The organism is Pseudomonas sp. LBUM1666, from assembly GCF_059695775.1.
The window spans coordinates 3,260,802-3,376,144 of sequence record NZ_CP166789.1; the positions used below are offsets into that span (position 1 = coordinate 3,260,802).

Annotated in this window: 100 protein-coding genes and 1 pseudogene (2 of these 101 cut by a window edge); 64 read left to right on the forward strand and 37 right to left on the reverse strand. The window is 58.9% G+C overall.

Annotated elements, in window-relative coordinates; genetic code table 11:
- A protein-coding gene (gene rimI / locus ACA056_RS14755; RefSeq protein WP_497265604.1) for a ribosomal protein S18-alanine N-acetyltransferase crosses the window boundary here: on the forward strand, positions 1-946 show its 3' portion. Its footprint begins 254 nt before the window's first position; 946 of the gene's 1,200 nt are visible here — the last part of the coding sequence; its start codon lies off the left edge, out of view; the stop codon is at positions 944-946.
- Here rimI and ACA056_RS14760 read toward each other — a convergent pair.
- Positions 846-1,997: a PQQ-dependent sugar dehydrogenase gene (locus tag ACA056_RS14760; RefSeq protein WP_497265606.1), complete on the reverse strand. Its 1,152-nt coding sequence runs from the start codon at positions 1,995-1,997 to the stop codon at positions 846-848. The genes rimI and ACA056_RS14760 overlap by 101 nt on opposite strands.
- 51 nt (positions 1,998-2,048) lie before the next feature.
- Positions 2,049-2,405: a hypothetical protein gene (locus ACA056_RS14765; RefSeq protein ID WP_497265608.1), complete on the reverse strand. Its 357-nt coding sequence runs from the start codon at positions 2,403-2,405 to the stop codon at positions 2,049-2,051.
- Positions 2,406-2,608: 203 nt separating this feature from the next.
- On the opposite strand from ACA056_RS14765, the gene ku reads away from it, so the two are divergent.
- On the forward strand, positions 2,609-3,469 hold the full coding sequence (gene ku, locus ACA056_RS14770; protein ID WP_497265610.1) for a non-homologous end joining protein Ku: 861 nt from the start codon (positions 2,609-2,611) through the stop codon (positions 3,467-3,469).
- Between the two features lie 164 nt (positions 3,470-3,633).
- Here the strand turns inward: ku and lpxO are convergent, their stop codons facing one another.
- On the reverse strand, positions 3,634-4,533 hold the full coding sequence (lpxO, locus tag ACA056_RS14775; protein WP_497265612.1) for a lipid A hydroxylase LpxO: 900 nt from the start codon (positions 4,531-4,533) through the stop codon (positions 3,634-3,636).
- Positions 4,534-5,016: 483 nt separating this feature from the next.
- Here lpxO and ACA056_RS14780 point away from each other — a divergent pair, with 483 nt between their 5' ends.
- Positions 5,017-6,606 carry an ABC-F family ATPase gene (locus ACA056_RS14780; protein ID WP_497265614.1) on the forward strand — a complete coding sequence of 530 codons (1,590 nt, stop codon included), beginning with the start codon at positions 5,017-5,019 and terminating at the stop codon, positions 6,604-6,606.
- 261 nt (positions 6,607-6,867) lie between these two features.
- Positions 6,868-8,058 (forward strand): MFS transporter, encoded by a 1,191-nt coding sequence (locus tag ACA056_RS14785; protein ID WP_497265616.1) that lies wholly within the window; start codon positions 6,868-6,870, stop codon positions 8,056-8,058.
- Here the strand turns inward: ACA056_RS14785 and ACA056_RS14790 are convergent, their stop codons facing one another.
- Together ACA056_RS14790 and ACA056_RS14795 are read right to left on the reverse strand one after the other, a co-directional pair.
- Complete coding sequence (locus tag ACA056_RS14790; protein WP_497265618.1) at positions 8,059-9,096, reverse strand: alpha/beta hydrolase family protein; 1,038 nt, start codon at positions 9,094-9,096, stop codon at positions 8,059-8,061.
- A gap of 179 nt (positions 9,097-9,275) precedes the next feature.
- Positions 9,276-9,887, reverse strand: a complete 612-nt coding sequence (locus ACA056_RS14795) for an FMN-dependent NADH-azoreductase (RefSeq protein ID WP_497265620.1) — start codon at positions 9,885-9,887, stop codon at positions 9,276-9,278.
- 128 nt (positions 9,888-10,015) lie between these two features.
- On the opposite strand from ACA056_RS14795, the gene ACA056_RS14800 reads away from it, so the two are divergent.
- Both ACA056_RS14800 and ACA056_RS14805 read left to right on the forward strand, forming a co-directional pair.
- Complete coding sequence (locus tag ACA056_RS14800; protein ID WP_497265622.1) at positions 10,016-10,924, forward strand: LysR substrate-binding domain-containing protein; 909 nt, start codon at positions 10,016-10,018, stop codon at positions 10,922-10,924.
- The gene (locus tag ACA056_RS14805) at positions 10,921-11,280 is read left to right on the forward strand and encodes an MmcQ/YjbR family DNA-binding protein (protein ID WP_008149946.1); all 360 of its coding nucleotides are present in this window, start codon (positions 10,921-10,923) and stop codon (positions 11,278-11,280) included. Before ACA056_RS14800 ends, ACA056_RS14805 begins: the two co-directional genes overlap by 4 nt.
- Here the strand turns inward: ACA056_RS14805 and ACA056_RS14810 are convergent.
- Both ACA056_RS14810 and ACA056_RS14815 read right to left on the reverse strand, forming a co-directional pair.
- Positions 11,277-11,705: a DUF1294 domain-containing protein gene (locus ACA056_RS14810; RefSeq protein WP_497265625.1), complete on the reverse strand. Its 429-nt coding sequence runs from the start codon at positions 11,703-11,705 to the stop codon at positions 11,277-11,279. The two genes, ACA056_RS14805 and ACA056_RS14810, sit on opposite strands and share 4 nt — an antisense overlap.
- Entirely contained in the window at positions 11,702-12,532 is an 831-nt protein-coding gene (locus ACA056_RS14815; RefSeq protein WP_497265627.1) for an undecaprenyl-diphosphate phosphatase, read from the reverse strand. Before ACA056_RS14815 ends, ACA056_RS14810 begins: the two co-directional genes overlap by 4 nt.
- A gap of 294 nt (positions 12,533-12,826) precedes the next feature.
- Between ACA056_RS14815 and ACA056_RS14820 the strand changes: the two genes are divergently transcribed.
- The 9 genes from ACA056_RS14820 to fapF all read left to right on the forward strand — a co-directional run bounded on the left by ACA056_RS14820 (position 12,827) and on the right by fapF (position 21,400).
- Positions 12,827-14,461 (forward strand): methyl-accepting chemotaxis protein, encoded by a 1,635-nt coding sequence (locus tag ACA056_RS14820; RefSeq protein WP_497265629.1) that lies wholly within the window; start codon positions 12,827-12,829, stop codon positions 14,459-14,461.
- 99 nt (positions 14,462-14,560) lie between these two features.
- On the forward strand, positions 14,561-15,124 hold the full coding sequence (pnuC, locus tag ACA056_RS14825) for a nicotinamide riboside transporter PnuC (protein WP_497265631.1): 564 nt from the start codon (positions 14,561-14,563) through the stop codon (positions 15,122-15,124).
- Positions 15,121-15,645 carry an AAA family ATPase gene (locus ACA056_RS14830; protein ID WP_497265633.1) on the forward strand — a complete coding sequence of 175 codons (525 nt, stop codon included), beginning with the start codon at positions 15,121-15,123 and terminating at the stop codon, positions 15,643-15,645. The genes pnuC and ACA056_RS14830 overlap by 4 nt, the downstream gene beginning before the upstream one ends.
- A 330-nt stretch (positions 15,646-15,975) precedes the next feature.
- A complete protein-coding gene (gene fapA / locus ACA056_RS14835) occupies positions 15,976-16,413 on the forward strand; it encodes a functional amyloid chaperone FapA (RefSeq protein ID WP_497265635.1) in 438 nt (145 codons plus the stop codon).
- Position 16,414: 1 nt separating this feature from the next.
- Positions 16,415-16,987, forward strand: coding sequence for a fibril amyloid subunit FapB (fapB, locus tag ACA056_RS14840; protein ID WP_497265637.1), 573 nt, complete (start codon positions 16,415-16,417; stop codon positions 16,985-16,987).
- Positions 16,988-17,039: 52 nt separating this feature from the next.
- The gene (gene fapC, locus ACA056_RS14845) at positions 17,040-18,554 is read left to right on the forward strand and encodes an amyloid-like fimbrin subunit FapC (RefSeq protein WP_497265639.1); all 1,515 of its coding nucleotides are present in this window, start codon (positions 17,040-17,042) and stop codon (positions 18,552-18,554) included.
- A gap of 63 nt (positions 18,555-18,617) precedes the next feature.
- Complete coding sequence (gene fapD / locus ACA056_RS14850; RefSeq protein ID WP_497265641.1) at positions 18,618-19,298, forward strand: fibril amyloid maturation endopeptidase FapD; 681 nt, start codon at positions 18,618-18,620, stop codon at positions 19,296-19,298.
- A 34-nt stretch (positions 19,299-19,332) separates the two neighbouring features.
- Positions 19,333-20,073, forward strand: a complete 741-nt coding sequence (gene fapE, locus ACA056_RS14855; protein WP_497265643.1) for a fibril amyloid subunit FapE — start codon at positions 19,333-19,335, stop codon at positions 20,071-20,073.
- Positions 20,074-20,119: 46 nt separating this feature from the next.
- The gene (gene fapF / locus ACA056_RS14860) at positions 20,120-21,400 is read left to right on the forward strand and encodes a fibril amyloid transporter FapF (RefSeq protein ID WP_497265645.1); all 1,281 of its coding nucleotides are present in this window, start codon (positions 20,120-20,122) and stop codon (positions 21,398-21,400) included.
- A gap of 83 nt (positions 21,401-21,483) precedes the next feature.
- Here the strand turns inward: fapF and ACA056_RS14865 are convergent, their stop codons facing one another.
- A complete protein-coding gene (locus tag ACA056_RS14865) occupies positions 21,484-22,809 on the reverse strand; it encodes a sigma-54 dependent transcriptional regulator (protein ID WP_497265647.1) in 1,326 nt (441 codons plus the stop codon).
- 342 nt (positions 22,810-23,151) lie between these two features.
- Between ACA056_RS14865 and ACA056_RS14870 the strand changes: the two genes are divergently transcribed.
- The 3 genes from ACA056_RS14870 to nhaB all read left to right on the forward strand — a co-directional run bounded on the left by ACA056_RS14870 (position 23,152) and on the right by nhaB (position 26,530).
- Positions 23,152-23,421 carry a hypothetical protein gene (locus tag ACA056_RS14870; RefSeq protein ID WP_008149930.1) on the forward strand — a complete coding sequence of 90 codons (270 nt, stop codon included), beginning with the start codon at positions 23,152-23,154 and terminating at the stop codon, positions 23,419-23,421.
- Positions 23,422-23,659: 238 nt separating this feature from the next.
- Positions 23,660-24,949 (forward strand): hypothetical protein, encoded by a 1,290-nt coding sequence (locus ACA056_RS14875; RefSeq protein ID WP_497265649.1) that lies wholly within the window; start codon positions 23,660-23,662, stop codon positions 24,947-24,949.
- A 78-nt stretch (positions 24,950-25,027) separates the two neighbouring features.
- The gene (nhaB, locus tag ACA056_RS14880) at positions 25,028-26,530 is read left to right on the forward strand and encodes a sodium/proton antiporter NhaB (RefSeq protein WP_497265651.1); all 1,503 of its coding nucleotides are present in this window, start codon (positions 25,028-25,030) and stop codon (positions 26,528-26,530) included.
- Between the two features lie 132 nt (positions 26,531-26,662).
- Here nhaB and ACA056_RS14885 read toward each other — a convergent pair whose 3' ends face one another.
- The 3 genes from ACA056_RS14885 to gnd are packed head-to-tail and all read right to left on the reverse strand — an operon-like array spanning position 26,663 to position 29,981.
- The gene (locus ACA056_RS14885; protein WP_497265653.1) at positions 26,663-27,484 is read right to left on the reverse strand and encodes an HAD family hydrolase; all 822 of its coding nucleotides are present in this window, start codon (positions 27,482-27,484) and stop codon (positions 26,663-26,665) included.
- Positions 27,481-29,004 (reverse strand): glucose-6-phosphate dehydrogenase, encoded by a 1,524-nt coding sequence (zwf, locus tag ACA056_RS14890; RefSeq protein WP_497265655.1) that lies wholly within the window; start codon positions 29,002-29,004, stop codon positions 27,481-27,483. Before zwf ends, ACA056_RS14885 begins: the two co-directional genes overlap by 4 nt.
- A complete protein-coding gene (gene gnd, locus ACA056_RS14895) occupies positions 29,001-29,981 on the reverse strand; it encodes a phosphogluconate dehydrogenase (NAD(+)-dependent, decarboxylating) (RefSeq protein ID WP_497265657.1) in 981 nt (326 codons plus the stop codon). The genes zwf and gnd overlap by 4 nt, the downstream gene beginning before the upstream one ends.
- Before the next feature lie 272 nt (positions 29,982-30,253).
- On the opposite strand from gnd, the gene ACA056_RS14900 reads away from it, so the two are divergent.
- The 4 genes from ACA056_RS14900 to ACA056_RS14915 all read left to right on the forward strand — a co-directional run bounded on the left by ACA056_RS14900 (position 30,254) and on the right by ACA056_RS14915 (position 35,144).
- Positions 30,254-30,436: a DUF6026 family protein gene (locus ACA056_RS14900; protein WP_033055075.1), complete on the forward strand. Its 183-nt coding sequence runs from the start codon at positions 30,254-30,256 to the stop codon at positions 30,434-30,436.
- 199 nt (positions 30,437-30,635) lie between these two features.
- Positions 30,636-32,381, forward strand: a complete 1,746-nt coding sequence (locus ACA056_RS14905; RefSeq protein WP_497265659.1) for a phosphoethanolamine transferase CptA — start codon at positions 30,636-30,638, stop codon at positions 32,379-32,381.
- Between the two features lie 225 nt (positions 32,382-32,606).
- Positions 32,607-34,844, forward strand: a complete 2,238-nt coding sequence (locus tag ACA056_RS14910; protein ID WP_497265661.1) for a TonB-dependent siderophore receptor — start codon at positions 32,607-32,609, stop codon at positions 34,842-34,844.
- Positions 34,845-34,940: 96 nt separating this feature from the next.
- Entirely contained in the window at positions 34,941-35,144 is a 204-nt protein-coding gene (locus tag ACA056_RS14915; RefSeq protein ID WP_497265663.1) for a hypothetical protein, read from the forward strand.
- 48 nt (positions 35,145-35,192) lie between these two features.
- On the opposite strand, the gene ACA056_RS14920 is transcribed toward ACA056_RS14915, so the two are convergent.
- The 5 genes from ACA056_RS14920 to ACA056_RS14940 form a co-directional block, all read right to left on the reverse strand.
- Positions 35,193-35,684 (reverse strand): GNAT family N-acetyltransferase, encoded by a 492-nt coding sequence (locus ACA056_RS14920; protein WP_497265665.1) that lies wholly within the window; start codon positions 35,682-35,684, stop codon positions 35,193-35,195.
- Positions 35,685-35,797: 113 nt separating this feature from the next.
- Positions 35,798-36,379 carry a DinB family protein gene (locus ACA056_RS14925; protein WP_497265667.1) on the reverse strand — a complete coding sequence of 194 codons (582 nt, stop codon included), beginning with the start codon at positions 36,377-36,379 and terminating at the stop codon, positions 35,798-35,800.
- 18 nt (positions 36,380-36,397) lie between these two features.
- Complete coding sequence (zapE, locus tag ACA056_RS14930; protein ID WP_497265669.1) at positions 36,398-37,516, reverse strand: cell division protein ZapE; 1,119 nt, start codon at positions 37,514-37,516, stop codon at positions 36,398-36,400.
- Positions 37,517-37,542: 26 nt separating this feature from the next.
- Complete coding sequence (locus ACA056_RS14935) at positions 37,543-37,884, reverse strand: nuclear transport factor 2 family protein (RefSeq protein WP_007897370.1); 342 nt, start codon at positions 37,882-37,884, stop codon at positions 37,543-37,545.
- Between the two features lie 52 nt (positions 37,885-37,936).
- Positions 37,937-38,653, reverse strand: coding sequence for a helix-turn-helix transcriptional regulator (locus ACA056_RS14940; RefSeq protein WP_497265672.1), 717 nt, complete (start codon positions 38,651-38,653; stop codon positions 37,937-37,939).
- A gap of 204 nt (positions 38,654-38,857) precedes the next feature.
- Between ACA056_RS14940 and ACA056_RS14945 the strand changes: the two genes are divergently transcribed.
- Complete coding sequence (locus ACA056_RS14945; RefSeq protein ID WP_497265674.1) at positions 38,858-39,910, forward strand: aldo/keto reductase; 1,053 nt, start codon at positions 38,858-38,860, stop codon at positions 39,908-39,910.
- 116 nt (positions 39,911-40,026) lie between these two features.
- Here ACA056_RS14945 and speB read toward each other — a convergent pair whose 3' ends face one another.
- Both speB and ACA056_RS14955 read right to left on the reverse strand, forming a co-directional pair.
- Positions 40,027-40,986, reverse strand: a complete 960-nt coding sequence (gene speB / locus ACA056_RS14950; RefSeq protein ID WP_497265676.1) for an agmatinase — start codon at positions 40,984-40,986, stop codon at positions 40,027-40,029.
- 13 nt (positions 40,987-40,999) lie between these two features.
- On the reverse strand, positions 41,000-42,091 hold the full coding sequence (locus tag ACA056_RS14955; RefSeq protein ID WP_497265678.1) for a polyamine ABC transporter substrate-binding protein: 1,092 nt from the start codon (positions 42,089-42,091) through the stop codon (positions 41,000-41,002).
- 102 nt (positions 42,092-42,193) lie between these two features.
- Between ACA056_RS14955 and ACA056_RS14960 the strand changes: the two genes are divergently transcribed.
- The 3 genes from ACA056_RS14960 (at position 42,194) to ACA056_RS14970 (ending at position 45,418) form a co-directional block, all read left to right on the forward strand.
- Positions 42,194-43,087 (forward strand): LysR family transcriptional regulator, encoded by an 894-nt coding sequence (locus ACA056_RS14960; RefSeq protein WP_497265680.1) that lies wholly within the window; start codon positions 42,194-42,196, stop codon positions 43,085-43,087.
- Between the two features lie 172 nt (positions 43,088-43,259).
- Positions 43,260-44,708 carry a nucleobase:cation symporter-2 family protein gene (locus tag ACA056_RS14965; RefSeq protein ID WP_497265682.1) on the forward strand — a complete coding sequence of 483 codons (1,449 nt, stop codon included), beginning with the start codon at positions 43,260-43,262 and terminating at the stop codon, positions 44,706-44,708.
- A 53-nt stretch (positions 44,709-44,761) separates the two neighbouring features.
- On the forward strand, positions 44,762-45,418 hold the full coding sequence (locus ACA056_RS14970) for a TetR/AcrR family transcriptional regulator (RefSeq protein ID WP_497265684.1): 657 nt from the start codon (positions 44,762-44,764) through the stop codon (positions 45,416-45,418).
- Between the two features lie 25 nt (positions 45,419-45,443).
- Here the strand turns inward: ACA056_RS14970 and ACA056_RS14975 are convergent, their stop codons facing one another.
- The 4 genes from ACA056_RS14975 to ACA056_RS14990 form a co-directional block, all read right to left on the reverse strand.
- Positions 45,444-48,998, reverse strand: a complete 3,555-nt coding sequence (locus ACA056_RS14975; RefSeq protein WP_497265686.1) for a molybdopterin cofactor-binding domain-containing protein — start codon at positions 48,996-48,998, stop codon at positions 45,444-45,446.
- Positions 48,999-49,014: 16 nt separating this feature from the next.
- Positions 49,015-49,491: a (2Fe-2S)-binding protein gene (locus tag ACA056_RS14980; protein ID WP_140678490.1), complete on the reverse strand. Its 477-nt coding sequence runs from the start codon at positions 49,489-49,491 to the stop codon at positions 49,015-49,017.
- Positions 49,492-49,652: 161 nt separating this feature from the next.
- On the reverse strand, positions 49,653-50,099 hold the full coding sequence (locus tag ACA056_RS14985; protein WP_223433396.1) for a MarR family winged helix-turn-helix transcriptional regulator: 447 nt from the start codon (positions 50,097-50,099) through the stop codon (positions 49,653-49,655).
- A 204-nt stretch (positions 50,100-50,303) separates the two neighbouring features.
- Entirely contained in the window at positions 50,304-51,362 is a 1,059-nt protein-coding gene (locus ACA056_RS14990; RefSeq protein WP_497265689.1) for a 2,5-dihydroxypyridine 5,6-dioxygenase, read from the reverse strand.
- A gap of 312 nt (positions 51,363-51,674) precedes the next feature.
- Between ACA056_RS14990 and ACA056_RS14995 the strand changes: the two genes are divergently transcribed.
- The 7 genes from ACA056_RS14995 (at position 51,675) to ACA056_RS15025 (ending at position 58,276) form a co-directional block, all read left to right on the forward strand.
- Positions 51,675-52,823 (forward strand): FAD-dependent monooxygenase, encoded by a 1,149-nt coding sequence (locus ACA056_RS14995; RefSeq protein ID WP_008149895.1) that lies wholly within the window; start codon positions 51,675-51,677, stop codon positions 52,821-52,823.
- Positions 52,820-53,626, forward strand: a complete 807-nt coding sequence (locus ACA056_RS15000) for an alpha/beta fold hydrolase (protein WP_497265691.1) — start codon at positions 52,820-52,822, stop codon at positions 53,624-53,626. Before ACA056_RS14995 ends, ACA056_RS15000 begins: the two co-directional genes overlap by 4 nt.
- Before the next feature lie 18 nt (positions 53,627-53,644).
- Positions 53,645-54,397 (forward strand): maleate cis-trans isomerase family protein, encoded by a 753-nt coding sequence (locus ACA056_RS15005; RefSeq protein ID WP_008149891.1) that lies wholly within the window; start codon positions 53,645-53,647, stop codon positions 54,395-54,397.
- 12 nt (positions 54,398-54,409) lie between these two features.
- The gene (locus ACA056_RS15010) at positions 54,410-55,042 is read left to right on the forward strand and encodes an N-carbamoylsarcosine amidohydrolase (RefSeq protein WP_497265693.1); all 633 of its coding nucleotides are present in this window, start codon (positions 54,410-54,412) and stop codon (positions 55,040-55,042) included.
- Positions 55,043-55,207: 165 nt separating this feature from the next.
- On the forward strand, positions 55,208-56,518 hold the full coding sequence (locus ACA056_RS15015) for an MFS transporter (protein ID WP_497265695.1): 1,311 nt from the start codon (positions 55,208-55,210) through the stop codon (positions 56,516-56,518).
- Positions 56,519-56,586: 68 nt separating this feature from the next.
- On the forward strand, positions 56,587-57,666 hold the full coding sequence (locus tag ACA056_RS15020) for a nucleoside hydrolase (protein WP_497265697.1): 1,080 nt from the start codon (positions 56,587-56,589) through the stop codon (positions 57,664-57,666).
- A 136-nt stretch (positions 57,667-57,802) separates the two neighbouring features.
- Positions 57,803-58,276 carry an LEA/WHy family protein gene (locus tag ACA056_RS15025; protein WP_497265699.1) on the forward strand — a complete coding sequence of 158 codons (474 nt, stop codon included), beginning with the start codon at positions 57,803-57,805 and terminating at the stop codon, positions 58,274-58,276.
- Positions 58,277-58,319: 43 nt separating this feature from the next.
- Here ACA056_RS15025 and ACA056_RS15030 read toward each other — a convergent pair whose 3' ends face one another.
- Positions 58,320-59,243, reverse strand: coding sequence for a carbon-nitrogen hydrolase family protein (locus ACA056_RS15030; RefSeq protein WP_497265701.1), 924 nt, complete (start codon positions 59,241-59,243; stop codon positions 58,320-58,322).
- A gap of 85 nt (positions 59,244-59,328) precedes the next feature.
- On the opposite strand from ACA056_RS15030, the gene ACA056_RS15035 reads away from it, so the two are divergent.
- Positions 59,329-60,264, forward strand: a complete 936-nt coding sequence (locus tag ACA056_RS15035) for a LysR family transcriptional regulator (RefSeq protein ID WP_497265703.1) — start codon at positions 59,329-59,331, stop codon at positions 60,262-60,264.
- On the opposite strand, the gene ACA056_RS15040 is transcribed toward ACA056_RS15035, so the two are convergent.
- Positions 60,239-60,490, reverse strand: coding sequence for a hypothetical protein (locus tag ACA056_RS15040; RefSeq protein ID WP_008155229.1), 252 nt, complete (start codon positions 60,488-60,490; stop codon positions 60,239-60,241). The two genes, ACA056_RS15035 and ACA056_RS15040, sit on opposite strands and share 26 nt — an antisense overlap.
- A gap of 165 nt (positions 60,491-60,655) precedes the next feature.
- On the opposite strand from ACA056_RS15040, the gene ACA056_RS15045 reads away from it, so the two are divergent.
- Positions 60,656-60,973 carry an ElaB/YgaM/YqjD family protein gene (locus tag ACA056_RS15045; protein ID WP_123364977.1) on the forward strand — a complete coding sequence of 106 codons (318 nt, stop codon included), beginning with the start codon at positions 60,656-60,658 and terminating at the stop codon, positions 60,971-60,973.
- Between the two features lie 65 nt (positions 60,974-61,038).
- Here ACA056_RS15045 and ACA056_RS15050 read toward each other — a convergent pair whose 3' ends face one another.
- Positions 61,039-62,079: an Ldh family oxidoreductase gene (locus tag ACA056_RS15050; RefSeq protein WP_497265706.1), complete on the reverse strand. Its 1,041-nt coding sequence runs from the start codon at positions 62,077-62,079 to the stop codon at positions 61,039-61,041.
- A gap of 231 nt (positions 62,080-62,310) precedes the next feature.
- On the opposite strand from ACA056_RS15050, the gene ACA056_RS15055 reads away from it, so the two are divergent.
- Together ACA056_RS15055 and ACA056_RS15060 are read left to right on the forward strand one after the other, a co-directional pair.
- Complete coding sequence (locus tag ACA056_RS15055) at positions 62,311-67,134, forward strand: dermonecrotic toxin domain-containing protein (protein WP_497265708.1); 4,824 nt, start codon at positions 62,311-62,313, stop codon at positions 67,132-67,134.
- A 97-nt stretch (positions 67,135-67,231) separates the two neighbouring features.
- Positions 67,232-68,233 carry a FecR family protein gene (locus ACA056_RS15060; protein WP_497265710.1) on the forward strand — a complete coding sequence of 334 codons (1,002 nt, stop codon included), beginning with the start codon at positions 67,232-67,234 and terminating at the stop codon, positions 68,231-68,233.
- A gap of 57 nt (positions 68,234-68,290) precedes the next feature.
- Here the strand turns inward: ACA056_RS15060 and pvdQ are convergent, their stop codons facing one another.
- Positions 68,291-70,636, reverse strand: coding sequence for a bifunctional acylase PvdQ (pvdQ, locus tag ACA056_RS15065; protein ID WP_497265712.1), 2,346 nt, complete (start codon positions 70,634-70,636; stop codon positions 68,291-68,293).
- A 244-nt stretch (positions 70,637-70,880) separates the two neighbouring features.
- Between pvdQ and ACA056_RS15070 the strand changes: the two genes are divergently transcribed.
- On the forward strand, positions 70,881-71,252 hold the full coding sequence (locus ACA056_RS15070) for a fe2+ zn2+ uptake regulation protein (RefSeq protein WP_497265714.1): 372 nt from the start codon (positions 70,881-70,883) through the stop codon (positions 71,250-71,252).
- Between the two features lie 19 nt (positions 71,253-71,271).
- Here the strand turns inward: ACA056_RS15070 and ACA056_RS15075 are convergent, their stop codons facing one another.
- Positions 71,272-71,460: a hypothetical protein gene (locus ACA056_RS15075; protein ID WP_008024801.1), complete on the reverse strand. Its 189-nt coding sequence runs from the start codon at positions 71,458-71,460 to the stop codon at positions 71,272-71,274.
- Positions 71,461-71,617: 157 nt separating this feature from the next.
- Between ACA056_RS15075 and ACA056_RS15080 the strand changes: the two genes are divergently transcribed.
- The 6 genes from ACA056_RS15080 to ACA056_RS15105 all read left to right on the forward strand — a co-directional run bounded on the left by ACA056_RS15080 (position 71,618) and on the right by ACA056_RS15105 (position 79,134).
- Positions 71,618-71,755, forward strand: a complete 138-nt coding sequence (locus ACA056_RS15080; RefSeq protein ID WP_497265716.1) for a hypothetical protein — start codon at positions 71,618-71,620, stop codon at positions 71,753-71,755.
- 275 nt (positions 71,756-72,030) lie between these two features.
- The gene (locus ACA056_RS15085) at positions 72,031-73,272 is read left to right on the forward strand and encodes an MFS transporter (RefSeq protein WP_497265718.1); all 1,242 of its coding nucleotides are present in this window, start codon (positions 72,031-72,033) and stop codon (positions 73,270-73,272) included.
- A gap of 21 nt (positions 73,273-73,293) precedes the next feature.
- Positions 73,294-74,424: a LuxE/PaaK family acyltransferase gene (locus ACA056_RS15090; protein WP_497265720.1), complete on the forward strand. Its 1,131-nt coding sequence runs from the start codon at positions 73,294-73,296 to the stop codon at positions 74,422-74,424.
- A 1-nt stretch (position 74,425) separates the two neighbouring features.
- Positions 74,426-76,828 carry an acyl-CoA reductase gene (locus ACA056_RS15095; protein ID WP_497265722.1) on the forward strand — a complete coding sequence of 801 codons (2,403 nt, stop codon included), beginning with the start codon at positions 74,426-74,428 and terminating at the stop codon, positions 76,826-76,828.
- Between the two features lie 63 nt (positions 76,829-76,891).
- On the forward strand, positions 76,892-78,181 hold the full coding sequence (locus tag ACA056_RS15100; RefSeq protein WP_497265724.1) for a phenylacetate--CoA ligase family protein: 1,290 nt from the start codon (positions 76,892-76,894) through the stop codon (positions 78,179-78,181).
- Positions 78,181-79,134, forward strand: a complete 954-nt coding sequence (locus ACA056_RS15105) for a GNAT family N-acetyltransferase (RefSeq protein WP_497273540.1) — start codon at positions 78,181-78,183, stop codon at positions 79,132-79,134. The genes ACA056_RS15100 and ACA056_RS15105 overlap by 1 nt, the downstream gene beginning before the upstream one ends.
- Here the strand turns inward: ACA056_RS15105 and ACA056_RS15110 are convergent.
- Positions 79,123-80,049, reverse strand: a complete 927-nt coding sequence (locus tag ACA056_RS15110; RefSeq protein ID WP_497265726.1) for a LysR family transcriptional regulator — start codon at positions 80,047-80,049, stop codon at positions 79,123-79,125. The genes ACA056_RS15105 and ACA056_RS15110 overlap by 12 nt on opposite strands.
- A gap of 118 nt (positions 80,050-80,167) precedes the next feature.
- Here ACA056_RS15110 and ACA056_RS15115 point away from each other — a divergent pair, with 118 nt between their 5' ends.
- From ACA056_RS15115 to ACA056_RS15135, 5 genes are all read left to right on the forward strand, one after another.
- Positions 80,168-81,163: an aldo/keto reductase gene (locus ACA056_RS15115; protein WP_497265728.1), complete on the forward strand. Its 996-nt coding sequence runs from the start codon at positions 80,168-80,170 to the stop codon at positions 81,161-81,163.
- A gap of 204 nt (positions 81,164-81,367) precedes the next feature.
- On the forward strand, positions 81,368-81,814 hold the full coding sequence (locus ACA056_RS15120) for a DUF411 domain-containing protein (protein WP_497265730.1): 447 nt from the start codon (positions 81,368-81,370) through the stop codon (positions 81,812-81,814).
- On the forward strand, positions 81,814-82,248 hold the full coding sequence (locus ACA056_RS15125; protein WP_497265732.1) for a YqaA family protein: 435 nt from the start codon (positions 81,814-81,816) through the stop codon (positions 82,246-82,248). The genes ACA056_RS15120 and ACA056_RS15125 overlap by 1 nt, the downstream gene beginning before the upstream one ends.
- Before the next feature lie 85 nt (positions 82,249-82,333).
- Positions 82,334-83,359 (forward strand): alpha/beta fold hydrolase, encoded by a 1,026-nt coding sequence (locus tag ACA056_RS15130; RefSeq protein WP_497265734.1) that lies wholly within the window; start codon positions 82,334-82,336, stop codon positions 83,357-83,359.
- A gap of 13 nt (positions 83,360-83,372) precedes the next feature.
- Complete coding sequence (locus ACA056_RS15135) at positions 83,373-84,326, forward strand: D-2-hydroxyacid dehydrogenase family protein (protein WP_497265736.1); 954 nt, start codon at positions 83,373-83,375, stop codon at positions 84,324-84,326.
- On the opposite strand, the pseudogene ACA056_RS15140 reads toward ACA056_RS15135, so the two are convergent.
- Positions 84,323-85,096, reverse strand: a pseudogene (locus tag ACA056_RS15140) (class I SAM-dependent methyltransferase). The gene ACA056_RS15135 and the pseudogene ACA056_RS15140 overlap by 4 nt on opposite strands.
- Before the next feature lie 206 nt (positions 85,097-85,302).
- Between ACA056_RS15140 and ACA056_RS15145 the strand changes: the two are divergent.
- Genes ACA056_RS15145 through pncA form a run of 4 tightly spaced genes read left to right on the forward strand, consistent with a single transcriptional unit; the run spans position 85,303 to position 87,844 of the window.
- Positions 85,303-85,839 carry a tetratricopeptide repeat protein gene (locus ACA056_RS15145; protein WP_497265738.1) on the forward strand — a complete coding sequence of 179 codons (537 nt, stop codon included), beginning with the start codon at positions 85,303-85,305 and terminating at the stop codon, positions 85,837-85,839.
- A gap of 54 nt (positions 85,840-85,893) precedes the next feature.
- Positions 85,894-86,391: a sigma-70 family RNA polymerase sigma factor gene (locus ACA056_RS15150; protein WP_197281712.1), complete on the forward strand. Its 498-nt coding sequence runs from the start codon at positions 85,894-85,896 to the stop codon at positions 86,389-86,391.
- Positions 86,388-87,164 carry an anti-sigma factor family protein gene (locus ACA056_RS15155; protein WP_497265740.1) on the forward strand — a complete coding sequence of 259 codons (777 nt, stop codon included), beginning with the start codon at positions 86,388-86,390 and terminating at the stop codon, positions 87,162-87,164. The genes ACA056_RS15150 and ACA056_RS15155 overlap by 4 nt, the downstream gene beginning before the upstream one ends.
- 50 nt (positions 87,165-87,214) lie before the next feature.
- Complete coding sequence (gene pncA, locus ACA056_RS15160; RefSeq protein ID WP_497265742.1) at positions 87,215-87,844, forward strand: bifunctional nicotinamidase/pyrazinamidase; 630 nt, start codon at positions 87,215-87,217, stop codon at positions 87,842-87,844.
- A gap of 177 nt (positions 87,845-88,021) precedes the next feature.
- On the opposite strand, the gene ACA056_RS15165 is transcribed toward pncA, so the two are convergent.
- Together ACA056_RS15165 and ACA056_RS15170 are read right to left on the reverse strand one after the other, a co-directional pair.
- Positions 88,022-89,323, reverse strand: coding sequence for an ATP-binding protein (locus tag ACA056_RS15165; RefSeq protein WP_497265744.1), 1,302 nt, complete (start codon positions 89,321-89,323; stop codon positions 88,022-88,024).
- 4 nt (positions 89,324-89,327) lie between these two features.
- Positions 89,328-90,029 carry a response regulator gene (locus ACA056_RS15170; protein ID WP_008155184.1) on the reverse strand — a complete coding sequence of 234 codons (702 nt, stop codon included), beginning with the start codon at positions 90,027-90,029 and terminating at the stop codon, positions 89,328-89,330.
- A gap of 275 nt (positions 90,030-90,304) precedes the next feature.
- Here ACA056_RS15170 and ACA056_RS15175 point away from each other — a divergent pair, with 275 nt between their 5' ends.
- The 5 genes from ACA056_RS15175 (at position 90,305) to ACA056_RS15195 (ending at position 96,981) form a co-directional block, all read left to right on the forward strand.
- On the forward strand, positions 90,305-91,462 hold the full coding sequence (locus ACA056_RS15175) for an efflux RND transporter periplasmic adaptor subunit (RefSeq protein ID WP_497265746.1): 1,158 nt from the start codon (positions 90,305-90,307) through the stop codon (positions 91,460-91,462).
- A 15-nt stretch (positions 91,463-91,477) separates the two neighbouring features.
- Complete coding sequence (locus ACA056_RS15180) at positions 91,478-94,576, forward strand: multidrug efflux RND transporter permease subunit (protein ID WP_497265748.1); 3,099 nt, start codon at positions 91,478-91,480, stop codon at positions 94,574-94,576.
- A gap of 187 nt (positions 94,577-94,763) precedes the next feature.
- Positions 94,764-95,405 (forward strand): DUF1345 domain-containing protein, encoded by a 642-nt coding sequence (locus ACA056_RS15185; protein WP_497265750.1) that lies wholly within the window; start codon positions 94,764-94,766, stop codon positions 95,403-95,405.
- Between the two features lie 76 nt (positions 95,406-95,481).
- On the forward strand, positions 95,482-96,321 hold the full coding sequence (locus tag ACA056_RS15190; protein ID WP_497265752.1) for an AraC family ligand binding domain-containing protein: 840 nt from the start codon (positions 95,482-95,484) through the stop codon (positions 96,319-96,321).
- 51 nt (positions 96,322-96,372) lie between these two features.
- Entirely contained in the window at positions 96,373-96,981 is a 609-nt protein-coding gene (locus ACA056_RS15195) for a LysE family translocator (RefSeq protein ID WP_497265754.1), read from the forward strand.
- Positions 96,982-97,067: 86 nt separating this feature from the next.
- On the opposite strand, the gene ACA056_RS15200 is transcribed toward ACA056_RS15195, so the two are convergent.
- Entirely contained in the window at positions 97,068-99,656 is a 2,589-nt protein-coding gene (locus tag ACA056_RS15200) for an autotransporter outer membrane beta-barrel domain-containing protein (RefSeq protein ID WP_497265756.1), read from the reverse strand.
- Positions 99,657-99,898: 242 nt separating this feature from the next.
- A complete protein-coding gene (locus tag ACA056_RS15205; protein ID WP_497265758.1) occupies positions 99,899-102,679 on the reverse strand; it encodes a hypothetical protein in 2,781 nt (926 codons plus the stop codon).
- Positions 102,680-102,982: 303 nt separating this feature from the next.
- Here ACA056_RS15205 and ACA056_RS15210 point away from each other — a divergent pair, with 303 nt between their 5' ends.
- The 5 genes from ACA056_RS15210 (at position 102,983) to ACA056_RS15230 (ending at position 108,340) form a co-directional block, all read left to right on the forward strand.
- Positions 102,983-104,008, forward strand: coding sequence for a LacI family DNA-binding transcriptional regulator (locus tag ACA056_RS15210; protein ID WP_497265760.1), 1,026 nt, complete (start codon positions 102,983-102,985; stop codon positions 104,006-104,008).
- 168 nt (positions 104,009-104,176) lie between these two features.
- Positions 104,177-104,959, forward strand: coding sequence for a sugar phosphate isomerase/epimerase family protein (locus ACA056_RS15215; RefSeq protein WP_497265762.1), 783 nt, complete (start codon positions 104,177-104,179; stop codon positions 104,957-104,959).
- Positions 104,952-105,938: a sugar kinase gene (locus ACA056_RS15220; RefSeq protein ID WP_497265764.1), complete on the forward strand. Its 987-nt coding sequence runs from the start codon at positions 104,952-104,954 to the stop codon at positions 105,936-105,938. The genes ACA056_RS15215 and ACA056_RS15220 overlap by 8 nt, the downstream gene beginning before the upstream one ends.
- Before the next feature lie 104 nt (positions 105,939-106,042).
- The gene (locus ACA056_RS15225) at positions 106,043-107,341 is read left to right on the forward strand and encodes an MFS transporter (RefSeq protein ID WP_497265766.1); all 1,299 of its coding nucleotides are present in this window, start codon (positions 106,043-106,045) and stop codon (positions 107,339-107,341) included.
- A 21-nt stretch (positions 107,342-107,362) separates the two neighbouring features.
- Positions 107,363-108,340 carry a 2-hydroxyacid dehydrogenase gene (locus ACA056_RS15230; RefSeq protein ID WP_497265768.1) on the forward strand — a complete coding sequence of 326 codons (978 nt, stop codon included), beginning with the start codon at positions 107,363-107,365 and terminating at the stop codon, positions 108,338-108,340.
- 139 nt (positions 108,341-108,479) lie between these two features.
- On the opposite strand, the gene ACA056_RS15235 is transcribed toward ACA056_RS15230, so the two are convergent.
- The 4 genes from ACA056_RS15235 to ACA056_RS15250 form a co-directional block, all read right to left on the reverse strand.
- Complete coding sequence (locus ACA056_RS15235) at positions 108,480-109,667, reverse strand: pyridoxal phosphate-dependent aminotransferase (protein WP_497265770.1); 1,188 nt, start codon at positions 109,665-109,667, stop codon at positions 108,480-108,482.
- A gap of 41 nt (positions 109,668-109,708) precedes the next feature.
- Positions 109,709-111,334, reverse strand: a complete 1,626-nt coding sequence (locus tag ACA056_RS15240) for a methyl-accepting chemotaxis protein (RefSeq protein WP_497265772.1) — start codon at positions 111,332-111,334, stop codon at positions 109,709-109,711.
- Between the two features lie 372 nt (positions 111,335-111,706).
- Entirely contained in the window at positions 111,707-112,849 is a 1,143-nt protein-coding gene (locus ACA056_RS15245; protein WP_497265774.1) for a glycerate kinase, read from the reverse strand.
- A gap of 155 nt (positions 112,850-113,004) precedes the next feature.
- Positions 113,005-114,117, reverse strand: coding sequence for a sugar diacid recognition domain-containing protein (locus ACA056_RS15250; protein ID WP_497265775.1), 1,113 nt, complete (start codon positions 114,115-114,117; stop codon positions 113,005-113,007).
- A 169-nt stretch (positions 114,118-114,286) separates the two neighbouring features.
- Here ACA056_RS15250 and ACA056_RS15255 point away from each other — a divergent pair, with 169 nt between their 5' ends.
- Positions 114,287-115,343 carry the 5' portion of an MFS transporter gene (locus tag ACA056_RS15255; protein ID WP_046047218.1) on the forward strand. 254 nt of this gene lie beyond the right edge of the window, so 1,057 of the gene's 1,311 nt are visible here — the first part of the coding sequence; the start codon lies at positions 114,287-114,289; its stop codon lies off the right edge, out of view.

Genomic DNA, 115,343 nt, shown 5'->3' on the forward strand with positions numbered 1-115,343 from the left:
GGGCAGGCAATTGCTCGAACGCATCGAGGCCTGCGCCCTTGAGCACGACTGCGCCTATCTTCGGCTGGAAGTACGCATCGACAACCCGGCAGCGATTGCCCTGTATGAGCGCAACGGTTACCGACGTTTTGCGCTGATTCATGACTATTACCAGGACCATGCCGACGCGCTGCGACTGGAAAAGCGCATCCTCCAGCACCGCGACTCGCGCAATATCCAGGTGCCGTGGTACCGACAGACCACCGACTTCACCTGCGGCCCGGCCTGCTTGTTGATGGCCATGGGCGCGTTGCAACAGGGTCGGTTACTGGAGCGGCGTGAAGAACTGCAAATCTGGCGCGAGGCGACCACCGTGTTCATGACCTCCGGCCATGGTGGCTGCAGCCCTCAAGGCCTGGCGCTGGCAGCATGGCAACGAGGGTTTCGGGTGCGACTGCAACTGAGCATGGCCGGGCCACTGTTTCTCGATGGCGTACGCGATGTGCATAAAAAAGATGTAATGCGGTTAGTGCACGAAGAGTTCACCACGCAGCTACAAGAGACTGATGTGGAGCGAGTGATCGGCGGACCACTGGACCTTCCACGGTTACTGGACGGTGGCGGACAACCGCTGGTGCTCATCAGCAGCTATCGACTGACCCGTTCCAAATCGCCGCATTGGGTGATCGTCACCGATTGCGATGAAGAGTTCGTCTACCTGCATGACCCGGATGTCGATCACAGCCAGCATCGCCAACCCATGGACTGCCAGCATTTGCCGGTCAGCCATGGGGAATTCGAAAAGATGTGCAGTTTCGGTCGGGGCAAGTTGCGGGCGGCGGTAATTCTGTATGCCCGCGATTCGGTTACTTCAGACCAACCTTGTACAACGCCCCATCGTCCTCGTCGGTCAACACATACAAATACCCGTCCGGCCCCTGCCGCACATCGCGAATCCGCTTGTTGAGTTCACCCAGCAATCGCTCTTCGTGAACGACCTTGTCGCCATCGAACTGCAAACGGATCAACTCCTGGCTCACTAACGCGCCGATAAACACGTTGTGCTGCCAGGCCTTGAAGCGGTCAGCGTCGTAGAACGCCATGCCGCTGAGGCCGGGGGACTTTTCCCAGACGTGGCGCGGGGCGACGGTGCCTTCGGCGGTCTTGCCCTTGGCTTCCGGAATCGGCTGGCCGGAATAATTGATGCCATGGGTTGCCATCGGCCAGCCGTAGTTCTTGCCACGCTCGATGATGTTGATTTCATCGCCCCCCTGGGGACCGTGTTCGTTTTCCCAAAGGGTGCCGGTCCAGGGATTGAGCGCCGCGCCTTGCGGATTGCGCTGGCCGTAGGACCAGATTTCCGGGCGTACGCCGGCCTGACCGACAAAGGGGTTGTCATCCGGCACCTTGCCGTCCGGGTAGATCCGCACGATCTTGCCTTGCAGCTTGTCGAGGTCTTGGGCGGTCGGCCGGTCATTGTTCTCGCCAAGGGTGATGAACAGATAGCCGTCGCGATCGAACACCAATCTTGAGCCGAAGTGGTTACCGACTGAAAGCTTGGGCTCCTGGCGAAAGATCACTTTGAAATCCTTGATGGCCGTCAGGTCGTCAGACAGACGTCCGCGACCGACCGCCGTCCCGGCCTTGTCGCCCTCACCGCCACCTTCGGCATACGACAGATAGACCGTGCGGTCTTGCTTGAAGTCGGGCGACAACGCTACATCCAGCAATCCGCCCTGCCCCTTGGCCCAGACCTGTGGCACGCCACTGAGCGGTGCGGAAAGTTTACCGTCGGCGCTGATCACCCGCAGGTTGCCGGGTCGCTCGGTCACCAGCATCCCTTGGCGATCGGGAAGGAACGCCAAGGCCCAGGGATGTTCGAGCCCCTTGGTCATTGTCGTCACCTCAAGGGTGCCCTGTTCGCTTTTCAAATTCTGGGTTGGCGCTGCGAAAACGGGCGCCGTGACGGTGATCAGTACGCTGGCACACAGTGTGGCCAGAAGGGTTTTACGCAACATGCACGATTCCTTTTGTCGTTCGAATGGCTGGCAAGAACGCTGTCGTGCCGTTCAACGGTTGCTGGTGTCTGCGTCTCGGTGAGGTGGGTTGGGAATGAATTTCGGTGGGGTGGCGGGAGGCGAACGATCCTGGGGATAGCGGTTGCCGACGCCACCATTATCCAGCGTCGGTGGCCGCGGCACGGGCACTGTGTTCGGCCCACGAATGGCCGGCGCGCTGGGTTGCGTGCCTTGCATGCTGTTGGGATTGGCCCGCCGAATCGGGCTGTTGTAAGGATTGCTGGTGTGGCCCGTCGGGCTCTGGGCCATCAGCAATGAAGAAGGTGGCGATGCGGTGTCAGCCTGGGCCAGATTGCTCAGCACGCCACTCAGCGCCAACGCGATGCAGCCGAGCATAAATCTGTTCATGGGGAGCCTCTCGACATCAGCGTGGATAGGAACTTCGATATCACGCTACGCCCGGGGTTCGGATTTGTTAACTAAAACCTCCTTCACAAGATGTAACACGAGTTGACCCGACCGCCGATACGCCCGCAGGACCGGGTCGCAGCCCGCTGAAACTTTTGCACAGCGTCACAGGTCACCTGAACATCACTCGCGAGAAGACGACCATGGCACGGGCAATCTGGAAAGGCGCGATCAGTTTCGGTCTGGTGCATATCCCTGTGGCGCTGGTCTCGGCGACGTCCTCGCAAGGGGTGGATTTCGACTGGCTCGACAGCCGCAGCATGGACCCGGTGGGCTACAAGCGCGTCAACAAGGTCACCGGCAAGGAAGTGACCAAGGAACACATCGTTAAAGGTGTGCAGTATGAAAAGGGTCGGTATGTGGTCCTCAGCGAAGAGGAAATCAAGTCGGCGCACCCTCTGTCCACTCAGACCATCGACATCTTTTCCTTTGTCGACAGCGAGCAGATCCCCCTGCAAAACATCGATACACCCTACTACCTCGCGCCGGACAAACGCGGTGGCAAGGTCTATGCGCTGTTGCGCGAAACGTTAAGCAAAACCAATAAAGTTGCCTTGGCTCATGTTGTGCTGCACACGCGCCAGCACCTCGCCGCGCTGATGCCGCTGGAATCGGCGATGGTATTGGTGATGCTGCGCTGGCCCGCCGAAGTGCGAAGTCTGGATACGCTTGAGTTGGGCAGTGAAGTCACCAAGCCCGAACTGGCCAAAGGTGAACTCGATATGGCCAAACGACTGGTTCAGGACATGAGCGCAGACTGGAAACCCGAGGACTATCGCGACGGTTTTGAAGACAAGATCATGGCCTTGGTGGAGAAAAAGGCTAATGAAGGCAAGATCGAGGATGTCGAAACGGCGACTGGCGAAGAGGAACGGAAAACCGCGGATGTTATCGATCTGACAGAGCTGCTTAAACGCAGCCTCGGCGGCAAGAGCTCCGGTAAGACCAAACCGGCGGCTAAACCTGCCGCGCAGAAAAAAGCCACGAAGACGTCTCGTGGCTGATTGATGGTTTTGCGGTGGATGTTATGGCCCCATCGCGAGCAAGCTCGCTCCCACATTGGCTCTGTGTTGTTCACAAATAGTGTGATCACAGAAGTTCCAGTGTGGGAGCGAGCTTGTCTCCGGGCGGCGATCCGACGATGGCGTCTTCCGACGTAACACAAAACTCAGATCAAGACGAAAATCGCCAGCAATCCGCCGAAAATCGCCCACTTTTCGATGTAATAGAGCTTGCGGTTGCGCTTCTTGAGCGCTTTGCCGTGCAGGCGAATCTTGTAGATTTTGGCGAACAAGCGGTTGATACCGCCGGTCTTGTCACCCGCATCGTTCGGTGCGCCCGCCGCCGACATCACATTACGGCTGAACCAGCCATTGAACGCCGCCGCCCAGCGATACTTCATCGGCCGCTCTACGTCGCAGAACAGAATGATGCGGTTCTGCTCGGTGGTGTTTTCGGCGTAATGAATGAAGGTCTCGTCGAACATGACCGCTTCACCGTCGCGCCAGTGGTAGTTCTCGCCATCGACGTTGATGTAGCAACCGGCATCGTTCGGGGTTTCCAGGCCCAGGTGATAGCGGTAGGAACCGGCATACGGATCGCGGTGACGGACCAGTTTCGAACCCGGTGGCAGCTCGGCGAACATCGCAGCCTTGATCGAGCCGATGCTTTGCACCAATTCCGTTGTGCGCGGGCAAAGTTTCATGGCCGAAGGATGGCTGTCGCCGTACCACTTCAGGTAAAAACGTTTCCAGCCCGTCTTGAAGAACGAGTTGAAGCCGACGTCGTCGTATTGATTCGAGCGCTTGATCTCCCCGGCCCTGAGCAGGTTCTGGCCCTCGGCGCGAACTTCTTCCCAATGGTCCTGCAAGGGACTCAGATCGGGAAAATCGGCCGGGTTGAGATAAGGCTTGTTCGGGATTTTGGAGAATAGATAAAGGAAGCAGTTGATCGGCGCCAGAAACGTCGAGTGGTCGCTCAGTTGGCGACCCAGCTTGTGGCGCACACGTCCGCGCAAGTGGACGTACGCAATGGATACAACGTAAATAGCGGCAATGATCAATTTCACAAAAATCGTCACACGTCAGAAGTGAACAAACTGCGTCCCTTGCCGGCCAATCGGCCCGAGGGACTTGTGCAGCGTCTGAATACGAAACAGCGCGTCCTTGAGCCTATGCCGCCTGTCGGCATCGGGTGATAGATGGCATTTTAGCCACAGTTTGTAACCAATAGTTAACCTTCAGATGTGAAAATCTGTCCACTGATGCTGCCAAAGTGGCCGTGCGGCCTTAACGCCCTATCGTTTAAAGAGCCAGACCAGTACAATCGCCGCCAAACATTACGCGCCCCCCTTGGTTGATGACGGGAATGAACCCCGTCTCAGCGCACTTCGACTCGGGCCAAGCGCTCCATATGCTGCTGTCCACTTATTGCCAGATGGACCTTCCGCTTCTGACCGGGATGCATTTCCTGTGGTTCGAAAACCGGAAACGGGTACTGAATCGGTACTGCCGCAACCCTAGCTACTCTGAATGCTTCGCAGGAAAAACCTTTGATCTCTACAGCTAACATCACGATGCAGTTCGGCGCCAAGCCGCTATTCGAAAACGTTTCGGTCAAATTCGCCGCGGGCAACCGCTACGGCCTGATCGGCGCCAACGGTTGCGGCAAGTCGACTTTCATGAAAATCCTCGGCGACGACCTCGAGCCGTCCGGCGGCCAGGTCATGCTCGAGCCGAACGTGCGTCTGGGTAAATTGCGCCAGGACCAGTTCGCCTACGAAGAATTCACCGTGATCGATACCGTGATCATGGGCCACGAAGAACTGTGGAAGGTCAAGGCCGAGCGCGACCGCATCTACTCGCTGCCGGAAATGACCGAAGAAGACGGCATGGCCGTTGCGGAACTGGAAACCGAGTTCGCCGAAATGGACGGCTACACTGCCGAATCCCGTGCTGGCGAACTGCTGCTGGGCCTGGGTATCGGCATCGAGCAGCACTTCGGCCCGATGAGCGAAGTGTCCCCAGGCTGGAAACTGCGCGTTTTGCTGGCTCAGGCACTGTTCTCCGATCCTGAAGTGCTGTTGCTCGACGAACCGACCAACCACCTGGACATCAACACCATCCGCTGGCTGGAAAACATTCTGACCCAGCGCTCCAGCCTGATGATCATCATCTCTCACGACCGTCACTTCCTGAACAGCGTGTGCACCCACATGGCTGACCTGGATTACGGCGAATTGCGTCTGTTCCCGGGCAACTACGACGAGTACATGACCGTGGCGACCCAGTCCCGCGAGCAACTGCTGTCGGACAACGCCAAGAAGAAAGCGCAGATCTCGGAACTGCAATCGTTCGTCAGCCGCTTCTCGGCCAACGCCTCGAAAGCCAAGCAAGCGACCTCCCGCGCCAAGGCGATCGACAAGATCCAGCTGGCCGAGGTCAAGCCTTCGAGCCGCGTGAGCCCGTTCATCCGTTTCGAACAAACCAAGAAGCTGCACCGTCAAGCGGTCATCGTCGAGCGCATGGCCAAAGGCTTCGACGGCAAGACACTGTTCAAGGACTTCAGCTTCCAGGTTGAAGCTGGCGAGCGCGTGGCGATCATCGGCCCGAACGGTATCGGTAAAACCACCCTGCTGCGTACCCTGGTCAATGAGCTAACCCCGGATGCCGGCACCGTGAAGTGGACCGACGCCGCGGAATTGGGCTACTACGCCCAGGACCACGCGCACGACTTCGAAGACGACTGCAACCTGTTCGACTGGATGGGCCAATGGACCCTGGGCGGCGAGCAAATCGTTCGCGGCACCCTCGGCCGGATGCTGTTCTCCAACGACGAGATCCTCAAGTCGGTCAAGGTCATCTCCGGTGGTGAGCAAGGTCGCATGCTGTTCGGCAAGCTGATCCTGCAAAAGCCGAACGTACTGATCATGGACGAACCGACCAACCACTTGGACATGGAATCCATCGAGGCGCTGAACCTGGCGCTGGAGAACTACCCGGGCACACTGATCTTCGTCAGCCACGACCGAGAGTTCGTATCGTCCCTGGCCACCCGCATCATCGAGTTGAGCGCCAACGGCGTGATCGACTTCAGCGGCACGTATGACGACTACCTGCGTAGCCAGGGCGTTGTGTTCTAAATAAAAGCTGCTTCAACAAAAAGCCCTGTCCTTGTGACGGGGCTTTTTGCATTTTGGGGTTTAGTATTTTTGTGGTGCTGAAACCTTCGCGAGCAAGCTCGCTCCCACAGTGGACGGAGATCTAACGTGGGAGCGAGCTTGCTCGCGAAGAGGCCCGAAAGAACAAGCAATAGGTCAAGGTAAAGTAGTTAGCCTGCTTTCTTTTATTTTGCGCCCGCGCCATGATGCGGTTCTCCTACCGCCGCCCGCGAACGAGCCCTCATGTCTGTGCAGCAACTGCCACCGCAAAGCTCCATGGCGATCACCCTGCAGATCGTCTCTATCGTTTTCTATACCTTTATTGCCTTCATCTGCATCGGCCTGCCGATTGCCGTGTTGCCGGGCTACGTCCATGAGCAGCTGGGCTTCAGCGCGATCATCGCGGGGCTGACCATCGGCTCGCAGTACCTGGCCACCCTGCTCAGCCGGCCGATGGCCGGGCGCCTGTCGGACAGCATCGGCACCAAGCGGGCGATTGTTTACGGGTTATCGGGGATTGTGTTGAGCGGCGTGCTGACGTTGATTTCAACGCTGCTGCAAAGCTTTCCGTTGCTGAGCCTGTTGATCCTGATCGTCGGCCGCTTGTTGCTGGGGATTGCCCAGGGTTTGATCGGGGTCGGCACCATCAGTTGGTGCATGGGTCAGGTGGGCGTGGAACATACCGCGCGATCGATCTCCTGGAACGGCATCGCCTCCTACGGCGCCATCGCCATTGGTGCGCCGCTGGGCGTGGTGATGGTTGGCGAGCTGGGGTTCGCCAGTCTTGGGATCGCGCTGTCGGTGCTGGCGCTGGCGGCGTTGTTGCTGATCCGAAACAAACCCTCGGTGCCGGTGATTCGCGGCGAGCGCCTGCCGTTCTGGGCGGTGTTCGGGCGCATTGCGCCGTTCGGTGCGAGCTTGAGCCTCGCCTCCATCGGTTATGGCACGCTAACCACCTTTATTACTCTGTATTACGTCAGCCGTGGCTGGGCCGGCGCGGCTTATTGCCTGACGGTGTTCGGCGTGTGTTTCATTCTGGCGCGACTGTTGTTCATCTCCAGCATCAGCCGTTTCGGTGGGTTCACCTCGGCCATTGCCTGTATGAGCATTGAAACGGTGGGCCTTGCATTGCTGTGGCTTGCGCCTTCGACCGGTTATGCGCTGATCGGCGCAGGCCTGACCGGATTCGGTCTGTCGCTGGTGTATCCGGCGCTGGGGGTCGAAGCGATCAAGCAAGTGCCCAACTCCAGCCGCGGAGCGGGATTGAGTGCTTACGCAGTGTTTTTCGATCTGGCGCTAGCGATTGCCGGGCCGTTGATGGGCGCGGTGGCGTTGAACCTGGGGTACACGTGGATTTTCTTCAGCGCGGCGTTGTTATCGATAACAGGATTGGGCCTGACGCTGTTGTTGAAACGCCGTGCGATGAACGCCTGATTACTGATCCGCCGTCTGCATTCCGGCCCGGGTCGGTTTGCCAAGTGCATGAAAGAAGAAACGCCCAGCTTCGGAAATCATGTTGCGATGGATGTCTTTGCGATCGACACCATCGGCATCGGTACACAGCGCCGGCATGGCGATGATCTGCTCTTCATTACAAGGCGCCATGAACACGAAGTGCCCTGCCCCCGCCAGCAACTTGAAGTCCGGTGCAATCGGCAGTTTGCGCGCCAGGGCTGCGGCATTCTTGTCGAATGCCACCAGTTTGTCGCCGTCGCCGCTGTAGAGCAGCACCGGCACATGCACGTCGGCCAGGGTATGGCGACCAAACTTCAGGCTCAGCGGCGCCATGAGCAGCAAGGCGCGAACCCGAGGGTCAGCCACCGGTTGCAAGTCATCGCGGTCAGCAATCAATTCGCCTTGAGTGTTGCAGGCATCGCGGTCGTCCGGGCGTTCCAGACAATAGCGGCGCAGACGGTCCAGGTCTGGTGTCGCGCCGGACAGAATCAGCGCAGTCTCCCCTCCCGCCGAATAACCGATCACACCGACCTGATCGGCGTTGACGAAGGGCGCGAGCATTCGATCGCCCAGCGTCGCGGTAATGGCTTCGGAAATCTGGATGGGCCGACCGTAAAGGTTACTCAACGTACCGAGACGGCTGTGGTCTTTGGAGTTGTCACCGGGATGGATCACCGCCACCACCACAAACCCTTTGCGTGCCAGCGACGTGGCGAGGTCGTGCAAGGCCAGCGGGGTTCCGGTGTTGCCGTGGGACAGCATCAGCATCGGGAAACGACCGATGGCGACTCGGGTGTCTTCGCCCGCTTCGACCGTGTAGCCCTCGATGATGCTGGAGTGTTCCTTGTCGCTGGAAGGATAGAAGGCGATGGCGCGCATCGGCTGCAAGTCCAGAGGGTCAAGAAAACTCATCTCATGGAAGCCGACGCTCCAGTGAGGATGCGGCGCAGGCGCGGCGTGCACTGAGTTCAGGCTGCTGAGCAGGCAAATCAGTAAAGTTGCACAAAGACGCACCATGGGAGGCTCCACCTGGCTACTGACCGGGGACGTTAACCCTCGACTGCATAACTCGGGCCACTTTTTAATGAAATTCCGAAACAGCCAGAAACAAAAAACTCCATATCTGGCACTTGCGTGATCAGAATACAGAGTTTTTTGGATGTTGCTCGAGCTGTTTGATTTTCTTTACAGAAGCCTTACGCAGCAGCGAACAACTGCTCGCTGATTTGCGTGTGAGCGTCGCTCATGGCTTTGGTGCGGACTTCATCACCGTAGGCAAGGCCATGGGCACGGACGAACTCGAGGTCAGTGATACCGATGAAGCCGAACAGGACTTTCAAGTACTCTTCGTGAGCAACGCCAGTCGCCTGACCCGCATGCAGACCGCCGGAAGTCGAAACGATGACGACTTTCTTGCCACCGCACAGGCCTTCAGGACCGGCTTCGGTGTAACGGAAGGTCTGACCGGCAACGGCGATGCGGTCGATCCAGGCCTTGAGTTGGGTCGGGATGGTGAAGTTGTACATCGGAGCTGAAATCACCACGGCATCGGCAGCGAGGAATTCGGCCAGGGTCGACGCGCTCAGCTCGGCTTCGTGTTGCTGCGCGGCGTTACGCAGTTCAGCGGTGGTGCCGGCGGCAACCAGGGTTGTGGCGGAAAAATGGCTGATGGCATCGGCGGCCAGGTCGCGATAGGTCACCACGGCAGTCGGCTCGGCGGTTTGCCAGGCTTTAACGACTTCGCTGCTCAGCTGACGGGAAGCCGAGTTGTCACCAAGAATGCTCGAATCGATATGCAGCAGTTTCATGTGGGATCTCCAGGTGAGGATCGCTACGAGGCGATCTGATGGGGAGAATCCTACAGGCGAAACCAATAGCTGATTAGACCGCAACAATGCGATAGTTCGTCCCACTGATAGAACAATCGAGTTCAACCATGCAAGACCTCAACGATCTCTACTACTTCGCCAAGGTGGTTGAAGCCGGTGGCTTCGCCGCGGCTGGGCGTTTGCTCGGAATTCCCAAGTCGCGGTTGTCGCGGCGCATCGCCGAGCTGGAAGAGCGCCTCGGTGCGCGCCTGCTGCAACGCACGACCCGACAACTGAAGCTGACCGCCGTGGGTGAACGTTACCTGCGGCACTGTCAGGCAATGCTGCTGGAAGCCGAAATGGCCGACGAAGCCGTCGCCAGTATGTCCAGCGAGCCTCGCGGACGTTTGCGGGTGTCCTGCCCCGTCGGGCTGGCCCACGAAATTCTGCCGACAGTGATCAGCGATTTCCTTGAGAAGTATCCTCAGGTTCAACTGGAGGTCATGTTGCTCAACCGCCGCGTCGACCTGGTGACCGAGGGCGTTGATGTGGCGCTGCGGGTGCGTGAGTTGGGCGATGAGGATCCGCTGCTGGTCACCCGACGTTTGCGCCAGGCGCAGATGGCGATGGTCGCCAGCCCCGGTTTTTTGCACGGACGTGAAATCAACCACCCCGAAGACTTGAAAATCCTGCCCGTGCTCGGCGCCCTGGAAGCCGACCGCCTGGTGCATATCCGCATGCTCGACCAACAGGGCAAAAGTTACGATCTCACCCTCGAAGCGCGATTGGGCATCGATGACTTTATCGTGCGCAAGGCCTGCACCCTCGCCGGCCAGGGTTTTACCATGCTGCCGATGATGTATTGCGAGCAGGAACTGGAAAACGGCTCGCTGGTGCAGTTGCTGCCCGATTGGTCGCTGCCTGGTGGCTGGCTGCAAGCGGTCTACCCTCATCGACGCGGGGTGATGCCGGCCGTACGCGCCTGGCTCGACCATTTGATCGAATCATTCAATGCCTGTGGGGACCGACTGATATGAAGGCTGGACGTATGAGCGAAGAGGATGTCGCGCAATTCTGTCTCGCGCTGCCGGGTGCACGGGAAGACTACAAGTGGGGTGGCGTACGGGTGTTTTCGATTGCAGGGAACAAGATGTTTGCCTTGCAGAATCTGCGGGGCGAATCCCTGGCCTTCAAGGTCGACAAGGACTTGTTTCTCGGTCATTGCGACCGCCCGGGAATCCGCCCGGCGCCGTATTTGGCGCGGGCTCAGTGGATCATCATGGAAACGCCCTACCCGTTGGGCCCTGAAGAGCTGCAAGGCTTGTTGCAGCGTTCCCATCAATTGGTGGTGAGCAAGTTACCCAAACGCACCCAGGTCGGACTGCTGCTTTAAAACAGCGCCAGCAGATTTGCACCCAGAAACAATTGATCGATCCAGAACACCTGGTGCAGCAGCACGATCATCCAGAACAACAGCTGAAACGACACTTTGCGCGTCTTGTGCCGAAACAGCTGCTGCGCCAGTAAGGCGCCCGGCCAGCCCCCGGCGAGTTCCACCGCATGCAACACGTTCTCCGGTATGCGCCAATGGTCGGCGCGCGCCTTGCGTTTGTCGCTCCAGTACAGCAAGAACGCCAGCAGGCTGACGACCCCGTACGCAGCCAAGGGAATCACGGAAACCCCGCGCAGCCACAACGACATCGAGCCAAACAGCGGCAGCGCGCACAGGACCGCAAACACCAACAATTTCAGCTGAAGATTGCGAAGCTCTCCTGCGGGTTTGCGTCCGGGGTTGTTGCGCGCGCTGGCGTCATTCATGGCTTGACCGCGGTCCAGTCGACCCAGCCGAACTGCCAGGTGGCCAGGATGACCAGGCCGAACGCGATGCGATACCAGGCAAACGCCGCATAGCTGTGGCTACCGATGAACACGAGCAAGGCTCTGACGGCAATCATCGCGAAGATGAACGCCGTGACGAAACCGATCGCGAACACCGGAAAATCAGACGGAACGAACAGGTCGCGATACTTGTAGCCCGAGTACACCGCCGCGCCGACCATGGTCGGCATCGCCAGGAAGAAAGAAAACTCTGTGGCGGTCTTGCGCGACAAGCCGAACAGCAAACCGCCAATGATCGTCGAGCCGGAACGCGAGGTCCCGGGAATCATTGCCAGGCACTGGGCAAAGCCAACTTTCAGTGCGTCTTTCCAGGTGATTTCGTCGACGGTTTGGGCATGCACTTCATGCTGACGCTGCTCAGCCCACAGCATGACGATACCGCCCACGACCAACGCCGTGGCCACGGTGATCGGGTTGAACAGATACTCGTGGATCAGATCAGCGAAAATCACCCCCAATACCACGGCCGGCAGGAAGGCGATCAGCAGGTTCACGGTAAAGCGTCGAGCGCTCGGCTGGGTCGGCAAACCGATGACCACGTCGAAGATCTTGCGGCGGAACTCCCACACCACCGCCAGGATCGCGCCTAACTGGATAATGATGTTGAAGGCCATGGCCCGCTCGCCACCGAAGTCGAGCAGGTCAGCCACAATGATCTGGTGCCCGGTACTGGATATCGGCAAAAACTCCGTCAGCCCTTCTACAACCCCAAGAATCAATGCCGAAAAGGCAGTCCAAAGATCCATCAATCCCCCAAGAAGCGATGCGCCACGGCATGCCCCGTTAATATTTTTTCAGAACGTTGACTGCGATCAGCGTCGCTGCTGCACCGCGCGCACAGGATCCAGACGAAACCATAAAAATTCCGTGAAAAATCAACTTGGATTCAGGTTTTTCCGTGCGGGGCCGAAATCCTATCAGACAAGTCTGATTAACGCTGCCGCGTTATTGGACTTGGGTCGGATATGACCGATTGGCAAAGTGTGGTTGGATGCTGGCGATCATTTATTACAAGAAAAAGAAATCGGAGTGACAGCGTTATGAACAGCTTGCGCAGTATGTCGATCAGCCGACGTTTGTGGCTCATCTTGATCGTGGCCGTCCTGATGCTAATGACGTTGGGCATCTTGATGCTCAAGCAGATTCACGATGACCTGTACCACGCCAAGGCTCAGAAAACCCAGCATGTGGTGCAAACCGCCAGTGGCATTCTGACCTATTACCACGACCTCGAAACCGCCGGCACGCTCACCCGCGATGCTGCGCAGAAGCAGGCTCTGAGCGCCGTTCGCGGTCTGCGTTATGACCAGAATGACTACTTCTGGATCAATGACCTGACGCCGGTGATGATCATGCACCCGGCCAACCCGAAACTTGATGGCCAGAACCTCTCGGCGATCCGCGACCCCGACGGTTTTGCCCTGTTTAACGAAATGGTCGCCGTCGCCAAGACCAAGGGTGCCGGCACCGTCGACTATCGCTGGCCGAAACCGGGCGCCAGCGCGCCGGTAGAAAAAACTTCCTATATCAAACTTTTCGAACCCTGGGGCTGGGTGATCGGTTCTGGCGTGTACATCGATGACATGCAGGCCGAGTTCTATGGCCAGGTCTGGAAAGCATCGTTCGTGGGGCTGGTGATTGCCCTGATCATGGCGCTGCTGGTCATCCTGATTGCCCGCAGCATCGTGCGTCCACTGCAGGAAACCGTGAACGCCATGGCCAACATCGCCAGCGGTGAGAGCGACCTGACCCGCAGCCTCGACACCCATGGCCAGGATGAAGTCACGCAACTGGCACGCCACTTCAACGCCTTCACCGCCAAGCTACGACTGGTGATCAAAGAACTGCAAGTGTCCGCCAGTGCCCTGGGCCAGTCTTCCAGTGAGCTGGGCAACGACGCCGCCCAGGCCCAGCAACGCAGTCAGCAACAGTCCCAGCAAATGGAACTGGTGGCCACCGCAATCAATGAAGTGACGTATGGCGTACATGACGTCGCGAAAAACGCCGAGCACGCCGCCAGCGAAATGCGCGATGCCGAGTCTCAGGCGCAGCAAGGTCAGGTCAACATTGATGGCAGCCTGCAACAGATCGACAAGCTGTCGTCGACCATCGATCAGGCGGTGGAAGTGATTCGTACCCTGGCCGCCGAAAGCACGCAGATCGGCAGCGTTCTCGAAGTGATCCGTTCCATCGCCGAGCAAACCAACCTGCTGGCCCTCAACGCAGCCATCGAAGCCGCCCGGGCCGGCGAGCAAGGTCGCGGTTTTGCGGTGGTGGCCGATGAAGTGCGACTGCTGGCCCAGCGTACCCAGAAGTCCACGGCCGAGATCCAGTCGATGATCGAACGCCTGCAAAGCCACTCCGAAGCGGCGGTCAAAGTGATCGGCGACAGCAGCCGTGCATCGCAGTTGACTATCGAGCAGGCCGGCCTGGCCGGTGCAAGCCTGAATGCCATTGGCCAGGCGCTGCGCAACCTCAACGGGTTGAACGCCTCCATCGCCAGCGCAACCTTGCAACAGGCGCATGTGGTCGAGGACATTAACCAGAACGTCACTCAGGCGGCCGGTTTGTCCCACAGCACAGCGTTGGCGGCCGAACAGTCGAGCGTGGCCAGCGTTCATCTGAAGGAATTGAGTGAGCAGTTGAACGGGCTGCTCAAGCAGTTCCGGGTGTAACGACAGCCCCTGCTACAAAGGGCGGCGCACGCCGGTTCTACTTGGCAGCGCCTGCCGTTACAATCCGCACCCTCTTCGACTTCCCCCAAGGAACCTCCCATGTCCGGGCTTGAACTGTTTGCCGCCGCCCTCGGTGTCATCGCCGTCTGGCTGACGGTCAAACAGAACCCCTGGTGCTGGCCGATCGGTCTGGTCATGGTGCTGCTTTATAGCTGGATCTTTTTTGAGGTGAAGCTCTACTCGGACATGCTCCTGCAGGTGATCTACGCCGCATTGCAGCTCTATGGCTGGTGGCAGTGGACGCATGCGGGGGGAGCACACCATGGTCGGCAGGTCAGCCTGCTCGACGGTAAATCGGTCGCTATCAGTCTGGTCATTGGAGCGGTCGGCAGTCTGTTGCTGGGCGCTGCAATGGCGAACTGGACCGATGCCGCACAACCCTGGCTCGATGCGGCACTCACTGGCTTCAGCCTGGTAGCGCAGTTATGGATGGCGCAAAAACGCGTTCAATGCTGGCCGCTGTGGTTCACCCTGGATGTGATCTTCGTCGGGCTGTTTATCTACAAAGACCTGTACCTGACCGCCGGGCTCTACGCGCTGTTCGCCCTGATTGCCGTGCAAGGCTGGCGGGAATGGCGGGCCGATCCGGCGTTGCGCACGTGAAAGTTCTGGTACTCACAGGCCCCGAATCCAGCGGCAAGAGTTGGCTGGCAGCCGAGTTACAACAGCATTTCGGTGGGGACCTGGTAGACGAATATGTACGCTGGTTCATCGAACAAAACCCACGAGACACCTGCCTGGCCGACATTCCGGAAATCGCCCGAGGGCAGCTGAAATGGGAGGACGAGGCACGCGCCCGGCAGCCACATTTGCTGATTCTCGACACTCACTTGCTGAGCAACATCCTCTGGAGCCAGACCTTGTTTGGCGCTTGCCCGACGTGGATCGAGCAAGCATTGCTGGCACGGGACTACGACCTGCATTTGCTGCTGAGCCCCGAAACCGTGGCCTGGCATGACGACGGGCAGCGTTGCCAACCGCAACTGGCAGAACGCCAGGCGTTTTTCCAGGCCAGCCGCCAATGGCTTGACCTGCACCACCAGTCTTTCCAAGTGCTGCAAGGTGATTGGCAACAGCGCAAGGACGCGGCATTCGAGGCTGTGACCCGCTTGCTCAAGGCCTGACAGGGGTACCCCGCCCTGCCGCAAATGTCCATTCCTGAAACACCCATCTCTGCACAAACCCGCGAGCTAAAGCGGCTCAAGCACTCCAGCAATAAAATGTTAAGCCACTGATACAACCTGCCTTCAGCGCCCTTAGCGAGCAATACCGCCAGCAAGGACGGCGTTTTTGCGTGGATCTGTCTCAGTGGCGTTACAAAACTTATTGACCACCTCGACAATTAAAGCCAACCAACTGTTTTTAAAAGAAAACCGAAAACCGGCACACCTTCTGCTCTCTTCCTCGCAACGCTGATAAGGGCCAGCGTTCCACTTACAGAAGGAATTGCCGCCGTGGGGAAACTTGAAAACAACATATATACCCTCCTGCTGATCGGATGCGCACTGGGCTCAAGTGTCTGCCTGCCTGTACAAGCTGACAACGGCATCATCATTATCAAACGTGATGTCCAACCACGCATGGCAACGCGTGCGCCGATGATTCCCGACCCTAGCCCCACGACCGCCAATGCCAACCCGTCCAAACACATCATCAGTCAAACGAACGAGTTGAGCGACGGTGACTTTGCCGGTGTCGCCAGTGGTGCAGGCATCTCCCGCCTGGTCACTCAAAACACCAACAACCTGAGCGGCAATCTCAGCACCCAGACCCAGCTTTCCAATCTCCCCGCCGGACGTTCGGGAAATGGCGGAAACGGTATTGCCAACATGGTCAATTCAAGCGTCCAGCAAGGCCTGGGTGCTCTGAAAGTCATAACGGGAGACCGTTAAGATGAATCGTACGCTGCTGATTATCGCCATGTTTTGCAGTGCATCGACCTTTGCCCAATCTCCCGTCATCAATAACGCCGACATCGACGGCTCGGGCACGCAGTACCAGGGCAACCTCGCGGTCAACCAGGCTGCCGGCGATCTGCAGCAACAGGCTAACGCCCGGGCCATCGCCGTTGGCCATGGAGCCAGCGCGACCACACAGATTCGCCAACGGCTGCGTACGGTGGTCGACCCCAGGATCGATGCTCGATCCAGCATTCAAGGCGACTCCTTCAGCCACGGCAACGGCGTTCTGGGCGTCAACCAGAGTGCGGGCGCCAGCAACCAGCAAGCCAATGCCCTGCGGATAAGCATCAGCACAGAGCCGCAAAGCATCGACGACAGCGTCCTCAGGCAACAGAACGTGGCGCTGATCACCAACTCCGATCCAACTGACTCTGCACCAGGCTATCGCCAGGTCGCTACGAGCGATCAGGCCTTCACCGGTAGCCGTGGGGTGATCCAGTTGAATCAGAGCGCCGGGGTGGGAAACCGAACGGCCAATACCCTGAGCGTACGGGTCACGGATTGACCCAAACAGGTAGGTACAACACTTAACCTAAAATAAGTACGGAGAAATCACCATGAAACCTTCGATGGCAATAAAACCTCTGGTTTTTGCAATCGCTGCGGTCTTGGCTGTTGCTGCACAAGCTGGTCAGAACGATCGACGTGGTAATGGTCATCATAACGGTGGCAACCACACCCCTCCTCCAACAAGGATCTATACCGACGCGACCGCCAATGCGAACGATAGGCAGACCAGTACCGGCAACCGCATCTACAACGAAGGGACTCAGAACTCAGCCGAGATGAGCAGCTCTGGCGGAGGCTCGAGCGGCAACGTCGGCATCAACGTGGCAGCAGGCGCCGGCAACCAACAAGACAACGCGGCCGCCATCGCAAACGCTGGCTCCACCTCCAGTATCGATAACACCTTCGTGTTCGGCAATGCCGACGCCAGTGCTAGAGTCACGCAATACAGCAACAACAACAAGGTCTGGAACCACGGCACCACAAACTCTGCCGTGATGAGCGGATCGGCTGATGGCAGCAACGGCAATATGGGGATCAACATTGCTGGCGGCGACCTTAACCAACAGAAAAACACCATGGCAATTGCCAACTCCAACTCCCCGTTGGGTAACGCAAACGCCAGCGCCTCTGCCAATCAAAACGGTCCTGGCCTGACAGTGAATAACAACGCTGATCGGACCTACCGCGTGGATACGATTACGGTTACCAACACAGCCAGCGGTAGTTTCTCTAAAGATAAGTCGTTCGAGGCTAGCGGCAGTCAAAGCGCTTCTTCGAGCTGGGCCGCGGCCGGGGCCAAGAGCTCTGAATCCAGCGGTTCCCTCAGCATTGATGTAAGCGGTTCCAAAAGCAGCAATGCAAGCGGTTCCAACAGCAGTTCTGCGAGCGGTTCTAACAGCAGTGCTGCGAGCGGTACCAACAGCAGTACTGCAAGCGGTTCCAACAGCAGCAGTGCAAGCGGTTCTTCGAGTGCATCCTTGAACGCTTCCTTGGGCGCTACTCTGGACGCTGAAGCGGCGGCTTCCAGTTCCACTACCTTCAATAATGGCTTTGGCGATCGCACCCGCAGCAGGAGTTCCGAGGCATCGCTTAGCGCATCGCTTGACGCAACGCTCGACGTAGCGGTAGACAAATCGTTCGACAAATCGCGCGAATCCTCGTTCGACAGAGCGCGCGATTCTTCGTTCGACAGAACTCGCGACTCCTCGTACGACAAGTCTCACGAATCGTCGTACGACAAATCGCGCGATTCCTCGTTCGAAAAATCGTTCGATAAATCGTTCGAGAAATCGAACGCCTCCTCGTTCGAAAAATCGGGCTCGAAATCGTCCGAATCTGAGTACGCAAAAGCGAAAAGCTACAGTGAAAGCAGCTCCTATGATCTGAGCAACACCTACTCCTATCAAGTGCTGACTCCAACTGGCTGGGCAAACCCTGTGACCAACACTGCAACCCTGAGCGGTTCGGTGAATGGCGGCAGTGGCAACCTGGGCGTCAACGTGGCTGCCGGTGTGGGTAACCAACAAAGCAACTCGCTGTCCATTGCCAACCAGTCGTTCTAATTGCTGTCTCTGGAGGCCCCCTTATGGGGGCCTTTTTTCAACACAACCAGAAGGCATCCCACTATGCGCATTATCGCCTTGGCAATTTTGCTTTGCGTGGCCAGTGTGATCGAGGCAGCACAAATACCGCTTGCCGTCCTGCCGGGTGGCGCGGTGGTGTTCAAGCCGATCCAAAGCGTGCGTGAGCGCAAGTTTGCCGACCTGGTGCAACAGAAAACCGACTTCAGTTGCGGCGCAGCTGCGCTGGCGACCATATTGCGTCAGGCCTATTGGCTGGACGTGGACGAAGAACAAATCATCGAAGGCATGCTGTCACACTCCGATCAGGATCTTGTCCGCGTCCAGGGCTTTTCCATGCTCGACATGAAGCGTTACGTGGAAAGTATCGGCATGCGGGCCCGTGGTTACCGGGTAGCGACGGAAACGTTGAGCGAGATCAGAATTCCGGTTGTGGTACTCATGGATATCCGTGGCTACAAACATTTTGTGGTCATGCAAAGAGTCCATAAGGGCTGGGTATATATCGGAGATCCGGTACTCGGTCATAAACGTTACAAAGTCGAAGACTTTGTAAAAGGCTGGAACGGCATCATCTTTGCCGTCATCGGCCAGGGCTACGACAAAACCAATGCGTTGCTCGACCCACCCCTGCCACTGACCGCCAAGAACCGCATCAACACCTTCAGCCCGGTGCAAGACGCAGAGTTGATGGATTTCGGATTCATCCAAAGCGACTTCTTCTAATAACAAGGGAGCACGACGCTCCGGGAGCATTCCAATGAAGACTCCAATCTGGCTGGCCGTGGTTTGCCTGGCCGCCAGCCTGCCGACCCAGGCACAGATATTTAAACCCATTGAACTGAACGATCAGGAATTGGCGAGCCTGCGAGGCCGCTATGTCATGCCGGGGCGGATCATCAGTTTCGGCATTGTCATGACCAGCACTTGGCAAAATGCCAACGGTGAAGTGATCGGGGCAACGTCCTCGATGCAAATTCAACAATCGACCATCAAGCCACAGTTCTATGTGTCAATAATCAATGAAAAAGGTAATGGTTCAGCGAGTTCCCAAGGCACCGGTACCATCACTGGCGGCAACGGCCTCAACAGCACCGAAGGCGTCACTCAAGTCGTGCGTGCTGCCGGCGACCATAACACTGCCTACAACAACGTTGATATCAACGTCACAAGGGCTAACCAAGCGCCAACAACGCAACAGCAGGGCCAGGCATTGGCCGCAGGCTCGACGTTGGTCGGCGCCAATGGCGCGGGCTCGCTGAGCATTTCCTCGAGCGGTACGAGTGTGCAACTCAACATCGCGGCCAACAACAACCAGGGCAGTACCGTACAACGCCTGGGCCAGGGTGGGCTGATGCAGAACACGACTTTGCTCGGCGGTGGCAACCAGGTCCGCAACCTCACGTCCCTTAATGTCGTGCTGCGTGACAACGGGCCGACAACCGGGTCGCTGAACGGCAACCTGGACCAGCTCAAAGGCCTTCGCACTCAAGGATTCTGATCTACGCTCAGTCTCATCAGATGAAGTCAGAAGGGACGGCTAACCCATGCACCGATCGTTAACGTTCAGAGCTATCGTTTGTTTGAGTAGCCTGGCCCCGGCGACACTGCTATACGCAGCACCGGACCCCCAGGTCGAGATGCTAAAACAAGAACTCATGGAGTTGAAACAGCGTTACGAAGCACAACAGAACGCGCTGATGGTACTCGAGCAACGCGTTCGCCAAGTCGAAGAAACACCAGCAACACCGGCTCCCAAACGCCTGACCAAATCCCCTGCCGAAACGACCCGGGGTGGCCAGACGGTGGCCGCCGGTGCGCCGGGAACCACAGGCAGTTCATACGGCCAATCGCTCAAGGATGATTCGGAGCCTGCGCAAAGCGTTTCCAACCTGTATGACGAAGCCAGCGGCTTTTTCGGTGGCGGCAAGTTCAGCTTCGAAACCGGGCTGACCTACACGCACTACGATACCCGGGCGCTGACGCTCAATGGCTTTCTGGCACTGGACTCGATTTTCCTCGGCAGCATCGATCTTGACCGTATCAAGGCGGATAACTGGACCCTGGACCTGACCGCCCGCTACAACACGGGACAACGCTGGCAGTTCGACATTAACGTCCCCGTGGTTTATCGCGAATCAACGTATTCCTCCGGTGGCGCCGGTGGCGCAGGCCCGGTGACGTCGGACGCAACCGTTACCCGCGACCCGGCCATCGGCGATGTGAACGTTGGCGTTGCTTACAAGTTTCTGGATGAATCGGCCAACCTGCCCGACGCGGTGGTGACACTGCGTGTCAAGGCGCCGACCGGTGATGACCCTTACGGCATCAAACTGGTCCAGGTCCCGAACAACGACAACCTCGCGGTACCCGAGGACTTGCCTACTGGCAATGGTATCTGGTCGATCACGCCGGGTATCTCGCTGGTCAAGACCTATGACCCGGCCGTGCTGTTCGGCAGCCTGTCCTACACCTACAACATTGAAGACTCTTTCAGCGACATCAGCCCTCAGGTCAACTCCAAGGTGCCCGGTGACGTGAAACTGGGCAATTCCTGGCAGGTCGGCGCCGGCATTGCTTTCGCCTTGAACGAGAAGATGAGTATGTCGTTCTCGTTCACCGATCAGTTCGCCCGCAAGAGCAAGATCAAGCCGGACGGTGGCGATTGGCAGTCGATTACCAACAGCGATTACAACTCAGCCAACTTCAACATCGGCATGACCCTGGCAGCAACCGATAACCTGACGATCGTTCCCAACCTGTCCATCGGTCTGACCGACGACTCGCCAGACTTTTCCTTCAGCCTGAAATTCCCGTACTACTTCTAATCCGGCACCCACAAAAAACCCGCTTTTTTCGGCGGGTTTTTTGTGGGTGATAGCTCCAGGTTTTCAGAGCATTTACTTGCAGCTCAACGTATCTGATGCTTATGCAACAAACGGTAGAAGGTAGGCCTGGATATCCCCAGCACCTTGGCGGCGATGCTCAAATTATCGCTGTGGCGGTTAAGTACATCGCACAAGGCCTGGCGCTCTGCCCGGTGCTTGTAGTTTTCCAGCGTGCCCATCGGCGCAGCAACGGCCTGCTGGCTGATCAGCCCCAGGTCTCGCGCTTCGATCTGCCGGCCTTCGGCCAGTACCAACCCGCGACGTACCCGGTTGGCCAGCTCGCGCACATTGCCCGGCCAGTCATGCTTGCCCATGGCAATCAAGGCGTCTTCACTGAAGCTGCGCGGACGGCGGCCGGTTTCATGGCTGTAAAAATGGGAAAAGTGGTTGGCCAGCATCGACAGATCGCCATTACGCTCACGCAGGGGGGCGGTCGCAACCTGCAACACGTTCAGGCGGTAATACAGATCTTCACGAAAGCGTTTCTTCTCGATCGCGGCCTCAAGATCGACATGGGTCGCGGCCAACACCCGCACATCCACGGGAATCGGCTGACTGCCGCCCACCCGCTCGATGTTCTTTTCCTGGAGGAAACGCAACAGATTCGCCTGCAGCTCCAGGGGCAGATCACCAATTTCGTCGAGAAACAGCGTGCCGCCGTTAGCCGCTTCGATCCGCCCGACCTTGCGTTGATGGGCGCCAGTAAAAGCACCCTTCTCGTGGCCAAACAGTTCGGACTGGATCAAGTGTTCGGGAATTGCGCCGCAATTGATCGCGACAAAGGGTTTGCTGTGACGTTGGGATTGTCGATGGAGCGTGCGGGCGACCAGTTCTTTACCGGTACCGCTTTCACCACGGATCAATACCGGAGACTCGGTGGGCGCCAGCTTGCTCAGCAACTTGCGCAGTTCGCGAATGGGTTTGCTGTCGCCAAGCAGTTCGTGCTCAGGTTGATCAATGTGAACCGTGCCCTGCCCACGCAGGCGTGCCATCCCGAATGCCCGGCCAAGCGTCACCTGAACCCGGGACACATCGAATGGCAAGGTATGGAAATCGAAAAACCATTCGCAGACAAAGTCCCCGACATTCTGCAACCGCAGGACTTCCTGGTTGAGTACGGCGATCCACTCGGTACCGCTACGGCTGATCAGCTCTTTGACGGCTTCCGGGCGTTCGAGGTGAAAAGGCTGCAAACGCAACAGGCCGACATCGCAGGTTTTGTCGGCAACGTTTTCCAGAGTGCAACTGTCAACGTCCCAACCCACAGAGCGCAAAACCGGCAGCAGACGATGACAGTCGTCGCAAGGGTCCACTACTAACAGGCGTCGTAAGGCAGGCGCTTCGATCATGGCTGTTCCTTGGCGCCAAATTTATGAAATATTATTAAAAACAGTCGTTTGGCGGACCTGGCTGTAACGTTAGCAATAATTTGACGTGACCTTGTACCGTTTGACTATAGGGCAGTTGCGTTATTAGTTATAAGAAGCGACTTAGTTAGTTACCTAACGAGTCCTACCTTTCATTCAGCTTTCAAATCCTGCCCAAACCTTGAGTCAATGAAAGAAAGTTGATATTTCTTTTAATTGTATGTGACCCACCCCCCGGTTGCGGGCATCAGTACAAGTAACCAGCCGAACGGTAAGCCCAACCGACGGCACATCACTTGATTGGGCATACAGAGAGAAAACCCCATGAACGCCCCGCTCCGCATCAACGAAGCTCTTTTGATTGCCGACCGCGCATTCCAACCGTTCCAATGCGTGGCCTGGGCCCCACAAGACGGCAATGGCGAACTCAGCCTGACCGTTATCGATCGCACCAACACCCGGAGCATCGGTCGCAAGCAGATCCCGAGCAGTGCCTATACCGATCCTGCGCAACTTGAATGCCTGCTTGAAGCGGCACGTGCGGAATTGAGCGAGGAGGGTTACAAACTCCAATCGTGGTCGATGCCACACTAAGCGTTTTGCGGGTTACTAAACGGTAACCCGCGCCCTCCCCGATTATTATTCGAACTTGCACGCGCCCAATTACTTGGCAGGCTTGTCAGTGGTTCGAAAAGACACTGTTCTGGCACACAGCGACCCTCCGTCTGTTAGTTATGACAGTTGTGCATCCAAGCGTTCAGGGATTGAATGTTTCCTTATACAGTCGCCACCCAAACTCCCGGTTCAGGACGACTCGCAAGGAGCTGCGTGCATGTCAATCCAGACCGCGTTTGCATTACCGGCAACCCTGAACAACGCCGGCAAACTTGATACAACCTTTGCCTCGTCTGGCAAAACCCAGGTGTATTTCGCTGGCAGCCTCTCAAGCATGGCCAACGGGGTCGCGATTGATTCACGGGGCAGGTTGTTAGTCGCGGCGAAGGTCGGAACGCCAGGCGGCAGCCGCTTCGGCCTCGCTCGGTTGCTCGAGGACGGCTCGGCAGATTTGGCGTTCGGCAATCAAGGCAGCGTCATCGGGCAATTCGAACACGGCTTCGAGGCCATGGCCCGTAAAGTCCACGTACTGCCCAATGAGCACATTCTGGTGGCTGGCCTGCACTACGAAAATGCTCACTGGACACTGCCCGCCCTCGCCCTGTTTGATCAGCATGGCCGTCCGGTTCAATGTTTTGGCGACAATGGCCGCTGCGTCGTGCGTCTGCCGGGCGATCTTTCCCAAGGCGTGCGTGACACCTGGCTACCACCCGGCGTACCGGGCGCAGAAGCCTGTGATGTCTGCGTGCAGGAGGATGGCCGAATCCTGCTGCAGGCCAATCATCACTTCGAACTGGCCGATCATGTCGGCATGCTGATACGGCTCAACACCGACGGTTCGCTGGACGATTCCTTCAACGGCCGTGGCTTCGTGATTGTCAGGCACTTGTTGATGAACACCTGGCTCAGCAGCCTGATGGTGCAACGAGACGGCCGGATCCTGGTGGGCGGTTCGATCAACTTCCCTGAAGAAGGTCTGTTGGCCCGCTATCACAGCGACGGCAGGCTCGACGATTGTTTCGCCGTGGATGGTTTCATGACCTTCAAGGCATGTGGATATAGCGCTCAGGTCAGCCAGATCGTCCAACAGGAAAATGGCGATGTGCAGTGCTTTGGCAGCAGCCGCGACCCGATGCATTGCCTGGCTCTGAAAGTACACAGCAACGGCCGCCCGGACATTCATTGCAATGGAGGCAGGGCCCAATTGCTGGAAATCGGTCACAGTGGCTGCCAGTGGACCGACGCAAAGGCACTGCCGGACGGCTGCGTGGTGACGGTCGGGGCCACGATCGGCGGCGTCGAGGCGGATTTCATTCTGGCGCGGCATCTGCCCGACGGGCAACTTGACCGCAGCTTCGGCAATGGCACCGGCTGGGTTCGCACCCGCCTTGGCCGCAGCCTGGATACCGCGGCTTCCGTGGTCATGCAGGCCGACGGAAACATCGTCGTCGGGGGCTATTCACTGGACGGCAACTATCGAGCGGTCGTCGCACGCTATCTGGGGTAGGCCCCGCACAGTTTCCTACACTTGATCTTCCCTTCTGCTTACGGCAAGTTGCGCGCTTCTTAATACAAGGAGTAGCCGATGCCCGGTTCAATGGCTCAGGCGTTCGCGCACAATTTTCTCGGGCATTCACCCCGCTGGTACAAGGCAAGCATTGTCGGCTTCCTGATTCTCAACGCACTGGTGTTGTGGACCATCGGCCCGGTGGTGGCCGGCTGGCTGCTGGTGCTGGAGTTCATCTTCACCCTGGCCATGGCGCTCAAGTGTTATCCGTTAATGCCCGGCGGCCTGCTGTTGATCGAAGCGCTGTTGCTGAAGATGACCACGCCCCAGGCACTCTACGACGAGCTGGTGCACAACTTCCCGGTGATCCTGCTGCTGATGTTCATGGTGGCCGGCATTTACTTCATGAAAGACCTGCTGCTGTTTCTGTTCTCGCGCCTGCTGCTGGGGGTTCGTTCCAAGGCGCTGCTGGCGTTGATGTTCTGCTTCCTGTCGGCGTTTCTGTCGGCGTTTCTCGATGCCTTGACCGTGACCGCCGTGATCATCAGTGCAGCCGTCGGGTTTTACTCGGTGTATCACCGCGTCGCATCCGGCAACGATCCGCGTCAGGACAGCGCGTTTGGCGATGACCAGCACCTGCCCACCCTCCATCACGCCGACCTCGAACAATTCCGCGCCTTTCTGCGCAGTCTGCTGATGCACGGTGCCGTGGGTACCGCACTGGGCGGTGTTTGCACATTGGTCGGTGAGCCGCAGAACCTGCTGATCGGCCACGAGATGGGCTGGCACTTCGCTGAGTTCTTTCTGAAAGTCGCCCCGGTTTCATTGCCGGTCCTGGTGGCCGGCCTGGTGACCTGCGTCCTGCTGGAGAAACTTCGCTGGTTCGGTTACGGCACGCTGTTGCCGGACAACGTGCGTGCGGTTCTGGCCAATTACGCCGCAGAAGACAATGCCGAACGCACCTCGCGCCAACGTGCAGCGCTCATCGTGCAGGGATTGGCAGCGCTGATTCTGATTGCGGGGTTGGCGTTCCATATTGCTGAGGTCGGCCTGATCGGCTTGATGGTGATCGTGCTGATCACCGCATTCACTGGCATCACCGACGAGCACCGTATCGGCAACGCGTTCAAGGACGCCATGCCGTTCACAGCGCTGCTAGTGGTGTTTTTCGCGGTGGTGGCGGTGATTCACGATCAGCAACTGTTCACGCCTTTGATCCAGTGGGTGTTGGCGCTGCCAGCGGATCAACAGCCAGGCATGCTGTTTATTGCCAACGGCTTGCTGTCGGCCATCAGCGATAACGTGTTCGTCGCGACCATTTACATCACCGAAGTCAAACAGGCCTTCATCTCCGGCCACATGAGCCGTGAGCATTTCGAGACACTGGCGATTGCGATCAACACCGGCACCAACCTGCCGAGCGTGGCGACGCCCAATGGTCAGGCTGCGTTTCTGTTCCTGCTGACCTCGGCGATTGCACCGCTGATTCGACTGTCGTACGGACGGATGGTGTGGATGGCGTTGCCGTACACCGTGGTGATGGGTGTTCTTGGCTGGTACGCAGTGAGTTTCTGGCTGTAAGCCCGGAACAAAATGCGGGAGCGAGCTTGCTCCGGGCGGCGATCCGACGATAGCGGTCTTTCATTCAACAATGATGTTGGCTGACATGGCGTCATCGCGAGCAAGCTCGCTCCCACATGGGGTGTGGTGTGGTTATCGAGGAAGGATATAGCGCTCGATTGCCTGGGCCGCACCGTCCTCGGTATTGGCGCCCGTCACCACGTCCGCCTGGCGCTTCACCGCCTCTTCCGACTGCCCCATGGCGATCGACAAGCCTGCGCGGTGAAACATCGCCGGGTCGTTGCCGCCATCGCCCAGCGCCGCGGTCTGCTCCAGCGGCACACCGAGAAATTCGGCCAGTGTCGCCAGCGCTGCACCCTTGTTGGCTTGCATCGCGGTCACGTCCAGATAAATCGGCTGTGAACGGGAGACCTGTGCCTGGCCTTCCACTTTGGGCAGCAGGAGCGCTTCCAGCTCAATCAACAACTGCGTGTTGTTGCTGGTGGCGACGATCTTGTCGATGCGTTCCAGGTACGGCTCAAAACTCTCGACCACCACTGGCGGATAACCCAGGCCGTGCTGTTCACGAGGCACCATTGGGCCGTTCGGATCTTTCAGCAACCAGTCGCCACCACTGAACACCCAGATTTCGATGTCCGGCCGGTCGGCAAACAGCGCCAATGCCGTCAGCGCCGCCGTCGCCGGCAAGTAATGCGCGACCAGCAAACTGCCGTCCGGGTTGACGATGGTGCCGCCATTGAAGGCGGCTGTCGGCAGGTCGACGCCCAAGGCTTCGATCTGTTGCAACATGGCTTTCGGCGGACGGCCAGTGGCCAGGCTGAACAGCACGCCCGCCTCGCGCAAGGAGCGGACGGCTTCAATGGTGCGTTGGCTGAGGCTGTGATCGGGCAGCAACAAGGTGCCGTCCATGTCGCTGAGCAGAAATCGGATGGGTTGTTGCGTCGGCTCACTCATCCGAGGCCGTGCCAGACGCGACCGTCGCGGGTAAGGAGATCTTCGGCAGCCTGCGGGCCGTCTTCGCCAGCGGCATAGCTCTGCACGCTCGCGTCCTGCTGCCAGGCATCGAGGAAAGGCTGCACGGCGCGCCAACCGTTCTCGATGTTGTCGGCGCGCTGGAACAGCGTCTGATCGCCGGTCAGGCAATCGTAGATCAGGGTTTCATAGCCGGTGGACGGCTGCATTTCAAAGAAATCCTTGTAGGCAAAGCCCAGTTCGATATTGGCCATTTTCAAGGCCGGCCCGGGCCGTTTGGCCAGCAGGTCGAACCACATGCCCTCGTTGGGTTGAATCTGGATTCGCAGATAAGTCGGTTGCAGTTCATCGACCTCGGTATCGCGGAACTGCGCATACGGCGCAGGTTTGAAGCAGATGACAATCTCGGTGTCGCGCACGCTCATGCGCTTGCCGGTGCGCAGGTAAAACGGCACGCCGACCCAACGCCAGTTGTCGATCATGACTTTCAGCGCGACGTAGGTTTCGGTATTGCTGTCGGGCGCCACGTTGTTTTCCTGGCGATAACCCGGCAACTCCTTGCCGTCGACTTCACCAGCCGTGTATTGGCCGCGCACCGAGTTGGCCAACGCTTCCTCGACCGACCAGGGCCGAATCGCACCGACCACCTTGGCTTTCTCGCCGCGTACCGCATCGGCGCCAAAGGCGGCCGGCGGCTCCATCGCAACCATCGCCAACAATTGGAACAGGTGATTGGGCACCATGTCCCGCAAGGCGCCGGTGTGTTCATAAAAACTGCCACGGGTTTCCACGCCGACGGTTTCGGCGGCGGTGATTTGTACGTGGTCGATGTAGTGGTTGTTCCAGAACGCTTCGAACAGGCTGTTGGAGAACCGGCTGATCAAAATGTTCTGCACGGTTTCCTTGCCCAGATAGTGATCGATCCGGTAGATCTGGTTTTCCGTCATCACCTTGAGCAAACAAGCGTTCAAGGCTTCGGCAGTATGCAGATCGGAACCAAAGGGTTTTTCGATCACTACCCTTCTGAACGCTTCTGGCGACTCTTGCAGCAAGCCGGCGGCGCCGAGACGACGCACCACTTCGCTGAAGAAACGTGGCGCGGTGGCCAGGTAGAAGACGGCGTTGCCAGTGCCGCTGGCGGCGATTTTCGCCGCCAGGGCTTGATAGGTGCTGTCGTCCAGGAAGTCGCCCTGGACGTAGCTAATGCCTTTGGCCAACTTGGCCCACAGGTCCGGGTCAAGGGCGTGATCGCCCTTGCCGACCTTGGCGGCCACTTCGGCCCGAATGAAGTCTTCGAGTTTTTTCGCAAAGGCTTCATCGGTGATTGCGTTGTGGTCAACGCCGATGATCCGCAGTCCATCCCCAAGCAGACCGTCACGACTCAGGTTGTACAGCGCCGGCATCAGCAGACGCTTCACCAGATCACCATGGGCACCGAACAGAAACAGCGTGGTCGGTGGTGCGGGTTCTGCCTTGGATTTATTGCGGATCAAGCGAGTCATTTTTTCGAAGTCTCCACATGGCCGCCGAAGCCGAAGCGCTGGGCCGAGAGAATCTTGTCGCCAAAGGTGCCTTGCCCGCGCGAACGGTAGCGGGAGAACAGCGAGTTCGACAGCACCGGTACGGGCACCGATTGCTCCATGGCGGCTTCGATGGTCCAGCGACCTTCACCGCTGTCAGCCACTTCGCCTGAGTAACCGTCGAGTTTCGGATCGCTGGCAAGTGCGTCTGCGGTCAAATCAAGCAGCCAGGACGACACAACGCTGCCACGACGCCAGACTTCGGCGATGTCGCCTACGTTCAGGTCGAAACGCTGGTCTTCCGGCAGGTTGGTGCTGGCCTTGGTCTTGAGAATGTCGAAGCCTTCGGCGAAGGCCTGCATCATTCCGTATTCGATGCCGTTGTGGATCATTTTCACGAAATGGCCCGAACCGGCCGGGCCTGCGTGGATGTAACCGCGCTCGGCACGATCGTCTTCGGACTTGCGGTCCTTGGTCCGAGGGATATCGCCCAGGCCCGGTGCAAGGCTCTCGAACAGCGGATCAAGGCGTTTAACCACCTCGGCTTCGCCGCCGATCATCATGCAGTAACCGCGCTCCAGGCCCCAGACGCCGCCGGAGGTGCCGACGTCGACGTAGTGCAGGCCTTTCTCCGACAGGGTTTTCGCCCGGCGGATGTCGTCCTTATAGAAGGTGTTGCCGCCGTCGATGATGGTATCGCCGGCTTCAAGCAAAGTGCTCAGGGTGTCGATGGTGTCTTCGGTCGGTGCGCCGGCCGGCAGCATGACCCACACTGCACGTGGCTTGGCCAGGCCAGCGACCAGCGCCGGCAGGTCGATGACGCCAGAGGCGCCTTCTGCGGCCAGGGTGTCGACAAAGGCGGTATTGCGGTCGTAAACAACGGTGGTATGCCCGTTCAGCATCAGGCGCCGCGCAATATTGCCGCCCATGCGGCCCAGTCCAATAATCCCGAGTTGCATGTGCTGATGCTCCCTACTACAAATAATGTGTGTCAAAGGTTTATAGCCCAACGCGACTCATTCGACTTAGTCCAGCGTCGGGGCACATAGTTTCCGGGCATTGTGCCCGATCAAGATTGATAACGTCAGTAATCGCACCGAAGACACAACGACCATGAAAAATAAAAAAGTTCCCTTCCGGGGCAAAAGAAATCAGAATCGGAGCCGATAGTAAGTCAGCACCCGATTTCGGGGCAGGTTTACAGTTGAGGCAGCCATTTGCGAGGTGAGCAATGGGCACAGTACATGCAGCACGGCCAGCACAAACTCTTTACGTCACGATCCGTCGAGATGAATTACGCCAGTTGAAAGACGAGCGCGACCAGCTGAAGCAGGAGCTCGCGCAATTGCGCTTGTTGACACAAAGCAATCAGGCCCAGCCTTTGCCCGTCACTCACCGTGTGCCTCACGCCTGATCCCCTCGCTTGATTCGGAAGCAGCCCACTGCTGTTTCCGACCTGCCATCCCCCTTTTGACAAACCCGGCAACTCACGAAGTTTTCACACCCGTTTCTTGATACTCCGGCTCATTGTGGCCGCTCGGTATCCGCGCGGCGCCCGTTCGTCGGTGACAAAGATGTCCCGACGGGGAAGTGATTATTGGCTGGAGCGCTGAATGGCTTTGTTTAAACGCAGCAATACGTCTGCGAAAGGTTTCGACTGGACAGGATTTCTCTGGCTGTTCCTGTTCTTCTGGTATTTTTCCGGCATTACCCAACTACTGATCCAACTGACAGGCACCTCCGGTTTTACCGGGTTCCGCCAGGCCTTTGTGATGAGCGCCATCTGGCTTGCGCCGATGCTGCTGTTCCCCAAACAAACACGTGTCATGGCTGCGCTGATCGGTGTGGTGCTATGGGCCTGCTCAATGGCCAGCCTGGGTTACTTCTTCATCTATCAGCAGGAGTTTTCCCAAAGCGTCATCTTCATTATGTTCGAGTCGAACATCTCTGAAGCCGGCGAGTACATGACACAGTACTTTGCCTGGTGGATGGTGGCTGCGTTCCTCGCTCACACCGCTTTCGCTTACTTCCTCTGGACTCGCTTGCGCCCGGTGTACATGCCTCGCGGTCGGGCGCTGGTGGCTGCAACGGCGATTGTGGTCGCCGTCGTCGGTTACCCGCTGATCAAGCAAACCGCACGTACCGGCAGCCTTGCCGGCGGTTTCGAGAAGTTCGAAACCCGCATCGAGCCCGCGGTGCCTTGGCAGATGGCCGTGGCCTATCACCGCTACCTCGATACCCTGGCCGGTATGCAAGACATGCTTCATAGCGCCAGCAAGATTCCACCGCTGCACAATCTCAAAGATTCGGCGGCCAATCAGCCGGCGACCCTGGTGCTGGTGATCGGTGAGTCCACCAACCGTCAGCGCATGAGCCTCTACGGCTACCCTCGGGAAACCACCCCGGAGCTCGACAAGCTCAAGGATCAACTGGCGGTCTTCGATAACGTCATCACCCCGCGCCCTTACACCATCGAGGCGTTGCAGCAGGTTCTGACCTTCGCCGACGAAGAAAACCCGGACCTGTATCTGTCGACTCCGTCGCTGGTCAGCATGATGAAACAGGCAGGCTACAAGACCTTCTGGATCACCAACCAGCAGACCATGACCAAGCGCAACACCATGCTGACGACCTTCTCCGAGCAGGCCGACGAGCAGGTGTACCTAAACAACAACCGCAACCAGAATGCCGCCCAGTACGATGGCGACGTGATCGAGCCGTTCAACAAGGCCTTGGCCGATGCTGCGCCGCGCAAGCTGATCGTCGTGCATTTGCTCGGCACGCACATGAGCTATCAATACCGTTATCCGTCGTCCTTCGATAAATTCAAGGACCGCAAAGGGGTTCCGGACGGCGTGCGCGACGATCAGGTGCCGACGTATAACAGCTATGACAACGCGGTGCTGTACAACGACTTCGTGGTTTCGAGCCTGATCAAGGACTACGCCAAGTCTGATCCGAACGGGTTCCTGCTGTACCTCTCCGACCACGGTGAAGACGTTTTCGATTCTCCTGGCCACAGCACCCTTGGGCGCAACGAAAGCAAACCGACGGCGCCGATGTACACCATTCCGTTCATGGCCTGGGCCTCGCCGAAATGGCGCGAAAACCATGACTGGAGCTTTGCCGGTGATCTGGGGCGGCCTTACAGTAGCTCGCACCTGATCCATACCTGGGCTGATCTGGCGGGTCTGAGCTTCGATGAACTGGATCGCAGCAAGAGCCTGGTCAGCGACAGTTTCAAGCCACGGCCATTGATGATCGGCAATCCTTATGAGCGCGAGCAAAAGGCATTGATCGACTTCAGTCTGATGAAGCCCAAGGCGCTGCCAGGCGCTACGGCAGCCGTTCAGAAGTAATCCTGCTGAACCTGTGGGAGCGAGCTTGCTCGCGATAGCGGCGGCACAGTCAGCATTGATGTCGCCTGATCCACCGCTATCGCGAGCAAGCTCGCTCCCACATGAATTGTGCTGTCCGAAACTTCGCAAAGATAATAATTATTCTCGTTTATAGCTAAATCCCGCCTCTCCCCTTCGTCTTTGAACAAACGGAATTTTTCCCTCGAAGACAAGGAGTCGGCTGCGATGTTCGCGCCTATCACCCGTTCCATGACCTTTACCCTAGGCTTGTGCAGTGCCGCCCTGTGCCCCGATCTGCTGGCCGAAACCAGCCCCGATCAAGAACCCGGCCGCACCCTCGAACTGGGCGCCACCAATGTGACCGCACAAGGTTTGGGCAGCACCACCGAAAACACCGAGTCGTACACCACCGGCGCCATGAGCACTGCGACGCGCTTGAACCTGTCGATCAAGGAAACGCCGCAATCGGTGTCCGTGGTCACGCGCCAGCAAATGGACGATTTCAAACTCGGCACGCTGTCCGAAGCCATGGGCCAGACCACCGGCGTGGTCGTTCAGCACAACGATTCGGACCGGGTCAGCTATTCATCCCGGGGTTACACGATCAGAAACTTCCAGGTCGATGGCATGCTGAACACCTTCAGCTACATGAAGTCCGACTCGGACACCATCATCTACGACCGCATCGAAGTGGTTCGTGGCGCGACCGGCCTGACCACGGGCGCGGGCGATCCTTCGGCCACCATCAACATGGTGCGTAAACGGCCGACGTCGCAGTGGGAAGTCCAGACCGGCGTCAGCGGTGGCAGCTATGACGACTACTACAGTTATCTGGATGTCGGAGGTCCATTGGCTTTCGACGGACGCTTGCGCGGACGAAGCGTGCTGGCCTATCGCGACAGCCATTCGTACAGGGACAAATATCAGCAGCAACGGGAAGTTGGTTACGGCATTCTCGAAGCCGACCTGACCGATGACACCGTGCTGGCCGTGGGTTACGACTATCAGAACAAACACGTCCAGGGCTCCTCCTATGGCACCACGCCCTATTGGAATTCTGACGGAGGCAAGGCGAACCTGGGACGCTCCACCAACATGGCCACGTCCTGGAGTTCCTGGCCGATAAAGGACAAGACAGCGTTCGCCACTCTGGACCAACAACTGGGTGCCGGCTGGCACTTCAAAGCGGCCTACACGCACCGCGAAAGCGATACGGACGGCAAGTTGTATTACGGCGGTGGCGGTTTCCCGAATGAGGACCGCAGTGGCATGAGCGCCTACTTGGGCCACATGCTCGGGACGCAGAAAATGAAGGCGTACGACTTTAACGTGGCGGGCCCCTACTCGCTGTTCGGGCGGGAACACGAAATGATGTTCGGGTATGGCGAAGCCGAACGCAGTGAAGAAAGCCCCTATCTGGTTGAGGGCGCACTGCCGTCGGGTTACTTGAACATCCCCGACTGGAAGTATATGGGCGACATCGCCAAGTATTCCGACACCGTCACCAACCTTTCAGGTTCAAAAGACAGTACCCGCCAGAAGGCCGGTTACCTGGCCACTCGCCTGAGTCTGACGGATGACCTGCACGCCGTACTCGGCAGTCGTTATGGCAGCTGGAAAGCGTCGAGCACGACCAACAGCTACGACGACAACCTGCAGCTCAGCAGCGTCGATGCTACCCGCCAGCAGCACAACGACATCTGGACGCCATACGCCGGCCTGCTTTACGACCTCACGCCCGAATACACCGTGTACGTCAGCTATACCGACATTTTCAATCCGCAAGACAATCGCGACAGCAATCGCAAATACCTTGAGCCGGTGGTGGGCAGCAACTATGAACTGGGCCTCAAGGGCAGCCTGCTTGAAGAACGCCTCAACCTGGCCACCGCGCTGTTCTGGAGCAAACAGGACAACGTTGCCGAACGCGACGACTCGGTACCGCCGGACCCGGCCACCGGCGAGGAGTTCTTCAAGTCAGGCGGTAAAGGCAACAAGGTTCAGGGCTTCGAAGCCGAGGTCTCGGGCGAGGTCATGGCCGGCTGGAACATGACGGCTGGTTACACCTACACCCACTCGGCCAATGGTGAAAAGAAACGCGCCAATACCAACCAGCCGCTGAATATGTTCCGGCTCTCCACGGCCTATCGCTTGCCCGGCGACTGGCAGGCACTGACCGTGGGTGGCGCGGTGAATTGGCAGAGCGACGTCTTCGGCAACTCCAAACGCCCGGTCGGGCGCAACGCCAATGGTGAGCTGATCACCGAAAGCGCGAAGATCCGTCAGGAGGCCTACACCGTGGTCAAACTGATGTCGCGCTATGAGTTCGACAAGCACCTGTCCGCCTCGCTGAACGTCGATAACCTGTTCGACAAGAAGTATTACGACAACGTCGGGTTCTATAACGGTGTGTTTTGGGGTGACCCGCGCACGGTGACACTGAGCCTGGACTGGAAGCTCTAGGCGCAGGTCGTTCCCATTTAACGGAATCGGCGGATAATGTCCCTTCGACATTGCTTCATGGACGAAAGGACCCGACAACTCGTAGTGGGGCACACCATGAAACGTACAACCATGATCCTCGCCGGCCTGATGATGTTCAGTTCAACCGCTGTATTTGCCGAAGGTGGCGCTGAACGCATGCGGTACTACTTTGAGAGCCTGCGGCTCAGCCAGGAGGCGAATCAAAGTAACGCCAGCACCGCTGAAATCAGGGTTCCGAATGATCAAACCGCGCAAGTGACAGAGCACTACAAACCGTAACGACAAAGGGCGTCCTGATGGACGCCCTTTTTCTTTGCTCGTAATACCTTAAAGCGCCTTGGTCCAGAACAGCATCCGACCGTGCGCCGGGTCGAACATGCCTGCGGCAAAACCGAACTTGCCATAGGAAGCCTGGGCGACTGCATTACCTTCCAGCACCTCCAGTGTGATTTTGCAGCAACCGCGCTGGCGAGCGATGTCCTCGACCTTTTGCAGCATCTTCTGGCTCAACCCCAAGCCGCGAAACTTCTTCACCACCATCACATCGTGCACGTTGACCAGCGGTCGACAGGCGAAGGTCGAGAAACCTTCAAAGCAATTGACCAACCCGGCCGGCTCGCCACCGACGAAGGCCAGAACGCTGAACGCGTGGGGACGTTTGGCCAGTTCCGCCGGCAGTTGCTTCAACAAGTCGGCGGGCAACGAGTGGCCGCCACCCATCGGGTCTTCGGCGTAAGCATTTAGCACCAGCCCAATAGCCTCGGCATGCACCGGATTGGTGTAACTGGCCTGAAGCACAAGAATTTCTGCGGATTCCATTTCCACCCTCGTTCACACATTAAGTTGCCCCAGCGCATCTCGCACTGAAAGGCCGACCGACAATATCGCGGGCACAGCCGTGTCGACAACCGGATCCTGTTGTAGTTTTTCGCTCAAGCGCCCCAGATCAGCGCCTCGGTCCACCCCAGCTCGGCAAAATCCTCAGCCCTCAAGCCTGACTCGCCGGCACAGAAAAACTCGTCCAGTTGCGGTGGTTTGACCGAGGTACCGCTGAGCATGGCGTGAACCTGCCCGCGATGATGAATCTGGTGCTCGAACAGATGGGACAGCAGGCGCAAGCGGCTGTCATGTTGCGGCGTGTCCCGGGCGATGGTCACGATCTTGCCGAGGTCTGCATCGCGCATTTGCTCGCAATAGGCGATCAGTCGAAGGTCCACCAGCGCTTGTTCGCGCTTGAGGTCTACTGCGTGCGTAAACGGCTCGTCCTGGTTGAAAAACACATGGCATTCGGGATGCGGGTCATCGCCGCGCAACTCCCGCTCCAGCGCATCCACGTAATACCAGTCGTTGGTCAGGATGTGATTGAGGGTAGCGCGCAGACTGGGAAAGAAGCTGACCCGCGGTGCCGCCAGATCGGCCGGGCTCAACTGGCTCCAGGCCTTGGCGAGTCGATGATTGGCCCAGGCGTTTTGATAGGCCATGGTCAGCAAATGGTGCGACAGAGGCTGATTCATGTTCGCGGCTCCTTGAATTCAAGCTTCGGCGAAACGTTGCAGCTGCATTTCCTGTAAACGGCTGAGGGTACGGCGGAACGGGAACTCCAGATAACCCTCGGTGTACAACGATTCCATGGGCACCTGCGCTTCGAGGCACAGCGGCACCTTGCGGTCGTAGCACTCGTCCACCAGGGCGATGAAACGCCGTACACCGTCGTCATGCACCGACAATTGTGGCAACTCGCGATCGCCCGCCACCACCCGCTCGACGCCGTCTTCAGTGCCTCGGGCGATGCGCCCTTCGCGCTTTTGCGCGCTGAGGTTGGGCACGTCACTCAACAGAATAGCGCTGAAGGTGTCGCACAGGGCGATGAAATCCATGGCGGCAAAGGGCTGTTCACAGAGATCGGCGTAACGAGTCCAGAGTACGGTTGGACTGGCCTGCACGACATTGAGTGAGCGATAGCCCACCTTGATCGGGTCACTGGACACCGATTGGCCGACTGTCAGTGCCTTGAACACTTCACCCAGAGCGCTAGGTTGCCCCGGTGCCGCCACCCAGTAACGTTGCAAACCAATGCCGGGGTGCAGACGATGATCTTCACCACCGTCCACCGCAATCACCTGCATATGTTGCTTGATGGCCTCGATGGCGGGCACGAACCGGTCACGGTTGAAGCCATCGGCGTACAGTTGATCCGGGGGCTGATTGGAGGTGCAGACCACCACCACGCCCTGCTCGAACATCACCTGAAACAAACGCCCAAGAATGATTGCGTCGCCGATGTCGTTGACGAACAGTTCGTCAAAGCACAGTACCCGCACTTCCTCGCTCAGTTCGCGAGCCAGTGCCTTCAACGGGTCGGCGGTGCCAGTCAACTGAAACGAACGCTGATGCACCCAGCCCATAAAGTGGTGAAAGTGTTGGCGACGGGCCGGGACCTTCAGGCTTTGGTAAAACTGGTCCATCAACCAGGTTTTACCGCGCCCGACCGGGCCCCAGAGGTACACGCCAGTGATCGGCGTGCGCCCTTCATGCAGCGCCTCGTAGCATTTCTGCAGCGCCCACACGGCGTGTTCCTGGGCTTCGTCCTGGACGAAGCCCTTCTGTTCGATGGCGTGTTGCCAAGCGCTTAAGGGAGAGTCGACATTCATGGGCGGCAGTATGCCACGCGGCCCGTTTAGAGCGAGATGTCTAGCCGGGCAATCTTGCCCTGTTCATTCAGGCGAAACATGTAGCGCAATTCCAGAGGACTGCCGGGAAACGTTCCGGAGATCAGGTTATGCACCAGCACCTTGCCGGTGCGTAGTTGCACGTCGAGCACTTCAACCCGTGGCTGGTAACGCTGGGCGGTGTCTTGCATCCATTGCGCGATGGCTTGAGTGCCGACCTGGTGCTGGCCTTCATCGAACACATTGGCATCCTCAGCGAAAAAACTGGCGACACGCGAGGTGTCGCGGGCATTGGCCGCAGCGATGTAGGCGGCGATGGCGGGTGCCAGTGAAGAGGCGGGATTGGACATGGTTACGGCTCCTTGTTTGTTGATTCTGGAGCCATGCTAAAACAAGCCTGTGTCAGTTTTTGTCAGGAGTGAAGCGCCCTGCTTCGTCCAGTTGCATCTGCTTGCGCCAGGTGCGCAACAGGTCGCTGCGCTGCCCCGGATAACGCTCGCCCTGCTCGTTCGCTGCCGAGATCCGGTCAGTGCGAAAGGTGCGATAGGCGCTGCGCAATTCACACCAGGCGACGATGATTCGCACCTCGTTTAGAAACCCCAGGGCCAGCGGCCAAATCAGCCGCTGACTCGGCACCTGGTTGGCGTCCGCGTAATCGATGTGCAGCTTGGCCTGATCGCGGATGGCCTGGCGAAACACATTCAGTGGCACGACGTTGGGCGCAAAGCCATAGCCGGGCGGCCCCGGCAACACCGTCGGGTTGCGTAACGCGTCCAGCGCTTCAGGCGCCAATACCGCCGCAATCTTGGCCAGCGCATCCGCCGCAGCCTTGCTCAACACCTCATCCCCACGCTGATCCACATAGCGCAACCCCAGCACGATGGCTTCGGTTTCATCGGCGTTGAGCATCAACGGCGGCAGAAACAAACCACTGCGCAGCACATAACCGATCCCCGCTTCGCCATAGATTGGCGCGCCAAGAGCGGTGAGTTCGGCGATGTCGCGGTACAGCGTACGCTCGGAAACCTCCAATTCGCCGGCAAGTGTTGCCGCGGTCACCGGACGACTTTTGCCGCGCAGCACTTGCAACAAGGTCAGTAAACGAGTGGTACGCGACACGATTGGCAGGCTCTGTCCGTAAAAGTTGTCGGAGCTTAGCAGAGGACCCTGTCAGAAAGTGGCAGTAGCAATGAGGCCGGTGGTCGGCCTTTCTCTTGCGAACGAAAAAGCGCCTTGACGGCGAATATTACTCGCATCATATTAAATACATGTCGATAGACATTTATATTCGACCCCAACGCTTTTTCCTTCAGGAGTCATCCCATGCATTACAAAGTCTTCGGTCGCAAAACCGGCTTGCGGGTCTCGGAACTGGCGCTGGGCGCCGGTAACTTCGGCACCGGTTGGGGCCATGGCGCCGAGCGCGACGAAGCCAAACGCATCTTTGATGGCTACCTGGAGGCCGGCGGCAATTTCATCGACACCGCCAACGGCTATCAGGCTGGCCAGTCGGAAGCCATGCTCGGCGAGTTCATCGCAGCGGAACGGGATCGCCTGGTCATCGCCACCAAATACACCCTTGGGACCACGCCGGCTGCGGGCATTTCCCACACCGGCAACAACCGCAAGAACATGGTTCGCGCCGTGGAAGAAAGCCTGAAACGGCTCAACACCGACCACATCGACCTGTTCTGGGCCCACATGAGCGATGGCGTGACGCCGATGGAAGAAATCCTGCGTGGTTTCGACGACCTGGTGCGCGCCGGCAAGATTCATTACGCCGGGCTGTCAAACTTCCCGGCGTGGCGCATCGCTCGGGCCGATTTGCTGGCCGAGATTCGCGGGTTCTCACCGATTGCGGCGATTCAGGTGGAATACAGCCTCGCCGAACGCACGGCCGAACGTGAACAACTGCCGATGGCCGAAGCCTTGGGCCTGGCCGCTACGTTATGGTCGCCGTTGGGTGGCGGGTTCCTCACCGGCAAGTACCGCACTAACGATGGCGACAACCGCGCCGCCAAACTCGGCATGCTGATTCACGCCGAGAAAAGTGCCCGTGAAACCGCCCTGCTCGACACCTTGCTGGCCGTCGCCGCGGAACTGGGCGCCAGCCCGACTCACGTGGCCATTGCCTGGCTACGGGAGAAAGCCAAGCGTTCGACCACGGCGCTGATTCCGATTCTCGGCTCGCGCACCCGTGAACAACTGGATGCGACCTTGGGTGCTTTGGATGTGCAATTGAGTGCTGATCAACTGTCGCGGCTTGATGGGGTCAGTGGTGTGGAGATGGGCGTGCCCCATGAATCCATTGCCGGGTCGAAGGCGCGATTTACTGGGGCTGAAACGTTAGACCTGCCAATCATCCCAGTGGCCTGACACGATTAATTGTGGGAGCGAGCTTGCTCGCGATGGGGCCGGCACATGCAACAGATGTGTTGAATGTAAGGCCGCTATCGCGAGCAAGCTCGCTCCCACATTTTTTGGTTTGTGTGTTATCGGTCGACCTTATGTTTAGCCGCATACAAACACAGCATTTCCATCGCCAACGTCGCCGCCGCCAGTGAGGTAATGTCCGCACTGTCGTAGGCCGGCGCCACTTCCACGACGTCCATTCCCACCAGATTAATCCCGCGCAAGCCACCCAGGATTTCCAGCGCCTGCACCGTGCTCAAGCCGCCGCACACCGGCGTTCCGGTTCCTGGAGCGAAGGCCGGATCGAGGCAATCAATGTCGAACGTCAGGTACACCGGGTTATCACCGACCCGCGCCCGAATGGCCTCGACAATCGCATCAACACCACTTCGATGCACTTGCCGCGCATCCAGCACCTGAAAGCCCTGGTGATCGTCATTGGTGGTGCGCAATCCGATCTGCACCGAACGCGACGGATCCACCAACCCTTCCTTGGCCGCGTGCCAGAACATCGTGCCGTGATCGACACGCTTGCCGTCTTCGTCCGGCCAGGTGTCGCTGTGGGCGTCGAAGTGGATCAACGACAACGGACCATGTTTACGCGCATGGGCTTTGAGCAGCGGATACGTGATGAAGTGATCCCCGCCGAACGTCAGCATCGCGCTACCGGCGTTGAGTATGTGTTCGGCGTGGGCTTCGATGCTTTCCGGCACCGACTGCGGTGTGCCGTAATCGAAGTCGCAATCACCGTAGTCGATGACCGCCAGATGGTCAAACGGGTCGAAGGCCCAAGGCCAGTGGCGTTCCCAGGCAATCCCGGTGGACGCGGTACGAATGCCGCGTGGTCCGAAACGCGCACCGGGACGGTTGCTGGTGGCGGTGTCGAACGGGACACCGCTGACCGCTACGTCAACGCCACGCAAGTCGCGACTGTAGCGACGACGCATGAAACTGGTGATACCGGCGTAGGTGCTTTCGGCGGCAGTGCCGTAGAGGCTGTCGCGGGTCATGGCCTGATCGTTTTGCATCGGGACGTCCATCTCAGGTTCCTTATTATTGGCGGCTACGGAAAGTGGTCCACAAGCGAGTGCGTTGGCGCATGTCCTTGAGGCTCATGCTGCGGTCGGCGTACAGCAGACCGCGAACGTCGGCGGGTGGGTAAATATCCGGGTCGGTGCGCACCGCCTCATCCACCAGCGGCGTGGCGGCCTGGTTGGCGGTGGCAAAGAACAAGGTGTTGGTCAGCGCCGCGACGGACTCCGGACGCAACATGAATTCAATGAACTGGCGTGCGGCTTCGGGATGTGGCGCGTCCTTGGGGATCGCCAGGTTGTCCTGCCACACGAGGGTGCCTTCCTTGGGAATCCGGTACGCGATTTCGTACGGTTTGCTGGCCTTGCGCGCCTGATCGGCGGCCATGCTCGCGTCACCGTTATAGGCCAGGGCCAGACAGACGCTGCCGTTGGCCAGATCGTTGATCTGCCGTCCGCTGGCGACGTACAACACGGAAGGCTGCAATTGATGCAGTAACGCTTGCGCCGCTTCAAGATCGTTCTTGTCCGTGCTGTAGGGATCTTTACCCAGATAGTGCAACGCCAGACCAATCACCTCCTGCGGCGAGTCAATGATCGCAATGCCACAGTCCTTCAATTTGCTGGAGTACTCCGGTTTAAACAGCAGGTCCAGGCTGTTGAGCGGCACGTTCGGCAACCGTTTCTGCACCGCTTCGACATTCATCCCAAGCCCCAGCGTGCCCCAGGTATAGGGCACACCGTAGAGATTGCCCGGATCGACCGCGGCGAGTTTTTCCAACAGATCCGGATCAAGGTTGGCGTAGCCCTTCAGGCCTTCGTGAGGAATGGCCTTCAGCGCACCGGCCGCCAACCCGCGTGCCAGAACACTGGACGACGGCACCACCACGTCATAACCGCTGCCACCAGTGAGCAGCTTGGTTTCGAGCACCTCCGAGGAATCAAACGTGTCGTAACGCACGTGGATACCGGTTTCCTGCTCGAAACGCTGCAAGGTTTCAGGCGCTACGTAATCGGACCAACTGTAGAGATTCAGGACTTTTTCCTCGGCCTTGGCCGATACAGCCATGGCGAGGAACAGCGCGGGTAAACACAGCTTGAACATGGGAGCCATGACGGAACACCTGACCAGATGAAGTGGATGCAGAATGCGTCGTCGGATACATTGGAAAAATACCAAGTTAGTTATCCTGACTTTATCCGGGAGTAATGTTTGATGCTCAGCCAACTCCACGATCTCGATCTGCAACTGCTACGCCTGTTCGTCAACGTGGTGGAGTGCGGCGGCTTCAGCGCAGCTCAGGGGGAGTTGGGCTTGAGCCAATCGAGCATCAGCCAGCAAATGGCCAAACTGGAAACCCGGCTCGGCTATCGCCTGTGCAGTCGCGGTAAGGGGGGGTTCAAAATCACGCCCAAGGGCGAACAACTGCTCAGTGCGACTCGCAGCCTGTTCGAGTCCATCGAAGCCTTCCGCCATCAATCCAATGGTGTGGCCGGGCGCCTGATCGGCGAGGTGCGTCTGGGACTGTCCGAAGCGCTCGATCAATCCGTGCTGCAACAGGTGGCCGATGCGATCCGGCGCTTTCGTGAACGGGACGAATCGGTACGCATCGAATTGATCAGCGCCATGCCCGGTGAAATGGAACGCTTGCTGCTGCAACAACGACTGGACCTGGCGATCGGCTATTTCTCACAAGTGCAAAGCGCTTTTGACTACCGCGAACTGTTTACCGAAACCCAGCACTTGTATTGCGCCACCGGCCATCCGTTGTTCACCAATGATGTGCCTGACGATCAAGCGCTACAGGCTTGCGATCGGGTCGATCACCCTTACCGCTTCCTGCGCAGCGACGAGCCCTTCCAGGGGAAGATGTGTTCGGCGCGCTCGGAGCAAGTCGAAGGCACCCTCGCCTTCATTCTTTCCGGCAAGCATGTCGGTTATTTACCCGAACACTTTGCCCGCAGCTGGGAAGACAAAGGCTTGCTGCGCGCCGTGCGCCGTGGCGATATGAGTTTCGACGTGGCGTTCCATCTGGCCCGCCATCGCGCCCAAGTGCCGGGGGATGCGCAGAAAGCCTTTGAAGAGGATTTGTTGGCGGCGTTCGCCTGAGTACCCACGATCCCTGTGGGAGCGAGCTTGCTCGCGAAGAGGGAGTGTCAGTCAGGCGACATTGATGCTGTCTGGTGCGCCGCTATCGCGAGCAAGCTCGCTCCCACATAGTCTTTCTGGCATCCTGCGCCTCCATTTTTGACCCGGCCCGCCTTCTGGCACGCACACCACCATGACCGCCTCTGAAAAAGCCCCTGCCCCGCGCAATAACGACCTGATTTACGGCCTCGACGACCGCCCGCATCTGACCGCCACCCTCTTCGCTGCCCTGCAACACGTGCTCGCCAGTTTCGTCGGCATCATCACCCCGACCCTGATCATGGGTGGTGCCCTCGGCCTGCAAAGCGAAGTGCCGTACCTGATCAGCATGGCGCTGTTCGTTTCGGGGTTGGGCACATTTGTTCAGGCGCGACGTTTCGGCCCGATCGGTTCCGGCCTGCTGTGTCTGCAAGGCACCAGCTTCTCATTCATCAGCGTGATTCTCAGTGCCGGTTTCATGGTCAAGGCCCGGGGCGGCGGCACCGATGAAATCCTGTCGACCATCTTTGGTGTCTGCTTTTTCGCTGCCTTCATCGAAGTAATGTTGAGCCAGTTCATCGGCAAATTGCGGATGCTGATCACCCCGGTGGTGACCGGCACGATCATCACGTTGATGGGCCTGTCGCTGATCAAAGTCGCCATGACCGACATCGCCGGCGGCTTCGGTGCGGCGGACCTCGGCGCGGCCAGTCATCTGGCCCTGGCGGCCCTGGTGCTCGGAACGATTGTGGTGTTGAACCGCGTCGATGTGCCGTTCCTGCGCCTCGGTGCGATCGTCATCGGCTTGACCCTCGGCTATGTCGTGGCCTGGCTGATGGGTGACGTCAATTTCGCCAGCCTGCCCGACGTGCCGCTGATGAGCGTGCCGGTGCCGTTCAAGTACGGCTTTAACTTCGATTGGGTCGCGTTCGTGCCGGTGGCGGTGATTTTCCTCGTGTCGCCACTGGAAGCCGCCGGTGACCTGACCGCCAACTCGATGATTTCCCGGCAGCCAGTCAAAGGCCCGATCTACCTCCGTCGGATCAAGTCCGGCCTGCTCGCCGACGGCCTCAACTCGGCCATGGCCGCCGTGTTCAACAGCATGCCGATGGTGACCTTCGCCCAGAACAACGGCGTGATTCAGCTCACCGGCGTGGCCAGCCGCTACGTGGCGTTCTTCATTGCCGGTTTGTTGGTGGTGCTGGGGTTGTTCCCGATGATCGGCGCGGTGCTGCAGTTGATGCCCAAACCGGTACTCGGCGGTGCTGAACTGGTGATGTTCGGCACCGTCGCGGTCGCCGGGATCAAGATCCTCGCCGAAGCCGGCCTGCACCGGCGCAACATGCTGATCGTGTCGATTTCCCTCGGCATGGGCCTGGGTGTCGCGGCGGTTCCGGAAGTGCTGCGCGAGTTGCCGAAGGCGCTGCACAACATCTTCGAATCGCCGATCACCGTCGGCGCGTTGTGCGCCATCGTGCTGAATATCTTCCTGCCCGAAGAGTTCATTGAGCTGGAAGAAGATGATTTCGATCCCGAAGCCTCGATCCTGCGGGTCATGGAAAATCCACCGGCCACTGAAACCGCCGCCAGCCTGAACCGCTGATGGGACCGTGCTACATTCGTTGCGACTCCGCTTGGTAGAAGGTTGACCGCACGTTGAACAAGAAAACCGGCATCCGGGCCGCTCAGGCCCATCAAACCCGAACCCGGATTCTCGAAGCGGCCGTGAAGGTATTCACCCGCGACGGCTACTCCGGGGGGCGGGTGGAAAGCATTTCCCGCGAAGCCGATTCCAACGACCGCATGCTCTATTACTACTTCGGCAGCAAAGAGCAGTTGTTCATCTGCGTGCTGGAACACACCTATGAGCAATTCAATAAAGCCGAAAGCCAGCTCAAGCTGAACCTGAGCACACCGCTGTTGGCCCTGCAGGATCTGGTGGCGTTCGTCTGGAACTACTACGTCGAACACCCGGAATTCGTCGCCATCCTCAGCAACGAAAACCTGCACAACGGCAAGCACGCCCAACAGTCCAGCGAGTTGCGCCGGTTGTCGGGAGAAGCGGTCGGCGTGTTGCGCCCGATCATTGAGGCGGGTCAGGTTCAGGGATTGTTTCGTCAGGATCTGGACATCAAGCATGTGTATTTGATGATCGCCTCGCTTTGCTACTTCTATAACTCCAACCGGCACACCCTCAGTTCCTTCCTTGGAGAGGATCTGGCGGACAAGGGTCAGCAGCAGGATTGGTTGGGGTTTATCAAGGATCTGGTGGTGCGAGGGGTGATGCGGTTGCCGGAGCAGGATCAGCGGTGACCGCGCCGGCCTGCTCGCGAAGCTTTTAATGGCTGCCGGGATTAGCCCGCAGATGTGCAACCTTCTGTTCCAACCCTTCCCAACCCGACGCATTTGAAGCAAACCGATTACGCAAGTACGCCGCCAGTTCCGCCACCTGCGTATTGGACAAGCTGTCCTTGAAACCGGGCATGTAGCCCAGGTCCTTGGTGGCCGGTGCATCGATGCCTTGCAGGATGACCTTGATCAGGTTGTCTGGTTGATCGCTGTGTACATTGGTATTGCTCGCCAGAGACGGACTCACACCGAACAGTTTCGGCCCTAGGCCATCCGCGTGACAGGCTTTGCACGAACCTTCGAACACCCGCTGACCGTTGCTCAATGACAGGCTCGCGACCGGCGACGGCCGAGTGGCTTTCTCCACAACTTGCGCTTCAGCTTGCGCGCCGTTGAGTGACGCGAGGTACACCGCCATCGCCCGAATATCCGTCTTGGGCAATTTCGCCAGTTCACTGACCACCGGCCCCATGGGCCCGGTCGCCACGCCATGGGCGTCGGAATAGCCGGTGCTGAGGTAGTCGAACAGCTGATTCTCCGTCCACGGCGTTGGCGCTTTCGACAAACCGTTCAATGCCGGCGCTTCCCAGCCATCGACGCTGCCACCGGCCAGGAAAGACGCACCGCCCTTCTCCGCGCCCATCAGGTTGCGTGGCGAATGGCAGGCGGCGCAGTGCCCCAAACCGTTGACCAGGTAAGCGCCGCGACTCCATTGCTCGCTACGTCCTGGCTGAACGCTGATCTCGCCCCGGCGCAGAAACAGCGAATTCCACCCGGCCATCAACGGCCGCAAATTGAACGGAAAACGCATGTCGTTGGCTGTCGCGGGTTGGCTGACCGGCGCTTGCGACATCAGGTACGCATACAGCGCCTGCATATCGGCATCGTTGATATTGCGAAACGCGGTGTAGGGAAACGCCGGGTACAGATTGCGCCCGTCGCGACCGATGCCTTCGCGCATCGCACGTTCGAACGCCGGATACGACCAGCTGCCGATACCGGTCTTCACGTCGGGCGTGATGTTGCTGCTATAGAGCGTGCCGAAGGGTGTCTGCATCGCCAGGCCTCCGGCATTGGTCGCGCCACCTGGCGCGGTATGGCACACCGCGCAATCGCCGACGGCCGCCAGCAAACGCCCGCGCTCAAGGGTTGCCGCCGACCAGGTGCCGGCACTTGGCGGCGCAATCGGCGCGATTTCACCGTGAAACGGCCACGCGGTGGCGGCCATACCGAGCACCGCGCCGAACGCCGCAAACAGAGAACCGAACAGCCACTTCGAGCGTTTGGCCGGCGACTTCGGTGGCTCGTCACAGGTGCCGGCGTTCAACGCCGCCAGCACCCGCTCCGGGGTAATCGGCAGTTCGCGAAAACGAATCCCGGTGGCGTCATAAATGGCGTTGGCAATCGCCGCCGCACTCGGCACCGATGCGGACTCACCGGCGCCCATGGGCGGCTGGTCCTGACGCGGCATCATCATGACGTCGATCTGCGGCACTTCAGGGAAGGTCAGGATTGGATAACCACCCCACTCCTTGCTGGCGACTGTTGACTCTTCAAAGGTCACCCGCTCCTTGAGCACCCGGCTGGTGGATTGAATGACGTTGCCGTGGATCTGATGCTGCACGCCCGCCGGGTTGATCATCATCCCCGAGTCATGACCAATCACCACCCGCGTGACGGACACATCACCGGTCTGGCGATCCACCGCCACGTCCGCCACCCACGCGGCCCAAGCCGCACCAAAACCGGGGAACTTGCTGTGGATGTAGCGCGCATAGGCAAAACCGCGACCGCGCAGGAACTGATCGTCGTTCGGGGTTTGCATCGGCGCGGTGCGCGGGGTCCAGGCGGCGCGCTCGGCGGTGGATTTCACCAGGTCAATGGCGCGCTCATCGCGCAGATAGCGCAGTCGGTATTCCACCGGATCGACGCCCGCCGCGAACGCCAGTTCATCGATGTACGACTCATGGGCGAAGGTGTTGGGCAGCGCCGACACCCCGCGCATCCACGAAGCCCGGACGATCGGTGCCATGTCATTGATGGTCACGCGCATGTGTTCGAAGTCATAAGGCGGGATCGACGTGCGATCGCCCATTTCGAACATCGCCGCCACCGGCTCGACCCGTCCGGTCAACAGCAAAGCCAGGGTCGGCGCGCCGTTCGATGGGTAGCTGGTCTGGAAATCGTAAGCAGCCACACTGCCATCGGCGTTCAAGCCGCCGTCGACGTCCATCAGTTGCGCAGTGCCCTTGGGTTCCCACAGGTGTTCCTGCTCCCGGGTCAATTGCACCCGGACCGGTTTGCCCACGGCGCGGGACAACAGCAAGGCATCGGCGCAGACATCATCGGCACAGTTACGCCCATAACAGCCCGACGCTTCCATGCGAATAATCTCGATCGATTCTTCTGCGCACTCCAGCAACCAGGCGAGGTCCGCTCGCAGCAAATGCGGATTCTGGCTACCGGACCACACGCGAGTGCCCGACGACTGATAGTCCGCCAACCCACAGGAAGGGCCGATGGAGCCGTGCATCTGATACGGCCACAAATACGTTCGCGGCATGCGATGACTGGCCCCGGCCAAGGCGTCGTCGACGTTGCCCTGATCGAGAACGACGCGCTGTACTCGCGGGTTATCGCGGATGGCCTGCTCGACATTACTCATGTCCGGCAATTTATGGTTCCAGGCTTTCCATGTGATTTTCAACGCCTGGGCGGCCTTGATCGCCTGTTCTTCGCGCAGCGCCACCACCCCGACGAAATCACGAATCACCACCACCGCCACGATCCCGGAAATATGCGCGATGGAGGACTCATCGACGTCCAGCAGGCTGTTGCCGACGAAATCGCCACAATCGAGCCCGGCATAGGGCGGGCGAATCACCCGGCCGTGGAGCATGTCCGGCACCCGCATGTCGTGGACGTAAGTCAGTTCGCCAGTGGCCTTGGCCGGAATATCCACACGCGCAGCGCCCTTGCCGACCAGCCGATAGTCTTCGGCAGGCTTGAGTGGCGCGGTGCCTGAGATGCGCAGTTCAACGTGATCACCGTGCACCAGATCGGCGTAGGACGTGGTGCGTCCGTCCGCGGCGACAATCACACCGGCCTCGACCTTCAGACTGCCCGCCTCCACCGACCAGCGTTCTGCCGCCCGCTCCAGCAGAAAACGCCGGGCCTCGGCAGCCGCATTGCGCAGCGGGATCGCAGAAATCTGCAGCGTGGCGCTGGCAATGGTCGCTCCCTGATTGGGCACACGCTCGGTGTCGCCCAGCACCATGCACACCTGCTCCAGTTGCAGGTCCAGTTCTTCGGCGACGATCTGCGCCAGCGAAGTGCGGATGCCGGTGCCGAGGTCGACATGCCCGTTGAAGGCATACACCCGTCCGTCATCGCTGATGGCGATGAACAGCCCCAGTTCCTTGGGTTTGATCAGCGGCGTACCTCCTTTGGCCACCGGGCCTGATGGCGGCAGGATGTCGTCGACGATCAGCAGAACGCCGGTCTTGGCCAGCCATTGGTCGCGGGTGGGGATTGCGTCAGTCATGGTCATCGATCCACGTTCAAGGCGTTTGACGGGCGGCACGCAGCACCGCTCGGAGGATTTCGATATGGGTTCCGCAACGGCAAAGGTTGGCCGAGAGTTCGTTGCGGATCTGGGTTTCGCTGGGGTGCGGGATGCGGTCGAGCAAGGCCTTGGCCGTCATGATCATGCCGTTGAGGCAATAGCCGCATTGCGCCGCCTGCTCGTCGATAAAGGCTTGCTGCACCGGGTGCGGATCGGCGCGGTTGCCGAGTCCTTCGAGGGTGACGATCTGCCGGTCCACGGCGCCGGCCAGCGGAAACACGCAGGAGCGCGCCGCCACACCATCGATGATCACCGTGCACGCGCCGCACTCGCCCAGGCCGCAACCGTACTTGGGGCCATTGAGTTGCAGGTCATTGCGCAGGATCAGCAATAACGGCGTATCCGCCATCGCGGTGACGGTGGTGGTGTGGCCGTTGACCTCAAGCGCTACCGTGATTTCCTGGCTTGTCATTCGCTTCGCCCGCTTCAGTTGATGAAGTATCCACTACACCAAAAGGTCGAAGAAAAGGTCGCGGGCCAGAATCAGTTTGTGGCGTCGCGACACACTCGAGTGGTGAAGTGGTTACTACATGAAAAGAGAGCAAAAACAGTGCCAAAGACCGAGCGGGCTGATCAGTCCTGTGGGTCGTCGATCATCTTGCGCAGCAAAAACAGCACGGCGACCTGCTCTGCCGGGTTGAGGTTGCTCATGGTCAGCTCAGTGATTTTCCCGGCACAGGGTACGGTTTGCTGCACCAGACGATCGCCGGCTTCGGACAGGCCGACAATGACTTTGCGCCGGTCTTGCGGGTCGGGTTCAAGGGTGATCAGTTCCCGGGCCTTGAGCCGCTCGACGATGCCGCGAATAGTTGCCTGGTCCACGGCGGTGGCCTTGACCAGTTCAGTCAGGGAACTGGGGCCGTGATCACGCACGGCGCACAGGGTGACGAACTGCACCGCAGTGAGCTGGGAGTCGCCGACGTTCTGCTGAAAAATCGCCATGTGCCGTTGATAGGCCTTGCGGAGCAAATGCCCGACTTGTTCGGAGAAAACGTAGGAAGAATCAGGAGTTTCTGACACGACAGGCTCGAAAGGGGAAAAGTGGTGGGAAGGCATGATGGACAGGTTGGGAGGCGGACTCAAGGGTGATATCGGTCTTAACAGACTGCACAAACCCTGTGGGAGCGAGCTTGCTCGCGATAGCGGTAGATCAGTCAACTTCTATGTTGAATGTAATGCCGCCATCGCGAGCAAGCTCGCTCCCACAAGTTATGTGCCCGCCAGCTAGTCCCCGTGAACTCGGGAAGCCTCCGGCGCCACCACATCCCCACCAATCACCACTGCTTGGTCATCCAGATACACATCACAATGGCGCAGCGGAATATCCAGGTGACACGGGGTTTTGCGGGTGCCGCCGACTTCGGTATTCGGTCCGGTGGAGAACAGGAAGTTGCCGTAGAACGCCCGGGCATCCATGCACATGCCATCGTTTTTGTCGTGCAGCCCCATGGCAGTCCACTGCGCCCGTGGCTGCAAGCCCCAGCCGATGTGGGAAATACCGTAGACCTCTGGATCGTTGAAGTACTTCATGTAGTCACGCAGGTATTCAGCCTCGAAACCGCCATGGATCGAGGTGATGAAGCCCTTCTCGATTTCCAGGGTGATCTTCTCCCGGGTGTAGTTCTTGAACGGCAGCAGAATATCGCCGACATCCAGCACCAGTACGCCCTCGGCTGTTTCTTCGTTCGGCCAGGAGAACAGAAAGCCACTGGGCCAGTGGTCCCAACGCCCCGGCTCATCAGCGAAACCGTACTCGGTGACTGAAGGATATTGCCCCAGCGCCGCGTGGAAATTGCTGCCGGCGCGGGAGGTGACGTGGATTGATTTGGCCTGCTTGAGCAGTTGCTCCGCCGCCATCACCCGCACCTTGTCAGCCTCGGTCGGCAGCATGCGCGCCAGGACTTCCGGGGGTTCGACGGCCAGCAGAATTCGCGTGCCGGTCTTGAGGATCTGCTCCTGCTCCGGTGAGTGCAGCAGCATCATCGTGTCGACGATCAAGTCCGCCGCTTCCAGCGCCCGCTGCGCCGCGATATTGCCGGTCAACGCGGTGTCGCCGCAGTAGGCCGTCATGTCATTGCCCATGGCCGTTGGATGGTTGAACGAAGGCAGCTCCACCGCGTAGACCTTGGCCCCCAGCCGCTGGGCCGCCTCCATCGCCGCACGCACGGTGCGCGGGTTCGAATAGTGGCTCTTGAGTACGGCGACGCTCTGGGTCGGGTCGACCTTCGACAGCTTCAACACGTGTTCGAACATCTGGGTCAATTCGCAATCGCTTACCGGCATTTTGCTGTCTCCTCGATCGTCTGCTTCGCACCAAGTCGAGGCGCCTCGCCTCACTCCAGTGCATTTTTTATAGCGTATACGCCATTTGTCTACGATAAGACCCTAAAAGAAGACTGACTGCAAGCGTCGGACCACAACGTTACCAACCCACACAAAACCAATTTTTACTGGTTACATTTGGTGACTTCCGAGAAATAAGCGTGAAAATTATTTTTCCAAGCGGCACTTTCTTTTTGAAAATTATAGCGTATACACTTTAAAAACCTTGCGGCGACACAGCCAGCGACTATTCGAAGAAGAGGAACAAGCCCCATGGCAAGAACACAGAAAATCGCCATCGTCGGTGCGGGTCTGGGCGGTGCAGCCGCTGCGACGCTGCTGCAACAAGCCGGGTTTGAGGTGGACATCTACGAACAGGCACCCGAGTTCTCCCGCCTCGGCGCCGGGATTCACATGGGTCCCAACATCATGAAAATCTTCCGGCGCATGGGTATTGAGCAACAGCTCGACCTGATGGGTTCGCACCCGGATCACTGGTTCAGCCGTGACGGTTTGAGTGGCGATTACCTGTCACGCATCCCATTGGGAGATTTCGCTCGCAAGGAGTACGGCGCGTCCTACATCACCGTGCACCGCGGCGACCTGCACGCCCTGCAGATGTCGACGATCAAACCCGGCACCGTGCACTTCAACAAACGCTTGGAAACCCTGGAAGAAACCGACAGCCAGGTGCGCCTGACCTTCAGTGACGGCGAAGTGACCTACGCCGACATCGTCATCGGCGCCGACGGCATCAATTCGAAGATTCGTGAAGAGTTGCTCGGTGCGGAAAAACCGCTGTACAGCGGCTGGGTGGCGCACCGCGCGCTGATCCGTGGCGATCAACTGGCCAAATACGATTTGAAGTTCGAAGACTGCATCAAGTGGTGGACCGAGGATCGGCACATGATGGTCTACTACACCACCGGCAAGCGCGACGAGTACTACTACGTCACCGGCGTGCCGCATCCGGAATGGGATTTCCAAGGTGCGTTCGTCGACAGCAGCCGCGAAGAAATGTTTGAGGCGTTCCAGGGTTATCACCCGACGGTCCAGGCGCTGATCGAATCCACCGAAAGCGTCACCAAATGGCCGTTGCGCAACCGCAACCCGTTGCCGCTGTGGAGCCGTGGGCGACTGGTGCTGCTGGGTGACGCTTGCCACCCGATGAAGCCGCACATGGCCCAGGGCGCTGGCATGGCCATCGAAGACGCCGCGATGCTCACCCGCTGCCTGCAGGAAACCGGGCTCGGCGATTACCGCACCGCGTTCGAACTGTATGAAGCCAACCGCAAGGAACGCGCTTCCCGCGTGCAGTCCGTGTCCAACGCCAACACCTGGCTGCGCACCCAGGAAGATCCGGCCTGGGTTTACGGCTATGACCTGTACGCCCAGCCGTTGAAATCGGGGGTAGCCGCGTGAGTACGTTCATCCATGGCGGTAACGTCCAGGCCAACGGCATTCGCCAGCATTACCTGCGCTATGGCGGTAAAGGCCCGGCGCTGATTCTGATTCCCGGCATCACCAGCCCGGCGATCACCTGGGGGTTTGTCGCGGAACGACTCGGCGAGCATTTCGACACCTATGTGCTCGACGTTCGCGGTCGCGGCCTCTCCTCCACCGGGCCAGAACTGGACTACAGCGCTGAAGCCTGCGCCAACGACATCGGCGCTTTTGCCAAAGCCATGAAGCTGAACAACTACAACCTGGTCGGCCACTCCATGGGCGCCCGTTTTGCCGTGCGCAGCGCGGTGCGTCATCCGGCCGGGGTGAACCGCCTGGTGCTGATCGATCCACCGGTGTCCGGCCCTGGTCGGCGCGAATACCCGAGCAAACTGCCGTGGTACGTCGATTCGATTCGCCAGTCGTTGGTCGGGATGGACGCCGAGGCGATGCGCGCCTTCTGTGCCACCTGGACCGACGAGCAATTGCAACTGCGCGCCGAGTGGCTGCACACCTGCTACGAACCGGCGATCGTGCGGGCCTTCAACGATTTCCACGACGTGGATTTCCATCAGGACCTGCCGAAACTCCAGGCCCCGGCGTTACTGATGATCGCCGGCCGTGGTGGTGTTATTCAGCCCGAGGACGAAGCGGAAATCCTCGACCTGCAACCGAACATTCGCAGTGTCCACGTCGAAAACGCCGGGCACATGATTCCCTGGGATGACCTCGACGGCTTCTTCAGCGCCTTCGGTGATTTCCTTGGCCCACGCCTGAACTAATCGAATCCGGAGACTTTTATGCTCACGCCTTACCGCATCGGCCAGATCGTGCCGAGCTCCAACACCACCATGGAAACCGAGATCCCGGCGATGCTCACCGCGCGTCAGTTGATCCGCCCGGAACGCTTCACCTTTCACTCCAGCCGCATGCGCATGAAGCAAGTGCGCAAGGAAGAGCTGGCGGCGATGGATGGCGAATCCGACCGCTGCGCCGTGGAATTGTCTGACGCCAAGGTCGACGTATTGGGTTATGCGTGCCTGGTGGCGATCATGGCCATGGGTCTGGGTTACCACCGCAAATCCGAGCAACGGCTGCGCAAGGCCACCGCCGATAACGACGGCAACGCACCAGTCATTACCAGCGCCGGTGCCTTGATCGAAGGCCTGAAAGTGCTGGGCGCCAAACGCATCGCTATTGTCGCGCCGTACATGAAACCCCTCACCGAACTGGTGGTGGATTACATACGCGCAGAAGGTTTCGAAGTCGTGGACTGGCGCGCACTGGAAATTCCCGACAACCTCGCCGTGGCCCGTCACGATCCGGCGAATCTGCCGGGCATCGTGGCTGGTATGAACCTGGAAGGCGTCGACGTGATCGTGCTCTCGGCCTGTGTGCAGATGCAGTCATTGCCCGTGGTGGCGCAAGTCGAAGCGCAAACCGGAAAACCGGTGCTCACCGCCGCCATTGCCACCACCTACGCCATGCTCAAGGCCCTGGACCTGGAACCGATTGTTCCCGGTGCAGGCGCCCTGCTCTCCGGCGCCTATTAAGAGGTGAGCGACATGAGTGAACAAACCGCCAACGACAACTATCAGGGCGTGTGGGGCCAGCGCATCGGTTTCGGCCGCAAAGCCGCGTTGCTGATGATCGACTTCATGCGTGGCTATACCACCGAAGGGGCGCCGCTGTTCGCACCCGGCGTGGTCAGTGCCGTGGCCGAAAGCGTTGAGCTGTTGGCCAGCGCCCGTCGTCAGGGCATCCCGGTGGTGCACACTAATATTCGCTACCACCCCGGCCATTTCGCCGACGGTGGCATCTGGGTTAAAAAAGCCCCGGTGATGAAAGATATGGTCGAGGGCAACCCCTTGGCAGCGTTTTGCGAAGAGGTACAGCCCCAGGAGGATGAAGTGGTGATCAGCAAGCAGTACGCCAGTGCCTTTTTCGGCAGCAGCCTGGCCTCGATGCTGCACGCCCAAGGCATCGACACCGTGGTGCTGGCCGGTTGCTCCACCAGCGGCTGCATTCGGGCGACAGCGGTGGACGCCGTACAACACGGTTTTCGCACCATCGTCGTGCGCGAGTGCGTCGGCGACCGGCATTCGGCGCCCCATGAAGCCAACCTGTTCGATATCGACAGCAAGTACGGCGATGTCGTCAGCAAGCAGGAGGCCATCGCGCACTTCAAAAAAATGTAAGGCGTACCACAAGAACCGCGCCATAGAGCGCAGGTCTTTGATAAAAACTGAGGGTACGCCCTCAGTCTTCTGACACTGCCTTTGGACGTCGCTTGCTACAGCGCGCCAGAGCGCTGGAAAAAAGCGGCTGTATAAAAACCATAAGTCACCGCCAGGAGACACCCAATGCCCATTGCGAATGCAGCACCTGCGACCACGGTCGCCGACCCGATTCAAGCGCTTTACCACAAGATCACCTGGAAGCTGATCCCTTTCCTGTGCTTCTGCTACCTGGCCGCGTACCTCGACCGGATCAATATCGGCTTTGCCAAACTGCAGATGCTCGATCAACTGCACTTCAGCGAAACCGCTTTCGGCCTCGGTGCCGGGCTGTTTTTTGTCGGCTACATCCTGTTCGAGGTGCCAAGCAACCTGGTGCTGGAGAAAGTCGGCGCCAAGATCTGGATCGCCCGCATCATGATCACCTGGGGCCTGCTTTCGGCCTGCACCATGCTCGTGACGTCCACCACTCAGTTCTACATCCTGCGCTTCTTGCTCGGCGCCGCCGAAGCAGGCTTTCTGCCCGGCGTTCTGTATTACCTGACGACCTGGTTCCCGACCTATCGACGCGGCCGCATCATCGCCTTGTTCATGATCGGCCTGCCGCTGTCCAGCGTCATTGGCGGCCCGCTGTCCGGCTGGGTCATGGGTTATTTCGATAACTTTGGCGGCCTGCATGGCTGGCAATGGCTGTTCCTCATCGAAGCGGTACCGAGTGTCCTGCTGGGCGTGCTGACCTTCTGGGCCCTGCCCAACAACTATCGCCAGGCCAAATGGCTCAACGACGATGAGAAAAACCTGCTGGAGCAAGAACTGCGCGCCGATGACGCCAGTGGCGGGGACAGCAAACACAGTTTTCGAGACGGCTTCTTCAACCTGAAGGTCTGGATGCTCGGCGGGATCGACTTCTCGATCCTGCTCAGTGCCTATGCCATGGGTTTCTGGATGCCGACCTTCATCCGCAATGCAGGCATCAGCGACACGTTCCACATCGGTGTACTCACGGCGCTGCCGAGCATCGCCGCGTTATTGGGCATGCTGTTGATCGGCGCCAGCTCCGACAAACACCGCGAACGTCGCTGGCACATCATCGTGCCGTTTCTGGTGGGCGCAGCCGCCATGGCCAGTGCGCCGTTCTTCGTCCACAACGTGGTGGCGACCGTGGCACTGTTCGCCATCGCGTCGGCGGCGATCATCGGCGCGGTGCCGGTGTTCTTCAGTCTGCCGGCGACCTTTCTCAAAGGCACCGCGGCGGCCACCGGCTTCGCCCTCGCCTGCTCGTTGGCGAACATCGCCGGGCTGGTCAGCAATTCACTGATGGGGGTCGCCATCGACGTCACCGGCAGTAGCGCCGGTGCGCTGTGGTTCTTTGCCGGCTGCCTGATTCTCAGCAGCTTTCTGGTGATCGCCTTGCCGGCCAAACTGGTCAACCGCTGACACACCACACCGCCGGCTCCTACAGGGATCGTGGTAGCCGCCACATACAAATTCTCAGGTGAGTCCCCATGCAAGTTTTCATCAAACGCTGTGCCCTGCTTGTCGCTGCCGGTCTCTGCGCCGGTTCCCTGCAAGCGGCGGAAAAAGTCATCTTCGACACCGACTTCAACGTGCTCAACGATGATGGCCAGGCCTTCATCATGCTCGCCCAACTCCACGCCCAGAAACGCATCGACCTGCTCGGCATGACCCTGGTCAGCGGCAACGCCTGGGTCGACCAGGAACAGGTGGATGCCCTCAAGGCAGTAGAACGCATGGGTGTGGAAAAGGACGTCGGCGTCTATTCCGGAGCGGCCTACCCGTTGCTTCATGACTTCGCCACCTACCCGCAGGAAAAAGCCCTGTTCGGGGCTGGTTGGCCGGGTGCTTTCAAGGCGCCGCGTCCGACTTCCGCCGCGCAACTGATCGCCCCGCCGGATGGCCTGGCAACCCACACCTCGTTGCGCAAGGAAACAGCCGCCCAGTTCATCGTCGACAGCGTGCGCGCCAATCCCCATGAGGTGACGTTGCTGGCGGTCGGCCCGCTGACCAACATCGCCCTGGCCATTCGCTCCGCCCCCGACATCGTGCCGTTGATCAAACGCATCGTGTACATGGGCGGGGCCATCGAGATTCCGGGCAACACCACACCGGCCGCCGAATTCAACTGGTGGTTCGACCCCGAGGCGGCGAAGATCGTCCTGCGCTCACCCATCGAACACGTCATTTTTCCCAACGATGTGTGCGAAAAGGTCACCTTCGACGCCTCGATCTACCAGCGCGTTATCGCCCGGCCGGGACCGATTGCCGATCTGTACAAACACGAATTCGCGCCATTGTTCAGCAAAGACCCCGGCTATCACAGTTTTACCTGGGACAGCCTGCCGGCCCTGTTTCTGGTCGAGCCGGGCATCGTCACCGAATCCCGCGAGCTGTGGGTCGATGTCAATGCCCAGTTCGGTGCCGACTACGGTCGTGCCCTGGGTTACAAGAAAAGTCCACCCGTGGGCACGCAAAAAGCCAAGGTGGTGTTTGCCATCGACCAGAAGCAGTTCTGGGATGATTATGTGAATCTTGTGACCTTACCGACGCCGGTCAAAGGCAGATGATGCCGCGCCGCTCATGAAGAAGTGACAGCTTGCGGCGAACCCCTCACAGTGAGCGTGGTCGCACAGGTGAACCGCCGAACGTTGCTCAAGGGCCGAGCCGTCAGCGGTTCGGTCCCTTTTCTGTCGAGAACCCTTCATGCGCAGACTCCTCGCCTTATCCCTCTCGTTGCTGTTGCTCTCCCTGAGCGCCTGCGCCCTGCTGCCCAATCGCGACCCGCTGAACATCAACGTGGTCGGCTTCGAGCCATTGCAAAGCCAGGACATGGAAGTACGCTTTGCCGTGAAAATTCGCGTGCAAAATCCCAACGAGACCACCATCAATTACAACGGCGTGGCCCTGGACATGGAAGTCAACGGCCAGCCACTCGCCTCCGGTGTCAGCGATCAATCGGGCTCGATTGCACGCTTTTCCGAAACCGTGCTGACCGTGCCGGTGAGTGTTTCGGCGTTCTCCGTGCTGCGCCAGACCCTGGGCCTGAGCAAAACCCAAACCCTCGACAACCTGCCCTACGTCCTGCGCGGCAAACTCGCGGGCGGCTTGTTCGGCACGATGCGTTTCGTGGACAGTGGCAAACTCAGCCTGCCAACGTCGACGACCGGCACCTGGTGAGACCGACAGATCAATGTGGGAGCGAGCTTGCTCCCACAAGGGATTATGTGTTGAAGCGGACACCAGGCTTGGCCCGCTCATCCACCGTCAACTCAAACACGTCCGGGCGCGCGTAGTGCCCGACCACGTCGTAGTCGTAACGGGCGCGGATCAGGTCATCGGTGTCGATTTGTGCGGTGAGCAAACCGGCGCTGTCACGCAGAGGCCCCGCCAGAATGTCGCCCATCGGCCCAATGATCACGCTGCCACCGGCAATCAATGGCCGGTCCGCCGGCCAGTTGGCGATCTCCACGCCCAAGGCTTGCGGTGAATCCTGAACCTGACAGGCGCTGACCACAAAGCAGCGTCCTTCATGGGCGATATGGCGCATGCTGATCTGCCACATTTCCCGCTCGTCCACCGTTGGCGCGCACCAGACCTCCACGCCTTTGGCGTACATCGCAGTGCGCAGCAGCGGCATCATGTTTTCCCAACACACTACCGCGCCGATCCGCCCGACCTGACTGTCGATCACCGGCAGCGTCGAGCCATCGCCTTTGCCCCAGATCAACCGTTCGGTGCCGGTGGGCATCAGTTTGCGGTGCCTGGCGACCAGCCCGGCCTGCGGATCGAAATACAACGCAGTGCAGAACAAGGTGCTGCCGGCACGTTCGATGACACCGATCACCAGATTGGCGCCGGTGCGCGCCGACAGCCCGGCCAACGCTTCGGTTTCCGCGCCGGGCACGTCGATCGCATTGGCAAAGTACCGGGCAAAGGCTTCACGCCCTTCCGGCAGTCGATAACCCAGCTGAGTACCAAAACCCTCGCCTTTGGGGTAACCGCCGAGCAACGCTTCAGGCATGACCACCAGCGCCGCGCCGGATTCGATAATCGCGTTTTCCCAAGAAAGGATCTGTTCCAGGGTCTCGGCCTTGCCACCGGGCAAAGAGCCGATTTGCAGTGCAGCAACGATTGACTTGGGCATCGCAGTAACTCCGAAAGCAATGAGGTGTTGCTCATTCTCCGGCGCCACGGGATCATCAATAAAGCCCCGTTTGCTGCTGAATGATATGAACCAAATGAATATCGCCACCGTCGATCTCAACCTGCTGAAAGTCTTCGAAGCGCTCCACGAGGAGTCCAGCGCCAGCCGGGCCGCGTTGCGTCTGGGCGTGACGCAATCGGCGGTCAGTGCGGCACTGCGAAGGCTTCGCGAGGTGTATGGCGATCAGTTGTTCGTGCGCACCGGCCGCGGACTCGCGCCCACACTCAGGGCCAACCAGTTGAAACCGGTGGTCAGCGATGCCCTGAACAAATGCCGGCAGAGCCTGGCGATGGTCGATCCGGCTGCCCACCATTACGACGGGCGCTCGGTGACCGTGGGTATGTCCGATGATTTCGAAATCGCTTATGGGCGCCGGCTGATCGAAGAAATCGCCCGCGTCGCGCCAAAGCTGCGGCTGATCTTTCGTCAGACCCACAGTCAGATCGTCGCGCAAGCGTTGATGGAACGCAGCATCGATCTGGCGATCACCGCAGGTGGGTTTGCCGAGCGCTTGCTCAGCCGTCAGGTGTTGGGAGAAGGCGGTTATCTGTGCCTGGTGGACCCGCTCAGCCTGGCCGAGGGACAGCAGACCCTCAGCCTTGAGGCGTTCGTCGCCCGCGAGCACATTCTGGTGTCGTCGGGCGGCTTTATCGGGATCACCGATGAGGGGCTGGCGGCGCTAGGGTTGAGTCGGCGGGTATGCGCTTCGACCACACACTTTGCCGCGTTGCCGCACTTGCTCAAGGGCAGTCAGGCCGTGGCGACCATTCCGGCCCATGCGGCCCAAAGCATTGCAGCGCTCAGCGGACTGGCACTGCTGCCCTGCCCTCTGGCGTTGCCGCGTTACCCGATCGAACTGGGCTGGCGCACCAGTACGCAGCTCGATCCGGTGGTGCTGAAAGTACGGGAAGCGATTGTCGCGAGTTTTGCGAGTGCTACTTGGCAGCCATCAGGCGATTGACTTCGCTGCGCACCATGTTCGCGAATTCCGGGGGCGACATGCCGTCAAGTTCGGCACGGACCCACTCGGCCCATTTGCCTTTGCGCTTGGCGCGTTCACCGAACAACCGCGCGGCTTCGCCCTTGGACTTGCCCAGGTTGCTTTGCCATAGATCGAACAGACGGGACTTCTCATCTTCCAGCGCAGCGCGCTCGGCAAGGGGTTTGTCGGCCAGATTGAAGCTCATGGGAGTTACCTGCTGCGTAAAATAGGCGACATCTTACACTGTAGGAGGAAATGTCCTGCTCTGGATTTTTGATCAGGATGACGTCTACAGGCAAATTCGCTGCAACTTTTTCGCTGACGACAGACTCCATTGTTCACTGTCCATTTATCTGCAAGGAGTACCCCAATGGCCCGGAAAACCGCCGCACAAGTCGCCGAAGACCAGATCAAGGATCAAGCCTTCAGCGAACTTCAGGCTCTGATCGAAGAGTCGGAAAAACTGCTCAAAAGCAGTGCCTCACTGGTGGGTGAGGAAGCGGACACACTTCGTGGGCAAATCGCCCAGAAACTTCAGCAGGCTCGGGACTCCGTCACCAGCGTTCGTGACCGGACCAAACCTGCGGTCGAAGCCACTGAAACTTATATCGGTGGTCATCCGTGGCAAACCGTGGCGATCTCTGCCGGTTTCGGTCTGGTGGTCGGTTTGTTGCTGGGCCGGCGGTAAGCAGTTTCGGAAAAAAAAGGCGAGCATTGAAGCTCGCCTTTTTCATGTCCGGGTTTTCCCAAGCGTCAGAGCCCGGCCAGTTCCCGTAAACTCGCTAGCGTCTGAGCATCAAGCTTAATGCCTTCGGTGCTGGCCTTGGCCCGTTGCTGGTGACGTCGATCCCCCGGCAAACGCTTGAGCCCCACACCGTGCATCTGCCGGACCAGTTCCTGACTGCGCTCGGCAAAATTCTGCCCGGCCGCCTTGCTCGGGTCGATCACGATCAACAGTTGGCCAGTCCACGGCGTCTTGGCCCCCGGATGGTTCGACCAATCGAACTCGAAGGAAAAATTGCCGCCGGTCAACGCCGCCGCCAACAGCTCGACCATCATCGACAGCGCCGAACCTTTATGCCCGCCAAACGGCAGCAACGCGCCGCCCTCAAGAATCGCTTTCGGGTCCTGGGTTGGCTGGCCGAGACTGTCCACACCCATGCCTGGCGGCAAACGCTCGCCCTTGCGCGCGGCGATCTGCACATCGCCATGAGCAATGGCGCTAGTCGCCAGGTCGAAGACAATCGGATCGCCGTCAGCCCGAGGGGCGGCGAAAGCAATCGGGTTGGTCCCGAACAGCGGACGATCGGCCCCGTGCGGCACCACGCAGGTCATGCTGTTGACCACGCTCAGCGCCACCAAGCCTTCATAGGCGAAGGGTTCAACATCCGGCCACAATGCGGCGAAATGGTGGGAGTTACGAATCGCTAACACCGCAATGCCAGCACTGCGGGCTTTTTCCACCAACAAACCGCGTGCTGCGGCGAGGGCCGGTTGGGCGAAACCATTACCGGCGTCGACCCGGACAAAGCCCGAAGCCACGTCCTCGACCACCGGCACGGCCTGGCCATTGACCCAGCCGCTCTGGAGCGTCGACACGTAACCGGGAATGCGGAACACGCCATGGCTATGGGCGCCATCGCGTTCGGCGCCGGCGCAGTTGAGGGCCAGTGTCCTGGCCACCTCGGCGGAGGTGCCATGGCGCTGAAAAATCTGCTCAAGCAAAAGTACGAGCGCGTCGAAATCGAGCGTTTGAGTGTTCGAACTGACGGCCATTTCGGGCGTTGCGGTCATCTGAAGCTCCAGTTTTATTATTGAGTACGGGCAACAGGGTGAAGCGAGGTTGCAGGGCAACCCAAAACAGTTGTCGATTAAGCGCTGTTCTACCGGCTTCCTGTCAAGTCTCGACAGCCTGTTCGGATCAAGCAATATGTACCGCACCCAAGCCTTCCACTGGCCGTACTGTTTTTCCTCAATCCAACGACCGACGATTACCCGCCGATCGCAGCACATCGAGGAAAAACCATGCCTGCTCCCCCACTGCCGTATTTTTTCGACGAGGCAGAACTTGCATCCAAAGCCAGACAGCCCGATGAACGCGAAAAGGCACTGTCCTTCACGCTTGATGACCTGAAGTGGTTGAAGGTTGTTTATCTGGCGACGCATGAAGTCCGTATCGCCAATAACAAGCCTATGCACGTCGACCAGCTGCTTTTGAGCGTGCCTGATGCACCCGATATCCCCCTGGCCGGCGCTTTTGCCATGAGCCGGCCCAACGATGGAGAAGTCACGCTCTACACACCGTGGAAAGGCCTGATCAAATTCGCGGACATGGACAACCTCAAAAACAAGCTCAAGGAGTGGTTGGTGCAGGCCACCGGCAAGCGTGAGCTACTGCGCTTTCTCTCCATCGAACAACGCAGCGCTTTACCCGCCGCCACTGGGCCAGACATTGCCACGCAAATAATCGAAGGTGCGGTGTTCCAGGACCAGCAGCTCACCCTCGAGCGCAATCAGACTCAGAACATCAAGACGATGATGGGTGAGCTGGTCAAGCTGCCAACACTGCAATCGATGCTGGACCAGACCCTCAAGAAAGCGTTGCACAAACCGTTCCCCAAACTGGACCAGCGCCTTACTCGACTGAAGAGCTTTGTCAGGACGATTTCAGCCTCCGACGGCAGCGATTACCAGCACACGCTTTCCTCGCATTCACTGAGCGATGCCCTGCTGCATTACTACCTGACCAACGAGTGGCCGACTGGCGATTCCAGAGTCTTTTCCAATCCGCAACACAGTGTGAGCAGCGACGCCGATAACCAGGCCTGGGAAAGCGCAGTCAAAGAGATCGCGCAAAGCTTTACCCCTCACTTGCAAGGCCTGCTCAAGACGTTCTGGAACACACCGATGAGCAACGGGCAGTCACGCTCGGTGTTTTTTGCCGAGGGTTTGCGCGATACCTTTCACGTGAAGCTTTTGCTTCAGCGTCAGCAAGGTGTTCTAACGACGCAGGAATACCTGCGACTGATGAATGTCAGCCTCGAACCTGAAACCGTCGATCCTCTTCGCATCGAAAAAGTGCGTATCACCGCTCCCTTCAAGCATTACGCGCAGCTGGCCTCGACCTTGATGATCGGCAGCCGCGAGAGCCTGGGCTTTCTGTACACCCAGTCCAGAGGCATCGAGGCGACGAGCGACCTGCCCGCTGTCAGGAAAATCGTCCTGGAGATGATGAAAAGCGAAGGCCACGAAGACACGTTGCTCAACTTCATGTCTTTGGACGAACGCGGCACGTTTATTTCATTGGAGCCGGATGAGCGCGTCATTGTCGGTGAACCGATCATCAGCCCGGTGTTTGAACAATTGATGGACGACATCCTTGGCAAACAACGGGAGAACCTGTCCCACGCGCTGAGCCGTTACCGTGAAAGCGAAGGTACACAGGACCCCCATGCCTTGATCGACAAGGCACTGGATGTCCGGGGACTGATCGACGACCGACTGCTGGCGGCCGATGCCGCTGGACGTTGGAGCACACACGCCGAGCAGCGTTGGAGCGCGCAACCGGCCACCGTGCGTGCCGAGTCGGCCAAAGAGCAGCTGGCGCGACTCTCCTCCGTTGAGCAGGCGCTCGACCAACTCCTCGACAACCATCCGGTCATTCCTACAACAACCCGCACGATTACCGAGGCGCAGCGCATCGTCGATTCGTCGCTCGGGAGCTTGCAATCGAGTTTCACTCACACTCTGTCAACGGCATTGCGCAGTGAATTGAAGCTGCATGCCGTCACGCGCACCCTGGGTGCGACGGAACAGGCAATCATCAAAACCGTGCTTGATACCCCGGTACGTTTGCAGCGAGCTGCATTGAACGGCTTTTTGCCGGACGTATTTTCCTTGGCATTGAAGGTAAGCGAAGCCACGGACCCGTTGAAACTGGCCAGTTGTTTTGTGCTGACCGAACGAGGAGGCCTGGACCCGAAGCATTCGGGCAAGGCGATTTTGTGGACGCCGGCATCGGGATTTGAAGCCTTCAGGGCATTGACTCCGTTGTTGACCGAGCTGGATCGACGCCTCAAGGACGCCGATGCTCGCACCACCCTCCTGGAGAACCTTGGACGTAGCGAGCGATTGCCTGGTCAGACTTACACTCTGGCGCCACTGCAGCGAATAGATGAGCATTTTCTCGATCACGTGCAAAAGCCCTATGTCCAGCTGGACCAAGCGTGCGTCACCCGTGCGCTGGCCACGAAGCTTCCCGCGACAACCCTGGCCAGTCTTCTGAAGCTGGTGGCGCTGCGTCAACCGATGACGGGGTTAGACCATGCGACGGACATTGCCCAATCGCTGACGACCCAGCAAAAACTGCCGGCATGGCTGGCCAAGGCGTCCATTCAAGACCAGATACTGCATGGGGAGTTGCTTCAGCAATACCTCAACAACGTCACCGACGACCAGGACTACCTCACCGGCATACGCTCCCTGGCGCGCACGGCGCACCATGCACTTGAAAAACAACTCAAGGCAGATACGTTCGACATCGATCCGGATAAGGTCCAGATCCTGATCAGCGCACGCTCGAGGTCTGCGGCCAGCACCCAGATCCTCACCGACTTTGCACTGACCCATTTCAAGGACCTGGATAAAGCCCATTTCACACTGGTGTCGCTTGATAACACCGAGATTCCAGAGGACATGAACCAAAGCTACATCAGAGACCTGATACGAAACTTGAAGCTGGGCGAACATCAGCAGAAAACATTGAACGAAGCCTTTGCAGACACCCAGGCAAACGCAGCGGACCGCAGGAAGCGGTTTTACACGCAATTACCCTGGCAGCTGATGCATTACGCCCACACGGAAAAACTGCAGGAGCGCCTGAGCGAGACGGGGTTTGATCTGATACGCCAAGTCATGGACATGCCTGACGCTATCGCCCGCGCGGCAGTCGACGGTGCCCACGCGATCATCCGCCCACTTGAGCTCCTGGGCATCCAGAGTGGACAGGCGGTCAAAGTGCCAGGTGTCTATCTGATTGGCTCATCGACCGATAGCACCGCGCCACAGGTCCTTGTCGCGCCTCACAGCCCTCGGCACGGAGTGAAAGAATATAAGAATGAAACACAACTGCTGACAGATCTGAAGACTCGCGGCGGTCTGCTCGACTGGGTACTCATGAACCTCCCGCAGCCTGTTCGGATCCTGCTTGAGTACAGGATGGCGACCTCCAGTAACCGCCTCCCCGAAGTGACGCTGGCGTCCAATCCGATCAAGGGGAATCTGTTCAAACACTTGTTCAACGACAACGTCGAGTTATTAGTCCGATTGCTCGATTGTCAGTCCGATGACAAAAAGCAGGGCGAATGGGCAACCATCAAGCATGTGCTGAGTGAAGATTTGCATGAGGCATTTACATTCTTGACGGGCAAGCTTGCCTACCCGATCACGGTGTGGCGCAGTTATCGCGACATCAAGCAATCCGCCGAAGACCTTCAGATGCACAAATGGGGGCCCGCGATAAAAGAGTTCATCAGCGGCATTGCACAACTGGCCTCGTTGCGGCAATCGATGGAGGATCCAGTGAAGGAGCCTTCGACGACCAGCGCGCCCGCGCCAGAAACGCCCGACACCCGACTCAAATGGCAGGACATCGATATCACCGCACCCGAGCGCACGCAGTTGAAGCGTCAGGAGAGCATTGACGTCGATCTGGGTTCGCTGACACACGACTCCAAGCTTGGGCTCTACTCTCATCCATCGACAAAAAAAAACTACGGGCCGGTTGAAGGCAAAGTGTATCCCGTCGAAAAGCACGGCACCCGCTGGCGTATCGGCGACACAAAAAACCGTGGCCCTTATCTACGTCTGAACGAATCGAAGCAATGGGTTCTGGACAGGGGAACACCGGCGCCCCGCTTCAGCCTTATCAACCGGGTACAGAACGCGATAACGGTTTGGGAAAGCATGAATGTCGAAGCACATGGAATGCTCCAAATCCGTCAAATTTTTCCGCGAAAGGCCCGTCAGATTGACGAGGCGCTGGATCTGGCAACCACCTATGCCTGGAACAGCTTCCGCAACCTGCAACTGCTCAAGACTTCTGACCCCACGGTCACGCCCGTGCACCAGCTCATCATGGATTTTATCGATGTGCCTGCAGTGACGGACGCACATGTGGAGAAGCTTGAAAAAGCCTTAGGCGACATTTTTGCGGCCCTGTTGGACCCCTCACTCAGAAAGCCGAACTCCAAGCGTTTTGTGGTCGGAAAACTCTTCAGTCAGGCAGAAAACACCTTTGGCTTCACCCTTCCAAAGGACGTAAAGAAGAAAATTTACCTGACAGAGAAATTCTTCTTTCCCAAGTTCGACTTCTACCGTGAACACCTGTCCGACGCCGCCTTCCCCATCAGAACCCATACCCGGGCGGCAACCCTGATCCATGAGGTTTCGCACATTGCCTGCAAAACCGAAGACATTACTTATCTCGATGCCGTAAGACCGTTCGTCGATCTGATAGGAACGGCCAGTGCTTCCGCCACTGATCTCAAGACTGCCCTGAGCGAAATTCAGGGCACCGCTCTGTCAATCAAGACACCTTATACACAGCTGTTCAAAGTCCAGAATCCTGATAATGGTGAATGGGAGGACCTGGGTGATACTTCTGATGAAAATACTGATCAGATAAAGAAACATATCCTGACCTTGACTGGCGAGGACAACCTCAGCGGTGCCCGCACAACCTTCAAAAAAGATCCACTGATCAGACTGGCGGTGCAACTCGCTAACGCCGACAGCGTGACCTGGCTGATCACTCATCTGGGGCGCCAATTGCACACGAGCACCCCGTGAATCGAAAAATAAGTGCCCGTTTGATGGGTAATTGCCATGACGGTTGTTCTCGCAGACTTCCTCACAAGGTTAGAATGCAGGAAATCAGGATGAGTCAATGACCGACAACCCTCTCTCGCAAGCCGAATACGACGCTGTCACCGATGCCGCTGCGCATTGGTGCATGCGTCTGCACGCCATCGATTGCACGGCTGAAGAGCGGCTGGCGTTTGAGCAATGGCATGACGCTCATCCGCTTCATGCGTTCGAGTACGAGGCCATGCTGGAGATCTGGGATGTCGCGGGGGACCTTCCACGTCCAGAAACCGTGGTCCCGATGGTGCGCGCCAAACTTGCTACGCCTTGGCGCACCTTCGGTATCGCAGCAGCGGTTTGCGCCATGGCGTTGCCACTGGCGGCCTATAGCGGCTGGAACCTGGGCTGGCTACCCAACTCCTATCAACATTTCGAGGCGAACGACAATGTCCGCCAAATCACCCTGAGCGATGGCAGTCAGGTAGAACTGAACCTGGGCAGTGAGCTGACGTTCAGCAACTACAAGGATCAACGTCGGATTACGCTGAAAAAAGGCGAAGCCTTCTTCAGCGTCAGCCACGACACTCGACACCCCTTCATTGTCAACGCGGCCGAAGGCAGGATTCGGGTCACCGGAACCAAATTCAACGTCTGGATGTATGAAGATCAGGTACGGGTGAACCTGATCGAAGGTTCGGTGCTGGTGAGCAGTAGTGACGCCGTTGCGGGTGACGGTTTGCGCCTTGAGTCAGCGATGCAGGCGAGCTATAGACGCGGCGACTTCACTCCCCGGATCAGTCAGACCTACGACAATGACAACTCACTGGCGTGGCGCAGCGGAAAACTGGTGCTCGATGATCTGGCCCTGACCGACGCATTGCCATTGATCAATCGCTACTTGAGCAAACCGGTGATGGTAGCCGACAACAGTACCGGCTCGATTCGCATCGGCGGCATCTACAACATCAAAGAGCTCAACAACCTGGTGGCTTCCCTGCCCAAGGTATTGCCGGTCTACCTGACCCGCAACAAGGATGGCAATCCGGTCCTCAATTCCATTCCGCAACAAGCCCCAAAAAGCTGAAGGCCGCGACCCTTTGCGGGGTGCGGCCTTCATTTCCTGGTTCAAGCATCGTCAGCGTTACTGTGCGGCCACCTTCCCGGCTTTTTCATCCTGCTCGCGGATCGTCTGAACCTGGTACTGCGGATCGGACGTGATCTGCTGTTCGGTGAACGGCAACACACTCAACTGCTTCCTGGAAAATGCCACGGTCTGATCTCTGGAGTACCTGGAGGCAGGGTCACTGGAGAGCGAGAATGCCAGCAGCCCTTGGGCTTGCGGTCCCTTGTCATCAAAGGTAACCACCTGCAAATAGCTGGTACCGCTGACGACTTCGAGTTTACCGTCGGTTCTCGGCACGCTCTGAATGGCGTTATAAACCCCCAGGGTGCCAGGTCCACCGTGAATCGGCGTCTGCTGGCCACCGCTGCTGACCAACTGGATATCACCCCAGCGGCTATCGGCCTTGAGCCCCATCTTGTTGATCTGCGCTACCGACGCCAGCATCGCCTCGCGAACTGCCTTTGCGACTTCCGGGCGATCGACCGCCAGGCCACTCGGGGTGTGTTGCGGGTCTTTCGGATCGAACGCCACACGCCAGAGGTCAGGCGTTTCCTGTAGCGACGCCATGACATTCTGGAAATGCACAAACCCCAGACCACTGTCCAGATTCGCACTGCGATCCCAGACCTTGAGACTGGCACACAGCGGCGCGAGCGCTGGCGCATCGGTATCCAGTGCCGCCGCACAGAACTGCAGCAGGTCCGGCATCACTTGAGCCGCCTGATACACCTGGTCGTCCATCACCATGTGTTGCAGATCCATAGCTGCTATGGGACCTGCCTTGTTCAACGTGTTCAGGCGATCCAGCGCAAAGCGTGAGCGCAACCCTAATGGCTGGCCGTCCTGGCTGATCAGTGGCGAAAAACCGGTGAGCGGTTGCGCTGGGTTGGCCATCCAGGCCGAATCGTTGGAGTGCTGCACAAAATCCTTGCGCAACAGCTGCGGCAACTTGTCTGCCGCAAAAATGCCTTTTTGTGCAGCCTGCGGGTCGATGTCCCAGGCACACGCGCTGTTGGAACCGTCGAGGACGATCATCTGCAACCCGGCCCGCGGATCACTGCATCTGGCCAGTTTCTCGGCACTGACGTTCGGCACGACCGAGAGATTCATGTACAGCGTCTGCCCCTGATCATCCGTCGCCAGGGTGTTGACCCACGGGATCCCCTGGATCTTGTGCACCGAGGCCTGCAACTCTTTGAGGCTGACCGCGCGGTTCATTGCATACCACTGCTGCAAGACCCGGTCGTTATCCAGATTGGCATCGCGCAGGCTGTAGGCGAACTGGTTGTCCCAGTCGAGCTTTCCGGGCCATTGCACGATCGGGCCGAACTGCGAACTGTAGATCACATGAGAAACCGGTCTGGTCTGGCCATCCGGTTGTTTCACGTTCACGGTCAGGGTCTGTTTCTTCATCGGCAATGACTTGCCGTCGAGCAGATAACGGGTTGAATCCTTGGGATCGAGTTGCAGGCGATACAAGGTGAAATGCTTGGACGAGTCCACGGTGTGGGTCCACGCCAGGTGCTGGTTGAAACCGATGTTGATCATCGGCAACCCCGGCAGCGCCGCGCCCATGACGTCCAGTTTGCCGGGAATGGTCAGGTGCATTTGATAGAAACGCATCCCGCCGACCCAAGGGAAATGCGGATTGGCCAGCAACATGCCGCGGCCGTTGAAAGAACGCTCACTGCCGACCGCCACGGCATTGCTGCCGCGATCCAGGGCAAAACGCTGCATGCGCGAGGCAGCCACCTGGAACGACACGGGGTCGCCTGCCGCATGACTAACGGCTTTGGGTGGCGTCGCGCCGGCCAAGGCTTCGGCAAACTGCCCTACTCCGCCCTCGACCAGCAGTCGTCGCGTCAACTTGACCAGATCCTGGGCGGTAATCTCGCGTACCCAGTCGCCCTGACACTGCGGCGGCAAACCCTGCGCCCGACGTTCTGTCAGCGAACGGTTATAGCCCGCCACATACCCTTCGATGAGATCGCGCACTGGCGGGGTTTGCGCCTGCCAGAAACCGGAGACGGCCTCTGGCGTGTTCAGCCAATTGAAAAACAAATCGCTGACCAGGTTTTCGCGCTCTTCGACCGTGAACTGGTCCGGGCCGAAATAGCGTGAACGTTCGCCGTTCACGGTGGTGATCTCATTGGCCAGCAGGCACAGGTTGTCCTGAGCGTAGGCGTAACCGATGCCATAACCGAGCCCGCGCTCGTTGTCGGCACGGATATGCGGCACACCGAAACTGGTCCGGCGGATGTCGGCGCTCGCCTGCTCCGGCTGACTGCGTGCGTTTGCCGCAAGACTCAAGCCCACCAATACGCCTGCAAGGCTCAACCGGGTTGACTGCCTGGAAATAATCACGCTCGCTCCTGATCGAAAAGACAAACACCCTGCGTCATACACGCACTGCGCCTTCCCCTAGAAACGAAAGAAATGACAAAAATTTAGGCCGTGAAAGGCGCTTTTTACGGGCATCTCACAGGCCGCTGACGTGATGGCGACAAAATTTCTACATTCGGGGCTTCATTATTTGCCCTGCTCGTACGTCTTATTGAATGAGAGCACCCATCACATTTCCTGGCCGGCTCGGAAAAGGAGTTTTTGCATGTACAACTCGCAACTGCCAACGGACGGTAGCAATGCGCCAAAGGGCTCTGCCATGGGCTCCGGTGTTTTCAGTCAACGCAATGAGCGCAATGGCAACGAGCGGATCAGGCTGCTGCTCAAAAGCTTTGGTCTGCGAACCAGTCTGATCCGCCTGAAAGTCATCGACGCCTTGCTGACCGCCGCCGAAAGCGACCGTAGCCTTGGCGTGCGCGGCGTGCACAGCCACTTGCTGGACCTGGATATTCCCCTGTCCTTTCTCAGTGTGCGGGAAGTGTTGAAACGCTTGTGCAGCGAAGGCGTGATCACGCTCAATCCGGACAAAAGCTACAGCCTGCATCCGCACGCTGCAGCCATGCTCCATCGCGAGTGATCCGCTCAAGGTGCGTCGTTCAGGGTTTGACCTTGCGGCGCATCACGCCATTGATCACCACCACGATCACCGCCACGCCGATGGCGATGTACTGAAACAGCTTCTCGCTGATGACGCCTGCGTTTTGCAGATACGAAAGGCCGAACATGATCCCCAACACCACGAGGGAGATCAGAATCGAGTATTTCAAACGTTGCGACTGAGTCATTGCGAGTTCCTGAACCTGAAAAATGTATCCGATTTGTATCAGAACGCATGCCAAGCCCCTACCGTTCTCCGGGGATGGGACGCTACAAACGGGGTCTCATGTTACAGCCGATGAAGAGTTTTGGCTTCATAGTGGCGATAACCATGAGGATTTTGAAATGTTCCGTCGAATCACACGGCTGATTCCCCTGCTCGCTCTCCTGACACTGAGCGGCTGCATCGTTTTCCCCCACGGCGGCTGGCACGGTGGTCACCATTACGACCGTGACGGGCCGGGTTATTACCAGCATCGATAATGGTTGGTCGTGTCATAAAGCGTGAATAAATGAACATCCATTCGTAAGGCAAATACCCCACACAAGAACTATTGAACAAATGCCCGCCCTGTCGCGGGCATTTTTCGTACATGCGTATTCACTTCTTGTTTCCTTCCCTGTGCACATCGAAACATAGCGATAACCATTGAAGCTTTCAGTCTTAATCGTCCATTTGAGCTATTCATATTCGATGATTACTCTCGGTGCATCGCAATAAAACCGTTATTAAATTTTGAGCAAAGAACAGGGATGCCATGCACAAGCCTTTAATCAATATCAGCCCCCACCATTTGTTTGGCTTTTGCCTTGCAGTAGCTTTTTTCGAACTGCTGACTTATATGGCCAGCGACATGATTATGCCGGCTATGTTGACCGTCACCCGACAACTGGATGCCAGCCCCGACCATGTCCCCTACGCCTTCAATCTTTATCTGGCCGGCGGCATTCTTTTGCAATGGCTGATTGGTCCGCTGTCTGATCACTTCGGCCGCCGCCGAATGTTGCTCATCGGTTGCGCGGTATTCGCCTTGGCCTGTGCCGCCGCGTTCAACGTGCAAAGCATTTATGCGTTCAACGGCTTGCGAGTGATTCAGGGCATGGGGTTGGGGTTTGTCATCGCGGTCAGCTACCCGGCCCTGCAAGAAGTTTTCTGCGAAGCCGACGCGGTCAAAATCATGGCGTGGTTGGGAAACGTTGCGCTGCTCTCACCGCTTCTGGGACCGCTGCTCGGCAGTCTGCTGCTGGAATGGTTGTCCTGGCGGGAATTGTTTTTACTGCTGGGGATCGGCGGCGTGATGGTCTGGCTTGGGCTTTACCTGTTCATGCCTGAAACCGTGGGCACCCTGCGCCACGACGGTCAACGACTGGAAGCGGTGCGTTTTGAATGGCACGGCACCGTGCGCCGCTATGTCGCGCTGCTGACTAACCCGCAATTCCTTTGCGCCGCTGTCGCGCTGGGCGTGATGAGCCTGCCGTTGATTGCCTGGATCGGGTTGGCGCCGCTCTTGCTGATCCACAACCAGGGGCTTTCAACTCTGCACTATGGCCTGTGGCAAATCCCGGTGTTTGCGGCAGTCATTCTCGGCAATCTGGTCCTCAACCGACTGATTGCCAACGCTGAACTGCCACAACTGATTCGATACGCGCTTTGGCCGTTTTGCGGCGGGCTGATCGCGCTAGTCGCCGTCAGCTTCTACGGTGCTTCGACAGTCTTGCTGATCAGCTGCCTGGCGCTTTACGCCGTGGGGCTTGGCATGAGCAATGCCGCGCTGTACCGGCTTGCGCTGTTCGCCAGCGACGACAGCAAAGGTCTGGTCTCGGCCATGATCGGCATGATCTCGATCGCCGTCATGGGTGGCGGCGGCTCGCTTATTGCGGCCGCCGATGCCGGTGACAGCCACGAATCGTTCGCTTTGATGGCGGGTATCGCAGGGCTTCTGAGCCTGGCGCCCCTAAGTCTGTTTCTGCGGCGCTCTCACATCGCGCATGCCATCTGACACCACACAGTAGGTTTTTTGATGATCCATTTACCTCACACCGATGCGCTCTGTGCGTTAACGCAACCCTATTGCCTGGATTCAGTGCCCGACGGCCTGTTCGATCAGGCGATGGGGGAAATCAGCCTGTTTCATTGTCACCACACGCCTGGCTACGAACGCTGGCTAAACGCCAACGGGCTCGATGCAAAGGACCTGGAGACACTGGATGACTGGTCCAGGTTGCCACCGATTTTCGCCAACTATTTCAAACGTCACTTGTTGTTCGGCCCCACCGGCGAAGGCGCGCTGGAGCTGACATCGTCTGGCACCAGCGGCCAGAAGAGTCGCATGCGCTATGACCCTCGCAGCATGGCAGCGGCTCAAGGCATGGTGAGCCACATTTTCGGGCACTACGGCTGGGATACTCCGCAAAGCCCCTGCAATTATTTGCTCCTGAGCTACGAGCCCGAGGCTGCCATCACCTTGGGCACCGCTTACACCGACCAGTTTCTCTGCAGCTATGCGCCCGTCAATCGAGTCGTCTACGGATTGCGCCTGACCAGCAAAGGTCACGAATTCGACCTGTTTGGTGTGATTCGCGCCTTGCAGGAGTTTGCCGACGAAGGCTTACCCGTGCGGATTCTCGGATTTCCTGCGTTCCTTTCCCATGCGCTACAGCACATGGAAAACACCTGCGCACCGAATCTTGAGCTACCCGCTCAGTCATTGGTGTTTTTGGGGGGCGGCTGGAAAACCCAGGCAGCACAAGAGATTCCGCTGCTTGAGCTGTATGCCCGAATCAACCGGCAACTAGGTATCGACCTGTCCCGCTGTCGAGATGGCTACGGCGCCGTCGAGCATGCCGTGCCCTATATCCAATGTGCCCACCATCATTTTCATACACCCATTTACTCGAAGGTTTTCGTGCGCAACCCATCCGATTTCACGGTCCAGCCATACGGCCAGCGCGGCTTGCTGGAATTCGTCTCCCCGTACATTTCGTCAAGCCCTGCTCACGCGGTGGTCATGGGCGATCTGGCTACATTGCACCCCGGCGCCAGTTGCGGATGCGGCCTGACGACCGATTGGTTCGAGCTGCACGGACGCGCTGGCACCACCGCCAGTCGCAGCTGCGCCATGGCGGCTTCCGAATTGCTGGGAGGGGTTTGATATGTACCTCATCAATGGCCAACTGCGTGACGACGTTACCCCGGAAAGCGCCCTCGAGCGCCTTCGAAAACAATTGCCCAGGTTGCTTGCTGCACCGATCGACAGCGAGACCGTCATCGAAACCGCGGCTTGTTTCGCCACACAACTACAGACTCGCAACCTGAACCTGCCTCTGGACGACGATCAATGTCAGGGGCTGATCGAGTTCTGCCAGCCCGGCAACCTCAGCACGAAGCTTGAGCGGGAACTGGGTTCGCAACCCCGATCGCTGAGGCGTATCGACTACCAGCAGCCGCACTTTGAAAGCTGGCACCCCTTGGGACTGGTGGTGCATGTGACGCCAGGCAATGCGCCGATGCTGGCGTTCTGCGCGGTTCTCGAAAGCCTGCTGGCCGGCAACATTAATTGGTTACGCCCCAGCGCCAGCGATGCGGGTTTGACCGCACAGTTGCTGGCCGCCCTTGTGAAGTGCGACACCAGTGGCAGGCTTGGCGAATTCGTCGCGGTACTGCCCGTGGATACGTCCCGGATAGCCGAACTCTGCGCTCAGGCCGATGGCGTGTCAGCCTGGGGTGGTGAAAAGGCGCTCAAGGCGATTCGTCAGCAGATCCCCACCGGATGTCGCTGGATCGATTGGGGGCACAGGATCAGTTTCGCCTATCTGTCGCCTGACGCGGCGAGCCCTTCGACGCTGGATGCGTTGGTGGATGAGGTTTGCAGCCTGGATCAACAAGCGTGTTCCAGTCCGCAATGGGTGCTGGTGGACAGCAATGATCCGGCCATCCTGCAGGACCTGGGCGAGCGTTTGAGCGAAGCCTTCAAGCGTCGTACATCGCACTGGCCGGCGCTGGTGCCTACGGACCAGGAAGCCTGCGAGATCACCACCCGCACGGCCATGGCGCAACTGGATTGCTGTTTTGCGAACCAGACCGGCCAGGTCTGGGCTGGCCACGGATGGCGGATCATCTGGGAACACCATCAGACGCTCGCACCGTCGCCGCTGTTTCGTACGGTGCTGCTCAAACCCGTACCACAACACTTGATCGCTGAGACGCTATTGCCCTGGCGCACGGTCCTGCAAAGCTGCGCGCTGATTTGCTCTCCGGCAGAAACGCCAGGCCTTGCTCGAGCGCTGGTCAACGCTGGGGTCACCCGTATTGCGCCTTGCGCGGGGATTCATGACGGCTACGTCGGTGAGCCGCATGATGGCGTCTACGCGTTGACGCGTCTGAGTCGCCGCCTCTCGGTGAGTCTGTCGCCGGATGTTTTGCCTGGCCGGGCAACGCTCGACCCGGTCCCGCCCGCCCCCGACACCGCCCATGAGCCCATCATGGACAAAAATACCTTCACGACCCAGCCGATGGGCACTGCGGCGCAATTGTTTTTCCGCTCTGGAGGAAGCAGCGGCACTCCGGCCCTCGCCGGTTTCAGCTATCGCGACTTTCAACGGCAGATGCGCGCAGCAGCCGACGGCCTGTTCGCCGCCGGGCTCGATCCTGCACAGGACCGGGTCATGAACCTGTTTTACGGCGGCAGCCTGTACGGAGGTTTCCTCAGCTTTACCAAAATACTGGAACAGATGGGCGTCACTCATTTCCCCATGGGCGCGCCCCAGGACGATGACTTCAGCGAAATCGCCCAACTGATCGTCGACCAGCGTGTCACCGTGCTGATCGGCATGCCGAGCACCTTGCATCGTCTGTTCTTCAACGAACAGACCCGGCTCCGCGCGTACGCCGGTATCGGCAAAGTGTTCCTCGGCGGCGAGCATCCGGGCCAAACCAGCCTGAGCCTCATGGAAAGCTGCGGGGTTTCGATGATCCGCTCGGCGATCTATGGCTCCGTCGACGCAGGTCCCTTGGGGCATGCGTGCGCAGCCACCGCAAACGGGGTGTTTCACTTGATGTGCGATACCCAGCATCTGGAAATCGTGCAGATTGAACAGGATGTACCGGTTCAGGCTAATGAGATCGGTCGCCTGCTGTTTACTTCACGAGCGCGGCAAGGCCAAACCGTGCGCCGATATGACGTGGGCGACACCGGTCGCTGGATACCCGGCGCCTGTCCGTGCGGGCTGGACTCACCCCGATTCGAACTGCTCCAGCGCCACGGAAAACTGGTGCGAATGGGCACAGAGTTCATTTCGCCTTCGGCTCTGCAGGATAGCGTCGGCGCACCCATTCAGATTGTTCTCGACCACACCCCTGATGGCGTCGAGCGACTCAACGTTCTAACGGATGCAGACATCAACCAGCTTCGCAACGCATTGCTGAGCCATGAAGCGCTGGCTAATGCCGTAAACGCCAAGCTGTTAACAGTCGAAGTTCAAGTGTGCACGGAGCACGCGTTCACTCGAAACAAACACAGCGGCAAAACACCTTTGGTTATTGATAAAAGAAAATAAAAAACATCGCTTACTAACTTGTCTTTAACCACCAAAGACGCCTGATATAAAAAAGAGAATCCAGTGAAATCAACTTATTCGCTCGAACAACTGCTGCCTTATATAAGGCAACATTCAAACTTCTACCGCCAGCAACTGGAACACTTACCGCCGCAGGGCATTACGTTACAAGATATACCGCTCACCAACGCCGTGGACTATTGGTCTGAAAGCAATGACTTGAGTCATTGGCCGGTCCTGACCGGAAAGGTCGACGATGCGCTGGTGTTTAAAACCGGCGGATCGACCAGCCAGGGCAAACTGACGGTGTACACCTATAACGAATGGCAAGAACTGGTCAGTACGTTCGGAGAAAGTTTCTCCTCTCATCTGAACGACGGCGACCGTGTCGCCAATCTGTTTTTTTCCGGTGATCTTTACGCCAGTTTTCTGTTCATCCACGACTCACTGGCGCACGTCAGGCGATCGATCTGCGAGTTTCCATTTACCGGGCAAGTCGAGCTGGATGTATTGGCCGATGCGATTGATCAGCATCGGATCAACGTGCTGGTCGGCGTGCCGGCACAGCTGCTGCGACTCGCTGCCTACCTGAACCAGCATCGGCGAGTACTGTGCGGGGTTGATACGTTGCTGTATGGCGGCGAAAGCCTGTTTGCCCCGCAGGTGGCAATCCTCATCGACGTGTTTCCCAACGTGCGCATTGCTTCCATTGGCTACGCCAGCGTAGACGCCGGCCTTATTGGGGCCAGCGGTCGCGACTGCGCCTTGGGCGAGCATCGGGTGTTTGAACCACAAACCTTGCTGGAGATCGTCGATGAACTCACCGGTGAAGTTATCGAAGAATGCGATCGCACCGGATTATTGGTGGTGACCAATCTGACTCGCCGGCTCATGCCACTGCTGCGTTATCCGGTGGGCGACCGCGCGTGCTGGCGCGAACCCGGTGCAACCCCAAGGCGTAAATTCGCCCTCAAGGGGCGTAGCGCGCACAGCCAGCGAGTGCGGGTGGGCGTGCTGTCGCTGCTGATCGATGACATCCAGCTGATCGTCCAACGCATTGCCCACAACGACCAATGGCAATTGCTGATCGAACATGACGGATACAAAGATATTTTGAGTGTGAAGTGGGTTCCCTCAGCGCTATCAATGGCCACCGTACCGGTGTGCCGAGCGTTGTACGAGGCGCTGGTTGAACACTATCCCGCCATCGAGGAACTGAGCCGCGAGGGTCTGTTGGAGTTGCGAGTGTTGTCCTGTGCGGTCACCGCATTGAAGCTTCACCCACGCTCCGGCAAACAACTGCGGGTCCTGGACTTGCGCGTGTATGACGCACCGTCGCCGGAGCCCGCATGATGCCGCATTTGATTTTTCGACCCTATCGGCCATCCGACGCACGTGCCGTGAGCCAGTTGTTTCGCGAGGTCTATGGCGATCATTACGTTCAGCCGGATGTTTACTTGCCGAATATGATCAATCAGCACAATGCCGAGGGGCGCTGGAAGTCGATGCTGGCGGTGGACGACGTACGCGTTCTAGGGCATGCCGCGTTGTGCCATGACACACCTGCGGACACCACCGAGCTGGCCCTGAGCGTGGTGCATCCCGCCGCGCAGGGGCAGAGTATCGCGACCCGTCTGGGCCGGGAGTTGCTGTCACGGTCGGATTCTCTGGGGTTCAAGGGTGTTTCGATCAAACAAGTGACACACCATCCCTACACCCAACGCATGGCAGCAAACATCGGCTTCCACAGCACGGGTTTGCTACCTGACTACGTCCCTTCACCCTTCGCTGAACCGCTGCCGGAAACCATCGTGATGGGTTGTTACGTCGTCGAAGGACATACGCGTCCACTCCCCGACATCCCATGGCCTGACAGCTGCCGGGGGTTTATGCAGCACTTGTGTTCCGTGTTCGGGACTCGTCCGGACACGACGCCGTTGTCTTCTCAGCCCTTGCAACTCAAGCAACACCATAAAAGATTCGAAATGGTCATTCAGCGTTTGACCAAACGTCTGCTTGACCAGATCCGGCAATTGCCCAGGCTCTGGCTGATCTCGGCGAAACTTCAGATGTCACGGCACTTTGCCCAGGACTTGCGCAATTTGGCGGCCCTTGGCTTCACCTTTACCGGGCTGATGCCTACATCAAACACCAATGGGTGGTTCGCACTGTTTCATCGAGGGGCGCAGTCTCGGCACCTCAACCTGCACTGCCCGCAGATGCAACGCTTGCATGACGATTTACAGCAAAACGCCAACACGCAGAGTAGCGCCGAAGCGCTGAACAGCGCCCGCTCAGTCGCGTGAGTCTTTTCGATAAAAGTCATTGCCCGACTGCGCGCAAAGCTCCACCAGCCAGTCGACAAACACCCTCACCCGCCGCGACAACTGGCGGTGTGGCGGGTAGAGCGCCGTCAACGGCATCCCCGGTGTCGGCACCGTCCCGAGGACTTCACACAAACGGCCTTCGCTCAACTGACGGGCCACATGGTAATACGGGGTCTGGACCATGCCATACCCCGCCTCACAAGCGGCCAGGTAACCATCGGCGCTGTTGACCGAGACTTGCTTGGGTAGATTAATCACCTGAACCTGATCATTGACCATGAATTCAAGCCCATAACGCTTGCCATTGCTGCTGGAGAGGTACTCCACCATTTGATGGCCTCCAAGGTCAGCCAGACACTGAGGCGTTCCGTGACGCTTCAAGTAGTCGGGGCTGGCACACGTGACCTGGTCCAGCATGGCCAACGGACGCGCCACCAGTGAATCGTCCAGTGAGTCGCCGCCCCGCAGCACGCAATCGACGCCTTCGCGAATCAGGTCGACAGGCCGGTCATTCAAGCCGATTTCCAGTTCGATCAAGGGATACCGGGCACTAAATTGCGGCAATGCCGGGATCACTATCAAGCGCCCCACCCCTGCCGGCATGTCCACTCGCAACAGCCCCTTGGGGTTGTTGCGCGCAGCGCTGAACACCGCTTCGGTTTCCTCCAGGTCCGCCAGCAACCGCACGCAACGAGGGTAATAGGCCGCGCCGTCGAGCGTCAGGCTGATCTGCCGCGTCGTGCGTTGCAACAGTTGTACACCGAGATGCGCCTCCAGCTGCTTGATCAGTATGGTCACTGAGGCCCGGGGCAATTGCAGGCTATCCGCCGCCTTGGCAAAGCCGCCCAGTTCGACGATTCGAGTGAACACGCGCATGGCGTTAAAACGGTCCATTGCTTTTGTTTACCGGCTGATTATTTAGAAATTACGAACAGTGATAGCAGTTTTAGCCGGTTTATCTTGTTTCTGTCGAGGTCAACAATGGACTCCACATTCACAGGGAGCTGATTTCATGCAAACACGTCAACTGGGCAAAAACGGTCCACTAGTGAGCGCGATTGGTCTGGGCTGCATGGGCATGACCGATTTCTACACGACTGGCGTGGACATCCGCGAAGCCACGGCCACTCTGCACCGCGCGCTGGAGTTGGGGATCAACCTGCTCGACACCGCTGACATGTACGGCCCGCGCACCAACGAAGAACTGATCGGCAGAGCCATCGTCGGCAAGCGCGATCAGGTGTTTCTGGCCAGCAAATTCGGGATCGTCCGCGACCCGGCCAATCCGGTTGCGCGGGGCGTCAACGGCCGACCGGATTACATTCACGCCTCTATCGACGGCACCCTCAAGCGCCTCGGTGTCGAGACCCTGGACTTGTACTACCAGCACCGCATCGACCCGCAGGTGGCCATCGAGGAAACCGTCGGCGCCATGGCCGACCTGGTGAAAGCCGGCAAGGTGCGTTACCTGGGTTTGAGCGAGGCCTCGGTAGCGACGCTTGAGCGGGCACACAAGGTTCATCCGATCAGTGCGCTGCAGAGCGAGTATTCGTTGTGGAGTCGTGATCAGGAGGAAAACGGTTGTCTGGCCGCGTGTCAGCGCCTGGGTGTCGCCTTCGTCCCCTACAGCCCTTTGGGCCGTGGCTTTCTCACCGGAGCGCTGAAAAGCCCTGATGATTTCGCGGCAGACGACTACCGGCGCTTCAGCCCGCGTTTTCAAGGCGAGAATTTCGCCAAAAACCTGTTACTGGTGCAGCAAGTGCAGGACCTGGCCGCAGAAAAAGGCGTCACCGCCGGCCAACTGGCGCTGGCGTGGGTGCTGGCTCAGGGCGATTACGTAATCCCGATTCCGGGAACCAAACAGCGTAAATACCTGGAAGAAAATGTGGCCGCGCTGGATGTGAAGCTCAGCGGCGAAGACTTGCAAGCGCTGGAAGCGATATTCCCGGCGAATGCCACTGCCGGTTTGCGTTACCCGGAAGAGGTCATGAAGTTGCTCGACCGATAATCCCACCTAACGCTGAGTGCCGTCCCCGGCACTCAGCGGCCAACCTGACAATCTTGTAATGTGCGCCTCATCTGACTGACAGCTTTGATCTACGATGATCAAGGCTGCCCAGTTTTGTATTACTTCGAAACACACCTTGAATGTCTGTCCGCTAAAAATGGTCAGAATGCATTTTTTTGATCGCAATTCGAAACGAGATTCCCCATGCGAACCCACCTGCGTCTGGTCGCCCTGAGCGCCCTGTTCATTTCCTCCCTGGCCCAGGCCGCCGACCTGATCCCGATCGAGGTCCACCGCGATGCCAATTGCGGTTGCTGCAAAAAATGGATCAGCCATCTGGAAGCCAACGGCTTCAAAGTCGACGATCACGTCGAAGCCAATATGAGCGAATTCAAGCAACAGCACGGCGTGCCTGCGCGTCTGGCGTCGTGCCATACCGGCTTGATCAACGGCAAATTCGTTGAAGGTCATGTCCCCGCCGATCAGGTGCTGGCCTTGAGCAAGCGCGACGATCTGTTGGGCGTTGCCGCCCCCGGCATGCCCATGGGTTCACCCGGCATGGAAATGGACGGCATGAGCGATGCGTATCAAGTGATCGGTCTGAAAAAAGACGGCACTGACGTGGTGGTGGCGGACTACCCCGCCCATTGATGTTCGGTGCGTACATCGGGCTGTTCTTCGCCGCATTCGGTGCGGCAACCTTGCTGCCCTTGCAGTCCGAAGCGGTGTTGGTGGGGCTGTTGCTCAGCGGCAAGTATTGGCTCTGGTCGCTGCTCGCCGTGGCGACATTGGGCAATGTTCTGGGGTCACTGCTGAACTGGTGGCTGGGGCGCAGTATCGAGCGGTTTCGTGATCGGCGCTGGTTTCCGGTCAGCCCGCGCCATCTGGAAAAAGCCCGAGTCCATTATCAGCGTTATGGTCATTGGTCGTTGCTGCTGAGCTGGGTGCCTGTGATCGGTGATCCGCTGACCCTGGTGGCCGGCGTGATGCGCGAGCCGCTGGGACGATTCCTGCTGATCGTGACCCTTGCCAAAGGCGCCCGTTATGGTGTGTTGGCCATGGCCACATTGGGCTGGATGGGTTGAACGATTATCCACGGCGATTGCCTGTGTTTAATGTCGCCCTAATCATGCCGATCCAGCATCGGCCGATTTCCAACGGAGTTCACCCATGTCCCTCACCCGCTCCCGCTGGCTGCCCGGCCTGCTGCTGACCGCTGCATTGCCTGTCATCGCCCACGCCGAAGGCCCGGAATACGGACCGGAGCTGCAAGGTTTCGAGTATCCCTACACGGTCAAGCATTTCGCCTTTGAGTCCCAGGGCAAATCCCTGCAAATGGGTTACATGGATGTCGCCGCTCACGGCAAGGCCAATGGACGCAGCGTGGTGCTGATGCACGGCAAGAATTTCTGCGGTGCCACCTGGGACAGTTCGATCAAGGCCCTGAGTGAGGCCGGTTACCGGGTCATCGCCCCAGATCAGATCGGATTCTGCACCTCCAGCAAACCCGACAATTATCAGTACAGCTTCCAGCAACTGGCGACCAACACCCAGCAATTGCTCAAGGCTCTGGGCATTCAGAAGGCCAGTGTTCTCGGGCATTCCACCGGCGGCATGCTCGCCACTCGCTATGCGCTGCAATACCCCGATCAAGTCGAACAACTGGCACTGGTCAACCCCATCGGCCTGGAAGACTGGAAAGCCCTCGGCGTGCCGTATCGCACGGTTGATCAATGGTACGAACGCGAGCTGAAGGTCACCGCACAAGGCATCCATGACTATCAACGCAGTACCTATTACGACGGCCGCTGGAAACCAGAGTTTGACCGCTGGGTGGACATGTATGCGGGCCTGAGCAAAGGCCCGGGTAAAACCCAGGTAGCGTGGAACTCGGCGCTGATCTACGACATGATCTTCACCCAACCGGTGTACTACGAGTTCAAGGACCTGAAGGTGCCGACCCTGCTGCTGATCGGTACGTCCGACACCACGGCCATCGGTAGCGACATCGCACCGCCCGAGGTCAAAGCGAAACTCGGCCATTACGACGTCCTCGGCAAGCAGGTGGCGAAACTGATTCCCCGGTCGACGCTGGTCGAATTCCCCGGCATGGGTCACGCGCCGCAAATGGAAGAACCGGCGCAATTCCACCAGGCCCTGCTCGCCTGGTTGAACAAAACCAACCCCGTTCCTTGATGAGGTAAGGCTGATGGCAGTGCAGATTGCGGTGATTGATGACTGGCAGGACGTGGCCCGTGACGTGGTGGACTGGTCGGTGCTGGACGACATCGGCGAGGTGAGCTTCACCCATGACTACCCTGCCGACAACGACACCCTGGCGGCACGGTTGGGCGAGTTCGAGGTGATCTGCGTGATGCGCGAACGCACCCGGTTCGATGAGGACCTGCTGCGGCGCTTACCGAAACTCAAGCTGCTGGTCACCGGCAGCATGCGTAACGCCGCCCTGGACCTGAAAGCCGCCGCCGCGCAAGGTATCCAGGTTTGTGGCACTGACAGCTACAAGCACGCCGCGCCGGAACTGACCTGGGCGCTGATCATGACGGCGACCCGCAACCTGGTGGTCGAAGCCAACGCCCTGCGCGCCGGTTTATGGCAGCAACGCCTGGGTGGCGACCTGCACGGCAAGACTCTGGCAATCCTGGGTCTGGGCAGCATCGGCACTCGCGTTGCCCAGTTCGGTCAGGTGTTCGGCATGCGGGTGATTGCCTGGAGCGAGAACCTGACCGCCGAACGCGCAGCCGAGGTCGGCGTGACCTACGTCAGCAAACAGGAACTGTTCGAACAGGCCGATGTGCTGTCGGTCCATCTGGTGCTCAGCGATCGTAGCCGTGGTTTGGTGGACGCCCAGGCGCTGGACTGGATGAAGCCCACGGCTCTGCTGGTCAACACTGCCCGTGGTCCGATTGTCGATGAGGCCGCGTTGATCAAGGCGCTGCAGAAACGGCGACTGGCAGGCGCTGCGCTGGACGTCTTCGAGCAGGAACCCTTGCCGCCTCATCATCCGTTCAGAACCCTGGACAATGTGCTGGCCACGCCCCATGTCGGGTATGTCAGCCAGCAGAACTATTACCAGTTCTTTTCGCAGATGATTGAGGACATTCAGGCCTGGTCTGCGGGAGAACCGATTCGGTTGTTGGGTTAACCGCCCTTCACCGCCACAAACGCCGCCGTCTCATAGGGCACCGTCACCATGTCTCTGCCACGCAGGTCAGGCTCCGCCGCAATCAGCGCCCTGATCTGCTCATCCACCTTCGCCCGCTCCTCCGCTGGTAATGCCGCCACAAAACTGGTGGAGCGCACGCGGTTGAAAATCACATCTTCCGGCGAACCTGTATGCCCATGGCTGAAACGCTGTTCTGCCAGCGGTCCGAACGCCACATGCGGAAACACCTGCCGCCAGGCCCCGGTGTAGTAGCGCGGCGTATCGCCCTCCAGCGCATTGACGATCGCATCCAGTTTTGGCACCCAGCTCGCCCGGGAATCGCGCTGATTCCACACCAGCCCCAGCTTGCCGCCGCGCTTGAGTACACGGGCAATTTCGGTCAGCGCTTCGGTGTTGGCAAACCAGTGAAAGGCCTGGGCTCAGAGCACCACGTCCACCGAAGCATCGGGCAGCGGCAGGTCCATGGCGGTGCCGCTGACGGCCAGCACTTCGGGGAAGGCTTCGGACAATTTCTCGAGCATCTGCGCCACCGGCTCCACCGCAATCACTTGCGCACCGGTCGCCACCAGCCGACCGGTGAACTTGCCAGTGCCGGCGCCCAGATCAACCACGGCTTTGTCCGCGTTCAAACCAAGGGTGCCCGTCAGCCAATCGGCCACTTGCGGCGGATAATCCGGACGACCGCGAACGTAGGTATCAGCGCCGGTTTTATAGCCGGCGGCCGCCGAGTGATGGACCTGATCTTTCATGGCAGTGCTCCAGATCGACAACGAATGCTGTCGAGCATAGCGCCTCGATTTGAGCTTTCCTTGCACAGACCGCCTGAAAGAAATGAATAATTGTTCACCCTGTGGTGTTCACCTTTCATCGCCCCTGAGAATTGCCCATGAATAACCCAAACCTGAAGCCGGGGCGTGGTAAGAACTGAAGCGAATAAACCTGTGGAGCATCGCCCATGAACACTCGTTTCGCTGTGTTAACCATCCAGTTGCTGCTGGCGGTCGCATTGTCCAGTTCGCTGGCGCTGGCCAATGGTGGTGGCGATGACGCTCCCGCAAGACCGAATTGCCCCAAAGGGCAGGTCTTCGACTCCCGGTCGCAAAAATGCCTCAAGCAAACCAGCAGCCTGGTCCCGGACGCCGACCGCACCGATTACGCCTATCGCCTGGCCAAGGACGGTCGTTTTGAGGAAGCGCTGGCCCTGCTCGACACCCTCAAACAGCCAAACACCGCCAAGGCCTTGAACTATCGCGGCTACTCCACGCGTAAACTGGGGCGCACCGACGAAGGCATCGGTTATTACCTGCAATCGGTCAAACTTGACCCACACTACGCGCAAGTTCGCGAATACCTCGGCGAAGCGTATGTGATCAAAGGTCGACTGGACCTCGCTCAGGAACAGTTGCAGCAGATCAAATCCATCTGCGGCAGCACCACCTGCGAGGAATACCAGGACCTGGCCGAAGCCATCAACGACTCATCGAAAACCTGACACACCGAGCAGACGGAGGTCGCCATCGCCAGCGATCAGGCAATACGGGCAGAACTGGGACAGCACCTGGCGCGTTTATGGCGCTACGGCTTGCTGTTGTCCCGGCAACGGCATGTCGCCGAAGACCTGGTGCAGGCGACCTGCGTACGGGCGCTCGAGCGTGCCGGGCAGTTTGTCCCGGGCAGCCGCATGGACCGCTGGCTGCTGAGTATTCTGCATTCGATCTGGCTCAACGAAGTTCGCTCCCGAAGAGTGCGTCATGGACAGGGGCTGGTGGATGCCGACAACGCCTTGTCGTTCGATGGTGAATACGCGGCGCAAACCCATGTCCTCGCAGCTCAGGTGATCAGGCGTGTGGATGCGCTGCCCGAAACCCAGCGCGAAACGGTGTTTCTCGCCTACGTCGAGGGCTTGTCCTACCGCGAAGTAGCCGACGTGCTGGACGTGCCCATCGGCACCGTCATGAGTCGCCTGGCTGCGGCACGCGCCAAACTGGCCGAGTACCCGCCATTGCACACCGTGCCGAACCCTTCCACTGGAGAACGTCGATGAACGATCACGCACGCCCGACGATACCCACGGATGAGCAACTGGTGGCCTACCTCGACGACCAACTAGACAGCGAACAGCGCACCCGCATCGACGCGGCCATTGCCGAGGACCCAACGCTCAACCTGCGCCTGCAATGGCTGGCCCGCAGCAGCCTGCCGTTCAAGGAGGCCTACGACGAGTTGGGCCGACAGGCGCCCGTGGACCGCTTGCAATCGATGCTCGACACCTTGCCTTCACCTGAACGCCCGGCCATGAATCGGCGCTGGTTTCTCGCGGCGGCCGCCGGGTTGGTGGTGAGTGGTGTGGTGGCGGATCGATTGTTCCTCGGCTGGCAGTTGAGCCAGCAAAAGGAAAACTGGCGCGGGCTGGTGGCCGAGTACATGTCGCTTTACGTGCCGCAAACCCTGGACCACTTGCCCACTGACGAAGCCGCTCAGCGAGCGCAACTGCAGACCATCGATGCGCGTCTGGGCCTGAATCTTGTGCCGGCGCAACTGGCCCTGCCACGCTCCGAGCTCAAGCGCGCGCAAATCCTCGAGTACGACGGCGTGGCCATTGCCCAAATCACCTACCTGGACCCGGTGCACGGTCCCATGGCGCTGTGCGTCACCCGCTCCAACAACGGCAGTCGGCATTTCGCCCAGGAGCGCCGGTACGGAATGAACATTGTCTATTGGGCTGACATGCAACATGCCTGGATGTTGATCGGGCATCACCCGGTAGCGGATCTGGAGGACATGGCGAAATTGTTGAGAAGTCGGCTGAGCGCGTGATCCGTTTTGTCACTATGCTCGGTGTCTCAATTCCAAGGAGGAACCTTCCCATGCCGATTTCTTCACGCACTGCTTTGCTGGTCATCGACGTACAGAACGACTTCATCCCCGGCGGCCAGTTGCCGGTACCCGAAGGTGATCTGATCGTCCCGCTGATCAACCGCCTCGGCGCCCGGTTCACCCAAGTCATCATCGCCCAGGACTGGCACCCGGCCGGACATGCGTCCTTCGCCTCCAGCCACCCGGGCCGCGCGCCTTACGACGTGACTCGACTGCCTTACGGCGAGCAGACGCTCTGGCCGGACCATTGCGTGCGGGCAACACCCGGTGCCGAGTTGCACAAGGATCTGGACCTACCCCACGCCCAATTGATCATCCGCAAGGGCTGCAACCCGGACATCGACAGTTACTCGGCGTTTCTGGAGGCGGACCGAACGACCACCACAGGCTTGGCCGGGTACTTGAAGGAACGCGGTGTCGACACGGTTTATCTGGTTGGGCTGGCACTCGATTTCTGCGTGATGTTCTCTGCACTGGATGCGCGGGCGGCAGGGTTCAACGCGTTTGTGGTGATGGATGCGTGTCGGGCGATTGATCTGGACGGCTCACTGGCCGCAGCGATCGAGCGGATGCAGGTGGCTGGGGTTGGGTTGATTCCATCAACCGAAGTGCCAGGTTAACTCCCTGTAGCAGCTGTCGAGCAGCGCGAGGCTGCGTCCGGCTGCGAAGCAGCCGTAAAATCAGGCACTCCGTTTTTTCAGGAAAACCGCATCCGCCGGGTTTGCGAGGACTTCGGTCGGGCGCGACCCCGGCTCGAACGCAGCCTCGCAGGCTCGGCAGCTGCTACAAAGAATGCGTCAGGTTGAGGTGGGCAACCACAACCGGAACCGTGCCCCACCCAGCGGCGACGCTTCAACGGTGAGCGTGCCGCCCTGTGCTTCCAACGCCCGACGACTGATGGCCAACCCCAGACCGAACCCGCCAGTGGCCCGGTCCCGACTGCGATCCAGCCGATAAAACGGTTCGAAAATCCGCTCCCGCTCCTCATCCGGGATACCGATCCCGTCATCGTCCACCCAGATTTCAGCCCCCTTGGCACACACCCGCACACCAATCTGAATGCGTTTTTCGCAGTAGCGCATCGCATTGCGCAGCAGGTTCTGAATAGCGCGGGCAGTCAGCCTTGGGTCGAGGGCGAAGCGTTCAAGTTGTCCGTGCAGGAGCACATCGATAACGATGTCCGGGGACTCCAGTTCTTCGTCGACGCTGCCAAGGATGCTGTCGATAAACTCATCCAGCGACACCTCGACCCGCTCCGGCAGCCGCGCCGGGTTTTGCAGACGGCTGTAGGACAGCAGTTCCAGCACCAACTCATCGAGCTCGCGAATGTGCGCGACCAGACCTTGCAGACGCTCGCGGCTGGCGGCGGGCAAATCGTCGGACAGCGCCAGCGCCAGGCCGAAATCCAGTCGTGTCAGGGGCGTGCGCAATTCGTGAGAGACGGCATTGAGCAGGTCCCGCTGCTGGTTGAGCAGGTTCTCGATATCGCCGGCCATGGTGTCGAAGACATTGGCCAGGCTGCCGATGTTGGAACTTTGGGAAATCTGTGTGCGCTCGCTCAAGTGGCCCTTACCGAAACGTTCAGCCGTACCTTTGAGGCGTTCCAGGTCGCGCCAGTGCGGGCGCAGCCACAGCAACAGACAGGCGAGCATGGTCGCGCCGATCAGCACGTTGATGCTCCAGTACAACAGGCTGACGTCCATCGGGTCCGGCGGTACGACCATTTCCACCACCGTCCGCTCGTTCAGCGGCGACACCGCCAGGGTGCGCCAGCCCCAGTCGCCAATGCGCACGACGTTCTCGCCACGCTGAAGACGTTTGCGCTCATCAGGGGTGAAATCGGCATCGTCGTTACCGGTCAGGACGATGTGCAGCGGCTGGAATTCCTTGTCCATCTCTGCGGCCAATGCCGGCCATTGTTCCGGGGGCACGGCGTGAAACTGCTTGACGATGAGGGTTTGCAGCCCGCGCGAGTAATCGAGGTTGTAGGTGACAAAGCGCTCCTGGAAGACCTTGATCACCAGATCCGGCACCAGATAGATCGCCGCACTGTACGAAACGATGGTCACCAGGTACAGGCGAAACAGGATTCTGAACATCGCCTCAGCATTCCCACTCGGAACGGCTGAACAAGTAACCCTTGCCCCACACGGTCTTGATCTTGCGCGCCTCGCCGGCGTGGTCGTCGAACTTGCGCCGCAACTTGGAAATCGCCACGTCCACCGAACGGTCGGTGCCATTGAACTCGATGCCGCGCAGGCGTTGCAGAATCTGGTCGCGACTGAGCACTTCGCCGGCATGCCGAGCGAGTACCACCAGCAGGTTGTATTCACCGCTGGACAGTTCGACCAATTGCTCGCGCCAGGTCACGGTGCGCTCGGACAGGTCGATGCACAGATTGCCCATCAGAATGCGGTCATTGGCGGTCTGCGGTTCAGTCAGGCTGCTGCGCCGCAGCAACGTCCGCACCCGGGCCAGCAACACCCGCGGTTCGCAGGGTTTGGTGACGTAGTCGTCGGCGCCCATTTCCAGGCCCAGCACCTGATCGTGACTGTCGTCGCGGGCGGTGAGCATCAGGATCGGCAACGTGGCCGAATCGGCGCGCAGCAAGCGGCAGACTTGCAGACCGTCCAGCCCCGGCAGCATCAGGTCGAGGATCACCAGGTCCGGTGGATTGACCCGCGCACGTTCGCGCACATGGTCGCCACGGCTGATCACGCTGACGCTATAGCCGTTGCGTTCCAGGTAACTGGCAATCAATTCGGAGAGCGCGGTGTCGTCTTCGACCAGGAGGATGTTGGGCATGGATGTTCCAGAAAGTGCTGTGGTGCCTGGTCCGGCCTCTTCGCGAGCGAGCCCGCTCCCACATTGGATCTGTGGCGTTCACAAATCCCCTGTGGGAGCGGGCTTGCTCGCGAAGGCGGCCTGGCAGGCGCAAACGTAATCAAGCCGTCAAGGATATACGCCCTCGCCCGTGCCTGAGTAAAACCCTTACACAATTTCACACAGCGCCTACAAAGCTTCACCGCTACCCTCGTCGCCTCCCCGTAGGATGCGGGGGGTCATTATTGGGGTATTACATGTCAAAGAATCTGCTTGCCAGGCTCAGCCTGATTGCACTGGCGGTGACGCTGAGCGCTTGTGACAAGGCCTCGACGGCCGAAGAACAGGCGCCTCTGGCCACGGTTCGCATCGAAACCATCCAAGCCAGCCCCCTGTCGATCACCAGTGAACTGAGCGGGCGGATTGCCGCGCCACGCATTGCCGAAGTCCGCGCCCGGGTTGCCGGGGTAGTGTTGCAACGGGCGTTCCGTGAAGGCAGTGATGTGAAAAAAGGCGAAGTGTTGTTCCGTATCGACCCGGCGCCGTTCAAGGCAGACCTGGACAGCGCTGAAGCGGCGCTGCGCAAGGCTGAAGCCAATGCGTTCCAGGCGCGCCTGCAAGAGCAGCGTTACGCGCAGTTGATCGAAGGCAATGCCATCAGCGGCCAGGATTATGACAACGCCCGGGCCAGTGCCCGGCAAACCGCTGCCGACGTCGCCGCGAACAAAGCCGCCGTGGAACGGGCGAAACTCAACCTGGGTTACGCCACCGTCACAGCCCCGATTTCCGGGCGCATCGGCCGCGCGTTGGTCACCGAAGGCGCGCTGGTCGGGCAGAACGAAACCACACCACTGGCGCTGATTCAGCAGCTGAATCCGATCCATGCCGACCTCACCCAATCGACCCGCGAACTCAACGACCTGCGCCGGGCGTTCCGATCCGGCCAGTTGCAGCAGGTCGGTCAGGACCAGGCCAAAGCCACGCTGATTCAGGACGACGGCAGTCTCTATCCATTGCCGGGCAAGTTGCTGTTCGCCGACATCACCGTCGACCCCGGCACCGGCCAGATCATCCTGCGCAGCGAATTCCCCAACCCGGACCTCGACTTGCTGCCGGGCAGCTTCGTGCGCGTGCGTCTGGAGCAAGCGGTCATTCAGCAAGGCATCAGCGTGCCGCAACGAGCCATTCAACGTGACAGTGCCGGCATCGCCCAAGTGCTGTTGCTCGACGCCGAACAGCGGGTCGGCCAGCAACCGGTCGAACTGGGCGCCGTGCAGAACGATCGCTGGATCGTCACCGGCGGCCTCAAGCCCGGTGACCGCATCGTCACCGAAGGCCTGCAACACGCCCGTCCCGGCGAAAAAGTGCAGATCGACGACACCCCTCTTCCACTTGCCCAGGCTTCTGGTCAGTAAGCAGGACGCTTCTTTATGCCGCAGTTCTTTATCGATCGCCCGGTGTTCGCCTGGGTGGTTGCCCTGTTCATCCTGTTGGCCGGCGCCCTGGCCATTCCACAGTTGCCGGTGGCGCAATACCCCAATGTCGCGCCGCCGAAAGTCGAAATCTACGCCGTGTACCCGGGCGCTTCGGCGCAGACCGTGGACGAAAGCGTGGTCAGCCTGATCGAGGAAGAACTCAATGGCGCAGACCATCTGCTGTATTTCGAATCCCAGAGCAGCCTCGGCAGTGCCACCATCACCGCGACCTTCCAGCCGGGCACTGACCCGGAAATGGCTCAGGTCGATGTGCAAAACCGCCTGAAAGTGGTCGAGTCGCGCCTGCCTCAAGCGGTGACGCAACAGGGTTTGCAGGTGGAGAAAGTCTCCGCCGGTTTCCTGCTGCTGATCACCCTCACCTCCAGTGACGGCAAACTCGACGACGTGGCGCTCAGCGATTACCTGGCGCGCAACGTGATGAACGAGATCAAGCGCCTGGACGGCGTTGGCAAGGCGCAGTTGTACGGTGCCGAACGGGCGATGCGGATCTGGATTGACCCGCAGAAGCTGATCGGTTTCAACCTGACCCCGGCTGACGTCAACGCCGCCATCGTCGCGCAGAACGCGCAAGTGTCGGCGGGCAGCATCGGCGACTTGCCGACCCGCACCACTCAGGAAATCACCGCGACCATTCTGGTCAAAGGCCAGTTGTCGACACCGGAAGAATTCGCCGACATCGTGTTGAAAGCCAATCCCGACGGCTCAACTGTGCGCATCAAAGACGTGGCGCGCGTCGAGATCGGCAGTCAGGAATACCAGTTCTCCACGCGCCTCAATGGCAAACCGTCGACCGCCGTCAGCGTGCAGTTGGCACCGGGCGCCAATGCCTTGAGCACTGCCACGTTGGTGCGGGCGAAGATGGATGAACTGGCGCGCTACTTCCCGGCGGGCGTGGAATACAAGATCCCGTACGACACCTCGCCTTTCGTCAAAGTCTCGATCACCAAGGTGGTTTACACCCTTGGCGAGGCGATGTTGCTGGTGTTCGCGGTGATGTTCCTGTTCCTGCAAAACATCCGCTACACGCTGATTCCAACCCTGGTGGTGCCGGTGGCGCTGATGGGCACCTTTGCGACCATGTTGGCGCTGGGGTTCTCGATCAACGTGCTGACGATGTTCGGCATGGTGCTGGCGATCGGCATCCTGGTGGATGACGCGATTGTGGTGGTGGAAAACGTCGAACGGATCATGGCCACCGAAGGCCTGTCACCCAAAGAGGCCACGCGCAAGGCGATGAAGCAGATCACCGGAGCGATCATCGGTATCACGCTGGTGCTGGTCGCGGTGTTCATTCCGATGGCGTTCATGCAGGGGTCGGTCGGGGTGATTTACCAGCAGTTCTCTTTGTCGATGGCGACTTCGATTCTGTTCTCGGCGTTCCTCGCCCTGACCTTGACCCCGGCGTTGTGCGCGACGCTGCTCAAGCCGATTGCCAAGGGCGAACATCACGAGAAGCGCGGGTTCTTTGGCTGGTTCAACCGGCGTTTCGAGCAACTGACCGAGCGTTATCAGGGCTGGGTCGCCTATGCGCTGAAACGCACGGGCCGTTACCTGCTGATCTACGGCGTGCTGCTGATTGGATTGGGCCTGTGCTTCAGTCGACTGCCCTCCTCGTTCCTGCCGGTGGAGGATCAGGGTTACACCATCACCGACATTCAACTGCCACCGGGTGCGAGCAAGAACCGCACGGTGCAGGTGGTCGAGCAGATCGAAGCCCACAACGCCACTGAACCCGGCGTTGGTGACAGCACGGTGATTCTCGGATTCAGCTTCTCCGGTAGCGGGCAGAACGCCGCGTTGGCGTTTACCACGCTCAAGGACTGGTCTGATCGGGGTAGCGACGACTCGGCCAGTTCCATTGCCGATCGCGCCAACATCGCGTTGAGCCAGATCAAGGATGCCGTAGCGTTTGCGGTACTGCCGCCGCCGGTGGATGGCCTTGGTACTTCCAGCGGTTTCGAGTTCCGCTTGCAGGACCGTGGCGGCCTTGGCCATGCCACGTTGATGAAGGCACGCAGTGAATTGCTCGCTGCCGCCGAGAAAAGTCCGATCCTGATGAACGTGCGCGAAAGCGCGCTGGCCGAAGCGCCGCAAGTGCAACTGGAAGTCGACCGTAAACAGGCCAACGCGCTGGGTGTGTCCTTTGCCGACATTGGCAATGTGCTGTCCACCGCCGTCGGTTCGGCCTACATCAACGACTTCCCCAATCAGGGGCGGATGCAGCGTGTGGTGGTTCAGGCTGAAGGCGATCAGCGCAGTCAGGTCGCCGATCTGCTGAAGATTCACGTGTGCAACAACGCGGGGAAAATGGTGCCGTTGTCGGCCTTCGTCCAGGCCAAATGGACTCAGGGCCCGGCGCAATTGACTCGCTACAACGGCTACCCGGCGATCAGCATTTCCGGCGAACCGTCGCCCGGTTACAGCACCGGCGAAGCCATGGCGGAAATCGAGCGTCTGGTGGCGCAAGGGCCGGCGGGGTTGGGGCAGGAATGGACCGGGTTGTCATTGCAGGAACGGTTATCCGGCAGTCAGGCTCCGATCCTGCTCGGTTTGTCGTTGCTGATCGTGTTCCTTTGTCTGGCCGCGTTGTATGAGAGCTGGTCGATTCCGACCTCGGTGCTGCTGGTGGTGCCGCTTGGCGTGCTCGGCGCGGTACTGGCCGTGACCTTGCGCGGAATGCCCAACGACGTGTTCTTCAAGGTTGGATTGATCACCATCATCGGTCTGTCGGCGAAGAACGCGATCCTGATCATCGAGTTCGCCAAGAGTCTGTACGACGAAGGCCACGACCTGATCGACGCCACCCTGCAAGCCGCGCGCCTGCGACTGCGGCCGATTGTGATGACGTCGATGGCGTTCATCCTCGGCGTGGTGCCGCTGGCGATTGCCACCGGGGCCAGTTCAGCGAGCCAGCAGGCCATCGGCACCGGGGTGATTGGCGGGATGATCACGGCGACGCTGGCGGTGGTGTTTGTGCCGGTGTTTTTTGTGGTGGTGATGAAGCTCGTCCGCAAGCGGCATAAGGACCTCTGACCACACCGTTTACCTGTGGGAGCGAGCCTGCTCGCGAATATGGTTTAACAGTCAACAGAGTTGTTGACTGACCCACCGCATTCGCGAGCAGGCTCGCTCCCACAGGGGAACTCATCAACTTCAGGTTGTGGTCACAATAGACCGCACTGGGCTAAGGTGTTTGCATACCCAAGTTTATCGAGTTCACATGCCCTTCCTCGCCCGCACCCACCCTCGCCTCTCCGCCGCCGCAGCCCTCGGCGTCGCGGTAGGCATTCTGGCGCCGGCCGACTCGATCATCAGCAAAATCCTCTTCGGCTGGAATGCCGGCGTCTGGACTTACCTGGTCCTGATGCTCTGGCTCACCGCGCGCGCCAAAGCACCGGACGTGAAGCGCATTGCCGAGGTCGAAGACGAAAACGCTGGGCTGGTGCTGTTTGTTGTATGCATCGCCGCGGTGGCGAGCCTGGCGACCATCGGCTTTGAACTGGCCGGCAGCAGGGACATGGAAACGACCCGCAAGCTGTTGCACTACGGCTTTACTGCATTGACCGTGATCGGTTCATGGCTGCTGATCGGGGTGATTTTCAGCGTGCACTACGCCCGTCTGTTCTACACCTGGGGCGGCAAAGACCCCGCACTGCGTTTTGCTGAAGGTCTGACAACGCCCAATTACTGGGACTTCCTGTATTTCTCTTTCACCATCAGCGCGGCGGTCCAGACGTCCGATGTCGGCGTGGCGACGCGGGATTTGCGCAAGATTGTCCTGGCGCAGTCGCTGATCGGCTTTCTGTTCAACACGGCCATTCTCGGGTTCTCGATCAACATCGCGGCGGGACTGTTCAACTGATCCCTGCACAAACGTTCTAGTCATCACCCTCGGCGCAGGCGTTAAATAAGTCGGCTATCCGTCTCACAGGTGCAGCATGACGACTCACAACTGGATCGACCTGGCCCAGGACGCCGACACCGGCATCGAGACCCTGCGCGCGCATTTCGAAGGCCACGCCTACGACCCGCACTGGCATGACAGCTATCTGGTGGGCGTCACCGAACAAGGGCTTCAGCAGTTTCACTGTCGGCGAGCAAAGCACCAAAGCACAGCGGGCAAGGTGTTTCTGCTCGAGCCCGGCGACATCCACGACGGCGAAGCACCGACCGAAGACGGTTTCACCTACCACATGCTGTACCTCGACCTGCAGTGGCTGAAACGTGAACTCAGTGCAGTCTTCGAAAATGCCCCCGACAACGGTCAATTGAGTTTCGCCAACACCCTGTCCAGCGACTCGCGACTCGCCCACGCCACCAGCCTGGCGTTTCAAACCCTGCATCACGATGAGCTGAAAATCGTCCGCCAGACCGCCCTCGACGGTTTGCTCGAACGCCTGACCAGTCACCTGCACTGGCGCACCCGCTACAACGAAGACCCGCGGCTGCCGCTGGTGGCGCAGAAGGCTCGGGAATACCTGCACGCCAACGCTCAATATGACATCGGCCTCGACCAACTGGCCGCCGTCACCGGAGTTGATCGCTTCCGCCTGACCCGCGCCTTCAAGGCCGCTTATGGCATCGCACCCCACGCCTACCTCGTGCAATTGCGTCTGGCGACCGCCCGGCGAATGCTGGCCCGTGGCGAGCAACCGGCAACAGTGGCGATGGAATTGGGGTTTGCCGATCAGAGTCACCTGGGCCGTTGGTTTGTCCGGGCATATGGCTTGACTCCGGCGTTGTATCGCAAGCGCTGCTCAAATCTTCCAGACGCATGACCCTGACTTTGTGAGGATCGACTCCTGAGATCATTCACGGAGCCCGCTGCCATGTTGTCCACCTTTCCCACGCTGCTGCCATTTTTGCTGTTCGCTTTCGTCGCCTCCATTACGCCGGGGCCGACAAACATTTTGGTGCTGAGTAACAGCGCGAGGTACGGTTTCAGAGCCGCATTGCCGATCATTTTCGGAGCCTGCGCGAGTGCGGCATTGATTGTGTTGTTGGTAGGCAGCGGTGTTGGTCAGTCGCTTGCCGGGCTACCAAGGGTGCAATCGCTGATGCAATGGTGCGGAATCGCTTGGCTTAGTTACTTGGCCTGGAAAATATTCCATACACCGGTCACGACCTTCGATGTTGATGAAGGACACAAGCAAAGGTTTGGATTATGGGCGGCCGCTGGCTTACAACTGGTCAATCCCAAGACCTGGATGATGGCATTTGCCGTGGTCGGTGTATTTGCTGGATCCGGCGATAATCGACAGTTGCAAATTGTCTGCCTGTCGCTGGCATTTTTCCTGGTCTCGCTGCCGTGTCTGGGTGTTTGGGCATTGCTGGGAAAGGGAGCAACCAGATGGTTTGGCTCGGCAAAAGCCATCCAGCGTTTTAATCAGGCAATGGCACTGCTGCTACTGGGTTCTGCCTGGCTCACGTTGACTTGACGCGCTGCATCAGCACAACAGGTACAAAAATGCCCCGAAACATTCGGGGCATTTTTGTGTTGAATGACCGCAAGACACTCCCTCTATTAGAAGAAGTAACTCAGCCTCAAGCTACCGCTCCAATCCTGACTGACCGTTGTACCTTTGCTGCCACCCATCTGGCCGGAAACCTGCCAGTTGCGTTGCGCCGGTGTCCACTTCAAGCCGGCGCCATATTCGATAGAGCTGCTGGCGCGATCATCATCGAAGCTGTCGTCGTTGATCTTGACCTCGTTGGTTTTCACAAACTCATGATTGACCGCCGTCATCAGGCTGGGCTCCAGCAGGCTGCCGTTGTCGAGGGTAATGACACGCCCGCCCCTGACCCCAACCTTGCCCTGTACGGAACGCATGGTGTCGCTTTTTACTTCCAGGCCGTTGTCGAGCCGGTACTTGTCGCTTTGGATGACACCGGTCGATACCTGCACTTGAGGTTCGACAAAGTAGTCGTCCTTCAAGCGTATATGCTTGCCCACGGCCACCGAGCCACTGGCGCCCAAGGCCTTGTAATCGCCCTTGGTGCGCGTGCCATCGCTCATAGTGACTTTGGCCTTGTTATCGAACTGGTTGATCTTGGCCATGACATTAACGAACACCCCGCTCTCGACATCGAAGGTGCTGCCGTAGACACCGGCATTCAGACTGTCAACGGTGGCGCTGGAGCCGTACTTGAGATCCATTTTGGTGTGGCTTGACCCGACGAATCCGCCCACCACCCACGACCTGCCGCCCAGATCCACCGTTGTGTCGGCCCCGCCAGTTATACCTGTCTGGTTCTGGGTGTATCCATCACCGTAGGCATTATCGACGTTGTACTGGTTACCATAAGTGCGAACCCAGACACTGTTACTGAGGTTTTTCACCGAGCTGTCGTTCATCGAGCGAATCGATGCTTCCGGTCGGACGCTCAGGCTCCGGTCCCCCAATTGGTCGCTAAGCATGGCCGCTTCAGCATTCAGCACACTGCGCGCACTCCCGGCCAGGGCCAACGCAGTATTACTTGAAGTACTGACCGTTTCCTTGTCTGGATTCAGGTACAAACCCTGACCTTCCTTGGCCAATCGGTACACAAACGTACCTGCGTCCACGGTTTCACGACCGCCCAGCGAGAAGCTCGCGTCGCCAGCGGCGATATTACCGACCTTCACCGCTTCGGCCGTGACAGGTGTCGTACCGGTAGCGGTGATTTGCAGTTGATGTTGCCCACTGGCATTGCCGGTGACATTCAGGAAGTCCGTATTTCCGTTGCCCAGATCCGTGCCCATCACAAACGTACCGCGACCGGAAAGATCGCCGACATTCAGTTGCTGGAACTGCTCGTTTGTGCCCATGCGAACAACGCCGTTATCCAGAGCAAGGCGCTGTACGGTGCTATCCGTGGTCATCTGCCATTGCGCCATATTGCTGATGGACACGTTGGAAGTGTTATTGATTTGCCCGGTTAACACCGAGCCGTTGTCCATTGACACGCTGCCATTGGCCGCGCCCGATACATCACCGGTCAGACGACTGCCGTTGTTCAATACCAGACTGGAAACATTTTCAACGTTGCCATTCAAGGCTGAATTGTTATCCAGCGAGACAGTAGAAACATTGACAGCATTGCCGTTGATCGCCGCACCATTATCCAGTTTCACTGTCGCAGCGGTACCTGCAACAGCCTGCACATTGCCATTCAACGTGCTGTTGGAATCAAGGCTGACCTGAGTGACATTCTGCAAATTGCCATTGATGGAGGCTGCGTTTTTCATCAACAGCGCAACGGTGCTGCCGGTATCGGCAACGACATTGCCATCCAGAGCACTGCCGTCAATGGTGAGATTGGCGGTGGAGCGATTGGTCGCTTGCAACAGGTTACCGTTGTCACCGATCAGATCGCTGGTGCCAGAAATATTGATATTCGCAACTGTACCGGCAGCACCCGAAGAGCCCAATAAGATGGCTGACCCTGTTCCCCCCGTTACACGGGTACTGTTCAACGTCACAGTGTTGGCATTGACACCGGTTAAATCAGTGTTGATTTGCAGGCCGTTCTTCTCTCCGAACAGAACGCTGCCGTTGGCCGAAAGCGTCGCCCCACCAAGCCTCACACCATAACTGTCCGAACCCGTGCCTCGGACGGTGGAGTTCTCGACGTTTAATACGGCAAAACCCACCGCATCCGCGCCATTCAGGCCGATGATCGTGCTTCCTCCCTTGACCGTCGCGCTCGAAGACGCCGGGGTAGTGGTATTGCGACCCAAGAGAAGACCGAAACTGTTGGTACTGATGATGGTGCTGTTGTCGATGATGGCGCTGCTGTCGATCAGTTGTATCGCCCCCCTGCCAGCCGCGCTGTTTACAGTCGCACCAGAGAGGTTTACCACTGAAGTGTTGGCATCGATACGGGCGCTTTGACCGCCATTGAAAACGACGCTGGCATTTGATGACGAGATGGTCAGCGCCTGTGCGTTATCAATGGTTAGTGTGCCCCTTTGGGACACCACCCAGGCTTCCGGTGCGGGTGGGTTCGTGACGACTGCGCTCTCACCTGGATTTAGCGTTCGACTGAAGGCCTCGCTGGAGGATAGAAGTGCCGCAGCAATCACTAACTTCTGAAAAGTCACAGAGGGCGGAGATTTAAAACAAAAATGCATGGGGAATTCCTCAAACTGCGCAACTACTGACATTGCTTTTTGGCAGTATTGAAAGCTCCCACCAAAAAAACGTTCGACACTTTAATGAGAAAATCGAGACTTATATGTAGGAAAATTCCTTAACAAAAGAGGAATTATTCTCGCCGACTGTAGCGTGTTTACCGTTCCCTTGCCGTTAACACGGGTAATCACGAAAGAAACATCCGTGTCTCTTTCGCAACACCGATCAGCTAATACGCCAACTAAGGAACAGCCGGAGCAGGTGTCAGATCGCAATAATTGAAACTGTTGCCGATATTGTCGATCCGTTTGATGATTGGGTCAGACGATTGCTGTCCATTGATATCGGTCGTGTACCAATACTTGCCATACGCTATTGCTCCCCTGACAGGTTGTGCCAATTTGAAAATGGCAGGACTGGCCACTGGCGCGACATCAGGAATATTGGCTGCTTTAATCACATAGGCTTGAGAGTCTTCAGTACCCGCAATCAGATCAGTGCCTGCCAAGTCCCTGTAAGCTGCGAAATGCGCTGTAATCGCTTTGCCTGGTGGTAGAAGCGGGTCTTTTGGAATCAGCAAGCCTAGAACCATGCTACTGGTTGGACTGATCATGCCGTAACATTCGATGTAATCACGCAAGGCCGGATTGCGGATCCGGATCGTAGGTGGAGGTAAAGGTACTGCTGCACCGGCAACAGTCACCGGTTGGTTAAGGGATTTTATTACGTTTTTATCACTATCTGCCTTCTGAATGGTCCAGTAAGCATCTACTTTGCCAATGGGCAACCTGGATATGATATCTGCCGAAACAGGAACTTCAAATTCATCCGCATCTACAAATGGATTAAATTCACCTACAAGCAGATCATTAATGTAACACTTCGCTAACTCGGCCGAAGTAATAGGAGGCTGACCGATTGCAAGGGTAACTTTAAATTTGCCCGGACTGTTTCTGTCACCGGGCCGCAAGTCGTTAGGCGTATTCGAGGCACCCGTCACTACAGGCAACACGATATCTCTGTTGGTAAGATCTGGAAGATCCGGATTCGTGGGTCCCGCATAGTCGAATGCCAACGTGATGAGTTGAACCGGAGATGCAGCGTTTGGAATACCGGTTCGAACGATCTCATACCAGATATTGGCCATTTTAGGATCATCGGCATCGTTAAATATTTGGGAGAGATCCGTGTATGTCAGGGCAAACGTTAAATTGGTATTGGCGACCCACGGTTGGGAGGTAAGATTTACAGAGTTAGTTGCGTCAGTGGCGTCTTCAATGGTGATGAAAATTTCATCGCCTGGCTCTGCGTTCGTGATGAAAGCGCTTTCAACGATCGCGGTTATCCCGCCGGCAAAATCGTCCAGGTAAAGTGCCGTGGTATAGTTCGGATCGGTTTTCGGTACCAGAGGAACTTTTGTTGAAACTGGAGGTTGTGCCAATGCCAGTGTCAGTACGTCACTTGCGGCAGACTCCCGACTTTCATTACCAGGCAGATCTTTCCATTGATACTGAATTCTGACGCGGCCGTTTGGAAATGTGCGTAACACGGTGTTGGCGATAGTAAATGCGCCGCTAGCGGGTACCGCAGCGTTCCACACCTCGACTCGCTGAGCGCCAGAAATCAACCAGACGCGAAGATTTTCGTCAAGACGACGCAGCGGATAACCAACGTTCACGGTGAAATTCAGGTCGGCGTTAGCCGGCTCCGCCAACCAGGCTTCGTTAATTGTGCGTTGCGTATCCGAGGGTGAATTAACGAACGCGGGGGTTGGCGTTGGTACGGCGAGCGTGACAACGGCATTGCCATTGGTGTCTGACCTTTTTGAACCAAACGGTGCAGTCTTGTCGATAACAAACTCCAACACATTGGAGGGTTCATTAACACCGCCCCCCTCTTTGTAGAGTTGAAACATAACTTCATAAGTGGTGGGCGTTGCCGGTGCTGGAAGTTCTGGAAACAAGCTTGCTGGCAACTGGATCGGTATAGTCCCAACCGGCCGGGCAGCAACCGGACCAAGTTCAATTTTTTGACCCCACCTGTCCAGCGCCTGGCCTTTAACACCGTAATCCAGTTCCAGTTCATCCTCGTCAAACTCTTCTGCAGTGCGGGTAAAGTTAATCGTCACAAACCCGGTATCCAGCACGCTTTTGGCGATCAGACCGTCTGCAAGTGTGTCTATCGCAATATCAGCCAAGGGGCCAATATTCTTGATACCGATGAATTCAGGTCTTGGAGTTCTTGGTACGATTTTTATAGCCATTTTTCCATCTCCTTGTGTATTCAGGCCGAAAGGGCCGCTTTCGCCAGGTGTTACCCTGTCTATTTTCACCAAACCTTTTTGCGACTCGCCGACAAGTCGCCCGCCTTTGAACAACTGCCAGTGAGCAATGGCTGAAGCATTATCAATAAGTGGCCTGACATTAGGGTCAAACGGAACAACAAACAGCCAATGTCCATTCATATGCTTCGGCTCCAGCGTTATCTCCCAGTCACCGCAAGTACCCGGCACTGGTGGCCCGCTTCCATTCAAACTTGAATACCCTTGCCAATATAATTTGGCTTTATCGCCATCTGCCGCAGGGCTATTGGCTGTAGGTATCAAAACGGTTGCTCCCGAGGTCAACGGCGGTACTGTCTTGTTATTCAAGTAACCCCAAATCGTTGCATGGGGAAACGTAGGTTCATTCAGAACAAGAATGGGCGTGTGATCTATCGTCAGTTTTCTTCCAGGTGATGGATCCGAGATACCCCCGCCTCCTTTCCAAACCTGGTAGGACAAAAGCGCAACGCCGTCAGTTGCGAGGTGCGCTGGCGTCAAATTGAAATAAAGATAAGGTGGTTGTTGTGAACTATAGAATTTTGTGTAGAGCCTTGTAACAGTGCCACCCTGATCCAGTTCGATCCAAAGTTCGTCCATTGGCTTCGGGTCGGGCCAGTAAGGAATAATAACTCGAGTACCATTAAGCAAAATATTGCGCGGCACGTATCCGTCGAGATCATTATCATCAATACCTTCCACCGATAGCGGGCTCGCTAGAATCCCTGTACTTCTATCGGTCGCCTTCCTCATCGTCATGATGTACTCGCCCGTTCACTTTAATTACGCGGAAGATTTGAGATGCTTCTGGGGAGATTAAGCGCTCAGACACTGCACTTGCCTACTGTCAGATATGACAGGTAAAGCTACCGTTCGTCGGTTTTGAACGGGCTTTTGTCCATTCCCACATCAAATGCTTCTTGACGGAGATGTGTGAATTGATGTTTCCTGAAACCGGTTTCAGGAATTTACGCAGCAGACTCCGACAATAAGAAAATCAACGCCATGAACGACTTCTCCACCGCCCAACGCAGCCGTGTAACCATGCTCGATGTCGCCGAACGCGCCGGCGTATCCAAGGCCAGCGTTTCGCGCTTCATCGGCGACGACCGCGCCCTGCTCTCCGATGCCACTGCGTTGCGCATCGAGCAGGCGATTGCCGAACTGGGCTATCGCCCGAACCAGATGGCCCGCGGTCTGAAACGCGGGCGAACCCGCCTGATCGGCATGCTGGTGGCCGATATCCGTAACCCTTATTCGATTGCCGTGATGCACGGGGTGGAAACCGCCTGCCGTCAGCACGGCTACAGCCTGGTGGTGTGCAACACCGACCGCGATGACGAGCAGGAACGCCAGCACCTGGCCCTGCTGCGTTCCTACAACATCGAAGGGCTGATCGTGAACACCCTCGGTCATCACCGCGACGAATTACGTGAACTGCATCGGGAAATGCCGCTGGTGCTGGTGGATCGCAAGGTCGAGCAGTTGGAGAGTGATCTGGTCGGGTTGGACAATCCGGCAGCGGTCGAACTCGCCCTCGCACACCTTGAAGAACGCGGCTATCGCGATGTGTTGTTGGTGACCGAACCGTTTGACGGCACCAGTTCGCGGATCGAGCGGGCCAGCAGCTTCAAGGCGCAGATCGAGCAACGCCCGAACCTGCGCGGCACTCTGATCGAAACCGGCAGTGAACTCACCGCACAGCTGAAAACCTTCCTTGAAACGCCCGGCCCCGGCCCGAAAGCGCTGTTCTGCGCCAACGGAATCGCCGCGTTGGCCAGCACCCATTCGTTGCGAGAACTGAAGTGCAATCTGTTCGAGGACGTGGGCCTGATCGCCCTTGATGACCTGGATTGGTACCCACTGGTGGGTAGCGGGATCACCGCCCTCGCCCAGCCGACGGCCGAAATTGGCGCCAGTGCGTTTGAGTGTTTGCTCAAGCGGTTGCGCGGTGATGTCGGGCCAGTGCGGACCCTGGATTTTTCGGCGCGGTTGATTGTGCGTGGGTCGACTCTTGGGAATTCTCGGTGACAGTTCTGGCCTCATCGCGAGCAGGCTCGCTCCCACAGGGGGTCTACGGCGCTCACAAATCCAGTGTGGGAGCGAGCTTGCTCGCGATGGGGCCCTTAAGAACACCGCACAACTCAGCATCAATATTTTTTTGAACAAAAATGAAACCGGTTTCAGAGGTATACAACAATGAATAAACCACCTGTCTCCATCAGCCTGTCGAGCTACGGCGCCGACCTTGTTCGCCAACGCGGCCAGGGATCGTTTATCGACGTGTTGGCCGCCGCCGGCGCCACGCGTATCGAATGGCGCGAAGAACTGCTGACCGTCGAAGATCCCGCGCAACTGGCCGATGCCACGCAGGCCCAAGGCCTCGAAAGCGTGTATTCCTCGCCGATGGAGTTGTGGCTGGCTGGCCAGTCCAAACCCAATCCCGAACTGATCTCAGCGTTACAGCGCGCCCAGGCATTCGGTGCCAAATGGCTGAAAGTGTCCCTGGGCTATTTCACCGACAACAGCGACCTCCAAACCTTGGCCCGCATACTGGGCAAAAGTGCGGTGCAGTTGCTGGTGGAAAACGATCAAACCCTGCACGGCGGCCGCATCGAGCCCTTCCAACGGTTTTTCGCTGAAGTCGAGCAACACAACCTGCCGGTCAAAATGACCTTCGATATCGGCAACTGGCACTGGCAAGACCAGTCCGCCGCCAGCGCCGCGCGGTTGCTCGGTCGCCACGTCGGCTATGTGCATTGCAAAGCCGTGACGCGTCGGGCCGACGGCAAACTGGTCGCCATACCTCCGGCCGCCAGCGACCTGCATCTGTGGGAACAACTGCTGCGGCACATGGCCCAAGGCGTTATGCGAGCAGCGGAATACCCGCTGCAAGGCGACGACCTGGTGCAGTTGACCACCGAGCACGTCGCCACCCTCGCCCGCCTCGGTCAAACCCGGTTGGAGAGTGCTCATGTCTGAGATCGATATCCTGTCGTTCGGCGAAACCATGGCCATGTTCGTCGCCGAGCAGAACGGCGACCTGGCCGACGTCGGCCACTTCCACAAACGCATTGCCGGGGCCGACAGCAATGTCGCCATTGGCTTGTCGCGGTTGGGTTTTAATGTGGCCTGGTTGAGCCGGGTCGGCGCCGATTCTCTGGGCCGGTTCGTCATCGACACCCTGGAAAAAGAAGGCCTGGATTGCAGCAACGTTGCCATCGACACCGCGCACCCCACCGGTTTTCAACTCAAGTCACGCACCGACGATGGCAGCGATCCGGTGGTCGAGTACTTCCGCCGTGGGTCGGCGGCGAGTCATCTGTCGCGGCAGTCGATCGCGCCTGAATTGCTGAACGCCCGGCACTTGCACGCCACCGGCATTCCCCCGGCGCTGTCCGAAACAGCCCGGGAAATGTCTTTCGAATTGATGACCCGCATGCGCGATGCCGGGCGCAGCGTGTCCTTCGACCCGAACCTTCGCCCGAGCCTGTGGGCCAACGAACAACAGATGATTAGCGAGATCAACCGCCTCGCCGCCCTCGCCCATTGGGTGCTGCCGGGATTGAGTGAAGGCCGCTTGCTGACCGGTTTTGAAGACCCGGCCGACATCGCGGCGTTTTACCTCGATCAGGGTGCCGAAGCCGTTGCGATCAAACTGGGTCCGCACGGTGCGTATTACCGCACCCAACTGGACCAGGGTTTCGTGGCGGGCGTGCCGGTGGAAACGGTGGTCGACACCGTCGGTGCCGGCGATGGTTTTGCCGTCGGCATGATCAGCGCCCTGCTGGAAAACCACAGCTTTGCCGACGCCGTGAAGCGTGCCAACTGGATTGGCAGCCGCGCGGTGCAGAGCCGTGGGGATATGGAGGGGTTGCCTGATCGCCTCGAAATGTCTGTCGAGTTTGAGGCCGCCTTCGCGAGCAGGCTCGCTCCCACATTGGATCGTATTCCAACGTAATTCCCCTGTGGGAGCGAGCCTGCTCGCGAAGAGGCCGGAACAGTCACTGAAGATTTAACCCGTTACCTGCTGCGACAAAAACAACAAGCTCAGGAGCACCAAACATGAAAACCGCAACACTCGCCGCCCGCCGCTGGTGGTACATCATGCCGATCGTGTTCATCACCTACAGCCTGGCGTATCTGGACCGCGCCAACTACGGGTTCGCTGCCGCCTCCGGGATGGCCGCCGACCTGATGATCACGCCGGGCCTGTCGTCGATGCTCGGCGCGCTGTTCTTCCTTGGCTACTTCTTCTTCCAGGTGCCGGGCGCGATCTACGCCCAGAAGCACAGCGTCAAAAAGCTGATTTTCGTCAGCCTGATTCTCTGGGGTGGTTTAGCCACGTTGACCGGGATCGTCTCCAACGCCTACTGGCTGATCGTTATCCGCTTCATGCTCGGCGTGGTCGAGGCCGCCGTGATGCCGGCTATGCTGATCTACCTGTGTCACTGGTTCACCCGCGCCGAACGCTCGCGAGCCAACACCTTCCTGATCCTCGGCAACCCGGTGACCATGCTGTGGATGTCGGTGGTCTCGGGGTATCTGGTGCAGCATTACAGCTGGCGCTGGATGTTCATCATCGAAGGTTTGCCGGCAGTGCTCTGGGCATTTATCTGGTGGCGTCTGGCCGATGATCGTCCCGCCCAAGCCAAGTGGCTGAGCGATCAAGAGAAGCAGGATCTGGAAAACGCCCTGGCTGCCGAACAGGTCGGCATCAAAGCGGTGAAGAACTATGCCGAAGCCTTCCGCTCACCGAAAGTGATCATCCTGGCCCTGCAGTTTTTCTGCTGGAGCATTGGCGTTTACGGCTTCGTGCTGTGGCTGCCGTCGATCCTCAAGGCCGGCGCGCAAATGGACATGATCGAAGCCGGCTGGCTCTCGGCGCTGCCGTATCTGGCGGCAGTGATCGGCATGCTGCTGGTGTCCTGGGGCTCGGACAAAATGCAGAAGCGTAAACGCTTTGTCTGGCCGCCACTGCTGATCGCCTCGATTGCGTTTTACGGTTCCTACGCTCTCGGCGCCGAACACTTCTGGTGGTCCTACACCTTGCTGGTGATTGCCGGCGCTTGCATGTACGCACCTTACGGACCGTTCTTCGCGATCATTCCGGAAATCCTGCCGGCCAACGTCGCGGGTGGCGCCATGGCGTTGATCAACAGCATGGGCGCGCTCGGTTCGTTTGGCGGTTCGTATCTGGTCGGTTACCTGAACAGCTCCACCGGCTCGCCGGGTGCTTCTTATCTGTTGATGAGCGGCGCGTTGATGCTCTCGGTGGTGCTGACGATTTTCCTCAAGCCTGGCGCCAGTGACCGAGTCGTGGCCAAAGCCGTTTTGCAACGGTCGACGGCTGCTCATTCCTGAATTGAAGTTGAGATGATGACGATGAAAAAGCAGGTTGTGCTGTACAAGAAACTCTCGCCGCTGCTAATGGCTCGCCTTCATGAGCAGACCGAGGTGACGCTGATCGACAACCTCAATGCCGATGGCCTGGCGAAACTGCGCGAGGCTCTGCCCCGCGCCCACGGGTTGCTCGGTGCGAGTCTGAAACTGGATGCCGGATTGTTGGATCTGGCACCAGACCTGGAAGCCATCGCCAGCGTCTCCGTGGGGGTCGACAACTACGACATCGACTACCTGACCGAACGACGGATCCTGCTCAGCAACACCCCGGACGTGCTCACCGAAACCACTGCCGATACCGGTTTCGCGCTGATTCTGGCGACCGCCCGGCGCGTGGTGGAACTGGCGAACATGGTTCGCGCCGGCCAGTGGAAGCGCAATGTCGGTCCCGCACAATTCGGTACCGATGTGCACGGTAAAACCCTTGGCATCATTGGCATGGGGCGGATCGGTGAGGCCCTGGCCCAGCGTGGGCATTTCGGTTTTGGCATGCCGGTTATCTATCACAGCCACTCGCCGAAACCGGCGGTGGAGCAACGATTCAACGCGCAATACCGCAGTCTGCCGGAGCTATTGCAGCAGGCGGATTTCGTTTGCCTGACATTGCCGCTCACCGCTGAAACCGAAGGGCTGATCGGCGCAGAGCAATTCGCCCTGATGCGCCCCGAAACCATCTTCATCAACATTTCACGGGGCAAGGTGGTGGACGAGGCGGCGCTGATCCAGGCCTTGCGTGAAGGGCAGATTCGCGCCGCTGGGCTGGATGTGTTCGAACGCGAGCCGCTGAACACTGACTCACCGCTGTTGCAACTGAACAACGTGGTGGCGACGCCGCACATTGGCTCGGCGACGCATGAAACGCGAGAGGCGATGGCCACTTGTGCGGTAGACAATCTGCTGGCGGCGCTGGCGGGTGAGCGGCCGAAGAATCTGGTGAACGTTGGGGCGTGGAAAGGCTGAGGAATTCGGCGCCTGTCAGTCAGCCATCGTCGGAACGCCGCCCGGAGCAAGCTCGCTCCCACAGGGATCTATGAACACCGCAGATCCAGTGTGGGAGCGAGCTTGCTCGCGATGAGGCCGGCAATGGCAACGCAAACTTTCAGGCCCGGCGTGCCTCCAGAAGGTCCGCAGCGCACATCACGATCCGTCGGCATGCATCCGCCAGCTTCAGCTGATCCACCACCAACCCCAATCGAATATGCCCCGCCGCACTCGGGCCGAACGCTTCACCCGCCAGCACTGACACGCCATAACCTTCCAGCAGTCGTTCGGCAAAACTCTGGGCACACAACCCGGTCTGGCGTACATCGATCATCACGAACATCCCGCCATCAGGCCGGATCGGCCGGATGCCCGGGCAATCACTCAGGCTCGCGCACACCAGGTCGCGACGCTGGCGATACTCCTCGCGCATCAACGCCACTTCCGGCAGATCTTCATCCAGCGCCAATTGCGCGGCGTTCTGAATGAAATCCGGAATACCAAACAGCATGCACAACGACAGGTGCACCAAATGTTCGGCCAAGGGTTTGGGTCCGATCACCCAGCCCACCCGCCAACCGCTCATGGCGTGGGATTTGGACAGGCTGTTGATGGTCGCGGTGCGCTCGGCCATGCCCGGCAGGCTCGCCGGGCTGATGTGTTCGCCTTCGTACAACAGATCACTGTAGACCTCGTCGCTGATCAGCCACAGGTCGTGACGAACACACAACGATGCCAGTTCCTGCCAGACCATCAGCGGCAAACTGGCGCCGGAAGGATTGTTCGGACTGTTGAGCACGATGGCTCGGGTTTTAGGCGTGATCAGCGCCGCGACATCCGCCGGATCGACCCGAAAGCCGTTCTCGGGGCGCACCGCCACCGGCACCACTTTGGCCGCGCAGGCGCCGAACACGCCTTCATAAGTCACGTACATCGGTTCGGCGACGATCACTTCATCGCCCGGGTCGAGCAGGCATTGCGCGACTGAATACACCGCACACTGCGCACCCGGCAACACGATCACATGATCGGCATCCACCGCTTGACCACTGCGACGTCGATGACGCTTGGCAATGCTATCGCGCAACCCCCGACTGCCACGTACTGACGGGTAGTGGGTGTCACCGGCCAACAAGCTATCGATGCACGCCTGAACGATGGGCTGCGGCGTATCGAAGTCGGGATCGCCGATCGATAGCAGCAGCACATCAACACCCTGCTCGAGTAATTCCAGTGCTCGGTCATGAATCTGCCAGGCCGCTGCGCCGTCACCGGCGATTCTTTTGGTCAAGGCTGAATAGCGCATGTATTTCTCCAGTCGCGCGGGTTCCAAGCCACAACCCTATCTCAAATCACGAAACGCGCCACCATGGCATTTAAATCCACGGCCAGGCGCGACAGTTCGTGCGTCGCGGCACTAGTCTGGTTGGCACCGGCGGCGGACTGGGTGGCCAGGTCGCGGATGTTCACCAGGTTGCGGTCAACCTCGCGGGACACTTGGGCCTGTTCTTCGGATGCGCTGGCGATCACCAGGTTGCGTTCGTTGATCAGCTGGATCGACTGAGTGATCTGCTCCAGCGCAACGCCGGCGGCGCGGGCCATTTCCAGGGTGCTTTGGGTGCGTTGATTGCTTTGCTGCATTGAGGAGACCGCTTGGCCGGTGCCGTTCTGGATGCCGGCGACCATTTTTTCGATTTCCTGAGTCGATTGCGCGGTGCGATGGGCCAGCGCCCGGACCTCGTCCGCCACCACCGCAAAACCGCGCCCGGCTTCACCGGCACGGGCGGCTTCGATCGCGGCGTTGAGGGCCAGCAGGTTAGTCTGTTCGGCGATGGCGCGGATCACGTCCAGCACCTTGCCGATGTCGCGTCCCTGAGCGGCCAGGCCTTCGATCATCACCGAGGTGTTTTGCACATCGTGGGTCATGGTCTGGATCGCGCCGACGGTTTCCACCACACGGTCGCGACCTTCGCGGGCAGCCTGAGTCGACTGGTTCGAGGCTTCGGACGTCGACACCGCGTTGCGCGCCACTTCTTCTACGGCTGCGGTCATTTCGTTGACCGCGGTGGCGGCCTGTTCGATTTCGTTGGTCTGCTGTTGCAGACCGCGGGACGCTTCTTGGGTGACCGTGCTGAGTTCTTCAGCGGCGGCACCCAGTTGGGTGGCGGAACCGGCGATCTGTTCGATGGTTTTGCGTAGGCTGGCCTGCATCGCGGACAAGGCTACGAGCAAGCGGGCCGGTTCGTCCTTGCCGTCCACCTCGATGACGTTGGTCAGGTTGCCGCCCGCAATGGTTTGCGCAGCCTGCAGCGCACGGTTCAGTGGTGTGACGATGCTGCGGGTCAGCAGCCAGGCCAGCAGCACGGTCATCAGCGCCGCAATCACCGCCACAACGATGATGCCGGTAATCGCGCTGCGGTACTGCTCGCCCGCTGCGGCCGATGCGGTTTTCGCATCGGAATTATTCAGCGCCACCAGTTTGTTCAGTTGCTCGCCCATCTGGTCCGTACCGTCCTTGATCCGGGTGTTGATCAGCGTGCGCATCTCTTCGAGCTTGTTCTGCCGCGACAGCTCCAGCATCTGGGTCTGGGCTTGCATGTAGCTGTCCAGCGTTGCCGTGAACGTCTTGTACAGTGCGGCCTCTTCCGGGGTGGCCGACAACGCGGCATAACTCGATTGTGCGCTGCGAACCTTGTCGACCAGCACGCCGATACGCGTCTGGGCTTCCTGCAACGCGGTCGGATCACGGTTGACCAACACCCGGAAAGAGAGAATGCGCATGCGCAGGACGTTTTCCGTCAGGTTGCCGAGAAACCCGACGCTGGGCAGCTGCGTGGTTTCCATGTCGATGGACGCTTGGTGGATGCTCGTCATGCGGTTCACGGCAAACACACTCAGCACGATGACGAGCAAGGCAATGAAGGCAAAACCCAGGAAAGCTCGAGGCGCGATATTCAGATTACGCAGTGACATAGGACTGGTCTCGGGTGAGTAAGGCTGCGAGCATCCTTGCCGTGATCACTGAATGGCGGGCGGTAGCGCACGCGCGTTCAGTTTGGCGCCACTGTTGGAATAGGTTTGTGTGGGCCTATTGGCTGTATCGGCTGGGGATGAGGTTTTCTGCGGGGCGTTGAGAAATTTATTTCAAGTTTGGAACCGCCCCTCACCCTAACCCTCTCCCCAGGGGGTAGAGGGGACTGACCGAGGTGTTTGGTCGAGATACTGCGACCTGCAATTGCGAGTCGAACTCAGCTTTTGAAAAGCATGGAGATCGGCCCCCTTTCCCCCTCTCCCCGCTGGGGAGAGGGTTGGGGTGAGGGGTGGCTCTAAAATTCAACGCAAGACTCAAGCCTTACGCAAAGCCACCCGCCAAACCCGCGCCACATCACTCGCCCGCTCCCGCAACAACCGCGGCGCCTCGGCACACGCCTGCTCCAGCGTCATCGGTCCACTGGCCAAGGCAAACGCGGCATCGATGCCATGTTCGTACAGCGCCTGATAACCCTCACCCAGTGTCCCGGCGAGAACGATCACCGGCACGCCGTGCTGCCGAGCAATACGCGCCACACCAAACGGCGTCTTGCCGCGCAGGGTCTGAGCGTCGAAACGACCTTCACCGGTGATCACCAGGTCAGCGCCCTTGACCGCATCGTCCAGGCCAACCAGTTCGGCGACCACTTCGACGCCAGCCTTGAACTGCGCCCCCAAAAACGCCTTGGCAGCAAACCCCAGGCCGCCTGCCGCACCGCTGCCCGGTTCGTCACGCACGTCTTTGTTCAGGACCTGAGCACACCGTTCAGCAAAGTGCCCGAGCGCTCGATCCAGTTGCTCGACTTGCTCGGCCGATGCCCCTTTTTGCGGGCCGAAAATCGCCGAGGCACCGTGAGGGCCGCACAGTGGATTGTTGACGTCGGCGGCGATGTCAAATTGCACCTCGGCCAGACGCGGATCGATTTCACTCAGATCAATGCGGGCAAGCTGTCCAAGCGCCAAACCACCCGGTGCCAGTGTTCGGCCATGTGCGTCCTGTAGCTTCACGCCCAAGGCCTGCATCGCCCCGGCACCACCGTCGTTGGTGGCGCTGCCGCCAATCGCCAGAATGACCCGTTGCGCCCCGGCATCGAGCGCCGCGCGGATCAACTCGCCGGTGCCGAACGTGCTGCTGAAGCACGCATCACGCTTGCCCGGCGGAACCAGTTGCAAGCCACTGGCCTCGGCCATTTCGATGATCGCGGTGTGGCTCTGGGGCAACCAGCCCCAGGCGGCGTCAACCGTTGCGCCGAGCGGCCCGCGGACTTGGGTGCGGCGCAGTTCGCCCTCGCACGCCGCCAGAACCGACTCGACGGTCCCCTCCCCGCCGTCCGCCATCGGGCATTTGACCAGGAGCGCATCGGGCCAAACCTGCGCCAACCCCAGAGCAATGGCATCAGCCACACCCTGGGCACTCAGGCTGTCCTTGAACGAATCGGGGGCGATGACGATTTTCATGCGAATTCTCCAGTTCCAATGCGTTCCATGCTGCCAGCAGGCAAGAACAATAACGCCGGTCCGCTGCACAAGCGGCGCTGGCGATTATTGTTCATTTCCACAAAACAGACATTGTGGTGCCTGCTCGCGAAGGCGTCATTGCAGTCGCCACATCTCTACTCAGTTTGCGGAAGCAGTTGCACACCAAGGTACAAAGCAAGCATCCCGTCCAGCCTCAACGGATCAACACCACTAAGCTCGGCAATCCGCTCCATCCGATAACGCAGGCTATTGCGGTGGATGCCCAGTGCGTCGGCACACGCCTGGCTCTGTCCATCGTGATCGCACCAACAGCGCAAAGTCGCCAGCAGTTGGCCGTTGCCATCCTTGGCGATGACTTTGCGCAGCGGTTTGAGCAACTCGTCCAGCGCGTCGTCGTTGCGGTGCCGCCAGAGCATCACCGGCAACCGATAACGGTTGAGCGTCAGCAAACGGGAGTGCGGCAACACATCTCGCCCATAGGCCAGCAAGTCGCCGACACGTCGATAGCAACGACGTAGCCCGGACAATCCATCCGCCTGCCCGCCTACGGCGATGCGCAGAATGTTCCAGCCGAGGCCGTCGAGTTTTTCCAGCAGCCGGTCATTCTCGATCGCCTGCGCCGCCGGTCGACACCACAGCAGCGAGGACTTGGCCGAACTCACGCACCAACTGTCCGGGTAGCGCGAAGTCAACCAGGCGCTGAGTGCCTCGACGGTTTGCCCCGGGCCGTGCTCCATCCCTAATTCGAACAGGTACGGCACCCGCGTCATCTGCGGCTTGAGCCCAAGCTGTTGCGCTTCGTCGATCAGCCGCGGCGAATCCCCGGTCTCACTGAGCAGCAACGCCAGCAGATCGTCGCAACGCTGGCGCCGCCATTGCTGTTCAGCCTGCTGATTGCGCTGGCCGACCAGCATCTCGGCGGTCATCCGCACCAGTTCGGCGTAGGTGCGCAATTGCTCGGGCTCACCGGTGATGCCCAGCACGCCAATCAAGCGCTGATCGAGCAACAGCGGCAAGTTGATGCCCGGTTGCACGCCCTTGAGATGGATCGCGGTCTGCGCGTCGATCTCCACCACCCGACCGTTGGCCAGCACCAGTTGCGCGCCTTCATGCCGGGTGTTGACCCGCTCCGGCTCGCCGCTGCCAAGAATCAGGCCCTGGCTGTCCATGACGTTGACGTTGTACGGCAGGATGGCCATCGCCCGGTCGACGATGTCCTGGGCCAGGTCGTGATCGAGTTCGAACATAACGGGGATCCTTGAAAGCGTGATGGGACGGATTGTTCACCCGCACAGGCCTTGGTTGCAAACCCTGTGCTCAGGCACAAAGACAATGACCCAAGCGGTGGCCGAGACTCACCGGGCGGTCAACGTTACCCTTGCATCGCAAAAAATCATAATAAAGAGAGAGCCCGCCATGTCACAGAGCGCCGCCGCTACCCAGGCCATCGTTGACGAAAAAAACGCCGTCTACAAACGCATTACCCTGCGTTTGATTCCCTTCATCTTCATCTGCTACCTGTTCAACTACCTCGATCGGGTGAACGTTGGATTTGCCAAGCTGCAGATGCTCGACGCACTGAAATTCAGCGAAACCGTGTACGGCCTCGGGGCCGGGATCTTCTTTATCGGCTACGTGCTGTGCGGCGTACCGAGCAACCTGGCCCTGACCAAATTCGGCCCGCGCCGCTGGATCGCGCTGATGATGATCGTCTGGGGCTCGCTCTCGACCTGCTTGCTGTTCGTCACCACACCGACCGAGTTCTACACCCTGCGCCTGTTCACCGGCGCGGCCGAAGCCGGGTTCTTCCCGGGCGTGGTGCTTTACCTTTCGCAGTGGTTCCCGACCTTCCGCCGAGGCCGCATCATGGCGTTGTTCATGTCGGCGATCCCGGTGTCCGGCCTGCTCGGCAGCCCGTTTTCCGGCTGGATTCTCAATCACTTTGGTGCAGGCCAAGCGGGTTTGGCGGGCTGGCAGTGGATGTTCCTGCTGCAAGGCATTCCGACCGTGATCCTCGGCGCCCTCGCCTACTTCCTGCTCAGCGACAGTTACGCCAACGCCAAATGGCTCACGCCGTTCGAGCGCTCGGTGCTGGAAGCCGATCACGCCGAAGACCTGGCCAATAAACCGAAAACTTCCACTGACTCGCTGCTGGCGGTGTTCAAGAACCCGGCGATCTGGGCGTTTGGTCTGATCTACTTCTGCATCCAGAGCGGCGTCTACGCGATCAACTTCTGGCTGCCGTCGATCATCAAGAACCTGGGCTTCAGCGATAACCTGGTGATCGGCTGGCTCAGTGCGATTCCGTACCTGCTGGCGGCGCTGTTCATGTTGATGGTCGGCCGCTCGGCGGACCTGCGCAAAGAACGCCGCTGGCACTTGGTGGTGCCGATGCTCATGGGTGCGGTCGGTTTGTTGATCGCTGTGAACTTTGCGACTACCCCGGCCATCGCCATCCTTGGCCTGACCATCG

Excerpts from the sequence above, each read along its gene's own strand:
- ACA056_RS15075 (WP_008024801.1), bottom strand. The coding sequence starts at position 71,460 with ATGACTCAGTCGCAACGTTTGAAATACTCGATTCTGATCTCCCTCGTG.
- ACA056_RS15035 (WP_497265703.1), top strand. The coding sequence starts at position 59,329 with ATGAACCAAATGAATATCGCCACCGTCGATCTCAACCTGCTGAAAGTC.
- ACA056_RS15135 (WP_497265736.1), top strand. The coding sequence starts at position 83,373 with ATGGCAGTGCAGATTGCGGTGATTGATGACTGGCAGGACGTGGCCCGT.
- ACA056_RS15190 (WP_497265752.1), top strand. The coding sequence starts at position 95,482 with ATGACGACTCACAACTGGATCGACCTGGCCCAGGACGCCGACACCGGC.
- ACA056_RS15050 (WP_497265706.1), bottom strand. The coding sequence starts at position 62,079 with ATGACCGCAACGCCCGAAATGGCCGTCAGTTCGAACACTCAAACGCTC.
- ACA056_RS14790 (WP_497265618.1), bottom strand. The coding sequence starts at position 9,096 with ATGGTGCGTCTTTGTGCAACTTTACTGATTTGCCTGCTCAGCAGCCTG.
- ACA056_RS14975 (WP_497265686.1), bottom strand. The coding sequence starts at position 48,998 with ATGACTGACGCAATCCCCACCCGCGACCAATGGCTGGCCAAGACCGGC.
- ACA056_RS14995 (WP_008149895.1), top strand. The coding sequence starts at position 51,675 with ATGGCAAGAACACAGAAAATCGCCATCGTCGGTGCGGGTCTGGGCGGT.
- ACA056_RS15110 (WP_497265726.1), bottom strand. The coding sequence starts at position 80,049 with ATGGACCGTTTTAACGCCATGCGCGTGTTCACTCGAATCGTCGAACTG.
- ACA056_RS14980 (WP_140678490.1), bottom strand. The coding sequence starts at position 49,491 with ATGACAAGCCAGGAAATCACGGTAGCGCTTGAGGTCAACGGCCACACC.
- ACA056_RS14865 (WP_497265647.1), bottom strand. The coding sequence starts at position 22,809 with ATGATCGAAGCGCCTGCCTTACGACGCCTGTTAGTAGTGGACCCTTGC.
- ACA056_RS14910 (WP_497265661.1), top strand. The coding sequence starts at position 32,607 with ATGTTCGCGCCTATCACCCGTTCCATGACCTTTACCCTAGGCTTGTGC.
- ACA056_RS14800 (WP_497265622.1), top strand. The coding sequence starts at position 10,016 with ATGCAAGACCTCAACGATCTCTACTACTTCGCCAAGGTGGTTGAAGCC.
- ACA056_RS14815 (WP_497265627.1), bottom strand. The coding sequence starts at position 12,532 with ATGGATCTTTGGACTGCCTTTTCGGCATTGATTCTTGGGGTTGTAGAA.
- ACA056_RS15235 (WP_497265770.1), bottom strand. The coding sequence starts at position 109,667 with ATGCGCTATTCAGCCTTGACCAAAAGAATCGCCGGTGACGGCGCAGCG.
- ACA056_RS15175 (WP_497265746.1), top strand. The coding sequence starts at position 90,305 with ATGTCAAAGAATCTGCTTGCCAGGCTCAGCCTGATTGCACTGGCGGTG.
- nhaB (WP_497265651.1), top strand. The coding sequence starts at position 25,028 with ATGCCCGGTTCAATGGCTCAGGCGTTCGCGCACAATTTTCTCGGGCAT.
- ACA056_RS14920 (WP_497265665.1), bottom strand. The coding sequence starts at position 35,684 with ATGGAATCCGCAGAAATTCTTGTGCTTCAGGCCAGTTACACCAATCCG.
- ACA056_RS15240 (WP_497265772.1), bottom strand. The coding sequence starts at position 111,334 with ATGTCACTGCGTAATCTGAATATCGCGCCTCGAGCTTTCCTGGGTTTT.
- ACA056_RS15220 (WP_497265764.1), top strand. The coding sequence starts at position 104,952 with ATGTCTGAGATCGATATCCTGTCGTTCGGCGAAACCATGGCCATGTTC.
- ACA056_RS14785 (WP_497265616.1), top strand. The coding sequence starts at position 6,868 with ATGTCTGTGCAGCAACTGCCACCGCAAAGCTCCATGGCGATCACCCTG.
- gnd (WP_497265657.1), bottom strand. The coding sequence starts at position 29,981 with ATGCAACTCGGGATTATTGGACTGGGCCGCATGGGCGGCAATATTGCG.
- ACA056_RS15200 (WP_497265756.1), bottom strand. The coding sequence starts at position 99,656 with ATGCATTTTTGTTTTAAATCTCCGCCCTCTGTGACTTTTCAGAAGTTA.
- ACA056_RS14955 (WP_497265678.1), bottom strand. The coding sequence starts at position 42,091 with ATGGCTCCCATGTTCAAGCTGTGTTTACCCGCGCTGTTCCTCGCCATG.
- ACA056_RS14925 (WP_497265667.1), bottom strand. The coding sequence starts at position 36,379 with ATGAATCAGCCTCTGTCGCACCATTTGCTGACCATGGCCTATCAAAAC.
- ACA056_RS15095 (WP_497265722.1), top strand. The coding sequence starts at position 74,426 with ATGTACCTCATCAATGGCCAACTGCGTGACGACGTTACCCCGGAAAGC.
- ACA056_RS15025 (WP_497265699.1), top strand. The coding sequence starts at position 57,803 with ATGCGCAGACTCCTCGCCTTATCCCTCTCGTTGCTGTTGCTCTCCCTG.
- ACA056_RS15120 (WP_497265730.1), top strand. The coding sequence starts at position 81,368 with ATGCGAACCCACCTGCGTCTGGTCGCCCTGAGCGCCCTGTTCATTTCC.
- ACA056_RS15045 (WP_123364977.1), top strand. The coding sequence starts at position 60,656 with ATGGCCCGGAAAACCGCCGCACAAGTCGCCGAAGACCAGATCAAGGAT.
- ACA056_RS15155 (WP_497265740.1), top strand. The coding sequence starts at position 86,388 with ATGAACGATCACGCACGCCCGACGATACCCACGGATGAGCAACTGGTG.
- pncA (WP_497265742.1), top strand. The coding sequence starts at position 87,215 with ATGCCGATTTCTTCACGCACTGCTTTGCTGGTCATCGACGTACAGAAC.
- ku (WP_497265610.1), top strand. The coding sequence starts at position 2,609 with ATGGCACGGGCAATCTGGAAAGGCGCGATCAGTTTCGGTCTGGTGCAT.
- fapD (WP_497265641.1), top strand. The coding sequence starts at position 18,618 with ATGCGCATTATCGCCTTGGCAATTTTGCTTTGCGTGGCCAGTGTGATC.
- ACA056_RS14905 (WP_497265659.1), top strand. The coding sequence starts at position 30,636 with ATGGCTTTGTTTAAACGCAGCAATACGTCTGCGAAAGGTTTCGACTGG.
- fapB (WP_497265637.1), top strand. The coding sequence starts at position 16,415 with ATGAATCGTACGCTGCTGATTATCGCCATGTTTTGCAGTGCATCGACC.
- ACA056_RS15170 (WP_008155184.1), bottom strand. The coding sequence starts at position 90,029 with ATGCCCAACATCCTCCTGGTCGAAGACGACACCGCGCTCTCCGAATTG.
- ACA056_RS15105 (WP_497273540.1), top strand. The coding sequence starts at position 78,181 with ATGCCGCATTTGATTTTTCGACCCTATCGGCCATCCGACGCACGTGCC.
- fapC (WP_497265639.1), top strand. The coding sequence starts at position 17,040 with ATGAAACCTTCGATGGCAATAAAACCTCTGGTTTTTGCAATCGCTGCG.
- ACA056_RS15185 (WP_497265750.1), top strand. The coding sequence starts at position 94,764 with ATGCCCTTCCTCGCCCGCACCCACCCTCGCCTCTCCGCCGCCGCAGCC.
- ACA056_RS15195 (WP_497265754.1), top strand. The coding sequence starts at position 96,373 with ATGTTGTCCACCTTTCCCACGCTGCTGCCATTTTTGCTGTTCGCTTTC.
- zapE (WP_497265669.1), bottom strand. The coding sequence starts at position 37,516 with ATGAATGTCGACTCTCCCTTAAGCGCTTGGCAACACGCCATCGAACAG.
- ACA056_RS14960 (WP_497265680.1), top strand. The coding sequence starts at position 42,194 with ATGCTCAGCCAACTCCACGATCTCGATCTGCAACTGCTACGCCTGTTC.
- ACA056_RS14810 (WP_497265625.1), bottom strand. The coding sequence starts at position 11,705 with ATGAATGACGCCAGCGCGCGCAACAACCCCGGACGCAAACCCGCAGGA.
- speB (WP_497265676.1), bottom strand. The coding sequence starts at position 40,986 with ATGGACGTCCCGATGCAAAACGATCAGGCCATGACCCGCGACAGCCTC.
- ACA056_RS15005 (WP_008149891.1), top strand. The coding sequence starts at position 53,645 with ATGCTCACGCCTTACCGCATCGGCCAGATCGTGCCGAGCTCCAACACC.
- ACA056_RS15145 (WP_497265738.1), top strand. The coding sequence starts at position 85,303 with ATGAACACTCGTTTCGCTGTGTTAACCATCCAGTTGCTGCTGGCGGTC.
- ACA056_RS15225 (WP_497265766.1), top strand. The coding sequence starts at position 106,043 with ATGAAAACCGCAACACTCGCCGCCCGCCGCTGGTGGTACATCATGCCG.
- ACA056_RS14900 (WP_033055075.1), top strand. The coding sequence starts at position 30,254 with ATGGGCACAGTACATGCAGCACGGCCAGCACAAACTCTTTACGTCACG.
- ACA056_RS14945 (WP_497265674.1), top strand. The coding sequence starts at position 38,858 with ATGCATTACAAAGTCTTCGGTCGCAAAACCGGCTTGCGGGTCTCGGAA.
- ACA056_RS15215 (WP_497265762.1), top strand. The coding sequence starts at position 104,177 with ATGAATAAACCACCTGTCTCCATCAGCCTGTCGAGCTACGGCGCCGAC.
- ACA056_RS14820 (WP_497265629.1), top strand. The coding sequence starts at position 12,827 with ATGAACAGCTTGCGCAGTATGTCGATCAGCCGACGTTTGTGGCTCATC.
- ACA056_RS15020 (WP_497265697.1), top strand. The coding sequence starts at position 56,587 with ATGCAAGTTTTCATCAAACGCTGTGCCCTGCTTGTCGCTGCCGGTCTC.
- ACA056_RS15085 (WP_497265718.1), top strand. The coding sequence starts at position 72,031 with ATGCACAAGCCTTTAATCAATATCAGCCCCCACCATTTGTTTGGCTTT.
- ACA056_RS15180 (WP_497265748.1), top strand. The coding sequence starts at position 91,478 with ATGCCGCAGTTCTTTATCGATCGCCCGGTGTTCGCCTGGGTGGTTGCC.
- ACA056_RS15165 (WP_497265744.1), bottom strand. The coding sequence starts at position 89,323 with ATGTTCAGAATCCTGTTTCGCCTGTACCTGGTGACCATCGTTTCGTAC.
- ACA056_RS15070 (WP_497265714.1), top strand. The coding sequence starts at position 70,881 with ATGTACAACTCGCAACTGCCAACGGACGGTAGCAATGCGCCAAAGGGC.
- ACA056_RS14805 (WP_008149946.1), top strand. The coding sequence starts at position 10,921 with ATGAAGGCTGGACGTATGAGCGAAGAGGATGTCGCGCAATTCTGTCTC.
- ACA056_RS15030 (WP_497265701.1), bottom strand. The coding sequence starts at position 59,243 with ATGCCCAAGTCAATCGTTGCTGCACTGCAAATCGGCTCTTTGCCCGGT.
- ACA056_RS14795 (WP_497265620.1), bottom strand. The coding sequence starts at position 9,887 with ATGAAACTGCTGCATATCGATTCGAGCATTCTTGGTGACAACTCGGCT.
- fapF (WP_497265645.1), top strand. The coding sequence starts at position 20,120 with ATGCACCGATCGTTAACGTTCAGAGCTATCGTTTGTTTGAGTAGCCTG.
- fapE (WP_497265643.1), top strand. The coding sequence starts at position 19,333 with ATGAAGACTCCAATCTGGCTGGCCGTGGTTTGCCTGGCCGCCAGCCTG.
- zwf (WP_497265655.1), bottom strand. The coding sequence starts at position 29,004 with ATGACTCGCTTGATCCGCAATAAATCCAAGGCAGAACCCGCACCACCG.
- ACA056_RS15015 (WP_497265695.1), top strand. The coding sequence starts at position 55,208 with ATGCCCATTGCGAATGCAGCACCTGCGACCACGGTCGCCGACCCGATT.
- ACA056_RS14870 (WP_008149930.1), top strand. The coding sequence starts at position 23,152 with ATGAACGCCCCGCTCCGCATCAACGAAGCTCTTTTGATTGCCGACCGC.
- ACA056_RS15080 (WP_497265716.1), top strand. The coding sequence starts at position 71,618 with ATGTTCCGTCGAATCACACGGCTGATTCCCCTGCTCGCTCTCCTGACA.
- ACA056_RS15090 (WP_497265720.1), top strand. The coding sequence starts at position 73,294 with ATGATCCATTTACCTCACACCGATGCGCTCTGTGCGTTAACGCAACCC.
- ACA056_RS15040 (WP_008155229.1), bottom strand. The coding sequence starts at position 60,490 with ATGAGCTTCAATCTGGCCGACAAACCCCTTGCCGAGCGCGCTGCGCTG.
- ACA056_RS15010 (WP_497265693.1), top strand. The coding sequence starts at position 54,410 with ATGAGTGAACAAACCGCCAACGACAACTATCAGGGCGTGTGGGGCCAG.
- ACA056_RS14915 (WP_497265663.1), top strand. The coding sequence starts at position 34,941 with ATGAAACGTACAACCATGATCCTCGCCGGCCTGATGATGTTCAGTTCA.
- ACA056_RS15245 (WP_497265774.1), bottom strand. The coding sequence starts at position 112,849 with ATGAAAATCGTCATCGCCCCCGATTCGTTCAAGGACAGCCTGAGTGCC.
- ACA056_RS15230 (WP_497265768.1), top strand. The coding sequence starts at position 107,363 with ATGAAAAAGCAGGTTGTGCTGTACAAGAAACTCTCGCCGCTGCTAATG.
- ACA056_RS14965 (WP_497265682.1), top strand. The coding sequence starts at position 43,260 with ATGACCGCCTCTGAAAAAGCCCCTGCCCCGCGCAATAACGACCTGATT.
- ACA056_RS14765 (WP_497265608.1), bottom strand. The coding sequence starts at position 2,405 with ATGAACAGATTTATGCTCGGCTGCATCGCGTTGGCGCTGAGTGGCGTG.
- ACA056_RS15130 (WP_497265734.1), top strand. The coding sequence starts at position 82,334 with ATGTCCCTCACCCGCTCCCGCTGGCTGCCCGGCCTGCTGCTGACCGCT.
- ACA056_RS15060 (WP_497265710.1), top strand. The coding sequence starts at position 67,232 with ATGACCGACAACCCTCTCTCGCAAGCCGAATACGACGCTGTCACCGAT.
- ACA056_RS14935 (WP_007897370.1), bottom strand. The coding sequence starts at position 37,884 with ATGTCCAATCCCGCCTCTTCACTGGCACCCGCCATCGCCGCCTACATC.
- ACA056_RS14760 (WP_497265606.1), bottom strand. The coding sequence starts at position 1,997 with ATGTTGCGTAAAACCCTTCTGGCCACACTGTGTGCCAGCGTACTGATC.
- ACA056_RS14990 (WP_497265689.1), bottom strand. The coding sequence starts at position 51,362 with ATGCCGGTAAGCGATTGCGAATTGACCCAGATGTTCGAACACGTGTTG.
- pnuC (WP_497265631.1), top strand. The coding sequence starts at position 14,561 with ATGTCCGGGCTTGAACTGTTTGCCGCCGCCCTCGGTGTCATCGCCGTC.
- ACA056_RS15125 (WP_497265732.1), top strand. The coding sequence starts at position 81,814 with ATGTTCGGTGCGTACATCGGGCTGTTCTTCGCCGCATTCGGTGCGGCA.
- ACA056_RS15250 (WP_497265775.1), bottom strand. The coding sequence starts at position 114,117 with ATGTTCGAACTCGATCACGACCTGGCCCAGGACATCGTCGACCGGGCG.
- ACA056_RS15115 (WP_497265728.1), top strand. The coding sequence starts at position 80,168 with ATGCAAACACGTCAACTGGGCAAAAACGGTCCACTAGTGAGCGCGATT.
- ACA056_RS15055 (WP_497265708.1), top strand. The coding sequence starts at position 62,311 with ATGCCTGCTCCCCCACTGCCGTATTTTTTCGACGAGGCAGAACTTGCA.
- ACA056_RS14885 (WP_497265653.1), bottom strand. The coding sequence starts at position 27,484 with ATGAGTGAGCCGACGCAACAACCCATCCGATTTCTGCTCAGCGACATG.
- ACA056_RS14875 (WP_497265649.1), top strand. The coding sequence starts at position 23,660 with ATGTCAATCCAGACCGCGTTTGCATTACCGGCAACCCTGAACAACGCC.
- ACA056_RS15210 (WP_497265760.1), top strand. The coding sequence starts at position 102,983 with ATGAACGACTTCTCCACCGCCCAACGCAGCCGTGTAACCATGCTCGAT.